The organism is Sphingomonas sp. S2-65 (assembly GCF_021513175.1).
In the GTDB taxonomy this organism is placed as follows: Bacteria; Pseudomonadota; Alphaproteobacteria; order Sphingomonadales; family Sphingomonadaceae; genus Sphingomonas.
The window spans coordinates 1,268,162-1,380,144 of sequence record NZ_CP090953.1 but is presented as its reverse complement, the minus strand read 5'-3'; the positions used below and the strand labels follow the sequence as shown (position 1 = coordinate 1,380,144).

Here is a 111,983-nt window from a genome sequence, read left to right as displayed (position 1 = left end):
CTATCGGGGAACGCCAATTTGCCCCCGTCTTCAGGACATAGCCGATCCGATATTCGGGCAGCGCCGCGGCGGCATCTCCAGCCTCTCGCGCGAGCCGGTCCACGCCGGACAGGAATGCCGCATCGGTACAGTATCGCGCGGCATAGGCAGCCCCTTCCGCCCCGTTGCGCACCTCCGGGATCACCAGCGACGTTCCGACGCTTCCGCCGGTCCCGGGCACATAGCGATGCTCGACGATCAAGTCGCGTCCGGCTGGAAAGACCTGCTCCCAATGATAGGTCTCCTTCACCGTCCAGCCTGGCGCCAGATAGGGCTCCCCGCGTTCGTCGTCGGCAACTGCCAGTTTCAATGCGATCAGCCGCGCCCGATCCGCCTTGCCCAGCCTGTCCAGCGCAGGTCCCGCGTCCTCCGACAGCGGCACCTTCAGCGCTGCCAACAGCGCGGTATGATCCTTGCCGGCCACGAAAGCCTTGCGCTCTACCGCCATCCGCACCGGCTTGCCATCGACCGTCGTCGCGAAGTCGTGCGGCACGGCGACATCGCCATAGTGTCCCTCGGCTAGATTGTCGTCCGGCAGCGGGAAGGCCACGATCGTGCGTACCGCCTTCGCGGTTCGGTTCCGGAAGACATAGCGCACCCGCACTTCCTCCGCGGAAACGAACAAATCCTCTGAAGCCATGTCGATCGCGTCGGTGCGAGTCAGGACGAGCCCGCCCGCCGCCGTCTCCGCCGTGCTGTCGTTCGCGCCCGCCGGCGCGGCCACGAGCCATGCTGCGGCTATCGAAACGGCAATCTTCTTCATCTGCTTCCTTTGCGTCACGTCCGCCGGGCTTTAGCGGGCAGATGCCCGCCCTTGGCGTCCAACGCTGCCATGCTTGCCGCCAGTTCGTCCTGGCGGAACGGCTTTGCCAGCCGCGGCAGGTCGGGCGAGATCCCGTCGAGTTCGGCATAGCCCGACACGATCAGTACCGGCATCGCCGGAAACCGCTGGCGCACTCGCTCCGCGAGTTCGCTGCCGGTCATGCTCGGCATCAGGTGATCGGTGACCACATAGTCCGCATGGGCAGCGTCGAGATAGGCCAGGGCGTCGCGGCCGCTCTCCACTTCCTTCACGCTATAGCCCAGATCGGCAAGCAGAGCCGCGGTCGACGCGCGGACGCTTGGCTCGTCGTCGACGAGCAGCACCAGCCCGCTTGCCTCGCTCTGCTGTCCGACGGGGCCCGACGACCGCACCTCCGCCGCGCCGTTGGCGACCGGCAACAGCAGCTCCACGCGCGTGCCCATCTCCGGAATGCTCTGCAATTGCATCGAACCGCCCAGTTGCAGGGCAAGGCCGTGCACCATCGACAGCCCTAGCCCGGTTCCCTTGCCGATCCCCTTGGTGGAGAAGAAAGGCTCGATCGCGCGGGCCATCGTGTCGGCGTCCATGCCGCAGCCGGTGTCGGCGACGGACAGGCTCACATAGGCGCCGGGTGCAAGGCCGCTGGCATGGTCGCGTTCGACCGCTTCGCGCCGCGCCGTCAGCGTCAGCCGGCCACCGTCGGGCATCGCGTCGCGCGAATTGACGCTCAGGTTGAGGATCGCCATTTCGATCTGGTTGGGATCGGCCAGGGCAGGGGGCAGCCCCTCCTCGACCGACACCACGACATCGATCTGCGGGCCGCAGGTGCTCTCGATCAGCGCCTGCATGCCGAGAATCAGCTCGGCCAGGTCGACCGGTCCGGGCTGGAGCGGCTGACGGCGCGCAAAGGCCAGCAGCCGCTGGACCAGCGTGCGGGCGCGCTCGGCGGACTCGAGCGCCCCGCCGATCAGCCGCTGCTCCCTTGGCCCCGTGCCGGCGCCCCGGCGTAGCAGGTCCAGCCCGCCGATGATCGGCGTCAGCAGGTTGTTGAAGTCGTGCGCGACGCCCCCGGTCAGTTGGCCCAGCGACTCCACCTTCTGCGCCTGGCGCAGTGCGTCCTGCGCGCGTTCCAGTTCCGCGCGCTGTTCCAGTTCCTCGGTCACGTCGCGGCCGATGACATAGGCTTCGCCCTCGGCCGGCGCCGCGCTCCACGCGAAATGGCGCCAGCGTCCGTCCTTCGCGCGCACGCGCCCGATCACGTCGCGCACCGGCCCGCGCGCCGCCGCGCGGATCCCCTCGGACACCGCGCGCAGATCGTCGGGATGGAAATACCGGCTGAACCGGTCGCCCAGCACTTCCTCGGGCGTGTAGCCCAGCAGCGCGGTCACCGCCGGGTTGAGCGCGCGCACGTCCCAGCGCAGGCCGATCACCAGGAACACATCCCCGCTCAGCCGCCACATGCGGTCGCGTTCGGCGGTGCGCCGCGCGACCTGCTGCTCCAGCGTCTCGTTCAATGCGTGCAGGGCCTCCTGCGCACGCCGCCTCGCGGTCACGTCGCGGACCGTGCCGGTGATGCGCTTCGCCCGCCCGCGCTCGTCCTTTTGCACCACCCCGCGCGCCGAGATCCAGCACAGCGCGCCATCCTCGCGGCACAGGCGGTATTCGGCGGAGAACGCCTCGCCGCTGTCGATCGACCGCCGATACGCCGCCGCCACCCAGTCGCGGTCGTCGGGATGGAGCAGGCGGAAGATCAGGTCGCGGGTCACCGGGGCGTCCGGGTCCGCGCCGATCATCGCCGCCGTGCGCGCCGACATGCTGCCCTGCCGCGCCTCCAGGTCCCAGTCCCAGGTGCCGATCCGCGCGCCTTCCATCGCCAGCCGCAGCCGCGCCTCGCTTTCGCGCAGTGCCGCCTCCGCGCGCACCCGCTCGATATGTGCCCAGGACTGGTCGGTCACTTCGCGCAGCAGCCCCAGTTCCGCCTCGCTCCAGCGGTGCGGCCGGGCGTGGTGGATCGCCATCAGTGCGGTCAGGCGCCCTTCCTTGACGAAGGGCATGCACAGCGTCGCGCGGATGCCGATGTCGAGGAACGCCCGCGCCCCGTCATCGCCCAGTTCGGCGACGTTGTCGTTGACGATCAGCGGCTTGCCCGCGCGCAGGTTCGCCACCGCCAGCGAGCCGAAGGAGGTCAGGCTATAGCGCCCGACGATGCTCGCCATGCCCGGGACGTGCCAGTCGCCGCGGATGTTGAACATGTCCTGATCGGCTTCCATGTCGGCATAGGCGCAGTCGGATACTGCCAGATGCTCGCCCAGCATCCGCGTGGTCACCGCCATCACCGCGTCGGCATCGCGGGCTTCGGCGGTCGCGCTGCCCAGCGCGTCCAGGAACCGCAGCCGCGCCTCGTTCACCCGGAGCGCCTGCTCCGCCCGCCGCCGCTCCACCGATGTCCGCGTCCGCTCGGCGACGTCGCGGATCAGCGCCAGTTCCTCCTGCGTCCAGCTGCGCGTCTCGGCATGGTTGAGGAACAGCAGCGCGACGAACCCGCCCTGCTCGGTCACGGGCATGTTGACGAAGGCGCGGGCGGTGATGCCCTCCAGGCTCGCGGCGGTCGCGGCGGTACGCGGGTCGAGCCGCGCGTCGGGCACCACCACGGTCCGGCCCGCCTTCAAATCCTCGATATAGCTGCCATAATCGCGGAAGTGCAGCACGCCCGAGAGCGTCTGCACGCCGGGCGCATTCCAGTCGCGGCCGATGGTGATCGTCTCGGCCGCCTTGTCGATCGTGCCATATCCCGCCCGGCTCACGTCCAATGCGCGGCCCAGCGTTTCGGCGGCGGCGAAGGCGATCGCCTCGGGATCGTCCAGCTCGCGCAGCCGGTCGCCCAGCTCGGCCAGCACCGCGTGGCGCCGCTCGGCCTGGCGTATCCCGGTGACGTCGAAGCCTTCGCAGAAAACGCCGCTCACGCGCCCGCCATCGTCGTGCACCGGCGCGAAGATGAAGCTCAGATAGCGCGTTTCCTCCGGCCCTCCGGCCGTTCTGCGATAATGCACCGCCACCCCTTCGGCGGTATAGCTTTCTCCGGTCTCGAACACGCGGTCGATCTGCTCGACAAAGTCCTGCCCCTCCAGTCCCGGAAAGGCGCCGCGCAGCGTCCGTCCCACCCATTCCTCGCTGCCGAACAGCGCGCGGTGGGCATCGTTCACGAACTCCACCAGATGCGCGGGTCCCCGCGTCACCATGATGAAGCCCGGCGCCTGCTCGAACATCCGATGCTGCCGGTCGCGCTCGGCGGCGCGCCGGGCATGTTCCCGCACGCGCCCGGTGGTCTCGGTGCACAGCGCCAGCACGCCGCCGATCGCGGCACTGCCGTCTGTATGGGCGGCGACGGCGCCGTCGGCCAGGCTGTCGATCGGGCTGAAGCTATAGGTCCAGTACACCGCTTCGGGCCGCCCGCGGCGCGGCACGGTAACCGGCTGATCCTCTCGGAAGACCGAACCCTCGCCGGCCAGCACGCTCTCGAGATCGGCGCCCACGATTGCCCAGCTATCCGCCAGCGCCTCGCGTGCCGGCGCGCCCAGCAGCGCCGGATGCCGCTCTGGCCCCAGCGACTGCGCCAGCGCGTCGTTGTACAGGCAGTGCAGCGCCGGACCCCAGAAGATCACCGTGGGGTGCTGCGTCGTCAGCATCAGCCGCACCACCGTGCGCAGCGCCGGCGGCCATTGCTCGGGAAGGCCCAACGGGTGGGCCGCCCAGTCGAACGCGCGGATCCGCGCGCCCATTTCGCCGCCGCCTGTCAGAAAGTCCGCACCCACGCCGGTCATCTCGCCGTTCGGTATCCGATCCAAGCCCCCCGGCTCGCCCGGGACCATACATCCACCGACCGGCGCTTCAACTCTATTCGCCCCCCAGCGCCCGCTGAGATCGTTCTTGAGAACGCTCTCAATCTATGCTTTAAGCCTGCGCACGGAGCACAAGACTCCGCGGTTAAGAGGGGTGTCGGAAAGACGCGGGTCGGCGCTGGTGCGCCGTCGTCGCGTTTCTCCCGGAGGTCGCTGGACAGCGTTGTCAGCGCCCGGAGTGATCCCCCTCTGCAACAGCAAGCGCAGCCGTAAGGCTGCCGGACAGGGGAGAGGGTTTCGTATGCGTTCGCGGCAGCGCCATTTCGCTCACCGGTTTTTGGCAGCCTCATTGCGCGCGCCAGCACTCCGACATGGTCGTGCGTACGCTTCGACTGGCCTCCGCTCGGTACGCCGCTCGCGCGCGCGCACAACGACATCGAACCAGCAACAGAATCGCGTGCCGATGCTCCGCGACGCCGAACGACCGGCGCCGGGGTGTTGCGCGAACTACCGGGCCCGCCGCCAGGCGGCCTGAACAAGCAAGCTGGGCGTGCCGAACAGGCCGACCCGGTGATTTTGGGAGGAAGACGGAATGAAGAAGGGGTTGTCCACCACCATGCTGGGGCTGCTTGCCAGCACCGCGCTGTCGGCGCCGGCATGGTCCCAGGATGCGGGCGTCGTGGCGCAGAACGCCGGCGCACCCGCCGATCAGGCCGCCACGGCGCCGCAGGTCGGCGAAGAGGAAACGATCGTCGTCACCGGCATCCGCGCGTCGCAGCAGGCCGCGATCGACATCAAGCGCGATGAAACCGCGATCGTCGACGCGATCTCGGCCGAAGACATCGGCAAGCTGCCCGACGTCACCATCGTCGACGCGCTTCAGCGCATCTCCGGCGTCCAGATCCAGCGCAACGCGGGCGAGGGTACCAGCGTCAACATCCGCGGCCTGCCGCAGGTGATCACGCTGCTCAACGGCGAACAATATCTGTCGCCGGGCAATCTCGGTTCGGCGCAGCCGAACCTGAACGACGTGCCCGCGCAGCTGATGAACGCGGTCGTGGTCTACAAGACGCAGGAACTGCGCAACGCGCTGTCCGGCATCTCGGGCACGATCGACTTGCGCACGCGCCGTCCGTTCGATCTGCACAGCGGCCTGACGCTCTCGGGTCAGGGCGAATATGCCCGCGGCACCCAGACCAAGCATAACGACTATCTGTTCAGCGGCCTCGCGAGCTGGCGCAACGACACCATCGGCGTGATGGTCAGCGCCGCGAAGAGCAAGGCGAACCTGGGCAACAGCTATGCCGGCACCGGCGGCAGCATCTTCGGCGTCAACGATTGGGGCGGCACTCGCCCGAACTATATCGAGCCGCACGGCTACGAGTTCTTCAACCGCGAGGTTGAGCGCGACCGCTTCGGCATCAACGGCGCGATCCAGCTGAAGGTCGCCGACGGCTTCACCGTCACCGGCGAAGTCTTCCACACCGAACTAGTCGAGCATAACCGCGCGTCTGGCGTGAACATCTCCAACCGCTGGAACGGCCTGGGCTGGACCAGCCCGACCGATTCCACCCCGACCAGCGTCAACGGGCCCAATGGCACGCCTTGGCTCGACGTCAATGAATACGACCTCGACGTGTGGTGGTTCAATTCCTTCTCGGTCAACCGCACCGCGCGCAACAATGCGACCAACTACAACCTGTCGATCGACTATGACGATGACGGCCCCTTCACCTTCTCGGCGCGTGCGCTGAAGGCGAACGCCAACATGCGCAGCATGAACGGTCAGGTGCAGGGCGATCTCAGCAACTGGCAATACGGCCCTGATCGTGCCTTCACGCTGTTCCGCAATCCCGCCGACCGCACCCGCGGTCCCTTCTATCCGGCGAACATCGCGTCGCAATATCCCGCGTCTCAGCTGTCGAACGGCGTAGTGGGCTCGAACGGCGGGCGGTACATCAATCCGAATCCGCTCGGCTATGGCTCGGACCCGCTGCTCCACTTGGACATCAGCGGCAAGAACCCGGCGATCAGCGGCTTCGACCGCGTGATCGGCGGCGGCTTGGGCCCGAATTCGACGCTGAAGGACTATATGTCCAACCTCGACAGCTACGCGGTCGCGGCCTTCTCGTCGGAGGGTAACCAGGAGAACCATTCGGATCTCGGCGTCTTCCGCGCCGATGGCGCCTATGAGTTCGAGGAAGGCGGCCTGTTCGGTCTGCTTGGCCGGGTCGATGTCGGCGTCCGCCGTTCGGACCGCTCCACGCAGATCCGCAACTTCCACCTGTTCTCGAACTTCTACGCCGGTAACGGCGCCAGTGAGGCCGAAGGCTGCTCGGCGCAGTGGAAGGCGATCGACGTCGTGATGAACCAGAACCAGTGTCAGGCTGGCGAGTTCGTCTCCAATCCCCAGTTCAATCCGGCGGCTGCCGTAGGGGCCACGCCCGGCAATTGCGGTGCGGACGGACTGGCCAACACGCCGACCTGTTTCCAGGGCTACACCGTCAACCGGCCGACTAAGCTCAACCAGTATAACAACGTCCACTTCCAGACCAACTGGGGTGGTGTTGTGAGCGGCATGCCGGGCATGTGGGTGGTCGATCCGCGCGACTTTGACGATGTCGTCGATTTCCAGAACCGCGTGTTCGGCGGCACCGAGGAAGTGATCATCCCCGGCAACACCTATGACGTCGATCTGATCGAAGAGAGCGCCTACATCAACACCGCCTGGGCCACCGGCGGGTTCAAGATCAACGGCGGCGTGAAGGTCATCAACACCAAGCTGACGGTGAAGCAGAACCTGACGGGCGAGACCCGCAACTATGGCGACACCAACCTCGACACCGGCGATGTGGTGACGCGGCGGTCCTACACCGACTGGCTGCCGACGGTCATCGCGTCGTACGACATCACGCCGCAGTTCCGCGTGCGTGCGGCCTTTGCCAAGACGATGATCCCGCTGGATCTCGGCAACTATGGCGGCGGTCTCACCATCTCGACCGCGGACTCGCCGTGCACCGCAACGCCGGGGCCGACGGATGCACCGTGCGGCATCCGTCAGGTCACTGGCGCCAGCTCCAGCGGTAACCCGGGCCTGAATCCGTGGCGCTCGAACAACTATGACTTGTCGCTGGAATATTATCTGGGCCGCGCGACGCTGTTCAACGTTGGTCTGTTCAAGCTCAACATCAACAGCTTCGTGACTACCGGCCAGACCACCGGCGAGTTCGCCGACCAGGACGGCGTGGTTCGCCGTACCGTGCCGGTAAGCCAGCCGATCCAGGGCGATGGCGGTTCGCTCCAGGGTCTCGAAGCCGGTGCCAAGATCGCGTTCAGCGATGTGCTTCCGGGCATGTCGTTCCTGCGCAACTTCGGCATCGACGCCAACTACACCTTCTCGGACTCCGAGCAGCAGCGCCTCGACCTCACCGGCGAGAAACTGCCGTTCCAGGACAATTCGAAGCATCAGGTGAACTTGGTCGGCTGGTATCAGGACGATCATTTCCAGGCACGTGTCGCGTATAACTACCGCACCGCGCGTCTGGCCTCGACGGTCGGCAACTATCAGATCGGCATGGATGGGACGACGGCGATCAACGGGACGATCCCGTTGTTCCAGGACACCAGCCAGTATGTCGACGTGAACCTCACCTACAACATCAACGATCAGTTCGCCGTCTATGCGAACGGATCGAACGTGTTGGGCGAGCGGGAGCGCTACTTCTACCAGTTGGATGAGAACTCGCGGCAGTACGCGTCGCAGAATCGCTTCGAGCCGCGCTACTCCGCCGGCGTCCGCGTCCGGTTCTGACGATCTAAATCCTCCCCGGTTCGGGGAGGGGGACCATGCAAAGCATGGTGGAGGGGGAGCGCCGCGGGCCATCCGGTTGTGGAGTTCCCCCTCCTTTCTCCTCACCCTTCGACCGACCTCGGCCGGCAGCTCCCCAACAGCTGCCGGCCATTTTCACGCCCGGGCCCTTGCCGAGCGGCCAATCAGAAGATCAGATACCCCCATGGCGAACCCCGGCCTTCCACACCCGATCCGCAACGTCGTCATCGTCGGTGGCGGCACCGCCGGCTGGATGGCCGCCGCCGCGCTCGCGCACCATTTCCGCAACGCGCCGATCCGCTTCACGCTGATCGAAAGCTCCGAAATCGGCACCGTCGGCGTAGGCGAGGCGACGATCCCCACCATCCGCCGCTTCTACGCCGCGCTCGGCATGTCGGATGCCGACGTCATGAAGGCGTGCAGCGCCACTGCCAAGCTCGGCATCCGCTTCAACGACTGGCTGCGTCCCGGCCACAGCTTCGTCCATCCCTTCGGCCGGTTCGGCCAGGATCTGAACGGCGTCGAGTTCCATCAATATTGGCTCGCCGCCCGCGCGGCCGGCGACACGGCGCCGCTTGGCGATTATTCGCTCGGCGCGATGCTCGCGCAGGAAGGGCATGCGACCTTGCCCGCGCCCAACCCGCCGTCGCAGCTATCGATCTTCGACTGGGCGCTGCACTTCGACGCCGCCTTGTTCGCGCAGCACATGCGCCGCTTTGCCGAAGGGCTCGGCGTCACGCGCATTGACGCGCGCATCGGCGATGTCGCGCTGCGTGGCGAGGACGGCTTCATCGATGCCGTCATCCTCGACGATGGCCGCCGGATCGACGGCGACTTCTTCATCGACTGCTCGGGCTTCCGCTCGCTCCTGCTCGGCGAGGCGCTCGGCGTCGGCTATCAGGACTGGTCGCACTGGCTGTTCTGCGACGGCGCCTGGGCGGTGCAGAGCGAGCGGGTAGGGGACCCGCCTTCCTGTACCGCCGTCACCGCGCGCACCGCCGGCTGGCAGTGGCGCATTCCCCTGCGTCACCGCGAAGGCAATGGCATCGTCTTTTCCAGCCGCTTCCAGTCGGAGCGGGAGGCCCTGGACGAGTTGCTCGCCAACCTGCCCGGCAGCCCTACCACCGAACCGCGCCGCCTGCGTTTCACGCCCGGCCGCCGCGACGCGGCCTGGTCGAAGAACTGCGTCGCACTCGGTCTCGCATCGGGTTTTTTGGAGCCCCTGGAGTCGACCAGCATCGCGTTGATCGAGACCGGAATCGAGCGCCTGAAGCAGCTTTTCCCCGATTCAAGCTGCAATACGGCGCTTTTGGACGAATATAACGAGCAAACTGCCGAAGAAATGGAGCGCGTCCGCGACTTCCTCATCCTGCATTACGCGCTAAATGGCCGATCCGAACCCTTTTGGAAGGCATGTGGGTCGCTGGACATGCCCTTCAGCGTCAACAAGAAGCTCAAATTGTGGCGCACGCGCGGCGCATTCCTCAGATATCGTTGGGAAATGTTCTCTCCCGCCAGTTGGCTGGCCATCTATGCCGGCTTTGACTGCCTGCCCGCGTCCATTGATCCCGCGTTGACCGGCACCAACACCGCCCAGCTCACTCGAAGCCTCCACGCGATGCGCCAATCGATCCGCGCCGCAGTCACCGACACGCCGACCCACGCCGAGTTCCTCGAGATCATGGAAGCCACCGCATGACCGCCGCGCCCGACGCTCTCCGCAAGATCTGCATCGTCGGCGGCGGCACCGCCGGCTGGATCGCGGCCGCAATCATGGCGCACCACTTCCGCGGCAAGCTGTTCGAGATCGAGCTCATCGAGAGCGACGACATCGGCACGATAGGCGTTGGCGAGTCCACCATCCCACCCTTCATGGAGCTGATCGCCAAACTCGACATCAACGAGCAGGAATTCATTCGAGCGACCCAGGCCAGCTTCAAGCTTGGCATCGAGTTCCAGGATTGGAGCCGAAAGGGCGAACGCTACTTCCACCCGTTCGGCGTTATCGGCCAGCAGATTGAACTCAGCGACTTCTATCAATGCTGGCTCAAGGCCAAGCTGTCCGGCCATGACAGCAACCTCATGGATTTCGCTCCCGCCGCGGTCATGGCCCGCGAAGGACGCTTCATGCTTCCGTTCAAGGCGCGCAACACGCCGGTCGGCGGGGCGGCCTACGCCCTTCACGTCGATGCCAAACGAGTCGCTCGATATCTGCGGACGCACGCCGAGGCTCGCGGCGTCCGCCGCACCGAGGGCATCGTCGTGGATGCACAGCTGGACGGTCGCGGCTTTGTCGAACGCCTGGCTCTCAAGGACGGCCGCGAACTCACGGCAGACTTCTTCATCGACTGCTCAGGCTTCCGCGCCCTCCTCATCGGGAAGGCGCTGGGCGTCGGCTACGAGGACTGGTCGGAGTGGCTTCTCTGCGATCGAGCGATTGCTGCGCAGACGCAGAATGTCGGGCCACCACGACCCTATACGCTCGCCCAAGCGCAGGACGCCGGGTGGCGCTGGCGCATTCCGCTCCAACATCGCACCGGCAACGGTCATGTATTCTCCTCCGCCTTCATGAGTGACGACGAAGCCACGCGCATCCTCATGGATCAAGCGGAGGGAGAACTGGTGGCAGGACCAATGGTCGTGCCATTCAAGACCGGGGTTCGCGACCAGATATGGCACAAGAACGTCCTGTCACTCGGGCTGTCCGCCGGCTTCATCGAGCCGCTCGAATCCACGGCCATCCACTTGATCTACCGCGGAATGGATTTCTTCTTCCGCTATCTGCCTGACCGTAATTGCGACCCTCACCTCGCCGCCGAGTACAACCGGCGCATGATCGCTGATTATCGCGAGATCCGGGACTTCATCATCCTCCACTATTGCACGACGCAGCGGGACGACACGCCGTTCTGGCGCGCTTGCCGCGACATGCAGGTTCCCGACAGCCTGCAGGAGCGTATTGCGCTGTTCCGTGGCAACGGTGCGCTTCGCGAAGGTCTCGACGAACTATTTCGTCCTGTAAGCTGGTGGTCGGTGCTGGAGGGGATGGGCCTACGCCCCGGCGCCTACCACCCACTGGTCGACCGCATCGATGAGCCCCCGCTTCTTCGAGCCTTGGATCAGGCTCGCGGGCAACTCGCCGAATTGGTTCGTACCTTGCCTACTCATCAGGACTTTATCGACGCGCACTGCCGCGCCGAGCTTAGCGGCCAATGACCGAGCGGCAGCGCGCGATAACCATCAAGGATGTGGCCGCGGAAGCCGGCGTTTCGCTGCAGACGGTATCGCGCGTGATCAACGACGGGCCGAATGTAACCGCGAAGGTGCGCGACAGAGTGATCGCGGCGATCGGCAAGCTAGGCTATGTCCCAAGCCTGGCCGCACGAAGGCTAGGCGGCTCACGCTCCTATTTGATTCTTGCCTTCAACGATGAGCGTCCGACGCTGGACGGCTGGCGCTCGCGCCGTGGCAATGATTGGGTCGATCAGATGCTGTTCGGCGGTATGTTGAAGTGTGCCGAGCATGGCTACCGAATGTTGTTCGAACTCGTCGACTCGCATTCGGATAAGCTAGAGGCGCAGGTTCAGGCGGCCTTGTCCGCCCTCCATCCGGATGGCGTCATCCTGACCCCGCCGCACAGCGACGATGAGCGGATTACAACCCTGCTCGATCGAAGCGGTATCCCGTTCGCAAGATTGGGGTCGCGGCGCGAGGGCGCCGGTTTCGCGGTCTTCATGGATGACGAAGCCGCGGCACGGATCGCGACTGACTATCTGCTTGATCATGGACACACGCGGGTCGCTTGTGTTCAGGGGCATCCGAACTACTCTATTTCCGAGGATCGCCTCCGCGGCTTCCGGGCTGCTATCGAGGCTCGAGGGTTTTCCGTGCAACCCGAATATATCCAGCCCGGCGACTTTACCTATGAGGCCGGAGCAGCAGCGATGCGGGCACTTGCGGGCTTAGACACGCCGCCCACGGCAATCCTTGCCAGCAGCGACGAAATGGCACTCGGGGTGCTTCACTCCGCCGCGCCGCTCGGCTTCCAAGTGCCGTCCGATCTTTCGGTCGTCAGCTTCGACGATACGCCCACAGTGCGGATGTCGGTTCCATCGCTCACAGCGGTACGTCAGCCGATCGCGGCGATGACCGCTCGCGCCGCTGAGTTGCTGATCGACGCAAAAGCCAAGGGATCGCCTGAGGAAACCCGCCACCTCCTGCCGTTCGACTTCATCGTGAGAGCCTCGAGCGGCGCGCCCCGTTGACTTGGCACTCCGTCGCGCGGAGGGTCAATCGGGCATGCGTTTCGTTTCGCCCAGCCGCGGCTTCATCTACCTCTACGTTGCTGCCTTTGCGGGGGTTTTCGTCAGCTTCATCCCGTTCGTCACGGTTTTGCTGCCGCTGAAGGTTGCCGCCGTGGCAAAAGCGGGCGAGCGCGTCGACTTATTGAGCTCGGCAGCGTTGAGCGGCGCGGCGGTGGCCAGCATCGCCAACCTTGCTTTCGGCGCGCTCAGCGACAGGACGTATCGTAGTGGTGGCACGAGGCGCCCCTGGATTGCGGGGGGATTGAGCCTTCTGGTTCTGTCATACGTTTTCTTCCTGCTGGCGCATGACGGCACCACCCTGTTGTGTGCGGTCGCCGCGCTTCAAATCGCGATCAACATGACCTTTGCGCCGCTCGTGGCGGTGATGGCCGATGAAGTGCCGGACGGCCGGAAGGGAATGGTGTCGGGCCTGCTGGGCGCTGCCCAGCCTTTTGCCTCACTGGTCGCAATAGGCGTCAGCATACGGAGCCTGGGCAGCGAAGCCACGCGCTACGGGCTGTTATGCCTGATCATGGTGGCGCTGGTTTCGCCCATGCTGCTGATGATACGGGAGCGACCAAGGGATCTTCATGTCGTTTTGTCGCCGCCCGCGCGGCAACGCCTCGATTTTGCCTCGGTTTGGCTCGCCCGCCTTTTGGTGCAGGTCGCCGGTAACGGCCTGATGACGTTCGGCTTGTTCTATTTCCTGTCGTTACCCGCCAGTCGCCGCATGACGCTTCAGTTGGAGGAGAGGAGCGAGAGCATCGCTGCGATCTTCGCCGTGGTGACAATTCTAGCCCTTCTGGTCACCATCGCAGTCGGCCACCTTTCAGACAGGTGCATGCGCCGCAAACCGTTCCTTGCCATTGCGTCGCTTGTGATGGCGAGCGGCTTGGTGATCATGGCATGTGCCGAAAGCCTGATGGCGGCGGCGGTTGGCTTCGCAATGGCGATATGCGGGATGTCGGTGTTTCTCGCCCTTCAATCCGCGCTGGCAATGCAGCTTCTGCCTTCGCCTGCACATCGCGGCCGCGATCTTGGCCTGGTGAACCTTACCAACACGCTGCCAGCCATGGCTGCCCCATTGCTGGCGCTTGCGCTTACGCCGGAGCAACTAGGCTATGCGCCCTGGTTGATCACACTCGCGATCGGCACGCTGGCTGGCGGCGGTGTGGCGATGGCCGTGCGTAGTCAGCGCTGAGGCGGAAGTGGCGATGCGAGACTGCGAAAGGTGATCGACCAGCGGGCGGCATCAATGGGAGCAATGCTGTGTTCCCAAACATACCGGGCGGCGCCGGACAGATGGTAGATCGACCGCGGGGCAAGGGGCACCGAGTGCCGCTCGAACCCCTTTTCGAGTCTCCGCCGAAGCCGCAGGGTGGCTTCGGTCCCCAACGAGATACCAAGCACGTCCTCAAATACAGGCCGATCCTTGTGCCAGCCGATCCCCGCACCCGGATCGTAGCGAATGAGTAGCGCCTGGGCGAGCGCCTCCGGCTTCAGTCCTGCAACGGCGGCTGCGCGTTCACGCAGCGGCAACAGCCAATCAGGCAGCGGCTCCGCCTCTTCGAAGCTGCCAGAGTCAAAATCGTACCGCCATCCGAAACTCGCCGTAAGCCGCTTTCCCAGCCAGCCCTGAAAACGGAAGGGCGTAAGATCCGTGCGTCTGAGCGATTCGATCAGCGCCTGCTCTTCGGCCTCGCTCAGGATCCCCGCTCGATAGGCACATCCTGGCGGTAACGGCTTTGCGAACAGCTCTAGGTTACTCGGCGACTTGTTCATGTTAACTTATGTTGTGTGGACAGCAGAAGCGAGTTTCCATTTCATTTCTCAGTGTTCGGTGTCGCTAAAACAGGTGGTTTGTAAATACCCGTTTATGTCCTGTCCGTCGCTTACAGGCTTGCAAGCCATCCGATCCGCGCATAGCGATACGGTGTGAAGGATCAAATGATTGCTCAAGTCGACCGTGCGTCGCTTTTTCTGAAGGCCCTCTCTGGCAGGAGCCGCCTTTTGCTGCTGTGCCATCTTTGGGAAGGCGAGAAGTCTGTTGGCGAGCTCGCCAGGCTCACAGGTGCGCGTGATACCGCGGTTTCGCAGCAGCTAGCGCTGCTCCGGCGAGAGGGGATGGTTAGTGCACGCCGCGCCGGCCAAATGATTTTCTACTCCCTGGCGAGCGCCGAGGCACGGCGCATGCTGGAGTCGCTGCAGGACCTGTTCTGCGCAACCCCGCCAATCGAAGCAGCCGCGTAACCTAGTCCAGAACCGCGGCGGTGCACGTCGTCGATGGACCGCGGCTCGCGCCGATCATCACGCATGAGCCGCGCTTCGGTCGATTGCGCCGCGTGCGGCGGCGACGATCAGTTCCATTGGCCGGTTAGCGCGTATCCTGTGCCAGGTGGACAACTCGCCCACCGAGTGGCGTGACTGATCGCGCACGACCTGCACGGTTGCATCCGAGGCGTCGTCGCTCCGCCCGGCGACCCGCTCGATGCGGTTCTGCTCAGGTGCTTCGAGCCATATGCCCACGAACGGCACACGTGCCCTCACGGCCAGTGCATGAGCAACCTCGCGTTCGCTACGGTTCATGAACACCGCGTCCAGGATCACCGCGGAGCCGCAGGCGAGATGGTCGTAGGCGGATTCGAACATCGCCTCGTAAGTGTTGCGGTCATTTCGTTGGGTATAGTGGGCCGGGGGCAGGCGGGTTTCGGGGAGGGCTCCAGCCAGTCTTTTCCGGAAGACGTCGGAGCGAATGATCCGGGCGCCTGGGATCCGCCCAGCGCGGCTGGCAAGCCGCTGCGAGAGAGTTGATTTCCCGGTGCCGGAAAGGCCGCCGATCACGATCAACCGCGCCGGCGCAGGCGTCAGGAGTGTCTCAGCCAAGACGGGATTGCCGACAGCGCCAGCGTGCAGCGACAGGAACAGCGGTAATACCGCCCAGCCGGCCGCACCTTGAGGTGCTACATCGAAATACCGGTTCGCCAGCACGCTCGCTTCCGCCACGCGGCCACGTTCCAGCAGTCTGGCTGCCACCCGTGCGAGGTCGAACAGCACGTCCTCGGCACCCTCGTCACGCACTGCTCGAACCCGTCCCGACTCCCCCCGCCGCTTCAAACTAGCCCTTTGGCGGTTCAATTCCGCCTGTTGGTCGACACGCAGGGCGAGCGCGGCAAGCCCTTCGATAAAGGCGTGCGGTGAGGCGACAGAAGCGGCGGCGTGCCGTCTGGCGAGATCGTCGGCGGCTTGCCGCAGCTCTTTCGGATCGGCATTCGCCTCATCAAGCGGAGTTCTCGACAATGTCGGCGCGATCGCGGCTGTCGCCGTCATGGCCTTTCTCCTCCAGCTTTTTCTACTGCCGAGCGACCATGACTGGCACCTGCTTTCTGAACCTGGAGTGACGATTTGCGCGCAAGCGTCCACCATGTTGGGCCGTTGCGCTGAGCCGCGCGGCAAGTTAGGCCGCGGCGCGTGGGAGCAGGATGACGAAACTAAACCGCAGAAGCCGCGGGATCGCGACGGTGCAGGACGTTGCGCGCGCAGCGGGCGTTTCCGCGATGACGGTCTCGCGCGTGGTGAATGGCGCGACCAATGTGCGGGAAAGCACGCGCAGTGCAGTGCGCCACGCTATCGAGGCGTTGAACTATTCGCCCAATAGTGCAGCCCGTAGTTTGGCCGCCGGCAGCGCGGTGCAGATCGGATTGCTGTATTCGAACCCGTCCGCGGCATATCTTTCGCAGTTTTTGATCGGTGCGCTGGCGGCTGCACGCCGCGCCGGCTGCCACCTGGTGCTGGAACTATGCGAGGGTGAGACCCCGGCCGAACAGGCAGAGGCGACGCGACAGTTTGCGGCGACCAATGTCGGCGGTGTCATCCTGCCGCCGCCCTTATCCGAGTCCGGAGCGGTTCGCGACGAATTGGAAGCTGCGGGCATTCCATGGGTATCGGTTGCGATGGGGCTGCCGCCCGAGGGATGTCTGAACGTCCGGATCGATGACTTCGGCGCATCAGAGGCGATGACGCGCCATTTGCTCGACCTGGGGCATCGCCGCATCGGCTTCATTCGCGGCAACCCGAATCAAAGCGCGAGCGACGAACGCTTCCGCGGCTTCGCGTCTGCATTGGATCAGGCCGGCATCGATCCCGCGGCGGCTCCTGTTGAGCAGGGATATTTCACTTTCCGCTCAGGCATTGCCGCCGCGGAGCGCCTGCTGGAGCGGCCAGAACCGCCCACAGCCATTTTCGCGAGCAACGACGACATGGCGGCAGCGGCAGTCGGTGTTGCGCATCGCAAAGGGCTTCACGTCCCGCAGGACCTGAGCGTCGTCGGCTTTGACGACACCTCGCTCGCGACGACGGTCTGGCCAGAGCTCACTACCGTCCGGCAACCGATCGCGCCGATGGCGGTGGCGGCGTTGAACCTGCTGCTGGCAAGGATCCGCGCGGATCGGCTTCCGGAAGCAGAAGCGTTGCAGGAACAGGTGTTGAAGCACAAGTTGGTGGTGCGAGGGTCCTCAGGCCCACCGCTGGCCTAACGCAACCCGCCTTGCTTTTAGACGCCAAGCGGGTCACCGTTAGCGGTAACAGGCGCACAGCTAGGTGCGCCCTGGCAAGAGGACTAGGGGATGGATGCAAGTGCGGGGCGGGCCAATATCGGCCTGATCAGCGCGATCGTGGCAGTGGCCACGATCGGTGGTTTGTTGTTCGGATACGACAGCGGCGCGGTGAACGGGACCCAGCCGGGACTACGGGCGGCGTTCTCGCTCGACGATGCAGGGCTTGGCTTCACGGTGGGCTCGCTGCTGATCGGCTGTTTCATCGGCGCCTTTTTCGCCGGAACGCTGGCTGACCGCCTCGGGCGGCGGAACGTCATGCGGGTTGCCGCGGTGCTGTTCCTGGCCGGCGCGCTGGTGCAGGGCTTCGCGCACGAGCACTGGTTGTTCGTGATCGCCCGGATCATCGGCGGCATGGCGGTCGGCGCGGCAAGCGTCTTGTCGCCCGCGTATATCTCGGAGGTCGCCCCGGCGAACATTCGCGGTCGGATGACCACCGTGCAGCAGATCATGATCATCGCCGGCCTTACCGCCGCGTTCGTCGTGAACGCAGCGCTCGCCGGAGTCGCCGGACAGTCGACCAACGAGCTTTGGCTGGGGCTGGAGGCGTGGCGCTGGATGTACCTGATGCAGGCGATTCCGGCTGCCGTGTTCCTCGTCGCGCTCTTCTTCATTCCGGAAAGCCCGCGCTTCCTGGTGTCGAAGGGGCGTCACGAGCATGCGAGCGCCGTGCTGACCCGTTTGTTCGGTGAAACCGTGGCTCGCACCAAGCTCGAGGAGATCCGCGGAAGCTTTACCGCCGATCATCGTCCGAGCTTCCGCGACCTGATCGACCCGGTAAAGGGCGGTGTGCGTCCGATCGTCTGGGCGGGGCTGGTCATCGCCGTATTCCAGCAGCTCGTCGGCATCAACGTCATCTTCTATTACGGATCGACGCTGTGGCAGGCCGCGGGCTTCACGGAATCGCAGGCGCTGACGACGAACATCATCTCCGGAACCGTGTCGATCCTTGCCTGCTTCGTGACGGTGGCGCTGGTCGACAAGATCGGCCGCAAACCGCTGCTGCTGATCGGTTCGGCCGGGATGGCTGTCACGCTGTTCGTGATGGTCTACGCCTTCTCGACCGGTACCTTGGTGGGCACGCAGTTGAACCTGCCGGGCCATATGGGGCAGGTAGCGGTCGTCGCGGCGCTCGCTTATTCTGCGTTCTTCAACATCAGCTGGGGCCCCGTGATGTGGGTCATGCTCGGCGAGATGTTCCCCAACCAGATGCGCGGTTCGGCGCTGGCGGTTTGCGGGTTTGCGCAGTGGTTCTCCAATTACCTGATCGCGCAGAGCTTCCCGCTCATGCTGTCGGGGCTTGGGCTCGCCACCAGCTATACCTTCTACGCGGTTTGCGCCGTGATCAGCTTCTTCCTGGTGCAGAAGTTCATCAAGGAGACCAAGGGCAAGGAACTGGAGGCGATGGAGGGCTGAGCTTTCCGTTTGCGTCTACTGATAGGTGCTTGAACTATGGGGACGGCGCACTCGAGTGCGCCGTCCCTTTTTTGTGTAGGCGTCGCGCGATATTCAGCGTGCGCCGACGCCGCCAGTGGCTCTCGCTAATCGCCGGAAGGTGCGTCCGGGCCGCCGGCATTAGGCGCAGCGAAGACTTCGTCTGAACCTTCGGAATGGTGGAAGCTCGGCGTATCGTCCCGAGTTCCATCAAGTGCCGAGGCAGGAGCCATGTCCTCGCTGAACTCCGGTTTCAAAGCGAACAAATCGCTGAGCGGGCCGGACATCGTTATTCTCCCTCTTTAATCTTACACATCCTAAGTAGCACAACAACGTGCTCTAGATATTATATGTTCCTGCTTACTATGAGTGGATAAATCAGACTTAATGTATGTTTGCACGTTATGGATTAGATCATCGTATCATTACGGGTGCGTATCGGTATCGACTTGTTTTTCCAGGTACGACAAATGTTTAGCTGGCGATAAACTTGTCGAAGCAGAACTATTCTGCTTGACGGGAAAGTTTGAAGCAATAGCCTGCGATCTTGCGGAACGTCTAAGGGGACTCCGCGCCAAAAGGGGATACTCATGACGGTGGTTCGGGAATCACGTACGTTCCGTGCGGCATTACTGACTTCAGCGGCCGCGTTTGGCATCAGCTTCGCGCCTTCCGCGATCGCGCAGGAAGTCGCAGGCCCCGTCGACCGGCCGGTCATCGATCAGGCGCAGCGCGCGGCGCAAGGCGCCGGGTCTCCGCTGATCGATGAGAACCAGAGCCTTCGTGAAGCCTATGCACCGCGCGGTCGCGAGATCATCGCGGCACCGACACCGCAGATCGTGATCGGTGCGCCGGGCACGCCCACGACGGCGCAGGACCCGAACAACGTGACCGGGGTCGGTCAGATGATCGTCGACCAGCAGGATGGCTTTATCGGCACCTGTACCGGCACGCTTATCAATCCGCGAACCGTGATCTTTGCCGCCCATTGCGTCAACGATCGTGCGGCCAATGCCTATGGGCAAAATTCGGGCGGCCAGCCGATCGGCTTCGGGTTTGGCAACGACAACAATCGGGCCGGGGCGAGTGCGTTCGGCGGATGGCTGAACGGCGTCAATGGCGTTCGCTACGCCACCACCGTTTCGCGCAACATGTATGACGCGAACTACGTCGCGTATAACCCATTGTCGACGGAGCCCGCGGCGAACAGCTTCCTTTACGGCGACGTTGCGCTGGCCTCGCTCGACACGCCTGCCGAGAATGTCCCGACCTGGGCACTGATGTTCTCCCAGTTGCCGAACCCCGGCGCGATCGGGGCCGCGGGCACCGGCTATCATGTCGTGCTGGACGGCTATGGCCGCAACGGGACCGGCACCACCGGTTCGATCGGGAGCGACTATCGGCGGCGCATTGCCGAGAACATGCTGGGCGCGCTTGCCTCGATCGACGATTTCGAGGGCTTCCTGTTCGGGGAATCCGGCGGCCTCCCGCAAAACCTCTACTGGATCGATTTTGACGATCCCCGCCGGGGCACTGCCGCCGCCGATCCGCGCGACTTCAACGCGTGGCGCGACCAGCCGACGCCGAACGAAGGCATCACCGCCGCCGGGGATTCCGGCGGGCCGCTGATCCTCGACCGCGGCTATGCCAAGCAGCTGGTGATCGGCGTCCTGTCAGGCGGCTATACCCAGTTCTTCAACGGCGCGCCGAACAACGGCTATGGCACCGCCAGCTTCTATCAGCCGCTGTACCTCTATTGGGACTGGATCGCGGCCAACAACCCGTATCACTATGTCTCCGCCAAGGCCGGGAACGGCAATTGGAACGACGCGGCGCACTGGGTAACCAACCTCGATCCCAATTATTATGTGCTGAATGCCAGCGGCCAGCTGGTAAACGGCGTACCGACAGATGCGGGCACGAAGAACACAGATCAGCCGGGTTACGGCCAGGCGTGCTACCAGTCGGGCGGCGTCAGCGACTGCTATGACGTCGCGACTGGTGTTGAGACGGTCCGCGCTGGGCCGGTCGGTTCGGCAGACAATGACAAAGCCACGGTCAGCACGACCACGCTGGCAGGTGGGGCGACCAACAACGCAGCCCAGTTATCGGCTGGAACGCTCGAGGGCGCGGCAACTGCGCAGCTAACCCGCGTAGTCGCGGAAGCCCAGGCGGCCATTTCGGCACAGGCGCTTCCGGCAGCGACGCTGGCCAACGGACTGCCTGGAGCAAGCAACTTCGTACCCACCAATTTCGACGGGGACCGCCTGACCAACACTGCGCCGCGATATTTCGATGTTACCTTGTCGGCAGCCGGCACCACTACCCTGAATACAGCCGCCGTGGTCGACCGCTTTACGCTGGCAGGTGGCGGCGCGATGCTGGACATCGCGGCCGGCGGGTCGCTGACCAGTCTGATGGACATCATCCAGGCGACAGGTACGATGCAGGTCAATGGTGTGCTGAACACCACCAGCGACTATTTGATGATGTCGGGCGGGCTGAACGGTACAGGCACGCTCAACGTGCCCTTCTTCTCCAATATGGCCGGCACGATTGCGCCGGGTACGGCCGGGACGATCGGTACGCTTACCTTCCGCGGCAACCTGATCCTTGCCTCGGCATCGACCTATCTCGTCGACCTTTCCAATACTGGCGCATCCGATCTAATCCGAGTGCAGGCCACCACGTTCAATGGAACCACGCCCACCAACGGCCAGGCAAATCTCGGGGGCCGGCTCGGCCTTGGTTTCACCAACGCGCTACGTGCCAACCAGAGTTGGACTATCCTCACTGCGCAGGGCGGCATTACCGGCCGGTTCGATACCCCAGGATCGATCAGTGCGATCCTCACGCCACGACTGACCTATACGGCGAATGCAGTGCAACTCGCGATCGATGCGGCGAGCTATAGCACGGTGATCGACGGCAACTCGGCGGTGCAGCGCGGCTATGCCAGCCTGCTTGATCAGAACCGTTCGAACGCCAGCCAGTTCGACGGCATCTATGGACCGCTCGACCTGCAGGGCGCAGCGGCGATCCGTGCAACCTTCGAGGGGCTCTCTCCAACTACGGAGACCACGGTCCGCGCCCTCGGCCTCGCCGCGGTGGATACGATGTCCGGCATGATCCGGGACCGGCTCCAGACGCTGGATCCGATCGTCAGCGGAGGCACCATCGCCCATATCGGACAACCGCTGCGCGTCGCTTCGACAAGCCTGGCCAACAGCTCCAATCTTGCCGCTCGCCCGCTGCTCGACGGCAGCGAGCAGGCGCGCGTGGAGGAAGGCGCCTTGCCCGAAGACATGAGCGCCTTTGTCGCTGGCGGGTATATGGACGGCGATAGCGAGCAGATGCCGAGCGCGATCGCAACCGGCCGCGACAACTTCGACGGTTGGTATGCCGCCGCCGGTATCGAGAAGATGGTCGACGCGGAGAGCGCGATAGGCTTTGCGATCTCGTACAGCGACCTGACCAGCGACGGCGCCGTGGCCGCCCATCGCGCCGAGGGGCAACTGGTTCAGGGAACGCTTTACGGAAAGTATCAGCCGGCGAGCGGGCTCACCTTTGACGTGCAGATGAGCGCGGGCAAGTTCGACACGACCACCCGGCGCACCGTGGCATTCCCAGGCAGCACCTATACGCTGACTGCCGATGACAGCGCGCTGGCCTTCACCAGCGAAGTCGGCATCGGGTACCGTATGGACCTGAGCAGCCTGTTCGCCTTAACGCCTCGGATCGCCGGCCGGACCAGCGTGATCGATTTTTCAGACACCGTGGAGCGCGGCGGGCCAGTCGCGCTACGCTATCGGCGTCAGAATCTCGACAGCCAGCAGCTGCGCGGTAGCTTGACGCTGGCGGGTGGCGACATGGCGATCAAGCCGTTCGTCACCGGCACCTATGTTCATGACTTCGCCGATCGCCCATCGGTGTTCGTGGCGAACTTTGTCGGGTCGCAAACGCCGGGCGCGCTGTTCGGATTGGCAGGTATCGATCGCGAATGGGCGGAAGTGGCCGGAGGTATCACCGTGCGCACGGCGGGCGTCGATCTGTCGATTGCCGGTGAGACCACGATTTGGCGCGACGAGGTCAAGAACCGCAGCATTCGGGGGTCGATCGGCATCCGCTTCTGAGTGCTGGCACCTGGTAAGGAGAAGGGCCGCCCCATGGGCGGCCCTTCTTTGTTGCTCTCACCCCCTGCTCGACGGCGGGAATAGCCTAAACGACTGAAAGGCGTCGCGGGATTACCCCGAGGTCAGGAGTGCTTCGTTGAGGTGCCTCCGTAACGCCCAAGAGCGCGTGGAAACTTCCTAACAGAAGCGAGCACCAGCGTAGTGAACGCGGGCTCTTAAACCCCCTGACGGATCAGATAGCCAGGCTGGCCGGGCACGCGGACCTGAAACTGGAACAAGTCGCCGGCTAGAGGCTCCTTCTCCTTGTCGGCGTGCGTGACGTGCTTGTTAGCCGTGGTGGCGAACACCGTCTTCAGGTCCGGGCCGCCGAACGCGATCTTGGTGATGGCGCTGACCGGGAACTTGACCTCTTCGAGCAGTTCGCCCGCCGGTGAATAGCGATGCACCGCCCAGCCATTGTAAAGGCCGACCCACACACAGCCTTCGCTGTCCACAACGCACCCGTCGGGAAAGCCCTGGCCGTAAGGAATGCGCACGAACTCACGCGGATTGGTCAGCATGCCGGCGGCATCGATGTCGCAGGCATGAATGATGCTGCCGATGGTGTCGACATGGTAGAGCGTCTTGCCGTCAGGCGAGACCGCCGGGCCGTTGGTGATCGCCACCAACGGCGTGGTGGGCACGCATGCGCCGCCCTCAGCCAGGCGGTAGACCGCGCCGGTGATTGCTTCCTCGCCGTCGTCCATGCTGCCGAACCAGAGCCTGCCTTCGGGATCGACGGTAGCGTCGTTCAGGCGGTTGCCTGGCTTGTCCGGCTCAGGCGTGGCGATAGGTGTGAAGCTGCCGTCATTCTCGTCGAACCGCGCTACGCCGGTTTGCAGGCCTGCTGCAAAGCCGCCGCTTGCGATCGGCAGCACGAAGCTGACCTGACAGGGGGCGTCCCAGCTTTTCTTGTCGCCGTTGGCGGGATCGTAGCGGTGGATCTTGTGGCTCTTTATGTCCACGAACCAGAGTGCCTGATCCCGTTCGACCCACACCGGCCCTTCGCCAAGAGGCGCACGCAGATCCCAGACGCTCACCGGATCCGACGTCACCACCTTGTTCATTACCGCCATCCTGCATCGACGAAATATTCGTGGCTGGTTACCAGCCGAGCATCGTCCGAAGCAAGGAACAAGGCCATGGCGGCGATGTCGTCCGGGACCAGGCGACCCTTGAGGCATTGGGCGCCGACGATCTCGGCTTCGCCCTCAGGCGTGTACCATTTCTCCTGGCGCGGTGTCTTGACGTTACCGGGGACGATGCAGACCGAGCGGATGTTATCAGCGCCAAGATCGCGCGCCAGGCTACGGGTGAGACCTTCGATCGCGGCCTTGCAGGTCTGGTAGAGCGGCAGCTCGGCAAGGGCGAGGTGCCAGGAGATCGAGCCCAAATTGACGATCACGCCGCCGCCGCTGGCCTTCATGCCGGGGGCAACCGACTGGGCAGCGAAGAACAGGTGGCGCAGGTTCACTGCGAAGCGGTTGTCCCAATAGTCGGGCGTGACCTGCTCGATGGTGTGGCGGTCGTCGTTGCCGGCGTTGTTGATGAGGACATCGAATGCGCCCTCGGCATCGACAAGGCGCTCGATACTGGCCTGAAGTGCTGGGACATCGGTCAGGTCGACATGCTCGTACGCAGGCTTGTGCGCGGCATCCGCCAAGCTATCGACCAGTGCGTGCGAGTCCGCATCGGCAATGTCGAAGAAAGTCACGCGCGCCCCTTGGCGGACGATTCCCTCGACCAACCCGGCACCGATGCCCGAGCCTCCGCCGGTGATGAGAACACGCTTGCCGCGAAGGCTGGGATAGACGGCGCGCAGGTCTTGCGCGAGCGGCGCGGCTTGAAGGTCGGACATGTCAGTTTGCCTTGTGATCACGAGTGCAGCAGGCCGCGCTGCGCCAGGTTTCGCATGAGGTCGCGAATCCCAAAGTTCCAGGGCGCGGCCGCTTTGGAGGTGGTCACGCGGTTAACCAGCGTGCCCAGCTTGGGCGTTGAAATGCGGACGACGTCACCCTCCTTGTGCGTGAAGCCGCGGCCGGGGTGATCGCGGTCTTGCACCGGCGCGAAGAGAGTCCCGAGGAAAAGGGCGAAGCCATCGGGATATTGATGCTCGCTGAGCGCCTGGCGGACGAGTTCGGTGGGATCCCGACTGATCTCGCTCATCTTGTTGGTACCCGTCAGGGTGTAGCCTTCAGCCCCGGTGATCCGCAGGTCCACCACTGCCGACCGAATATCGTCCATGGTGAAGCTGCCGTCGAACAACCGGATGAACGGACCGATGCTGGTCGACGCGTTGTTGTCCTTGGCCTTGCCGAGCAGGAGGGCGCTGCGGCCTTCAAAGTCCCGCAAGTTGACGTCGTTGCCCAGTGCGGCACCCTTTGGGGTACCGCTGCTGTCGACGATCAGCACGACTTCGGGTTCGGGGTTGTTCCAGTCGCTGTCCGAGCGGATGCCGATGTCACCGCCCCAACCGATCGCCGACAGAACAGGCGCCTTGGTGAATACTTCCGCGTCCGGGCCGATCGCGACTTCGAGATATTGCGACCACATGCCGGCGTCGATCAACGCCGCCTTCAAGCTTGCGGCCTCGTCGCTGCCTGGAACGACCGAGCGGATGCCCGAGCCGACTTTCGCCTCAAGGTCGCCCCGGATGGTTGATGCCTTGTCCGCGTCGCCACGCGCCCGCTCTTCGATCACGCGCTCGATTGCCGACAACGCGAAAGTGACGCCGCAGGCCTTTACGACCTGCAAGTCGATAGGGGCGAGGAGCTGGAGTCCCTGGGGCGTCCCAAGCGCGTCTGCCGAGCCGATAACCGGACCGTCGAGCGTCACGACATCATCGCGATCGAGCAAGTCGGCCGTGGTCGGCGCGACTGCCGAGAGGTCGTGCACCTTGCCGCCGCGCAGCAACACTGGAGTGGGACCCGCATCCAACAGGACGCGCCCGACTAGGACCGCCTCTGCGTGATCGTCAGGCAGCAGCTCAGCAGGATATGAAGCTTCCAAGATCCTCATCCACCCTTATGTTTTGATAGCGTTACCATTCTGCCGCCAACGCAGCGCTGTCAAGCGATCAGCCGTACAATCCTTTGGCGCACTTTTCAAATTTGCTTTATCATTTCACCCACGATCACATCGCGCGGACGCATTTCTGTGCCATCGCTGGTCTGAATGACGTGCCAGGGCCCGAGCAGATCGGCAGCGACGATCGTTTCGTAGTTCGCGCGCACGCGCTGCTGAAGCGCGATGTCCGCTTCATATTCGTCAAAGTTGCGGTCGGTGTAGCTGCGCTGTGCCTTCTGCAGGATCAACTCTCGGGCGAGCGCCCAAGGCGTATCGAGGTAGAAGGAGCGGCTCGGGGCCGGGAGTGCGAACTGCTCGGTTTCGAGGCGCAGGATCCAGTCGATCAGCCCACGCGTGGCCGCAGGCTCTACGCGCGCTCCTTGATAGGCCATGTTGGAAGCAATGTAGCGGTCGAAGATCACGACATCGTGCGTGTCGCAAGCCTCGGCGATCTGGGGCCGCCACTCGCGACGATCCAACGCATACAGCACGGCTGCAGCCTCGGCGGTAACGGGTACCGGCATGTCGCCGGCGAGATAGCGACCGATGGTAACGCCGGCGGCAGTCTCACCATATTGCGGAAAGCCGATGACGACGGCGCTGCGTCCGGCGGCGTTTAGTGCCTCGCATAGCCCGCGCGCGGCGGTGTTCTTGCCGACGCCATCAGCGCCTTCGATTGCGATCAATCTGCCCATGGAGTGCGCCTTACGCGGCTCCGCAGGGTCAAGAAAGGGGCGTCTGCTCAGTGGAAAGCGACGGTATCCGGCTTTGCGAGCAGCGCGCATGCGCCCTGGGGGGCGAGGGGAACGATCGCCAGCAGCGGCGCCGGGCCGCCCGCCTGGCGTACCAGCCAGCCAGGTGCGGACGGCTGGGGATGATCGGGTGCGAATGCGATACCGGTGCCGTCAGTGATCACGCCGAGCGTCTGGGGCGGGTTAGGCCAGCGGCCGCTCAGATACTCCAGGAGCTCGAAGGCGGCTTCCTGGAGCGCGCCCTCTTCGGTGTCTTCGGGACAAAAGCCCTCTGGGCAGGCGCTGATCCGCGCTACTTCGGAGAAATCGTCGCCGCGCCACCAGACGAGACGCAGGCTATCGGACGAATCGAGTTCCAGGCCCATCAACAGGCCTGATCCGTCGAGCAGTGGGCGGGCGAGGCGGGCTACCGATTCGGCCAGGGCAGTAAGCCGGCGATTAGGTCGCGGCAGTTCCGTCCATCCCTGCGTCACGTTGGCCATGTCGGTGTCGTTGTACATCAGGGCTCCCCTCAAAGACCTGAGTACATTATAGAATGACTATGCTTCGAGCAGTGCCGCGCGCGATCAATGAAGTGCGGTTTTGCACAGAATTGTGCCGGCGCCGAGGACGCTTTCCATCGTATCGGTGGTGTCCGTAACCGCCGCGATCGTGCTTGCACTGATTTCGAGCGCTTCTACCGCGCTGACGCTTGCCAGCCGGTTGTGCGGCAGGCCTGCGTCGGGGAGGAGGCTGGCGGTGGGGGCCGCAGCAGCGGGGCGGCGCTTGGCTGCGGGGCGGTCGGACTCGGCCATCACGGCGAAGCGGGGATCGGCGGCGGCGATCTCGGCGATGGTCTTGGCGGCGCGCTTGGTGATCTGGCGGACGCGCTCCTTGGTCACGCCGGTTTCCAGCGACAGATCGTCGAGCGTCGAAGCCTGGAACACGCGGCGGGCGACGATCTCGCGGTCGCGCTCGAGCTTGGCTTCGAGCTTGTCGAGCTCGGCGGGATCGATGCCGTGGGTGGCGGTCTTGAGACGCGGGCCTTCGCGGCGCAGCGCTGCTTCCTGGCGCTTGGGGCGGGGACGGCGGGCGAGCGCTTCGATGCCGACCTTGCGCAGATGATCGACATAGGCGTCGATCAGCGAGGAGATGGCGCCGTCGGCGAGATAGTCCGAGGCGGCGGCTTCGGTGCGCTCGAGCGCGTCTTCGTCGACGAGCATCGCTTCGGGCGAGATTTCCTCGCCGTCGGGGCCGGTGGCGAGCGCGCTCAAGGAGACGGTGGTCGCTTCGACCTTCTTGGCCGAGGGACGCTGGTCGGTCATCAGGCGGAAGCGCAGGCTCTGGAGCTCGCCGCGGATCTGCCAGTTCACGAAGGTGGTGAACTGCGCCTTGGCGGGGTCATAGGCTTCGATCGCGCGGTGGACGGCGATCGCGCAGCACTGCTCGGCATCGTCGAAATGCGCGACCAGGCCGTACTGGCGGACGAAGTGGCGGATGCGCGGCGCGATCAGCTTGAGGATCTGGGCGAAGGCACGGTCCACAGTGACGCGCTGGCGGTTGGTACGCGGCGCATCCTTGGGCGTGTTCTCGAGAACGACGGCAACAGCGGCCTCGAGCGCGATCGTGGTCTTCGACATTGTTTTTGGCTTCCCCTGGTTCGCGGCGGCGCGCTGGGGCGCTCCGTTCACAGGGCGATCAATGCCGTTAACTAGTTAAAGGACTGATAAATCTTCACATAGGTGGAAGTGCGTAGTCGGGCACTTCTACACGGGGAAAAAGTTCCGACTATCAGAAGGTTAATGCCCGCTAACGCTGATCTTTCATCGCGCCAGGGCTCCTATAAAATTCATTATAGGAGGAAAAATCAGGTGGCGGCGAACTGATCCGGACGAATTTTCCGCTCGATGAACCCCAGCAGCCATTGGCGGTGGGCGCGGGTCGCGTCGCCCGCGCTAGCGATTCGCTGTTCAGCCGCGGACGAGCCGATCTGAGCAGAGAGCAGCATGCGCGCACGCCCTGCATCGATTCCCTCTGACAGAAATTTGCGGGCGTCTCCAAGGCCGAGATGATGGCCAAGATAGGCGGCCTTGGCGAGCGTTTCCGCATCGTTGCGGACGCGCACGCCAGACTTTTCGAGCCGCTCCAGATTGCCCTTGGCCAGGTCCGCGACACCGAGGATCGACGCCTGCGCGTCGTATCGCAGGGCCAGCAATTCTGCACGGGCGCCGACCTGCACGCGCCCCCGTCCGTCCAGCCAGCCGCGTTCGGCGGCATAGCCATTGAGCCACGTGCCGGAGGTCTGGGCCAGCTCCTGCCAAGTGCCGCTGAGGAATTGGCCCAGCCCCGCGGCACTGGAGCGCGGATTGCGGGAATGGGTGTTCCAGGCTCCGTCCGCGCCCTTTGCCGCTTCTGCATCGACGATCGATGCCAGGGCGGATGCTGGAATTCCGGTGCGCGTCTCGGCGAGGGCGAAAACGCCAGCATAGCGGGCGTTCGTGCCGAGCTGAAGGCCGCCGCTCGCCACGCCAGCGACGGGGGCGGCGATGATCGCCGCGGGCTGCGTCAAACTTTGCCGATCGACGCTCCCGCGACTCGGTTCGCCGGAGTGACTCGAAGTGTTCTGATCCTGCCGGGCCGCCTGGGTGTGGCACGAACAGGCGCATTGGCAGGCGCAATGCGGGAGAACCCCGCTGCTGGCACCAGCATCGCCGCTGAGCAGCCCGAGCAGCGAGTCCATGTTGATGCGGTTGCCCGTCAGCGAGGCGGTGTCACGGTCGCCCTTGCTGTCGCCGTCTCCGAGCGCGGCGCGCCACAGACGGTTGGACAGCGCAGATTGCGCCTCGGTGAAAATCACATTGGCGCGCTGAGCGGGCGTAAGACTGGCGAGCTCGGTGCGGGCGATCACTGGCCGCGTCCCTTCCGGCGCGCGGCGATGAACTTGGCCGCGGCGATGTCATCGATCGCACCTTGCTCGGCGACCGCAACGGTGCGCTCCGCATCGTCCTGGAAACGTTCGGCGGCACCTTCGATCGCGCGCATGGTGCCATAGACCTCGACCGTCTGGGCGCGCAGCTTGCTCAAGCGGCCTTGGGCGTGGTTGGCGGCTTCATCCAGACGGACGCGCTCGGCCTTCATCCGCGCGGTGTAAGCGTCGGATGCGAAGGGCATCGAATAGGCGAGCGCACGCTCTTCGCGGAGCGTCGTCTCATGTGCACGCGCTTTGATGTCGAGTGTCGAGATCCGGTCGACCTCGGTGCTGATCGATGCCTTCAAGGCGTCGACTTCGCGGCGATGGACGCGAAGGGCGGTGTCGAACGGGGTCATTGGACGGTGCTCACGATGTCGGCCAGCGCGGCAAAAGCTGCATCGGCATGGCCTGGGTCATGCTTGCCCTGGTTGAGGAGCTGTTCGATCTGCGGCGCGAGGGCTACGGCCCTATCGACTTCCTCCGAGGACCCCGCTTTGTACGCGCCGAGCCGAACCATTTCCTCCATGTCGGAGAAGGTCGACATCAGCTTGCGGGCGGCGATCCGCGTCGCATTCTGTTCGTCGTTCATGCAGTGTGGAAGCGTGCGCGAAACGGACTTGAGAATATCGATTGCCGGATAGCGCCCGCGCTCGGCGATGGCACGGCGCATCACGACGTGCCCGTCGAGGATGCCGCGCACTGCATCGGCGACCGGCTCGTTATGATCGTCGCCGTCGACCAGCACAGTGAACAGGCCGGTGATCATACCCTTACCCGGCGCTCCGGGACCGGCGCGCTCGAGCAGGCGGGGCAGCTCGGCGAACACGGTGGGCGTATACCCTTTGGTGGCGGGCGGCTCTCCCGAAGCGAGGCCGATTTCGCGCTGCGCCATGGCGAAGCGCGTGACCGAGTCCATCAGGCACAGGACGTTGAGGCCTTGGTCGCGAAAATGTTCGGCGACCGCCATGGTGGTCCAGGCGGCCTGACGCCGCATCAGCGCGGGCTCGTCGGAGGTTGCAACGACCACGACCGACCGGGCCATGCCTTCGGGGCCAAGATCGTCCTCGATGAATTCCTGTACTTCGCGGCCGCGTTCGCCGATCAAGCCGATCACGGCGACGTCGCAGTTGGTCCAGCGTGCAAGCATCGACAACAGCACCGACTTGCCGACGCCCGATCCGGCGAACAGACCGAGACGCTGGCCGAGGCATAGCGGCACGAACAGGTCGAGCGTACGTACTCCGGTTTCTACGCGATGGCCCACCCGGGAGCGATTGGCGGCGGCGGGTGGCGACGCCTTGATCGGCTGGGGGTCTGCGCCGTTTGGTAGTGGGCCTTGACCATCTACTGGACGCCCGAGACCGTCTATCATCCGGCCAAGCCAAGCCGAGGAGGGGCGGACGCTGAACTGGCCGGCCGCGAGGTCGGCACGTGCGCCAAGGCCGACCCCTTGCGGGTCGGTGAAAGGAAGGCAAAGCGCAACTTCACGATCGAGCGCCGTCACTTCGGCCTCGACCTTGCCATTGGCACCGAATATCTCGACCCGGCTGCCGATCTGAGCCACGCCGGTAAGTCCCTCGACTTCGATCAACGCGCCGCGCACGGCGACCACGCGCCCGAACCGGCGGTCGGGCACCATGTCGCGAATTGCGCGGGCGGCACTGGCGAGCGTCTGCACCGGCGTCGAGCCTCAGGCGGCCTGGGCTTCGTCGGCTTCGGTCTCGAACGCGATCAGATCGCGGGCGGCGGAAAGCGCCCGATAATATTCCCCCTGCGCAATGTCTTGCGCGAACGCGATGCACGCCGACCGTGCCGCGTCAGAAGGAAAACGGGCGACCAGCATGCCGAGCAGCGTCACAACCGTTTCCTGATGCGACGAACGATTGTCGGGATCGATATAGGCGAGCATGGCAGCGAAATAGAGCTGGCGGGCAGGGGTGGTCGCTTCCTCGGGACGCATCACTTCGCGTCCGCGCAGGATCGACACCTGGTTTTCGACGACGAATTGCGTTCGGCCGACGGCGCGAATTACCGCGCCGTTGATGATCGCCTTTTCTCCATCGCGAAGCGTGATGCGGAGCATGGAACAAACCTTTTCCTGGGTGTTGCCAGCATTATAGAGGCGCCCGCGCAGCGTGACGCGAATGGGCGGCAAATTTTGCCTATCGCGGCGGATCGTGCCCGCACGGCTCAAGAACAGGCGCCAAATTTCACCCTTCGTTGGGCCGAGCCGTTCCATCTCCTACAATGCTACACGTGGCTCGCGGCAACGGCGGGCAATCGTCAGGAGTGCAAGACTTGAGCCTTTATTCCGCTCTCTACGCCGGTGTGTCCGGTCTCAGCGCACAGTCGGCCGCGATGGCCACCGTCGCCGACAACATCACCAACATCAACACGGTCGGGTATAAGGGCGTCGAAGCCCAGTTCCGCACACTGGTGACGGACGGCCGTGCGAAGGCCAATTACTCGGCAGGCGGCGTCGCCGCAGCGCCGACGGCACTTGTGTCGAAACAGGGCCTGCTACAGGCTTCGGGCAGTTCCACCGACCTCGCCATCGATGGCGGCGGTTTCTTCATCACCCGCACCGGGACCGGCGACGACAGCTCTGTCGCGTTCACACGTGCAGGATCGTTCAAGCAGGACGAGGAAGGGTTCCTTCGCAACTCGTCCGGCCTGTATCTGCAGGGCTGGCGGCTGGATGGCGCCGGTGACTTCACCAATACCGGCAGCCTGGACAAGCTTGAGCCGGTCCGCGTGAGCGATCTGGTAGGCACGGCTTCGCCGACCACCCGTTTGCAGCTGCGCGCCAACCTTCAGTCGGACGCAACGGTCGGTTCCGCACAAGCGTCGTTCGATCGCTCCTTCGAAGTCTATGACTCGCAGGGCGGTGCGCACGAAATGACCACCACTTTCAAGAAGACCGGGTCGAACACCTGGAGCTTCGAAGTCAGTTCGCCCGACGCGACGCCTGCCGTGATTGCAGGCGGCACGATGGAGTTCAACGGCGACGGCAGCATGAAGTCGATCACCGACACGACGTCGGGTACGCCCGTCGCGGTGACCGGCGAGTATAAGGTGAAGCCGAGCTGGGCCAACGCCGGTGCGGGGTCTGAGTTCATCACCCTTGAGCTCGGCACGCCGGGCACGCCGTCGGGCGGCATCAATGGCATCACTCAGTTCGGCGGCCCGTCCTCGGTGGTCTCGTCGAACGTCAATGGCGGCCTCCTCGGCAACCTGGTCAGCGTCGACGTCAACAAGACCGGGCGCGTGACTGCGATCTTCGACGACGGCACCACGCGTGACGTGTTCCAGCTGCCGATCGCGACCTTCCAGAACCCGGACGGCCTGACTCGCCTGTCGGGCAACGCCTATACCGTCAGCAAGGCATCGGGCGGCGTCACGCTGAACACCCCGGGCTCGCTCGGCGCTGGCGACATCGCGTCCAACTCGCTGGAAGCCTCGACGGTCGACCTCGCCAGCGAGTTCACCAACATGATCCGCTTCCAGCGCGCATACAGCGCATCGTCGAAGATCATCACCACCGTGGACGATATGCTCCGCGAAGTAAGTGACCTGAAGCGTTAACTTTTAAGAGCGAGACGATTGGCGATGGCGCTCAACGACATACTCAGTTCCGCAACTTCCGGCCTTGCTGCGGCACAGGCCGGGTTGCGTACTGTTTCGAACAACATCGCCAATGTCGGTGTGACGGGCTATGCGCGGCAACGCGTCAGCCTGTCCACCGGCGTAGTCTCCGGACAGGTCAGCGGCGTGGTGGTGGGCGAGCCCACCCGCGTTGCGGACAAGTTCCTGGAAGCGACCGTGTATCGCCGCGCCGGCGACTATGGCCGGGCGGAAGCGAGCGCGACCTATCTGGATCGGCTGCAAGCGCTGCTGGGTCAGCCGGGAGCTTCAACCGGTCTGCCTGCTCGGCTCGACTCGATCTCGGCGTCGGCCGTGGCGATGACGGGGTCGCAAGCCTCTGAACAGACGGTCGCCGTGTTCAATGCCGACGTGCAGGACGCGATCACGTCCATGCAGCAGATCCAGCAGGACGTCTCGGGTCTGCGCGGGGACGTGGAATCCGAGGTTGGTTACACGGTCGACAAGATCAACTCGCTGCTCGCGCGTATTCATGATCTGAACGGCACGGTCGCCGCGGCGACCGGCCTTGGGCGTGACATCGGCGGTGCCGCCGACCAGCGCATGACGGCGATCGAGGAGCTCAGTGGCTTGATGGCGGTCACCGTTCGCGAACAGCCCGATGGCCGCGTCGCGATCGAGACCAATTCCGGCCAGACGCTGCTCGACAAGCGCCTGCGCCAGCTCTCCTATCCCAGTTCCGGAGACGGAGCGTCACAACCCGTATATCCCAGTATCGAGATTCGCTTCGCAGCTGCGGACGGAAGCGCCGGCGCTGCCAGCGGCGACAAGATCGACTCCGCTGCAATCGGCGGTAAGCTGGGCGGATTGATCGATTTGCGAGATCGCGCGCTCCCAGAATTTACTGAACAGCTCGGCGTGCTTTTCGGCGGCATGGCGCAGGCGCTGAACAGCGTTTCGAACGCAGGCTCGACCGTGCCTCCGCCCGCGAGCCTGGAAGGCCGCCAGACCGGAATGGCGGGCGGCGACCGCCTCGGCTTCACCGGCGCGGCGACCTTTGCCGTGACCAAGGCAGACGGTACGTTGGTCGCGAAGGCCAAGATCGACTTCGATGCGCTCGGTCCCAATGCCTCGATCGACGACATGGTCTCTGCAATCAATGCAGGCCTTGGAGGCGCAGCCACCGCGAGCTTCGTCGATGGGAAGCTCAAGCTTGCCGCAACCGCGTCTGGAAATGGTGTCGCCATCGGCCAGGATGCTACGGCGCCGAGCGCCCGTGGCGGCGTCGGCGTGTCGCAGTTCTTCGGCCTCAACGACATGGTGCGCAGCGACGGCAGTTCGCTGGTTCCCTCGGGCTTCACGTCCGCCGACAAGCACGGCTTCGCAGCGGGTCAGACTACGCAGATGGTGCTGCGCGACGCCACGGGGCGGGTGCTCGCCAACTACACGTTGGAACCGGCGACCGGAGGCACCTTCGGCGACCTGGTAGCCGATCTCAACGGCAGCCCGCTTGGTGACTTCGGCGACTTCTCCTTGGACGACAAGGGACGGCTGCGCTTCGAATCCAAGGCGGGTTCCGCGGGTGCGTCCTTGTCGATCCCTTCGGATGCGACCGACCGCTTCGCTACCGGCCGGAGCTTTTCTTCGCTGATGAGCCTGACGGGCGCGAGCGCGGGGCTGGGCGGGGGCAAGGTTCGCGAGGACATCCTCAACAGCCCATCCAAGCTTCCGCTGGCGCAGTTGCAGACCAATGTCGCCATCGGTGGCAAGGCGCTCGGCACGGGCGATCTTCGCAATGCGACAGCATTCGTGAACAAGCTGAGCCAAGCGGTGGACCTGGGCAAGGACGGCAGCGCGACGCTGGAGCGGTTCTCGAGCCTGTTCCTTGGCCGCGTCGGCCTTGAGGCCAGCCAATCGCAAGCGCGGTTCACCGATGCCGCGGCGCGGAAGGATGACGCGGTCAGCCGCCGCGACAGTTTCGCCGGCGTCAACATAGACGAAGAACTCGCGCAGATGGTCGTACTGCAGAACAGCTATTCCGCCGCCGCGCGCGTCATCAGCACCGCGAGCGAAATGTACGACACTTTGCTGAACATGGTCTGAGAAGGATAGTTACCATGGCACGCGTTGCTACCATTCCGCTCCAGCGGACTCTCTCCGACGCCATCCAGCGTTCGCAGGAGAAGCTGGCGATCACCCAGGCGCAGCTCTCCACGGGCAAGAAGGCGACCACCTTCGCGGATCTTGGGACTGAGACCGTCCGGAACCTGTCCGCGCACAGCATGCTGGCACGCCAAGAGGCACAGGCGACCGTCGCCAAGCGGGTCGGCACGAGCCTGTCGCTTTATCAGGGTAGCCTCGAAGCGATCGATACCGCTGCTTCCGGGCTGCGCGTCGATTTGCTGGATGCGATCGGTACCGGCCGGGCCGACGGCCTGCAGGAAGCCATCCAGTCGGCATTCGACCAGTATCGGACCTCACTCAATCTGTCCGAGGGTGGGGCCCCGCTGTTCGGCGGATCGCAAAGCACTGGCGAGCCCTTCACGCCCAAGACGCTCGCCGACGTGGCCGGGACCGATGTGACCGCGGCCTTTCAGGATGACGATGTGCGGGCGACCGCGCGCGTATCGGACGGCGTCGACCTGAGCTACGGCATCTCCGCGAGTTCGGCTGGCAAGGATCTCTACGCGGCCTTTCGCACCCTCGCCCAGATCTCCTCGCTTCCCGAGAAACTCGACGCCTCGCAGATCGATGCGCTGAAAACGGCGATGGGGCAGCTCGACAAGGGGCTGTCCTCGACGCGCAGCGTCAATGCCGAAAACGGCCGCAAGCAGAGCCAGGTCGAGGGACTGACCAAGCGGAACGAAGAGCGCGCGCTGCTGCTTAGCGGCGTTATCGAAAACAATGAGGATGCCGATCTTGGGCAGGTCGCCATCGATCTCGCCCAGCAGAAGACCGTGCTGCAGGCGAGCTATTCCGTGTTCTCACAGCTTAGTGAGTTGAGCTTGGTCAACTATCTACGCTGAATATGGAATGCGGCTATCGGCCGCGTCCCTGACGCTACGCAAAGAAAAAGCCCCGCTTCCGCGGGGCTTTTTTGTGGTCCTTTTTCAGGTGGAACGCTCAGGCGTCTGCATCGAGCAGGTCACCGACCGCTCCCGCCGGACTCGCGTCGGGGATGGCGCTCATGGCGGCGCTCAGCGTGGCTGGGTCGATCTTGCCGGGGCTCCCGGTGAGCACGTCGAACGCCTGTCCGCTGGGCAACGATTTGAACGCGGAGCCATAGCGGGCGCGCAGCTTCTGCAGCCTGGCCTCGTCGCCGATCATTCCCAGTGCCACCGCCTGGCGCAGCACTGCGGCCTGTTGCGGCTGGCTCATGCCCCTGGGGGCCGGAAGCGACGCCTCGTTCTCGGTGACGAAGCCGCCCCAATCCTTGTCCCGCCAGCGCAACTCGGCCTTGATCGAGGCGCCTCCCGACACGCCGTCGAGCGCCGCCTCGGCAGCTGCATCGCGGCCGAGCTTGTGGAGCGCGATGGCTTCCATGCGCTTGCGGTCCTGCCGCATGCCGTCCGAGTAGCTGGGCTGCTCGGTGTCCTGAAGAACCTTGAGCGCGCGGTCCGGACGGTCCGACAGGATGAGCAGCGACGCGACCTTTACGGACAGCGGCCCTTGCGCGACATCCTTCGCGCGCTGGGTAAGCTGGTATTGGAGCAGTTCGGCGGCGCGGCCATAAAGGCCAGCTTCCTGAAGCCGATCGGCGAGGTGCAGGACGAGCAGATCGCCCTCGGCCCCGCCGGGCGCCAGTTCCCGGTAATCCCAATACAAGCCGGCGGCGTCGGCCAGCGGTACGCCGCTGTTCGGGGCGAGGATCGTCGAGAGTTGGCCCTGCACCGCCGCCAGCATCGGCGCGGCTTCCTTGCCAAGCTTGTAGTAGCGGAACAGCGTCGCACCGGCGCGTAGCTGGCCGCGCAGATCATGCGCGTCGCTGGCAAGCTTGAACGAAAGCCGCAGTGTGTTTTCCTCGACCTGACCGCCACGCCAGCGGTAGCGGAGACTGTCGAGCTGCTTCTGGGCGGTGGCCGCATCGATCTTGTGCGCAGCAAGCTGTGCCGTCGTCAGCGCGAGATCGGCTTCCGCCTTCACTTCGGGCGAGCCGCTGCGCTTGGCACGCTCCAGGCTCAGCTTGCCGCCATCGTAATCCCCGGCAGCAACCATTGCTCGACCGCGAAGAAGATTGGCGTCGGGGTTCTGTTCGTCGAACAGCTTGAGCCAAGCCAGTGCAGGCTTGGGCTGCCCGGTGTCGATCGCGGCACGGGCGGCGGCGAGGACGAAGGGCGCGCGATCGGTTGGCGACCGGCCGTTGATTGCCGGAAGCGCGCAATTGACCTGGCCGACCGCAGCGGCAGCGGATCCGATATGCGCAAGCGCGCGCAGGCGCCAGGCGCAGGCTTCGGGGTTGTCGGCAAGATCGGGGCTGCCCATCGCCTCGACTGCATCGGCGTCGCGGCCGAGCAGGGTCAGCGCCACGCCGCGCGCGAGCTGATAGGGCAGGACGAGCTTCAGGTCCTCGTCATTGCTGGCCATGACATCGAGCACGCCGATCGCTTCGGCACCCTGTCCCTTGGCGAGCAGGCCGAGTGCGACGCTCCAGCGATCTGCCTGGCGCTTGACCGGAGTGGCGGTGGCGAGAAGGTCCCAGGCCTGTTGGCCGGTTGGACCCTGCCAGCCGCTGCCGCTGGTGATCGGGGGCATTTCCGCAAGCTCTGCGGCAAAAGGCGGCAGTGCACCGGTCGTGGCGGGCTGGGCGGCGGGGGTGACCGTGGCGGCGGTGGCGCTTAGCGCGAGAAGGGCAGTGCGCATCAGCCGAGTCCGAACGGGCGGACCACGGCAACGGCGACACCGCCGAGCGCGCATGCGATCACGAACAGCGCCGCGCCGAGGATCGGCAGGCGCTGCTTGGCAGGCGCGGGGAGCGCGACGGGTGCCGCGACCGGCGGTGCTGCTGCGGGGTCGTCGGTACGGCGCATCTTGGGCGACTGGCTGCCGTCCGAGACCACGCGCATTTTTCCGGGGCGTTGATCAAAGCTCAAGGAAACACCTGCTAACAGTTTCTCCTATTATAGAGGATTGGCAGTTCGAAGGGCTGCCCGGTTCACAGGAGATTGGTGTGCGTAACGGGACTTTGGCGGCGCTTGCGCTGACGGCGGCGGTGATGCCGCTGCCGGGTGGCGGCGATGCCCAGGCATCGGGCGGCGGCAGCGGGGGTGGCGAAGGCCTGAACCTGGTGACGATGGAGCAGGTGGTCGTGCCGATCATCGACGCCGACCGGGTGACCGGCGCGCTCAAATTCAAGCTGGTGCTGGAGGCTGCCACTGCCGAGGCGGCGGCAGAGGCGACGGCGGAGCTGCCGATGCTGCGCCAGGCGACGGTGGCGGCGGGGCTGGAGTTCGCGCGGCTGAATGCTTCGGGGCTGCGGGCCGTGGATGCCGAGGAGCTGGACCATGATCTGACTGCCGCGCTGAAGGCAGCGGAGCCGGGAATCGCGCGGGTTTTGATCGTGGAGGTGTCCGCGTCGCAGGGGTGAGTGACTATCTGGTTGACGCGAAAGCAAAAGGGCCGGAGCATCATGCTCCGGCCCTTTTGTCGTTTGGGGACGGGCGCTTAGCGCGCCTTTGGCGGCTTTGAGCCCGTCGCCGCCGCGACTTGAGGCCGTCCGGCGCTGCGCCGGGCGAGCGCCATCGACAGCGCAGCCGCGCCTTTTGGCGTCATTGCGGCCAAAATCAGCGCGGTTGAACGCTCGCGCATGCGTTGCGCGACCTTCATCTGCACTTCCATGTCGAGCTGTTCGAACACGACCGCGGCCTTGGCCGGCTTCATCGCCTGGTAGATGCGGGCGAGTTCGTCGAACTGCGCCTCGGGCGCTTCGGCAGGACCATTGGCCGCCGTCTGCGTGGCTGCGGCGTCCTGCTGCTGGCGCGCGGCAAGATTAGCCTGGAGGCGTGCCTCGGCAGCCTTGGCCGCCTGTTCGCGCAGATCGAGGCCGCGCTTGCGGCGGGCCGCGGCGGCGTCGCTGGCGCTCATGTCCTGCTCGATCGAGTTGCCCAGCCGGGTCTTGGCGGCCTGCGCATCGGGCGCAGCGATGCTGGCGGCGTTGGCGACGACCGCGAGCGCCGAAGCGGCGGCGGTCATCAGGAGGAGGGAGGGGCGGGCCATCAGGCGTGCTCGACTTCGTCTTGCGCGTCCGCTTCGGCAGCCGGGCGCTGCGCGTTGGCGAGGCTGACCGCGTTGACGATGCGTTCGCACGCGCCGTCGGCGATCCCGATCATGTCGGACAACTCGTCGCGCAGATCGCGGGCCTGGTCGACCAGACGGGCGTTCTTGGCGCAATCGGTGCCGAGCGTGGTCTTCATGTCGGCCAGCACGGCGCGGGCGCCGGCGGTGGCCTTTTCAAGCGCATTGACGGTTTCGGTCAGGGCGCCGTCCTTGACGGTGCGCAGGCTCCGCATCATCCGGACGCTCTGCACGAGCACCGCCATGCAGAAGATCATGGTGAGCGCGTTTGCGAGAAGCGCGAGGCTCATGCGGGAGTCCTTTCCTTGGAGACGTCGGTGATCAGGCGCACGGCGACCTTGCCGCGACGCTGACCGATCTGGGTCTGGGCGAGCTTGACGCCGCCACAGGCGAGGTCGAGCGGATCGTCGGGGCTCTTGTGAAGCGCGATGGTCTGGCCGACCTCCAGCGCCTTCAATTCGGCGAGCGGCATGGCCTTTTCGCCGAGCACCACGTCGACGGTGACGTTGGTCTTGCGGATCTCGGAAGCCATATGCGCTTCCCAGATGCTGTCGCGGCCGGACTTCTCGCCCATGAAGCGCTGTAGCAGCTTGTGGCGGACCGGCTCCAGCGTCGCATAGGGGAAGAGCAGCGAGAATTCGCCGCCACGCCCATCCATGTCGACGCGGAAGGTGGCCACCGCGCAGATGTTCGACGTGCCGGCGATCGCGGCGAAGCGCGGATTGGATTCAACCCGTTCCAGCTGCATCGTCACTTCCTCGATCGGCCTGAAGGCTTCGGAGAAGTCCGACAGCGCCAGTTCGAGCATGCGCGACACCAGCGCGGTTTCGATCGTGGTGAAGGCGCGGCCGTCGATCACCACCGGCTGACCGCCACCGCCGCCACGCCCGCCGAGGAGCGCGTCGACCACTGAATAGATCAGGCTGGAGTTCACGTGGATGAGGCCGAAATTCTGCCATTCCTTGATCTGGAACACGCCGACCATCGCTGGCAGCGCGATCCGGTTCATGAACTCGCCGAAGCGGATCGAAGTGACTTCTTCCAGGCTGACGTCGATAGCGTCCGAGGTCAGGTTGCGCATCGAGCTGGCAAAGGCGCGCACCACGCGGTCGCAGACCACTTCGAGCATCGGCAGACGCTCGTGGCTGATGACCTTGGATTCGATGACGGCGCGCAGGCCCTTCTTCTTTTCCACCGGCGTGCCGACGTCGCCGAACAGCGCATCGATGTCCGCCTGGTCGAACCGCATGTCGCCGTCGGCGGCAAAGGGGGCCGCGGGGGGATCGGGAAGGTCGAAATCGTCGAGGTCGATCATTGCTGCACCAGATCCTGGATCAGGACGTCCTTGACCATGCCTGCGCCGACCGACTGGGTGGCGCGCGACAGCATCTCTTCCTTGATGCGGAAGACCGCCGCCGAGCCGGCCAGATCCTCGGGCCGCAGCTCGCGCAGGAAGGGCTGATAGGCGTCGAGGATCAGCGGGAGCTTTTCCTTCACGCTCTCGACCGTGCCCTTGGGGCCGGGGACGAGCATGAAATGGACTTTGAGGAAGCGCGCGGCGCCGTCGGGTGAGCGCAGGTTCACGACCATCGCGGGTACGTCGACAAACGCTTCCTTGCCTTCGCCTTCGCCGTGACCTTCGCCTTCGCCGGACTCCTCCGCCGCGGCTTCTTCACCGTGCCCGCCCTCGGCCGAAGCTTCGGCCTTGGCGCTGCCGCCCGACATCATCATCGCGGCGCCGCCGCCACCACCCAGCAGAAGCACCCCGGCTGCCGCGCCGATGATGATGAGCTTCTTCCTGGACTTCTTGGCAGGCGCCGGCGTGGCGCTTTCTTCGACGATCTCGTCCGACGGCATTTGCTGGGTCCTCTAGAAAATCTGCGCTCCGGCGACCGAGCCGCCTGATTTCTTCCTATTATAGAGGCGTCACCCGGCAATTTCTGCCTAGCGACAAAAAAGTGAAGGACGGTCCGGTGGACATCTCCTCTTATGTATTGCTGAGCCAGGAACAGGCGCTCCGCCGCCGTATGGATGTTGCCGCGAACAACCTCGCGAACATGAATACGGCCGGATTCAAGCGTGAGCAGCCGGTGTTCCGCGAATATGTCGAGAAGACAGACAGCGTCATCAAGCCCGCGAACAAGACGTCGTTCGTGCTGGATTACGGTGCCGTGCACGATGCGACGCAGGGCACGTTCCAGCCGACCGGCAACGCACTGGACGTGATGATCGAAGGCAAGGGCTATTTGAGCGTGCAGGCGCCGGACGGCACCACTGCCTATACGCGTGCGGGCCTGCTCAAGATGCTGCCGACCGGCGAACTCGCCACTTCCAGCGGTAACAAGGTGCTGGGCGAGGGCGGGCAGCCGATCACGATCCCCGCCGAGGAAGCCGCGAACCTTTCCATCGGCCTGGACGGCACGATCAACGGCCGCACCGGTCCGTTGGGCCGGCTGGCCGTGACGTCGTTCGACGAGGCTCAGTTGGACCCGCGCGGCGACGGCCTGCTGAGCGGGCAGGGCGGCCGCGAGCTGCCCTCCGCGCAAACCCGGATCCGCAGCGGCGGCATCGAGGGATCGAACGTCAACGCCATCCAGGAAACGACCGACATGGTCGAGATCCTGCGCGCCTACCAGACCAGCAAGAACCTGTCCGACAGCATGGCCGACATGCGCAAGTCGGCAATCGACAAGCTTAGCCGCGTCGGCTGACGCGCCCTAGAATAGAGGAAACAGACCCATGCGTACGCTTTCCATCGCCGGCACCGGCATGCTTGCCCAGCAGACCAATGTCGACGTGATCTCGAACAACATTGCCAACATGAACACCACCGGCTTCAAGCGCCAGCGCGCGGAGTTCCAGGACCTGCTCTATGAGCAGGTCGTGCGTCCGGGTTCGGCGTCGTCGGCCACCACCAACGTGCCGACCGGCATCCAGATCGGTTCGGGTGTGAAGACTGCCGCGGTCTATCGCATCAACGAGCAGGGCGCGACCCACCAGACCGACAACCGCTATGACCTGGCGATCCAGGGCCATGGCTATTTCCAGATCGAGCTGCCCGACGGCACCACCGGTTACACCCGCGACGGTTCGTTTGGCGTGTCCGATCAGGGCGAGCTGGTGACCAATGACGGCTTCCGCGTGCTGCCCGGCATCACCGTGCCGCAGAACGTGGTGGACGTGACGATCTCCAAGTCCGGCCAGGTGCAGGCAGTGGTCGCCGGCGACGCGCAGCCGCAGACGCTGGGCCAGCTCGAGCTCGCCACCTTCATGAACGAAGGCGGCCTGGAAGCGAAGGGCGGCAATTTGTTCCTGGAAACCGCGGCATCGGGTAACCCGACCGTGGCGGCACCCGGCGAGCCGGGCTTGGGGACGCTGCAGCAGGGCTTCGTGGAAGCATCCAACGTCAATCCGGTCGCGGAGATCACCAACCTGATCACCGCGCAGCGCGCTTATGAAATGAACAGCCGCGTGGTGAAGACCGCCGACGAGATGCTGGCCACGACCAGCCAGCTGCGCTGATGAGCCTGTTGCTGGCATTGGCGCTCCTGGCGGGACCCGCCGAGGACGTCCAGGTCGCCGTGCTCGGCCATGCCGTGTCCAGGGGCGAGCGGATCGAGGCAGGCGACTTCACGATGGAGTCGCGCAGCGCCGCCGCCGCGCGCGGCGCGCTGGGCATCGAGGATGCGATGGGCATGGAAGCCACCCGCAACCTGGCGCCGGGCATGATCGTGCGCCGCACTGACGTGATGACCCCGCAGCTGGTCCGCCGCGGCGAGCCGGTGACGATCAAGCTGGCCAGTGGCACGCTGGTGATCACCGCCTCCGGCCGCGCGCTGAGCGGCGGTGCCAAGGGCGACATGGTCCGCGTGGTAACCAACAGCACGAGCCGCACGCTCGATGGCATGGTGGAGGGATCCGGCATCGTCCGGGTCTCCGTACCGTAAGGAGTTCGTTTATGCGCAAGATGGTTCTCGTGCTGGCGCTGGGCGCCACCCTGTCGGGTTGCGGTGCCGCAGGCCGTTTGAAGCAGGTCGGCAAGGCGCCGAAGCTGTCGGACATGTCGCCGATCGACACTCCCGAACTGGAAGCATCGCTGTCCGCGCCCGCCGACCGTGCCCGCCGTCCGGGTGCCGCGGGCGCGCAGATCGCCGGTCAGGCGCCGCAGCAACAGGCGACCGCGTCGCTGTTCCGCACCGGCGCAGGCGCGTTCTTCCGCGATCAGCGGGCGCGCGAGCAGGGCGACATCCTGAAGATCAAGATCAACATCCAGGACAAGGCCGATCTGGGCAACACGACCTCGCGCACGCGGGGCGGCTCTGAAAATGGCGGGCTTGGCAATCTGCTTGGCATCAAGCCGGTTGCCGATGTGCTGGGTGCCGATGCGGGCAAGGTGTTCGAGACCAACTCGGGATCGAAATATGCCGGCGGCGGATCGACCAACCGGTCCGAGACGATCAACATGACGATGGCCGCGATCGTCACCCAGGTGCTGCCCAACGGCAATTTGATGATCAAGGGGCGCCAGGAAGTGCGCGTCAATTTCGAGATGCGCGAGCTGATCGTCACCGGCATCATCCGGCCCGAGGACATCGCCCGCGACAATTCGATCCAGCACAGTCAGATCGCCGAGGCACGCGTGATCTATGGCGGCAAGGGCCAGCTGACCGACGCGCAGCAGGCGCGCTGGGGCCAGCAGATCTACGACGCGCTTTTTCCGTTCTGATTTCCGCCTTTTCGGCTGGAGAGAGGCCCGTCCGGGGAGACCCGGGCGGGCTTTTCGTTTGCGCGGAACGTGGGGACGACTTTTGGAAGGAGAGAGGGCCAGCGAAGCTGGTGGAGAGGTGGTCTCCACGAGCGGACCGCGTGCTTGTGGCGCCTACCCCTCCACCATGCTGCGCATGGTCCCCCTCCCCCTCCGGGGGAGGATTATCGTCGGCTGGCGGAAGCTAGAGATTTTCGTGCCCGAACAAGAACAAAGCACAAGCGTGCAGATGTTTACCTTTAGGTAACCATCTAAATTCGCGCGATTATTTGGGCGGTCGCGAATTTCTTCCCATGATGAGAGGGCAAGACGCGAACGCGTCAAGTCGCGAACCGGCGCTTCCGGTTCGGGCCGCAGAAGTGGCTCTAATCCAAGAAGGACAAGAACATGGGTTTTTCGGTTAACACCAACGTCGGCGCAATGGCGGCTCTCCAGAGCCTCAACGAGACCGGCAAGGGCCTTGCCACGGTTCAGACCCGCATCAACACCGGTCTGGCCGTGTCCTCGACCAAGGACGACTCGGCGTCGTACACCATCGCTCAGACTCTCCGCGGCGACGTGGGCGGCCTGAAGGCAGTTACTTCGTCGCTCAACCGCGCCAAGAGCACGGTCGACGTCGCGGTTGCCGGTGCGGAGCAGATCTCCGACATCGTCAACCAGATGAAGGCGAAGGCTACCGAAGCGATGGACGAAGGCATCGACGCGGACAGCCGTTCGGCAATCAACGAAGACTTCACGGCTCTCAAGGCCCAGATTGGCACCATCATCGACTCTTCGGAGTTCAATGGCACCAACCTGCTGAAGTCGACCGCGACGTCGAAGGAAGTCAAGGCGCTGCAGTCGACCGACACGACGGCTGGAACGCTCGACGTTGCCAACCAGTCGCTCGACACCAAGGTGACCGCCGCGATCACGGGCGGTCTGACGGACGCTGCCACGTCGAAGACGATGGTAGATTCGCTGGACGACATCGCAAAGGACGTGAACACCAGCCTCAGCGCGCTGGGTGCAGGTTCGCGTAAGATCGACAACCAGCTGACCTTCACCAGCAAGCTGTCGGACGTGATCGAAGGCGGTATCGGCAACCTCGTCGACGCCGATCTGGCCAAGGAATCTGCCAAGCTGCAGGCTCTGCAGGTCAAGCAGCAGCTGGGTGTCCAGGCTCTGGGGATCGCCAACCAGGCGCCGCAGACCATCACCTCGCTGTTCCGTTAAGGCCAGGCTCACACCCTGGAGCTTCGGCCCTGACGATCTGGAGGCCGGGATGGAAACATCCCGGCCTCTTTTTTTATGCGCGCGGGCCGGGCACGAAATGGTTGATCCTTCTATAATGAAGGATGACAGGAGAGTTTCGGGTGTTCCCTCGTATTCGTGAAATCACCGACGCATTTGGAAGCCGCCTTCGGGTGAGCGTGGAGGAGCATCCCGCCGGCGCGCTGGTCGTGCTCGAGCGGCCCGACATCAGCGGGCGTCCGCGCGTGCTGCTGGACGGCTACGGCGTCGACGTGCTGTCGGGCTATATCATGTCGGCCCGGCTCGCCGTGCCGCACGCGCTGCCCGAGGAGCGGGTGGACGGCAAGTTCGGCACGCACTTCGCGCTGGCGCTGCAGCCCGCCGCCTGCCTGGGGCTCAAGCAGCAAGGCGAGACCGCGCTGGATATTCCCGCGCCGTTCTGGGACCGGCTTTATGCCGAGCTGTGCCTGGTAACCGCCCACGCCCGCGAGCTGGGCCGCCGCGCCGAGACACGCGTGCACTGACACACACCCACGAGACAGGTTGCGACAAGGGCCGGCAGGGAACTGCGCGGCCCTTTTTCGTTGCCGAGGGCGCCCGATCTCGCGCGCACGAACGAAAGCAGGCCGGTTGAAAGCAACCGGCCTGCCGTACGCGTTTACAACCGTGCCTAGGGATGCACGGGTGAGGGGAGAGGCGAACGATCCGTAGAGGGGACAAAACGTCCGCTCGCCTCTCTTCTTTCATTATAGCGGCGGGGCGGGGCGGCGACCGGGGAAGCGGCTCAGCACTTGCCCGCTACGGGTTTGTGCCTAATCGATCGTTCGCGCCTGAAACGGAAAACGCCGGCGGGTGCCGTAGCACGCCGCCGGCGCCTGGTAGCCGGGCTGAAAGGCTGGATCAGCCGATGCGGACGAGGCTGCTGGAGGGCACCTGCATGCCGTTGATGGTGACCAGGACGTTGTTGCCCTCGAGCTGCACGTCGCTGACCTTGCCGACGGCGTGGGGGGTGACCGCGATGGCGTTGCCCGCGGCGTCCTTGCCGGCGATCGAGACGGTGTAGTTGCCCGCGGCCATTTCCTTGCCGCTGGTGGTCTTGCCGTCCCAGGAGAAGTTGCCGCTGGCGGCGTTGGGCGTGATCTCACGCGTGTCGACGACCTTGCCCTTGTCGTCCTTGAACGTGGCGGTCATGCTCGTGACGTTGCGCGGCGCGTCCCACACCCACTGCGCGGGCGAGCCGCTGGCGATCCCGGCGGTGGCGCTGTCGGTTTCCACCGAGCGGCCGATCAGCGACGATGCCTGAGTGAGGTTCTGCGTGCCCATGGTGGCGAGCATCGTCTTGAGCGTCGAGGTCTGCTCGATCGACTGTTCGACCTGCGAATATTGCACCAGCTGCTGGGTGTATTGCGCGGTGTCCATCGGATCGAGCGGATCCTGGTTCTGCATCTGCGCGGTCAGCAGCTTGAGGAACATGTCATAGTCGGCGCTGAGCTTGCTCGACGCGGCCTGGGTCTTGGCGTCGGTGATCGCGGCGGCGTTGGTGTTCACGGTCGTCATGGCTTGTCCTCAGGCGAGAAGGTCGACCTGCCCGTCGGCGCGGATCGCGCGATAGGCAGGGGCGGGTTCGAGATCGTCGGCTTGGGCGTGCTGCTGCTGCTGCGGGTTGCCGCCGCGCTGCTGCTGGTTGCCGCCCTGTTGCTGGCCGCCACCGGTGTCGGCGCGTGCTTCGAAACGGAAACTCTGCGCATCGTTGCGCACGCCGGCCTGATCCAGGCTGCGGGCCAGGTCGGGCATGTCCTGGCGAAGCAGGTCGAGCGCGCGCTGACTTTCGGCACGCACGGTAGCCTTCAGAGTGCCGTCCTCGAAGGCGAGCGTGACTTCGACGCGGCCGAGATTGTCGGGGTTGAGGCGGACGCGAAGCGTTTCCTCGCCGGCTTCGACCTTCCGTGCGATGGCAACGCCCATGGACTGGCCGAACTGGCCCGGGCGAGCGCTGACGACCGGCTCCTGCGGAGCCGGCATGGCGGCTGCGGTAGCGCCAGTGTTGGCCTGCGACGTGTGGGTAGGCTGGGCAAGGGCGGCGAACTGTGCCTGCGGATCGCGCGGCTGGCCTGGGTCCTGGCCCTGGCCGGCATCGCCGCTGGTCGCCTGGACGGCGCGGGCGAAGTCGCCGGCGACGGCGTCGTTGGGCGCAGCCTTTACCGCGTCGCCATTCTGAGTCGGTTCGGCACCGGCCTTGCGGACGGCACGCGCGGGCATCTCGGCGGCATTGGCTTGTGCGCCGGCGGTGGCACGCGGCTGGCGGGCGACGAGCTGAGGCTGCGCCTCGGCCTGCGCCTGTTGCGCTGCGGGCTGTAGCGGCGCCGGCTGAGCGGCGACGGGCACCGCGGTGACGAGCGGCTGCGGTGTCGCTTCGGTTGGTGCGGGTGCGTCGGCTTCGGGCGCTGCGGGCTTGGCGGCCTTGGCGCCCTTCGCGGGGGCGGTATCCTTCGCCGGCAAGTCGATGCTGACGGCGGCCTGTGGCTGCTGCGGCACATGCGGCTCGCCTTCGATCTGCGGTGCCTGCGCCGGTTGGGCTGCGAGCGGGGCATCTGCTTTGGCAGGCGTGCCGAGCGGCTGGGCCGCCGCGGGCTGGGCAGGCACAGGGGGGACGGCAGCGCTGGCCGGGTTTGCCGGTGCCTCGGCCGCCGGGCGTACCGCGGTGGCGAGCAGGCCAGAGAGCGAGGTGGTCGTCTGCAGCGTGGCCAGGATCGGGTTTTCAGGCGCCGAGGGCAGGGCGGCGGGAAGAATGCTGACGGTCGCCACATCGGCTGCGGGCGCAGGGATAGCGGGCATAGCCGGCACCGCCGCAGGAGCGGGAAGGTTCGTCAGGGTCGCCAGGGCGTCGTTGCCCTGCGGGAGAAGCGGGATGGTCGCGTTTCCGGTGGACAGCGTCGCGATGGGAGGCAGCAGCGCAGCGCCGCCGAAGCTCGCGCCCGGCGCAGCGCCGGCGGTCAGCGTCATGGTGGGGCCGGTGTCGAGGAGGCTGGTCACCGGCAGCATGGCAGGGCCGCCAACCGGCGCGACAGGCTTGCCGGCGGCTGCGACGCCGAGCGCCTGAAGAAAGCCCAGGGCCGGGGCACCCGCAGCGGCGTTGCCGGCGGTGCTGGTCCCAAGCGGAAAACCGAAAGCGTTGACTTGCATTCAGGCGCCTCTTGCCCGGCCCTCAAGGGACCGCATCAATCATTATAGGAGAGAAGTCAGCCGATGGTGCCGAGCGCGCGAATTCGGGCGCGGGCATGGATCTCGTTCTGCGACATGACGACGGTGGCCGGGCGCACGCGCTCGATGATCGAGCGGACGAACGGGCGGATGGACGGGCTGGTGAGAAGGCAGGGGATCTCGCCATCCTGCGCGAGCCGGTCATAGGTCTCGCGAGTCGAGGCGATGAACTTCTGGAGCATGGAAGGCGCCATCGCCAGCTGGCGCTCGTCGCCCGCGCCGAGGATCGATTCCGCGAACGCCTGATCCCATTCGGGCGACAGGGTGACGACGGGAATGGCGTCGCCGCGCACCTGGCTGGCGCTGATCTGGCGGGCGAGGCGCGAGCGGACATGCTCGGTCATCTGCGTCAGGTTGTTCGTCAACGGCGCGGCCTCGGCGATGCCTTCCAGGATCGTCGGGATGTCGCGGATCGAAATGCCTTCCGACAGCAGGTTCTGGAGGATGCGCTGTACGCTCGAGATCGAGACCTTGGACGGGATGATGTCGGCGACGAGCTTCTCGGAGTCCTTGTGGACTTCGGTGAGCAGCTTCTGCGTCTCGGTGTACGAAAGCAGGTCGGCGATGTTGTCCTTGACCAGTTCGGTGAGGTGAGTGGTGATGATCGTGCCGCACTCGACCACGGTCAGACCGCGGAAGCCGGCTTCGTCGCGAAGCTCGCGGTCGATCCACAGAGCGGGGAGGCCGAACACCGGCTCGCGGGTCGCCTCGCCGGGAAGACCGACCGGCGCGCCGCCTGGATTGATCAGCAGCAGCTTGTCGAGGCGGATGTTGCCGCGCGCGGCCTCCGTCTCCTTGATGGTGATGACATATTCGTTGGGCTGCAGGCCCATATTGTCGATGATGCGGACCGAGGGCAGCACGAAGCCGAAATCGGTCGCCATCTGGCGGCGGAGCGCGCGGACCTGGTCGTCCAGGCGCGGCTCACGCTCGGCCTCGTTGATCATCGGCAGCAGCCCATAGCCGATCTCGATGCGCACGGCGTCGATCGCCAGCGTCTCGGAGATCGGCTGCTCGACGATGACGGCGGCGGCAGCGGCCTGTTCCTGGGCGGCGTTGACGCGCTCCATGACCTGCTTGGCTTCTGCGGTCTTGCTCATCTTCCAGGCGGCAAAGCCGGCGGCGCCCGAGAAGACGGCGAAAGGGATGAAGGGCAGGCCCGGCATGAGCGCGAGTGCGCCCATGAGGAACGAGACCATGCCGAACGCCTTGGGATAGCGGCCGAGCTGGTCGCCGAGCGCAGTGCCGGTCTTGCCGGCGATGCCGCCCTTCGACACGAGCAGGCCGGCGGCGATCGAAATGATCAGCGCCGGGATCTGGCTGACCAGGCCGTCGCCGGCGGTGAGGACGGTGTAGGTGTGGAAGGCTTCGCCGATCGGCACGCCGTGCGAAGTCACGCCGACCAGCAGGCCGACGACGATGTTGACCGCGGTGATCAGCAGGCCGGCGACCGCGTCGCCCTTCACGAACTTCGAGGCACCGTCCATCGCGCCGTAGAAGCCGCTTTCGGCCTCCACTTCGGCACGGCGGGCCTTGGCCTGCGCCTCGTCGATCATGCCGGCCGACAGGTCGGCGTCGATCGCCATCTGCTTGCCGGGCATCGAATCAAGGCTGAAGCGCGCGGCGACTTCGGCGATGCGGCCCGCACCCTTGGTGATGACGACGAAGTTGATGACGATGAGGATGATGAAGATGGTGAGCCCGATGATGACCTCGCCGCCCATCAGGAACTCGCCGAACGCGCCGATCACGCCGCCCGCCGCGTCGGGACCTTCATGGCCATGGGTGAGGATCAGGCGAGTGGAGGCGAGGTTCAGGCCGAGGCGCAGCATCGTCGCGACGAGCAGGATCGTCGGAAAGGCGCTGAGTTCCAGCGGCTTTTCGATGAACAGCGACGTCATCAGGATCATGACCGAGATCGTGATCGACAGCGCCAGGCCCATGTCGAGCAACCAGCCCGGGATCGGCAGGATCAACATCGCAATGATGGCGATCACCGCACCGGCGAGCGCCAGGTCGCGGTTGAGGCCCATGCGCTGGAAGAGGATGTTGATCGCGGGAGGCATTAGCTTTGAACCTTGAGCCCTCTCCCGCGTGCGGGAGAGGGTTGGGTGAGGGTGTGTCGAGAAACCGGAAGCGAGTGGCTTTTGGCGGACTCACCCTCACCCCGGCCCTCTCCCGCACGCGGGAGAGGGGGAAGAAGAGAGAGCAGCCATCGTTCCATCAGATCGCCGGGGAGACGGCGATGCCGGCTTCGATGAACGTCCGCAGCTTGTTGCGCATCGTGCGTACCGAGATGCCCAGGATGTTCGAGGCCGAGGTGCGGTTGCCCTGGCAACGTTCCAGCGTGTGGAGGATCAGCTCGCGCTCGACTTCCTCCACGGTGCGGCCGACCAGGCTCTCGATCTGGAGTTGGCTTTGTTCGCTCTGTTCGAGGTCGATCAGGCGCGTGCCGTCGGAGAGGACGAAGTCGCCGGCGTCGATCTCGGAGCCCGCGGCGAGCAGCACCGCGCGGTGGACGCAATCCTCGAGCTCGCGGATGTTGCCTGGCCAGGGATAGCCAGCGAGCAGCGCCAGTGCGGCGTCGCTGAACGGGCGGACGAGCACGCCGTCATTCTGCGCGAGGCGCTCGGCAAGATGCCTGGCGAGCTGGATCACGTCGTCGCCGCGCTCGCGCAAAGTCGGTACTGCGACCCGGACCAGGCCGAGACGGACGAGCAGGTCGGCGCGGAAGCTGCCGCCCTCGACGGCGCCTTCCAGGTCCATGCTGGTGGTGGCGATCAAGCGGGCGCGGAACGGCACCGGTTCGGTGCCGCCGACGCGGGTGAAGCGACCTTCGATGATCGCGGCGAGCAGCCGGGCCTGGGTGGTGGGCGCGAGCGCACCCACTTCGCGCAGGATGATGCTGCCGGTGCCGGCCTGTTCGAGGCGGCCGATGCGGCGTGCCGCGGCGGCGGGGAAGGCGCCGGCTTCGTGGCCGAACAGATCGGATTCGAGCACTTCGGCGGCGACGCCCGCGCATTCGGCGACCAGCAGCGGCGCGCCGCGGCCGGAGGCGTCGTGGATGGCGCGCGCCATGGTTTCCTTGCCGCTGCCCTTTTCACCGGTGACCAGCACCGGCGCACCGGTCGGCGCGACCGCGCTGGCAAGCGCCATGGCGCGGGCGACGGCGGGATGGTCGCCGATGCTGTTGCTGGGCTTGCGCGTCACGACCGAGGCGATCGCGGCGGCGATCAGGTCGCGTTGCGGGGGAAGCGGGACATAGTCGCGGGCACCGGCGCGGATCGCGGCGACGGCACGCTCGGCCGGCGCTTCGATCCCGCACGCCAGCACCGGCACCGGAAAGCGCTCGGCGCGCAGGCGGGCCATGAAGCCGGGCACGTCGGTCTCGACATCGATCATGACCAGATCGGCACCCTCGGTGCGGAGCAGCTCCAGCGCCTGATCGGCCGTGTCGGCCATGGCCACGTCGGCGCCCGAACCGCGCGCCAGTTCGGCGGCGAGGCGGAACTCGCTGCCGGGTACGCCAACCAACACCATTCGGATCGTCGACATCAACGGTCCTGCCGCACGATTTCGGTGAGGGTAACGCCGAGCGCGTTGTCGATCAGCACGACTTCACCGCGGGCGATCAGGCGATCGTTGACGAAGATGTCGACCGGTTCGCCGACGCGGCGGTCGAGCTCGACGACGGTGCCCGCGCCGAGCTGAAGCAGTTCGCCGACGGGCATGCGGGCGCGGCCGAGCACGGCCTGGACCTTCACCGGAACGTCGTGGACCGCTTCGAGGGCCTCGACGCCCTGGGCCGCGTGGTTCTCACCGGGGTTGCCGGCGAAATCCTCGAACACGGGACCGGCCGAGTCCGCAGCATCGCTGGGGATGATGTCGTGGGGTTCGATGTTCATGGCCATGTCCTTATGCATTCATCCACTGGCGGATCACGGAAGCCGCCTCGGGCGGGCTCGCGGTGATGGCTTCGCCGATGCGCTTGAGCGCGGAGAGTTTGATGCGCCCGTCGACCTGGGCGAGGGCGATTTCCTGGTCGAGCAGCGGCTGCTGCTCGTTTCCAAGCGCCTCGAGCTGCTTCATCGCGTCGGCGTCTCCATCGGCGGCGCGCTCGGCCAGCGCCAGCATTTCGGGCGACTGGGCGCTGAGCTGGCCGCCGTCCGCGGTTCCGGCGAGCGCGGGCAGATCGGACTGGGGAGCGATCTTGGGCTTGAGCATGCGCAGGGCGATAAGGCCGACCGCGCCGATCACGAGGATCTGGATGAGGCCCCAGATCTTGTCCATCGGCAGGTTGGCGAAGAAGCCGGTATCCTTGTCGGCAAGGCTGTCGTCGCCGGTGAAGCGCATGCTTTCGACCACCACGCTGTCGCCGCGTTCGGAGTCCATGCCGACCGCGTTCTCGACGAGGCGCTGGAGGCGCTGCATCTGCGGCTGGGGCAGGCCCTTCTCGCCGCCGTCGACCATCACCGCGACCGAGAGGCGGGTGATCTTGCCGGGGGCGCGCAGCGTGACCGTCTTGGTCGAGCTGTTGTCGTAGGTGGTGTCTTCGGAGTTCTGGTTGGAACGCGAATTCTTCGACGCGCCGGGCGCGCTGTTGGCCTGGCCCTGGGCTTCGGGCAGCTGGGTGCCGACCGAGGCGAGGCCGGGAGCTGCGTCACTCTCCTGGTTCTGGTCGCCGCTCTCGACGGTGACCTGGCGCGAGATCACCTGCTTGTCGGGATCGAAGACATTGGCTTCCTCGCGGGTCTGGTCGCGGTCGATCTGGGCCGACACTTCAGCGCGGACCTTGCCCTGGCCGACGATCGGCTCGAGCAGCGATTCGACTTCCTGGCGCAGCTTGGTCTCGACGGCGGCCTGGCGCTCGTCGGCATCGCCGGCGCCGGCAGTGCCGGGGTCGCCAGCGCGGGCGAGCAGGGCGCCGGTCTGGTCGACGACCGACACGGCCTCGGGCGACAGCTCGGGGACCGAAGAGGAGACGAGGTAGCGGATCGAGGAGACGCTCTCGGAGGAGAGGTGGCCCTTGGTCTTCACCGTCACCGCGGCGGTTGCCTTGCGGCTCTCGTTCGCGAACATCGCGCGCTCGGGCATGACGATGTGGACGCGCGCGGCGCTGACGTCCTGGATGGTCTGGATCGACTTGGAGAGCTCGCCTTCGATGGCGCGGGTCTCGTTCATCTTAGCGCGGCTGGCGGACACGCCGAAGGGCTGCTCCTCGTCGAGGACCTCATAGCCGATCTTGCCGCCCAATTTCTCGCCGGCCATGCTCATGCGCAGCTCGGCGAGCTTTTCCTGTGGCGCCATGATCGAGGTGCCGTCGGCCGAGAGCGTGTATTCCACGTTCTGCGCCTTGAGCTTCTCGGTGATCGTGGCCGCCGCCGAGGGATCGAGGTCGGTGTAGAGATAGCCGAGCTGTGGGCTCGAACCGCGGGTGGCCATGAAGGTCAGGGCGGCGAGCAGCGCAAGCGCGACGCCTCCCATGATCATCAGCCGTTGCGGGCCGATTTGCCCGACTAGTTTCTTGATCGCTTCCAAAACCGCCCCGCCAAGTGGACCGCGGGGCGGAAATGCCCCTCGATTGACTTATAGGCGGGTGGCGGGCGGCAGATTGTGCCGGGTGGGAATTTTTTGCCTAGTGAAGATACGGAGGGCGCCGTAACGCACGGACGCCACCCTGGCTGAGGAGCCGGGTGGCGTTCGGTTACTCGTCGGAAGTGGTTAGTTGATCGCGTCGGCGGCGTTGGGGAGCAGCGCGGCGAGCTCGGCCTGGACGGCCTGACGGCGGGCGCCGGCGTCGAGCGAGAGCCCGCCCTGGTCCCAGCCGATCATCGCGTCGCCCGGGGAGAGCGTGACGTCGCCGATCACGGTGAGCGCGAGCCGGCGGCGGTCCTTGGACTGGCGGGCGGCGATCTTGCTTTCCACCGTATCGATCAGGTCGGGATGGACGCGGATCTCGAGCTCGGTGCCGCGCGCGACGGTGCCCAGCACCCGGCCGATCGCCTGGTCGATGGTGTCGGCGGGCGCGGCGTCGAGCGCGCGGCCGGCGATCATGTCGGCGGCGGCGAGCGCGATTTCGGCGGCTTCGCCGGTAACGCGCTCGGACACTTCGGCGAAACGCTCGTCGAGCGCCTCAATCCCCGCCTGAAGCGCGTCGACCGCGCTGAGCAGCGCCACGTCGCGTTCGGCGCGCGCCTGGTTCAGCCCGGCCTCGAACCCTTCGGCGCGGGCGAGGGCGATCTGTGCCTCGTGATCGGCCTTCATTAGCGCGATCTCCGCCCGAAGTGCCGAAACCTCGAGGTTGAGGTCGGGGGGCGGCGCCTTTGCGTCGCCGGGTCCCGTGGAGAAGATGCGGTCGAAAGCGAAGCGCTCGACGGTCTGGAAGGTCATCGCGGGCAGTCCTTTAGATGATCATCGCGTCGTCGGACTTGGGATCGACCAACAGGATCTCGCCGCGGTCGGCCAGGCTCTTGGCCAGGCGCACCAGCGCCGATTGGGCTTCCTCGCAGTCGCGGGCGCGCACCGGGCCCATTGCGGACATATCCTCGCGCATCAGCTTCGCGGCGCGCTCGGTCATGGCGCCGAAGAACAGCTGCTTAAGGTGGTCTGGCGCGCCCTTGAGCGCCAGCGCCATCTCGCGCTTGTCGGCGTTGCGGACGATCACCGCCACCGCTGCCGGCAGCAGGCCACCGAGATCCTCGAAGGTGAACATCAGCGCGCGGATGCGTTCGGCGCTCTCGGGCGCCTTGTTGTCCAGCGCGGTCAGCATCGCTTCCTCGGTCGAGCGGTCGAGCGAGTTGAACAGCTCGGCCATCGCCTCGTGCGGATCGCGCTTCTGCGAGCGCGACAAATTGGTCATGAACTCGCTCTTGAGCGTCTGTTCGACCTGGTTGATCACGTCCTTCTGGACGGTCTCCATGCGCAGCATGCGCATGATGACGTCGACCGAGAATTCGCGCGGCAGCTCGGCCAGCACGCGCGCGGCGTGGTCCGGGCGCAGCTTGGAGAGGATGACGGCGACGGTCTGGGGGTATTCGTGCTTCAGCGCGCCGGCGAGGACGCTTTCGCTGACGTTGGACAGCTTGTCCCACATCGTGCGGCCCGAAGGACCACGAATGTCCTCCATGATCTCGCGGACCTTGTCGTTGGGCAGCAGGCCGCCGAGCAGCCGCTCGGTCGTCTCGTAGCTGCCATGCATCGACGCCATCGACGCGACTTCGCCGGTGAACTGGATGAGCAGGTGTTCGACCACCGTCGAAGGCACGCGGCCGAGGCCGGCGATGTTCGAGGAAAGCTCCTTGATCTCTTCGGTCGACAGCTGTTCCCAAATGGGTGCGCCATGTTCCTTGCCGAGCGCCAGCATCAACGCAGCCGCACGCTGCGGACCGCTGAAGCGCTTGAGTTCGACGGGTTCGGCTATCGGCGCCATCAGGCTCATTCTCAGGGGACCCTTACGGAAATTTAATGCCGGTGCCCGCACACGGCGGCGCACATGTCCCTCTATTATAGGAGGGTGATGGTGATGCGGGGTCGCGATGTCGGTTAATTTATCGGGAAGTCTGGTTGGGCTGAGCCTGCTCACCGGATCCAACTCGTTCAGCAGCTTTTCGCCGATCAGCTACGACAGCAAGGCCGTCCGCACCGCCAAGGCTTTGTTCACCCAAGTGGCGACCACGCCGCCGTGGAAGGACCCGGCCAGCAGCCGCTCCCCCTCGACTCAACTCAGCGCCATCCTCGCTTCGCGCACCATCATCGAGAAATCCAGCGCCGACAGCCTGGGCACGCTCCTGACCGGCGATGTCGCCACCAGCTTCACGGCCTACAAGGCGCTCGACAAGCTGCGGGTGCTGGCCGAGGCCGCCACTGCCAAGACGGCGTCGGACGCCCTGCGCGGCCAATATGAAAAGGCGTTTGCCAAGGGTCTGGCGGATCTGCAGGGCTATCTGACCAGCGCGCCGTCGGACCAGGTCAACCTGTCGTTCGGCAAGAACGCAACAACGGCCAACTCCACCAAGCTGGCCGCCGCCAAGCCGTACGAGACCGTGGGGAAGGGGATCGTCAAGCAGCGCTCCGACGCGGTTCCTGGCCTGGCCGGCCAGGAGCAGTTCAAAATATCGATCGCGCGCGGTACCCAGAACGAGACCTTCACGGTCGATCTGAGCCAGGGGACGCAGCCGCCGACCATCAACTCGGTGGTCGATCAGCTGAACTCGGCGATCAAGGCGTCGATCATCTACAATCCCGACGGCACGCCGATGACCGATGCCGATGGCGAGGTGGAAACCCGCTGGTCGGCGCATTTCGAGGCCGAGAAGAACGCCGACGGCAAATGGGCCATCGCGCTCAAGACTCCGCTCAGCACCGAAAAGGTGAGCATGGAGCAGGTCGGCGCGAAGGACTCGCTGGTGATCGCGACGGGCCAGACCCCGCTCGATGCGCCGACCGCGGCGCGCGTCTTCCGCCTGAACGATCCGGCGGGCGACAGCACCCAGGTTGCGATGAGCACCATTTCGGCGCTGGACCGCCAGAAGACCCAGCAGAACGTGCTTGCCGGCAAGACGACCACGATCACCACGGCAACCAAGGATTCGAACGGCAAGGTCACCACGACCGAAACCAAGACCAGCAACGCCTATGCCAGCACCGACGCGGCGGCGGTCGCGACCGACAGCCAAGGCAACAGCTATGTTGTCGGTACCACCAGCGGCGACCTGGGTGCGAACCTCTCCGATGGAGACAACAACCTTTATCTGACCAAGATGGACAGCACCGGGAAGGTCGTCTGGCAGCGTAGCCTGGGGGCCGGCGGCTCCTCGACCGGTGCGGCAGTCTCGGTCGGCGCCGATGGCAGCATCGCAGTCGCGGGGTCCGTCACCGGCAGTTTCGACGGCATCAACTCGGCCGACGCCAACATGGTCGTGGCAAAATACGCGGCAAACGGCGACGAGCAATTCTCGACCGTCATCCGGTCGGCCGGCGCTGACGCCGCCAAAGCGGTAGCAGTGGGGGCGGACGGGTCGGTCTATGTCGGTGGGCGGAGCGCCGCGAACGGGGGCGATGCCTTCGTCGCGCGGATCGACGCGGGCGGCAAGATCGCGGATCGCCGTACGATCGCCGCCGCCGGTGCGGACTCGATCAACGCGCTGGCGATCGGCAAGGACGGCAATGTCCTGGCCGTCATGTCGCAGAGCGGCAAGGCATCGGTCCTGAAGCTGGACGCGCAGGCACTTTCGACCAGCCTGGGCAGCATCAGCCTGGGCACCGCCGATGTGCGGGCGATCGCAGTGGCGGACGACGGCAGCATCGCCGTGGGTGGCGCCGCCAGCGCTGCGCTTTCGGGCACGCAGGTCAACGGCAAGAGCGAGGGCCGCGACGGCTTCGTCGCGCGCATCGATGGCGCGCTCGGCAGCGCCAGCGTCACCTATTTGGGCACGGCGGCCGACGATCAGGTCGACAGCATCGCCTTTCTGAACGGCGATCTTTATGCCGGCGGCCGCACCACTGGCGACCTCGCGGCGAAGCGGGTCGGCTCCACCGACGGCTTCGTGGCGCGGATCGACATCGACACCGGCACGATCGCGAGCACCAAGCAGTTCGGTCAGTCGTTGATCCGTACCGAGCCGGTGCGGATCGCCGCCGACGTCGGCGGCGGCAGCGCGCTCTCGGCGCTGGGCCTCCCTCGGGGCACGATCAACGCCACGGCCTCCGAAAAGGTCACTACCCAGACGACGCTGCACCCCGGCGACTATTTCTCGATCCGCGCCGACGATGGTGCGCTTCGCCGCGTCGAGATCCAGGCCGGCGACACGCTGAAGTCGATCGCCACGCGGATGCAGGGCGTCGTCGGAGCATCCAAGGGCACGGTCACCGCCGTCACCGTGAACGGCACGCAGCAGCTGCGCATCGCCATGAAGGCGGGCCATGAGCTGGAGCTGATCGCCGGCTCGGCCGACCAGGACGCACTGGCGAAGCTGGGCATCGATCCGCAGCGTATCGCCAAGCAGGCGACGGTTTCCAGCGATGCGCCGAAGGTCCGCCCCGGCGGCAATTTCGGCCTGGACCTGAGTGCCGCGCTGAACCTGTCGACGCTCGACTCCGCCAAGGTTGCGCTCGGCAAGATAACCTCCGCGATCTCGATGAGCCAGACCGCCTATCGCTCGCTTTATTGGGACGACGCTAAGGCCACGATGGTCGATGGCGTCAAGAAGCCCATCACCGGCGGGGGCTCGACTTCCCGGGAGAACGCGCAGCTCGCGAACTACCAGGCTGCGCTCGACCGTCTCTCGTCCAACACATCCAGCACGATCGGATTCTGAGCGCATGAACACGCCGCCCATCCTCGCGGGGATCCGCGAACGCATGCAGAACCTGTCCGATCGCCAGCGCGTGATCGCGACTAACATCGCGAACAGCGAAACCCCGGGCTACAAGGCGCGCGAGGTCGAGCAACCCAATTTCGCCGGGCTGGTCGGCGGCAGTGGCATGATCCAGAAGCCCCAGGTCGAGCTGACCGGGCGGATGAAGAGCCTTGGCGCGGTGCAGCCGGTCAGCGCCGGCGTGATCTTCGACAAGGACATCAGCGAGACCAAGCCCGACGGCAACAACGTCACGCTGGAAGACCAACTGCTCAAGATGGGCGAGGTCCAGGCGGACTTCACCGCGATGACCAACCTGTATCGCAAGCAGATGCAGATGATGAAGTCGGCGATCGGCGGCCGCTGACGCGCGGCGCGGCGATCGTGCCGCGCCTGGACCTGCCCCTTTCTGGGACTAGTCAGGAAAAGTGCGTAGTTCCCGAACGCGGTAAGCGGCCCCACATGGGTGTCAGAGCCCCGAGGGTCGCACTTTACGGGACTTCGGCCGGGCGGCCGATCCCTCTTTGCCGCCCGGTCTACCGGGGGCTGCGTTGCCCCCGAGACGATCCTTTTCCCGGCACGATCCACTTGTTTCCTGGCGACGGGCTCAGCCTTGAGGTGGCGACTGCTATCTTGGCCGAGCTGGAGCCTGCCTCTGCCGGGGAACCGGCTCCCATATCCTTCTTCGTCGCCCCGGCCTTGAGCCGGGGTCCCGCTGCTTCCCATCAGCAGAAGAAGCGGGATCCCGGCTCAAGGCCGGGATGACGAGGGATTTGCCGTTTTCCGGATCGCGAAGAATCGAAAAGCCCCGCACCTCGGGTGAGGGCGGGGCTTCTTCTTCGAGCTGGCGGCGCGCTTACAGCCGCGCGTTGATCGAGATCGGGGCGGGGGCGTCCATGCCGCCCATGCCGCCGCACGCGCCGTATGTCATGTTGCGGGTACCGGTCAGCCGCTTGGCCTCGGTGGCGATGGCCGCCATCATATCCGACGACAGCTCGATCTGGCGCGACAGGATCTTCTGGTTGACCTCCGACGCGTCGAGAAGGTGGCGGGTGACGTCGGCGAGCTGCGCGCGCGCTTCCTCGTCCAGGGCCGCCATCCAATTCTGGTTGCCGCGCTTCAGTCGTGCGACCTCGGCCTCGATGCGGCCGGTGAGGCGCAGCTTGGCGTTGGCGATTTCGGACAGTGCCGGAAGATAGGGTGAACGGACCAGCTGCTCGCTCTCCTCCTCCATCAGAGAAGTGAGCGAAACCATGGCGTCGAGCAGGTGATCGGTCATCATTTTCCCTGAAGCTGGATAATCTGGTCGATAACGACGGGGGCGAGGCCGATGCCGCCGCGCTTGGCGATTTCGGTGCCGAGCTTTTCGGCCAGGATGCCGCGGAACATTTCTTCGCCGGCGCCGCCGTTAAAGTCTCCGTCCTGCTGGACGCTGGACATCATCAGCTGCGTCATCTGGCCGAGGAACACGGCCTCGAAGTCCTGCGCGGTCTTCTGGTTCTTGGGATCGACCTTGGGCAGCGGCTTGGCCGGTGCCGCATTGGCCGAAAGGGGGGAAAGGTCGTTCATCACTGTACCTCGATCTCGGCTTGGAGCGCGCCCGACGTCTTGATCGCCTGAAGGATGGTGATCAGGTCGCGCGGCGATACGCCCAGCGTGTTGAGCCCGCTGACCAGCGACTGGAGCGAGGCGCCGTTGACCATCGCCAGGCTGGCGCCGCTGCCGTCGTCGACCTGGACCTGGGTGCGCGGCACCACCGTGGTCTGGCCGTTGGACAAGGGGCCGGGCTGCGAGACTTGCGGCGTTTCGGTGACGGTGATGGTCAGGCCGCCCTGGGCAATGGCCACGGGGCTGATCTTGACTTCGCTGTTCATCACCACGGTGCCCGAGGCTTCGTTGATGACGACGCGGGCGGGCTGGTCGACCTTGATCGGCAGGTCGCCGACCTGGGTGACGAGTTCGATGACGTTGCCGGAGAAGCCGCCGCCAGGCGCTACTTCGACCGTGCCGGGATCGAGCACCTTGGCGGTGCCGCCGAAGCGGCCGTTGATCGCGCCGGCGATGCGGCTGGCGGTGGCGAAATCCGGGTTCTTGAGCGCGAGCTTGAGGCTGGTGGCCGAGGCGAGGGCATAAGGCACCTCGCGCTCGATGATACCGCCGCCGGCGATGCGGGCCGAGGTGGTGACGCCGCGGCTGACGCTGGCGGCCGCGCCCTGACCCTTGAAGCCGGAGACGGCGACATTGCCCTGCGCGACGGCATAGATCTCACCGTCGAGCGCGCGGAGCGACGAGGCGATCAGCGTGCCGCCCTGAAGGCTGGTGGCGTCGCCGAGCGCCGCGACCTGCACGTCGATCCGCGAACCCGAGCGCGCGAAGGGCGGCATGGTGGCGGTGATCGACACGGCGGCGACGTTCTGCGTCTTCATGTCGGTACCGCGGACGTTGACGCCCATGCGCTCGAGCATCGCCTGCATCGATTCCTCGGTGAAGGGCGTGTTGCGCATGCGGTCGCCGGTGCCGGCGAGGCCCACGACCAGGCCATAGCCGACCAATTGGTTCTCCCGGACGTTCTCGACGTCGACGATGTCCTTGATCCGCGTCTGCGCGGCCGCGTGCGGCACGAAGCCGGCGGTCGCCATCAGGAGCAGGAACGGTGCGGCCAGACGCTTCATGAATCCCCTCGGAAAGTGGAAAAACTTCCGTAATCTTCTTATAGGACAAGAGTGGGCCGATAGGGCTCCAAGGACCTGTATTTCGTGCGGATCGAGAACATCCCATCGCTGATGGCGCACAGCCTGCTGGCTGCGCTGCCGAAGGCTGCGGAGAGCTTCTCGGTGACGCGCGAAGAGAAGGCGCCGGCCGCCGCGCCGCTGCCGCCGCAGCAGGCCAATGTCACCAATCCCGTGCCCAGCGTGGCGATGCTGGTGACGCTGGCCGCCGCCGACCCAATGATGGACCGCCGCCGCCGGCTCGCCGCGCAGGCGGAGCGCGGGGTCGAGATGCTCGATCACCTGCACAAGGAAGTGCTGGTGGGTACGCCAAGCGTCGAGCGGCTGCGCGAGATCGCGCAGTGGTCGCAGACGCTCGACACGCCCGACGAACCGGTGCTGGCGCAGATCATGGCGGAGATCGACCTGCGCGTGCGGGTGGAGCTCGCCAAGTACGACGTCGAGGCTTGAGGCCGTTTTAAACTTCTCGCCCTACCGGGGAGGAGTTTTCAGTTCTTCTTGGAAATCCGCAGCACATAGCTGATCACTTCCGCCACCGCGGCGTAATGCTCGACCGGGATCGGCTGGTCGATCTCGGCGCTGGCGTAGAGCGCGCGGGCGAGGGGGCGGTTCTCGACCAGCGGGATGTTGTGCGTGCCGGCGATTTCGCGGATCTTGAGCGCCAGCGCGTCGACGCCCATCGCCACCACCACCGGTGCGGCCATGGCGCCGTGGTCGTACTGGAGCGCGATGGCGTAGTGCGTCGGGTTTGTGATCACGACGCTCGCCTTGGGCACGTTGGCCATCATCCGGCTGCGCGAGCGCTTCATCTGGAGCTGGCGGATCTTGCCCTTGATCTTGGGGTCGCCTTCAGACTGCTTATACTCGTCCTTGATCTCCTGAAGCGACATCTTCATGCGCTTCATGAACGAGCGGCGCTGCCAGACGAAGTCGAACAGGGCCAGCGCACCCACCAGCATGGCGATCGGGCGCAGCATGGCGTCGACGATGTCGTTGATCGCCGCACCCACCGAGTTCAGGTCGGCGCCGACCAGCCGGTCGATGCTTGAGGCATGGGGCCAGGCGATCGTCGCGGCGATGCCGGCCACCAGGCACAGCTTGGCCAGCGTCTTGGCGAATTCCATCAGCGACTGCTTGCCGAACATGCGGGTGAGACCGCTGGCGGGGTTGAGCTTTGACCATTTCGGCTTGACCCGGCTCCACGAAATCATCGGCCGGCCCTGGAGCACGCCGCCGAGCAGCGCGAGTCCGACCAGCGCGCCCATGATCGGCAGCATCGCCGAGGCGACTGCGCTCATCAGGCCGGTGACCACGCTCTGAGCACCCGCCGGATCCATGCGGAAATCCTCGGCGCTGCCCCATAGCCGCACGAACACACCGCCCATCAGCTGCAGCGTGTAGGTGCCCATGCCGCCCATGACGACCAGCATCGCGACGAACATCGTCGCGTGGCGCATCTCCGGCGCCATCGGCACATCGCCCTTCTTGCGGGCGTCCTCCAGCTTCTTGTCTGTAGGATCGTGTGTCTTGTCCTCGTCGTCGCTACCGCCGGCCATCACCAGCTCGCTTGCATGGCGTCGCCCATCGACTGGGCGAAGACAGTGAGGATGGTGCCGATCGTCGCCGCCAGCAGGCTAAGGCCGAGCAGCAGGTTTAGCGGCTGAGCGATGAAGAACACCTGGATCGCCGGTGCGACGCGCGCGGCAAGGCCGAGCGCGACGTTGAAGATGATGCCATAGACCAGAAAGGGCGCGGCGAGGCTGATCGCCAGCGTCATCGAGCGGCCGACCGCGGCCACCGCCAGCTGGGCGAAATCGTGCATCGGCGGCAAGCCGCCGACCGGGAAGCTCTGGTAGCTATGGATGATCGCACCCAGCCAGAGGTGATGCACCTGGAGGGCCATGCACACCAGCACCGCGGCCATGGTCGCCATCTTGGAGAGGATCGGCACCTGGCCGCTCTGCGAAGGATCGAAGATGACCGCCGAGGTGAAGCCGATCTGAAGGCTGATGATCGAGCCGGCCATCGAGATGGCGTAGAACAGGATCTTGACGATCATCCCCATCGCCAGGCCCGTCATCAATTCGGTGACGAGCACTGCGGGCAGCACCGCTCCACCTTCCACCAGCGCACGCGCGGGCCCGCCCAGCATGCCGTAGAGCGCCGCCGACATGGCGAAGGCGATCATCAGCCGGATACGGCCGGGGATGGCATCCTCGCCGAACACTGGCAGCAGCATCAGCACGGCGCCCACGCGCGCGAACACGATGAGGAAGGCAGTGACCTGAAGCTCCAGGTCGGCGGGCATGATCATCCGGTGATGATCAAGTCGCTGACCTTCAGCATGAAGCCGTTCAGCGCCTGACCCATGGTGGGGAGCATCAGGAGGAAGACCAGGCCCATCGCCATCAGCTTTGGAACGAAGGTGAGGGTGGTTTCCTGAATCTGCGTGAGTGCCTGGAACAGGCCGATGAAGACGCCGACGATCAGCGACGTCAGCAGCAGCGGGCCCACCACGGTGAGCACCAGCATGAGCGTCGCCTCGGCGAGTTCGATGACCTGCGAGGGCGCCATCAGATCTGCATGCGCATGATATCGGTATAGGCGCCGACCACACGGTCGCGCACCGCCACCATCGTGTCGAGCGCGGTCTCGGCGGCGCCGATCGCAGTCACGACGTCGATCAGGTCGCCCTTGCCGGCAACCTGCATCGCGGACGCATGCTCGGCAGTGCGCATCTGCTGCGCGGTGCCGGTAACCAGGCTTTCAACCATGGAGCCGAAGCCGCCGCCGGCGTCGCTGCCGCCGACCTTGGGAGCAGAGGAGGAGCCGAGGGCAGAGCCCAGGCCTTGGACGCGGCCATAGGCCGACGCCGCATCGAGTGCGCCGATGGACATGTAGAATGTTCCTTTGGAAAGGAGGTGTTACTTGAGAAGGTCGATGGTGCGCATCGTCAGGCTCTTTGCGGCCTCGATGGCATTCAGATTGGCTTCGTAGCTGCGCTGTGCCGCCTTCATGTCGGCGGTCTCGACCAGCGAGTTGACGTTGGGCTTGAGCACATAGCCTTCGGCGTCCGCAGCCGGGTGGCCGGGCTGATAGACGCGCGTGAAGTCGGACTTGTCGTTCTGGATCGAGTTGACCTTGACCCCGGTGGCACCGGTTGCGCGATCGACCTGGGCAGAAAAGCTGGCGACGCGGCGGCGATACGGGTCGCCGCCAGGGGTCTGCGCGACCGAGTCCTGGTTGGCCAGGTTCTCCGCGATGACACGCATCCGCAGCGACTGCGCACGCAGGCCGGAAGCGGAGACACCGAGCGAAGCCTTCAAGTCCATGTACGTAGCTCCAGGGCCATGAGCGGCCTTTTCCCCATTGTAGGCAAGAATTGCCGGGGGGTGGGTGGATGGGCGGAAAAAAGGTCCTCCGGGGTTGTACGGGAAGGGTTGTTCGGCGCTGCAGGAGTGAGGCAGCCGCTGGGATGGAGCCGCGGCGCCCCCTCCACCACGTCCTTCGGACGCGGTCTCTCTCCCCCGCTTTGCGGTGGAGGTATGGAGTAGACGCATTTCTTCTCCGCATGGCTGGGGAGGTGGCGCGCGAAGCGGGACGGAGGAGCCTTTCCGCGAGCACTTAAGTCGCGACGCCCGCCCCCCGCAAAACACCCTAGGCAAATTTTGCCGCCCCGCCGCCCGGACCCCGGAAATTCCTTCCTATAAAGTTCGGGAAAGGTGAGCGCATGTCCGTACTCGATGGAATTATGGTGGACCTGTCGATCGTGCTCGGCTCGGCCGAAGTGCCGATCCGGCAGATCCTGCAGATGAGCCGCGGCGCGATGATCGCGCTGGATTGCGGGCAGGACGATCCGAGCCTTGTCTATGTCAATGGTGAGCTCGTCGCCACCGGGCGCATCCTGGTCGACGGCGACCAGATGTCGCTGGAGATTTCCGACCTCGTGAAGAAGCAGCGCCACTGATGGATATTCTGTCGATGCTGCGCACGCTGGGCGCGCTGGGCATGGTCCTGGGCATGCTCGCGGGCGCGCTGTGGATGGTGAAGCGCTACGACATCAAGCTGCCGGGCCGCGTTTCCACCACGGGCCGCAAGCGTGTCGAGCTGGTCGAGCGGTTGAGCCTGGATCCGAAGCGTTCGGTGGCGCTGATCCGCCGCGATGGGCACGAGCATCTGGTGCTGATCGGCCCCGAAGGCAGCGCCACGCTGGAGACCGGCATCATCGCCCCGCCAGCCATGCCCGCGCCCGAGCCGGTCAAGGTCACCATGCCCGAGCTGCCGGCGTTCGCCGCCAATTTCGCCAAGTTGATCAAGCTGCCCAAGGCTGCCGAGGAAGAAGCTGCAGAAGCCCCGCTCGACACCGAGCAGGACAATGTCATGGTCGAGGCACCTGCCGCGGAGCAGGCCGAGATCGTCGACCTTTCGGAGCGCCGCAAGGCCAAGGCCGAAGCCGCCAATCCTGCCGCCAAGCGCACCCGCCGTCCGCGCGACACCGCCCGGTGGAACCGCCGCGCGGTGCGCGAGGCGCTGAATGCGTAAGCTGCTTGGGGCGGCCGCGCTGCTCGTGATGCTGCCAGTGGTGGCACACGCGCAGGCGCAGGGCGCCACCATCAATCTGGGCGGAGCCGCAGGCGCGGACGGCGCGATGTCGGCCAAGGCGATCCAGCTGGTGCTGATGCTCACCGTGCTCAGCCTGGCTCCAGGCCTGCTGATGACGGTCACCAGCTTCACGCGCATGGTCGTGGCGCTGTCGCTGCTGCGCACCGGCATCGGCGCGCAGGGCGTACCCCCCAACCCGGTGATCATCAGCCTGGCGCTGTTCCTGTCCTTCTTCGTCATGGCGCCCACCTTCGAAAAGGCGTGGAGCCAGGGCGTGGACCCTTATACCAAGAACCAGATCACCGAGACGCAAGCGTTCGAGCGGACCACCGAGCCGTTCCGCCAGTTCATGCTGGGGCAGGTGCGCGACGCCGATCTGAAGCTGTTCGCCGACATGGCGGGCAAACCGATCGCCAACCGCGCCGCGACGCCGCTGACCACGCTGGCACCGGCATTCATGATCTCCGAGCTGCGCCGCGCGTTCGAAATCGGTTTCCTGTTGCTGCTGCCGTTCCTGGTGATCGACCTGGCGGTGTCGGCGGTGCTGATGGCGATGGGCATGATGATGCTGCCGCCGCCGACGATATCGCTGCCGATGAAGATCATCTTCTTCGTGCTGGTCGATGGCTGGGCGCTGGTGGCAGGGTCGCTGGTCAAGAGCTTCGCGACCTAGCGCGATCTGCACGAGCCTGGAGATACGGAAACCCCGTCGCGATGCGGCGGGGTTTTCCTTTTCTTCAATCCTCCCCGGCACGGGGAGGGGGACCGCGCCCGAAGGGCGTGGTGGAGGGGGCTCACCTCAAGGGTATGCGCGTGTGGATACCCCTCCACCATGCTGCGCATGCCGATCGTCGTCGCGCACATCCAATACGCGCTAGGCGATACGCAGCCGCAGCGGCAGATCCTCTCCGAGTTGCACGCCGGCAACGACCTGGGCGTGCGCTTCGTGATCCCCGAACAGGGCCAGCGCTTGCGGTTTTGATGCTTCTCCCCTCCCTGAAAGGGAGGGGAGCAAGGGGTGGGTGTAGGAAAGGCCGGGGCTCGATGCCTCGGCCTTTCCTTCTATCGCGCTGGCGGAGCTCGCTGCGCTCGCACCCACCCCCAACCCCTCCCTTGCAGGGGAGGGAGAGAACATAAAAAGGGCGAGCCGCTTGCGCGGCCCGCCCCTTTGGTCCCCCTTCCCGTTCCGGGGAGGATTGAGTCAGTTCACTTCGACGTGATCGAGCCAGGCGTCGAGCTCGTGATAGGGAATGACTTCCAGGAACAGCAAGCCGGCCGCGGCATCGTCGCTCCAGCGGGTCGTGCAGCGGCGGCTGGGCAGGCCGGGAACCGAGAGGATGACTTCGGTGTCGCGCTTGGGCGGGCGGGCCATGGCGATGCGGGCGCCGCTCTGGGACACATTCTCGAGCACCACGTCGATATAGCGGCCGTTGCTGCTGATGCTCGCCGGGCAGCGCACGTCGAAGCGCGGCGCGCGCGGCTGGTTGCGCACGCGCACGGTGGCGCTCTGCTTGGCCTCGGCGAGGATGCGGTCGACTTCGATCGGAGTGACGAACTGGACCCCGGCGCGGCCGGTGCCGCACCATGCGACGGTGCCCTGCAGCTTTTCGCCGCTGCGCAGCTCCACCGCTACCCAGGCGCCGAAGCCCAGCGGACGATGGGTTTCGATCAGCATGCCGGTGGTCGAGATATTGCGGATCCGGCAGAGATGCTCGGGGCCATTGGCGGAGAGCAGCTTGCCGATCAGCAGGGTCGTGACGATGCGCTCGGCCCGCTCCATCGGCGCCGCGTGATCGGCGGCGGCTTCCATGTCCTGCGGGGGGATGTCGGCTCTCACGACTGGTACTCCTTACTCGAACCGGGCTTTCACGCGGGCGTTGCCGCGGTGATCGCCACCTTACTCACGACACCGGCGCCGAACGCCTCGGGCGCCGCCGCCATCACCACCTTCCGGAACGCCTCGACGTCGGGCAGCTGGCCGTCGGGCCCGGCCGCCATCGGCGTGCGGAAGGTCCGCATGTTGATCGCGTGGAGCAGCAGCGGCAAGCGCGAAGTGACGAATTCCGTCTTGTCCTGCGGCACCTGGATCTGGATCTGGAACTTCACATAGTTCGACAGGCGTCCGTCCGCGAACACCAGCGGGGCCAGCACCGTGCCGCCGTCGACGAAGCTGGGCGGGGTGTCGTCAGCCCCGGCATGGCCGGGCGTGGCGGGCCCCATGATGCTGACAGTGGCATAGGCGGCGCCGCCGCCGGCACCCAGGCCGGCGAGAAGCGTGGCGAGGTAGAATAAGAGCTTCTTCATGGCCGGCCTCAGAACTGGAAGCTGCTGTCGGACGGAAGCGAGGATGCCTCCGCCTTCAGGACGACGGTGATGCGGCGGTTCTCGGGGCGGTTCGGCTGGTCGGGATAGACCGGCTTGGTCGCGCCCATCGCCACCACTTCGGCGAAGCGATCCGGCGTGATGCCAAGCGCGACCAATGCCGTCCTGGCGGCAAGCGCGCGGTCGCCCGACAGGCGCCAATTGGCGTCGCTCTGGCCACCGGCGCCATCGGTATGGCCCTCGATGCCGATCTGCGCGCCCGAAGTCGCGAGCTTGTCGGCGACCTTGGCCAGCAGCGAGCGGGCGAACGGATTGAGCTCGGCGGTGTTGGATCGGAACATCGACTGTTTGTCGGTGTCCATCAGCGTGATGCGCAGCCCGTCGGGAGACGATTCGATCTGGGTGTTCTTGCCCTGGTCCTGCGATGACGTTTCGAGCGCGACCTGAAGCTCGGACGCGACCACCCGCAGCGAAGCGGGCACGTTCGCAGTGCCGCCGCGCGCCGATCCGGCGGTCGACGCGGTGGTGGTGGTGGCCCCCTTCGCCTTGGTCGCCTCGGCAGTGTTGTTGCGCGACGCGCCGCCCTGTCCCTCCGCCGAGCCCATCACCGGCGGGGACGGCGTACCCTCGCCGACGCTCGGCGAGAAATATTCGGCAAGGCCCTTCAGCCGCGCCTTGTCCGGGTTGGAGATCAGCCAGAGGAGCATGAAGAAGGCCATCATCGCAGTCACGAAGTCGGCATAGGCGACTTTCCAGGCGCCGCCGTGGTGGCCACCGGCAACCTTCTTGACCTTCTTGATGATGATGATCGGGCGTTGATTGGCGCCGGGAGCGGGCATGGCTTACTTCCCCTTCATGGCCGCGCGCAGGCGGTCCTGTACCTCGGCCAGGCGGACATGGCCGATCGCTGTCCGCGAATCCTCGCCGGCGGCGATCCGCTCCAGCAGGTTCGCGCACTCGTCGGCGTGCTGGATCAGGTAATCGAACGACTGGAGCTGCTCGAGATAGGTCGCGGCGACGTGCTCGTCGGAGATGAGCACCTCGGCCAGGCGTTCCAGCATGGCGCCCATCTCACGCAACTCGCCGGCCATCACCGAATGCAGCGCGGCCGAATAGGGATCGGCAGCGGCGGGTGCATCGGCCGATTCCGGCTTTTCGGAGAGGGTTACGCAGGACATCAGAACAGCTCCAGTTCGCCGGTATCGGCGGGGAGGGGAAGCGGGGCAGGGGGACGTTCGGGAACCATGTCGGCCACCTTCGTGCAGCGGCTGCGCCCTTCGTGCGGCAGGAACTCGATCTTGCGCGCCGACGTGCCGCCAAGGTCGCTGTGGGCGATCTCGATGCCTTCGTCCGCCATGAAACGGCGGGCGAAGGCGGCATTGGACGAGCCGATCGGGCCGAGGCCCGAGACGATGTTCGCGCCGCCATACAGGTGCGCGCGCAGCCGGCTGCGCAGCGCGCCACGGGCCATCATCCCGTTGATCAGCAATTCCATCGCATGCACGCCGTAGCGCGACATCTCGTTCGCGCCGACATGGTGGTCGGCGCCCGGTTCGCCCAGCAGGAAGTGGTTCATCCCCCCTACCTTGGCGACCGGATCATAGAGGCATGCGGCCACGCAGCTGCCCAAAAGGGTGGAGACCATGACCTCGGGCTCCGCGACGATCGCATTCTCACCCTGGACGATCGACACGCGGCGCATCAGGTGAGCTCGCCGAACACGCGCTCGATCTTTTCCTTCAGGGCGGCGGGGGCGAAGGGCTTCACCACATAGTTGTTCACGCCCAGCGCCGCGGCCTTCTGGACGATCTCCTTGTCGGCAGAGCCGGTGAGCATGATGAACACGGTCTTGCCGATCACCGGGTCCTTGCGCACCGCTTCCAGGAACTGGAGGCCGTCCATCTCGGGCATGTTGAAGTCCGAGATGACCAGGTGCACCCGATCGGTCTTGATCGATTCCAGCGCCTCCACGGCACCGCCCTTGTCGCGCACGTCCTTGAAGCCCAGGTCCTGCAATGCGCGACGGATCATCGCACGCATACTGGTCTGGTCGTCCACGACCATCACCTTGATTGCTGCAGCAGCAGGCATTTACGCGCTCCCAACTCTACTCGTTTCGCGGCACGCCTTGAGGATCGCCTCAGGCATGCCAGACAGACCAACTTCCTTCTCCACCGCGCCAAGTTCCTTGGCCGCGCGGGGCATGCCCCACACGACGCAGGTGTCGCGGCTCTGGCCCAGCGTGCGCGCACCCGCGCGGCGCATGGCCAACAACCCTTCGGCGCCGTCCCCGCCCATTCCGGTCAGGATCACCCCGACCGCTGCGGAGCCCAGAGGCACCGCGGAGCGGAACAGCACATCCACCGAGGGGCGATGCCCCGTCACCGTGTCGCCGCGCCGCAGCATGATGCGTCCGGCGACACCCCCGGCCAGTTCCATGTGGGTTTCCCCTCCTGGAGCAATATAGACGGTTCCCGGCTGCACCTGCGCCCCATGAGACGCTTCGGTGACGTGGACCCGACATTCTCCGTTCAACCGGTCGGCGAAGCTTCGCGTGAAGCTGGCCGGCATGTGCTGGACGATCAGCACCGGCGGGCAATCGGCGGGCAGCGCCGGAAGCAGCGAGAACAGCGCTTCCACGCCGCCGGTCGACGAGCCGATCGCGATCAGCTTGCCAGCCGCGCCACCGGCCAGGGCAGGCTGGTCGGCAACGCGCTGGGGCGTCGAGCGAACCACCGAGCGCGCGGCGTTCTTGACCTTCTCGCACAACAGGCCGGCGTCGCGCTCGATGTCCTCGGGCGTGCCGCTCGGCTTGGTGACGTAGTCGACGGCGCCCAGGCGCAGCGCCTCAATCGTGACTTCCGCGCCGCGCGCGGTAAGCGTCGAGCACATCACCACCGGCATCGGCCGCAGGCGCATGATGCGTTCCAGGAACGACAGGCCGTCCATGCCCGGCATCTCGACGTCGAGCGTCAGCACGTCGGGGTGCAGCGTCTTGATCATGTCGCGCGCCGCGAAAGGATCGTTTGCCGCGCCGACGACTTCGATCTCCGGGTCGGCGGACAGCATGCGCTTCAGCGTCGCGCGCATCGAGGCGCTGTCGTCGACGATCAGCGTACGGACAGGCCTCATCCGCGCGCCTCCGGCTTCAAGTAGATGGTGTGGCCACACGACTTCATCTGGGCCGCGGCTGCGCCGATCAAGCGTTCGGAATGGCCGATATAGAGGTGGCCGCCGGGCGCAAGCTGGTTGACGAAGCGCTCTTCGAGCTCTTCCTTCGCGGGGTCGCCGAAATAGATCATGACGTTGCGGCAGAAGATCACGTCGTACGCGGCTTTGAGCGGCCAGGGCTGGAACAGGTTGAGCACGCGCGCGGTAACCAACTGGCGCGCCTCGTCGGCCATGACGAAGCCGCCCTGCGCGGGACGCATCCAGGCGCTGCGATAAGGTTCTGGCACACCCGCGGCGATGTTTTCGGCGTAAAAACCCTGCTTGACCGATTCCACCACATGCGGGGCGATGTCGGTCGCGAGCAGGCGCACATCGGCGTTGCGCAGCCAGGATGCCGACGTGCGGTCCTTGCCCAGCAGGCACATGGCGATGGTGTAGACTTCCTCCCCCGACGAGCAGCCTGCCGACCAGATCCGGATCGGACCCTGCTTGCGCTTGAGCGCCGGCAGGACGGTCTCGCGGAAATGATCGAAATGATGCGGTTCGCGAAAGAAGTGGGTGTGGTTGGTGGTCAGGGCCACCACCATTGCGTGCCGTTCCTCAGGGTCGGACTGCACCATCGCGACATAATCGGCGAAGCGGGCCAGGCCATGCTCGCGCAGGCGACGCGCCAAGCGCGACTGCACCAGCGTGGTCTTGGCCGGGATCAGCTCGATCCGCGCATCGCTGTGCATGATCGCAGCGATGGCGGCGAAATCACGCGGAGTCAGCTCCGCGTTATGCGCTGCGCTGCCGGAGGAGCCGGCGAGCGCCAGACCGGCGCTGCCGGCGGGGCTCACGCTGCGAGATCCAGGTGACGGGTGAGGCTGAGCGCGTCGAGATCGAGCAGCAGTACCATGGTGCCATTCTCGTCCCGAGTGCCGTCCTTGGCGCGGGTGGTGATGCGGACCAGGCCGTCGATGACGCTGGGCTCGATCGTCTCGACTTCCGGCGCCGGCTGGATCTCCGAGCGGTTGATCGCGACGATGTCGTTGACTTCGTCGACCAGGAAGCCGGCCTGCTTGCCCAGGATGTTGACCACCAGGATGCACGAGCGGGCGTGGATCGCGCTTGGCTCCCAGCCCAGCCGCTCGGCGAGGCCGACGACCGGGATCACGTTGCCGCGCAAATTGGTGACGCCCTTGATGAAGCTCGGCACGTTGGGCAGCGGGGTGGGGTTCTCCCACTCCCGGATCTCGATCAGCGCCGTCATGTCGATCCCGAAGGTCTGGTTGCCCAGGATGAAGGTGACGATCTTGCAATCGGTGTTGGCGGTTTCGGTGGTCATGCGGCCAGTCCTTTGGGCGTGAAGCGAGTGGCGGGGGCGGCGACGAGCGCCTCGATATCGAGGATCAGCGCGATCGAGCCGTCGCCCAGGATGGTGGCGCCGCCCAGGCCGCGGATCGGGTGCAGGTTCTGGTCGAGGCTCTTGATCACCACTTCGCGGCGGTCATCGATCGTATCGACCACCAGCCCGACCTTGCCCGAGGCTTCGCTCTCGACGATCACCACCAGCGATTCCTCGATGGCGCGGTCGTCGTTGAGGCCGAAGATGTCGACGGCACGCTTAACCGGCACATATTCGCCGCGCATGTCGATCACTTCGGTGTCGGGCGAAGTGCGCTTGACCTGGCCGGTCTCCGGCTGAACGGTCTCGAGCACATGCGTGAGCGGCAGCACGAAGCGCTGGCCGGCTAGGCGGACGATCATGCCGTCCAGGATCGCGAGCGTGAGCGGCAGGACCATGGTGAAGGTGGTGCCTTCGCCGGGAACCGAGGTGATCTCGATACGGCCGCCGAGCGCCTCGACGTTCGAGCGCACCACGTCCATTCCGACGCCGCGCCCTGAAATGTTCGAAATGGTCTCCGCGGTCGAAAAGCCGGGCGCGCAGATCAGCTGGTCGATCTCTTCGTTCGACAGCTGGGCGTCGGCGCTGATGATGCCCTTCTCGACGGCCTTGGCGCGGACCCGCTCGCGGTTGATGCCGCGGCCATTGTCCTGGACGCGAACGAAGATGCGGGCGCCCTTCTGCTCGGCCGACAGCTTGATCGTGCCGGCCGGGTCCTTGCCAGCGGCGATGCGTTCCTCGGCGCTTTCCAGCCCGTGATCCGCAGCGTTGCGGATCATGTGCGTGAGGGGATCGCCGATCTTCTCGATCACGCCCTTGTCGACTTCGGTGGTCTCGCCGGTAGTCTCCAGGTTGATCGTCTTGCCGGTCTCGACCGAGAGGTCGCGCAGCATGCGCGGCACGCGGCTGAAGGCCTGCTTGATCGGCTGCGCGCGCAGCGACATGACATTGTCCTGGATCTGGCGCGTCAGCCGGGCGAGTTCGGGCAGCTCGACCCGCTGGCGGTCGGCGGGCGAGAGCCGGTCGGCCAGGATCGAGTTGCGGATGACGAGCTCGCCGACCAGGTTGAGCAGCAGGTCGAGCTTGGCGAGGTCGACGCGAATCGTCTGCGCGGCTTCGACGGCCTTGGGCGCCGCAGCGGTTTCGGCAGGGGCGGCCGCTGGCGCGGTGGCCAGCGCGGTGCCCGCATTGGCGATCGCCTGGACGACCTGGCCGATGTTCGCGTCGAAATCCTCGATCAGCGCGGAGACGGGCACAAAGCCCATCTCGTCCGCCTCGGCAGCGGGAGCCGGGACGGGCGCGAAGTCAAAAGGGTCGGCAGCGGGCTCCGTGCGTGCGCGCTCGATCTCGATCAGCGAATCCGGCGCGACGAAATCGAAGCAGTCGCGGATGTCGTTCTCCGGAACGTCGGCAGGCATGCTGAGCGTCCAGGTGAAATACGCGTTCTCGGGGTCAAGTTCGCGCAAGGGAGGCACGGTGGAGACGTCCACGCCCTCGACAGTGGCGCCAAGCGTTTCGAGCTCGCGGATGATCAGCAGCGGCTCGCCGGCATTGGCCAGCGCGGCCTGGGACGGCTTGAACCGGATCGTCCACGCGCCGTCGGCCGCAGCGCCGGCAGGCGCGTCGAAATCGTCGAGCGAGAAGGCGACGGGCGTGAAGCCGAAATCATCCTCTTCGGCCGCCGGTGGCGCCGGGGCGGGGGTAGGAGCGGGCGCAGCAGCGGCATCGCCGGCGCCACGTTCGTTCAGCACCTTTTCCAGCGCCGCGAGCGCGGCGGCGTCGTTGGGACGGCCGGCCAGACCCTTGGCAGCCTCGACATGGTCCGACAGGACGTCGAAGGAGCTGAGCATGACCTTCACGACGGCGGGCGTCGGGGCGATCTTGCCGCCACGGACCTCGTCCAGGACGTTCTCGAACTTGTGGGCGAAGGCGGTCAGGTCGGCATGGCCGAAGGCGCCGGCGCCACCCTTGATCGAGTGCACCGCGCGGAACACGCCGGCGATGGTTTCTGCCGACACGTCGCCGCCTTGCATGGCCGAAAGGCCCTGCTCGGCGGTAACGAGCCCTTCAGTGCATTCTTCGAAGAAGATCGCCTGGATTTCGTCGAGTTCGTCGCTCACGGGCATACGCGGCGGATAGCCGCTCCCAGCTTGGTGGCTTCGAAAGGCTTGGTGATCCAGCCGGTGGCGCCGGCCGAGCGGGCGCGCTGCTTCTTCTCGTCGGAGAATTCGGTCGAAAGGACCAGGATCGGCGTGCCGCGGAATTCACTCTCGGCGCGTACCGCCTCGATCAGCTCGAAGCCGTCCATCTTGGGCATGTTGATGTCGGTGATCAGCAGATCCGGCTTGACCTCATGCATGCGCTCCAGGCCGTGCTGGCCGTCATTGGCTGCTTCGATGCGGTAGCCCTGGGCGGTCAGCGACGTCTTGAGCAGCATGCGCATGCTCGCCGAGTCATCGACGGTTAGGATCAACTTGCTCACAGGGCGTCTCCGGATTCGAGGCCGACCGCGTGCGCCAAGTGGCAGCTCTTCACGCGTTCGACGAAAGCTTGGCTGGGGTTGGCGATGCGAAAGCCCTGGCCGCTGGCAGAGGCTTCGGCACGCGCCGCGACGAGGAGCTGGAGCACTGCCTGGCCGACGCTTTCCACGTCCGACGCATCGACCTCGATGGTGTCGTTCTGATCGGCAGCGAGGACCAGGCCCACGCGCAGATCGTCCGCGGTGACGGTGGTGCCGTGCGCGGGCAAGCGCACCGCGCCGTCATGCAGTGGCAGGGGTGAGTCCATTTTTCGCCTCGTCGAGTGCAGTTTCTAGTTGCTGGAAGGTCGGTGCGTAGACCGACGGCGTCATGCGGCGGGCGATCTCGATGGCGACCTGAACCGGCTGGTTCTGGGCGTAAGCGACGATTGCGGTCTTCACGATGAAGAAGGGCTTGGAGTCCTCCTCGATCGTTTCCAGCAACTTCGCCGCAAGCGGACCCACGAGGCAGTAGCTGAGAAGAATGCCAAGGAAGGTGCCGACGAGCGCGCCACCGATCATGGCGCCAAGGATCTCGGTCGGCTGGTCGATCGAGCCCATCGTCTTGATCACGCCGAGCACCGCGGCGACGATCCCGACCGCGGGAAGGCCGTCGGCCATGATCTGGAGCGCATGCTGAGGATGCGCCTCCTCGTGATGGTGCTTTTCGATATCGGCTTCCATCGCGGCTTCGAGCTGGTGCGGATCCTCGAAATTGACCGTCATCATGCGCAGATAGTCGCACGTGAATTCGATCAGGTGGTGATCCTTGAGCAGCCGGGGGTAGGGCTGGAAGAGCGAGCTCTCCTCGGGCTTATCGAGATGCGGCTCGAGTGCAGTGGCACCGCCCTTCTTGAAGGTCGACAGCACGCCAAACATCATGGTGAGCAGGTCCTTATAGTCCTGCGCTTTCCACTTGCCGCCCTTGAACGAGCGCACGAGTCCCTTACCGGCCTTCTTGACCGTGCCCATCGAGTTGGACACGACGAAGGCGCCGATCGACGCGCCGCCGATGGCCATGAGCTCGTGCGGCAGCGCGTGCATGATGATCGCGAACTTGCCGCCCGAGATCATGAAGCTCCCGAAGACGCAAACGAGGATGATGATGAAACCGACGCCGTTCAGCATGGCGAGTTCTGTTCTTTCCCGAGGTGTTTCAGAAATTATAGGAGGATTGGGCGCCGGCCGGTGCGGTGGCGCGCAATTTGATCACGCCGCGTGCGACATAATAGCCATCGTGCGTCGGCGTCGCGGCGATGGTTCCTGGCGACACCGCGCGGCCATCGGTGATCGGCACCGGCAGTGCGATGCTGTGGGCGGCGAAATCAGCGGCACGAAGCGGCAGGTCGAACCGGCAGTTGGCCAGAATCGTGCTCACCGCCGCTTCCGGGCGCAGCCGTTGCTCGGTAGCCTCTGACAACTGCTTGAGTGGAGGGCGTGGACCCCAAACGGGGCGACCCGCCGACATCGGCAACCGGATTGTCGCCGATGTGCAGGATCTCGTCGGGCTGGACTCCCAATTCCTTCAGCACCAACTCGTACAGGCCCTCTCGCTTGGACTTGCCATAGACCGAGGAGCAGAACAGACGGTCGACCAGGCCGGCAAAATTCTCGCCCGCGGCTGCGGCGATCAGGCCGCGCAACTGCGCTTCGCTGGGACAGGTGTTGCTGACGATGACGATGCGTCCGCCGCGGCGCTTCGCTTCCCGCATCAGTGCAACGGTGGGCGCGAAGGCGAAGCAGTGCGCCGCCTAGGCTTTCTACTTCTTGGGCAAGGGCCTGCGCATGCTCCGCAGCGGCGCCGTTGGGCAGCAATTCGCGGTAGCAGCGACAGGATCTTGAGCGGACCGCGCCCGTCCAGGCCTTCGGGCAGCGCATGCGGGAGGAGGGTGTCGGGCAAATCGGTCCCTCTGAGCGCGCCCGCTCTAGGAGGAACGCATCATTCTTATCGGAGGGAAGACACCCCGAGCTGTGATTTCGTCCTAGAATGGGGTGTCATCAAAGGAGCCAGCATGACCATCACTGCCTATCAGGCGGCCCGGAGCCGCGTTGAAATGCCGCGCGCGGCGGAGCACCGCCTGTTGAGCCAGATCACCGGCGAAATGATGGATGCGGAAACGGCGGGGCTCACGGGAGCCCATTTGGCCGCGCCGCTTCATCGCAACCGCGAGATGTGGTCCGTCTTCGTCACCGATTGCGGCACTCCCGGCAATGGTCTGCCGGCCGAGCTGCGCGCATCGATCATCTCGCTTGGCCTATGGGTCCAGCGCTTCACCAGCGACGTGATCGCCGGCCGGGAGCCTATCGGTGAGCTGATCTCGCTCAACCGGACCATGATGGAAGGGCTTGCGGTCCAGCGCCTCGCGGCCTGATCCTTAGCAAGAAACGGGAACGGGGCGTCGCGGAGTACCGCGGCGCCCCTTTTCATGTTTGAGCCCGAGCCGACCGATAAGACAGCCCGTCCACGCTAAATCGGGCGAGCGGAGACAGCCGCCGCTACTCCACGCCGGCATCCCGCCCGAACATGAAAAGGGCGCCACGATCGCTCGCGACGCCCTTGTCTCGGCCAGGCTCCGGCAGGAGCTAGAACGTGGCCCAGTCATCCTGCGCGGCGGAGACGGAGGCGAGCGGTGCTACCGGGGAAGCATAGCGCTTCTTCGCGCGGATCGGCGGTTGATGCGGCGTGAAGGAGCGGGGCGCAGGCCGGCTCTGGCCGACCTCGAACTTGCCCGCCTGATCGGCCAGCGTCGCGACTTCCTGAGTCAGGTTGCGCGCGGCGGCCGAGGTCTGCTCGACCATCGCCGCATTCTGCTGAGTGGACTGGTCCATCGTCCCGATCGCCACGCTGATCTCGCTGATCGCGGTCGACTGCGCCTGGTTGTCGCTGGCCATCTGCGCCAGCAGGCTGTGGACCTCGGCGACGTCGCCCGAGATGTTGGCCAGTGCGCCATCGACCTTCTGGACCATCTCCACCGCCGAGACGATGTCGGTCTGAGTCGCGGTCAGCTGGTCGCGGGCACGCGCGGCTTCCTCTTCCGAGCGCATCGCCAGCGCCGACACCAGGTCGGCAACCACCGCGAAGCCGCGCCCGGCCTCGCCGGCACGCCCGGCTTCCACCGCGGCGTTCATCGCAAGCACGCGCGTCTGGAAGGCGATCTTGTCGAGGCCCTCGATCACGCTGTCGATGCCCTTGGCGCCATCCGCGACCCGCGCCATCGCCTGCACCGCTTCGTCGGCGATGCCGCGCCCGCCCTGCACCGTCGAGATCGCGCCGTCGGCACGCTCCACAGTGCGGGTTGCGGCCTGCGCCGTCGCCTTCAGGCGCCCGTCCATCTGCGTCACCGCTGCCGAAGTCTCCTCCAAGCTCGCGGCATTGGCTTCGGTGCGGCGCGCCAGGTCTTCCGACGCCTGGGCGATCTCGCCCGAGCCGGTGCGGATCGCGTCCGCGCTCTCGCTCACTGAACCGATCAGGGTGCGCAGGCTGGTCATCGCTTCGTTGAAGTTGGCCTTCAGCTCGGCATAGGCAGGGGGAACTTGGGCGGTCACGTCGGCGGTAAGATCGCCGTGCGTCAGCCGGGCAAGGCTTTCACCCAGGATACGTACCACTTCCGCCTGTTCGGCGCCCGATCGGCGTTGCGCGACCGCTGCGTCGCGGAAGGTCAGCATGCCGCGGCTCAACCGGCCGACGCAATCCTGATAGTCGGTATAGCGGATGGCGCTGTCCAGGTCGCCGGCGGCGAGGCCTTCCATGCGCACTACCGTAGTCACATACGGGTCGCACACCGCAGCGCGAAAGCGGGCACCGAGATAGATCGCCACGAGGATCAGCCCCGCCCCGACCGCTTGGCCGATCCAGCCGAAGAAACTCGACGCGAGAATGAGCGCCATGATGCCGATCATCGTGGCGAAGGCGACGAACATCTTCTGTCGTATGGGAGCGTTGGCTTCGAACCAGTGCATGTTTTTGGACCCTCATTTCGCCCGGCGTTGCGGGCGTGCAACCTCGATCAACTTGCCCGGTGGGCAGCCGATGTCGCATTATAGGAGAGGGGTTTCCAAAAACGTGCCGGGCCACAGCGGCGCCAGGCACTCCGCGGCTGTCGGCCGAGAAAAAGCTGATATTTCGCAAGCGCTTGAATGCATTGAAACATGGCTGAAATAATTTGCCGATCGCGGTGATCGGTTCAGTCGATCAGGCCGCCGCACAGCGGCGGCCTCACGACAGAGCAGAGCTTAGAAAGAGGCCCAATCGTCCGCGCCTGCAGCTTCGGCGGACGCAGCAAGCGCCTTGATCGGGGACACATAGGTCTTGGCCTGAACACGCGGCGCGGCAGGACGGAACGACTTCGGCGCGGCGGCGCCGCCCGTCTCGAACTTGCCCGCCTGTTCGGCCAGCGCCGATACTTCGCTCGACAGGTTGCGCGCAGCGGCCGAGGTCTGCTCGACCATCGCCGCGTTCTGCTGGGTCGATTGGTCCATCGTCCCGATCGCCACGCTGATCTGGCTGATCGCCGTCGACTGCGCCTGGTTGTCGGTCGCCATCTGCGCCAGCAGGCTGTGTACCTCGGCGACATCGCCCGAGATGTTGGCCAGCGCGCCGTCGACCTTTTGCACCATTTCCACCGCCGAGACGATGTCGGTCTGGGTGGCGGTCAGCTGGTCCCGGGCACGCGCGGCTTCCTCTTCCGAACGCATCGCCAGCGCCGACACCAGGTCGGCGACCACCGCGAAACCGCGCCCGGCCTCGCCGGCACGCCCGGCTTCCACCGCGGCGTTCATCGCCAGCACCCGCGTCTGGAAGGCGATCTTGTCGAGACCCTCGATCACGCTGTCGATGCCCTTGGCGCCATCGGCGACCCGCGCCATCGCCTGCACCGCTTCGTCGGCGATGCCGCGCCCGCCCTGCACCGTCGAGATCGCGCCGTCGGCACGCTCCACGGTGCGGGTCGCAGCCTGCGCCGTCGCCTTGAGGCGCCCGTCCATCTGCGTCACCGCTGCCGAAGTCTCCTCCAGGCTGGCGGCATTGGCTTCGGTGCGGCGCGCCAGGTCTTCCGACGCCTGGGCGATCTCGCCCGAGCCGGTGCGGATCGCCGCCGCGCTTTCGGTGACCGAGCCGATCAGCGTGCGCAGGCTCGCAAGCGCTTCGTTGAAGTTGGTCTTGAGCTCGGCATAATCTGCGGGATAGTCGGCATGGATCTGAGCGGTCAGGTCACCTTGGCTAAGCGCAGACAAGCCCTCCCGCAGTGTCGAGGTGACGATCTTTTGAGTTTCAGCCATCTTTCGATCCGTCTCGGCGCGGTTTACCGCGGCGAGGCGGAACAACTCCACCGCCTGCGCTACTTCGCCGAGCTCGTCCGCACGGTCGCGGTGCGGGACTTGGACTTCACCACCCTCGGCAAGTGTGGAGGTTGCCTTCGACAGCTCGGCCAACGGTGCGGATACCGTCTTCGCGATCAGCTTCCAGATGAAGGCCAGTGCGATGATCCCGAGCACGGAAATCGCCAGCACGGTCCAAAATGCCTTGGAGGCGAAGGCCTGACCCGCCTCGTTGGCGGCTGTCGATCGTTCGCGATGAAGCTCTACCAGGTCTTCGACGTCCTTGAGCGCCGCGCTGGAAGCATCCTTGCCCTCCGCCTTCGAATACGGAAGCGCCGCCGCCATGCCCTGGTTAAGCGTCAGCTTGAAGATCTGCTCGTTGACGCTTTCCAGCGCCGCGATGTCTGCTTCGATCTTCCTCAGGTTCGGCGCGAAGTCACCCGCGAGAGGCTCATAGGCGGCTATGTCCTTCTTCAGGGCCTCCTTATTCGCAGCATAGCGATCGACGTACTTCTGCCGATCCGCGTCGGACGAGGGGGTGATTTGGGAAATGGCAATGATGCGATGTTCGCGCAGATGCGACATCATCTGTCCGAGGGCTTCCGTGCCTGCAACGCCGCGCTCGACATGGCGAGTGGCGATGGAACCCAGTTCTGACATCACATAGATGCCTGCCCCCGCGATGCTCATCATGACCAGACCGAGCGCACTGAACGCAACGATCATCTTTTTCGACAAGCGCCAATTATTGAACGTCTTTAACATCCCCACTCCAAGCCTGGATCAACAAGCGGGCCTAGACCCATCACGAGTATTGTAGAGGGGATGGCCACACAAGAGTTGATCCTAGGGAGTTTCCCTTAGGACGAATCGTAACCTGCACGACGGGCCAGATGTCTACGTTTGATCGGGTGGCTGCGGCCCGCACCTTTCTGCCACCTCGCTCGATGCAGATGGAGAAGTTCTGCCGGGTGCCGTAGCCTCTCTCCGTCTGAGTGCGACGGAGAGAGGCGCAGCCGTATTCTTCAGCTGTTCGGAAATAGTCCTGCGGCAAAGGCGATACGCAGCGCTTCGGAAAGGCTGCGGACCTCGAGTTTTTCCATGAGGTTGGCACGGTAGATCTCGACCGTGCGGGGGCTGATGTCCAGTTCGAAGGCGATGATCTTGTTCGAGCGGCCTTCGATCAGGCCCTTCAATACGTCGGTTTCCCTTGGCGAAAGCTTGGCGATCTTGACCTCGGCGGCGTTGACTCGGGCCGCCGCCTCGCTGCCTTGTTCCAGCCGCGCAAAGGCGGTGTCGACCAGCTGCATCAGCACTTCGGCTTCGTACGGCTTTTCGACGAAATCGAGCGCGCCGGCCTTCATCGCCTGGACCGCGAGCCCGACATTGCCCTGTCCGGTCAGCACGATCGCAACGAACTTCGGGTTCTTGCCCAGCGCGTTGAGCACGTCCAGCCCGGTCGCCCCCGGCATGTGGAAATCGAGCAATACGACACCTGGGTCGAGATCGCCCACTTCCTGAAGAAACGCATCCCCTGAACGGTAGCTGCGGATCAGCAGGTCGTTGCGGATGGAAAGCAGTGTATGCAGCGATGCGCGGACCGCATCGTCATCGTCCACGATGTAAACCGTTCTCGTCATTGATCGTGACCCCCTTCGATCATCGGCAAGGTAAAACGAAAGATCGCGCCTCCTCCCGGCTGGTTGGCGGCACTCAGCGAGCCGCCATGTGCCTCGATGATACGCTTGCTTATCGAAAGTCCAATACCCATTCCACCGCGGCTGCCTTTTGTCGTGGTGAAGCGGGAGAACATGTTTTCCAATACTTGCGCAGGAATGCCCGGACCATTGTCGCTGACGGCTAGTTCCACCATCTGGTCGTCGGTCTTGCGCGATCCGATCGTGACGATGCGGTCGGGCCGGTCGCTACTGCGGAGCGCCTCCATTGCATTGCGCATCAAGTTCACCAGCACTTGCTGTACCTGTATGCGGTCGGCGAAGACGAACCTGACCTCGGGATCGAGCTGGAAAGCAATCCGGATATTGAAGTGGGTGGTGCCGACCTGCACCAGGTCGGCCGCGTCCCGCACCGTGCGCTCGATCGATTCGGCGCGCATCTCGACTTCGCCGCGCGCCATGAACGCGCGCATCCGCCGGATGATCTCCCCGGCGCGATGCGTCTGATCGGCGCCGGAGCGGAGCAGTTCGATGACTCGTTCCGCCCCTTCGCCCCGTTCGAGCAGCATCCGCGCGGCCGAAAGATAATTGGAAGTCGCGCTTAGCGGCTGGTTCAATTCGTGCGCGAGATCGGCGGCAAGCTCGCTCATCGCGCTCTGCCGGGAGACATGGGCGATTTCGGCGCTGAGATCGCTCAAGCGCTCCTCGGCCGCGAGCCGCTCGCTTAGGTCGCGGACGAACATGGTCAGCAGGAAGCGGTCGTCGACCCTGGCCACGCCGGTGCGGATCTCGATCGGGTAGCGGCGGCCGTCGGCCAGCTCCGCGGTGCTGGTGTGGACGTCACCGATCACGCCTTCGCCATGTTGCAGGAAGCGGCGGAGCACCGTCATGTGCGGTTCGCGCATCTGTTCCGGGACCAGGATCGTTGCGGGGCGTCCCACGACGTCGGTCGAGCGGTAGCCCCACAGCCGCTCGGCCGCGGCGCTGAACTGCTGGATGATTCCCTGGTCGTCGGTGACGATCATCGCGTCCGGAACGGCCTGAAGGATCGAGCGGAGCTGTGCCTCGCGCTGGCGCAGTTCCGAGTCATGTTCCTCGCGTTCGGTGATGTCGAGGATCACCCCCACCGTGCGCACGAGGTTCCCCTCATCGTCGTAGAAGGCGCGGGACGACCCTTCCACCGCGCGCACGCCACCATTGGGCTGGCGGAAGCGATAGCGGAAGCCGAAGCGGCCGGCCCGGGCCTGAACCGCGCGGGCAATGGTATCGAGGCTGCTCTGCAGGTCCTCGGGCGCGACCTGCGCGCTCCAGCTGTCGAAATCGGACATGCTTCCCGGGTACAGGCCGAGCCGCAATTCAGTGCCGGGCGACCAATCGATCCGCCCGCTCGCGACGTCCCATTCGAAGACACCCAATTCCTGCGCCAGCGCCGCGACGGCAAGCCGTTCCTCGGTTTCCTTCAACGCTTCGACTGCCTTCCGGCGCTCGGTCGCGTCGGTCATCTTGAGCGCGATCACCGGTTCCCGTCCCGGGCTGCTCACGCTGATGCCATGTTCTATCACGAAGATGTCCCGACCGTTGCGGTCGCGCTCCACCAGTTCCTGCGCAACGCCGTTCGTGGGGCGGGGCTCGGTCGGGCGGATCGGGCAGAAGGAGCGAAGCAGGGCGTATTTGTTCTGCCCCTGAGCTTCCTCCGCGCTCCAGCCGTACAGCTTCTCGCAGCCCGCCGACCAATAGACGATGCGCCCGGTGGCGGTGGTGATCGCGACCGTTGCCGCGTTCAGCGCCTCCGACAGCTCGATGGAGGTCGCCTGCGCCTTGGCGATCCGCGTGATTGACCAATAGGCGATCACGCCGACGATCATCATGTTGCACAGGGTGACCAGCGTCCCGGTCGCCGCCACCGACACGCCTTTTCCGCGCAGGAAGAAGAGTTCGAGGAGCGAAGGGATCACCGGCAGCAGCAGCGCTGCGGGCAGGAGCCCCAACATCCAAAGATTGCCGCGCCTGGAGGCGATCGCGCGTACCCAGCCCAGGTCGATGCTGAGGACGATCAAGGAGAGTGACAGCGCAAATCCGCATATCGCCGCGGGCATGGGCGCTATCAAGACTCGGGGCGTCGCGCCGCCGGGTTCGGAAAACAGCACCAGCACGATCGCCGCGGCGGACAGGCAGAGGATCAACGTCGCGACCAGGCCCGCTATCTCGGCCGACAGCCATTTGCGGACCAGCGAGCCATAGGCGGCCAGGGTCAGCAGGAAGAGAATGGCTATGCTGCTGACGCGAGGCCGCACGACGGCGCTGGCGTCGGCTGCCGCGCTCGGGGCATCCCCGATCAGACGCGCCACACTCCACACGTCGTGCGTGAGTGCCTCGACCAGATACGATTCCGCGACCGCCAGCGGCACAAGCCACAGCAATACCGCAACGCGCGGCCTCTCTGCTACCACCGCCAGCAGACCGGCAGCGAGTGCTAGATGGCCAAGGCTGGTCAGCGGGCGGACGGGAAAGGTGTCGAAACCGAAGGTTCGCAGTTGCGGAAAATCGAACAGCCAGCCCATCAAGGATGCAAGGCTGCATAGACAGGCAGCGACAGCAATAGCCGCTGCAATCGATCGGTTTTTCTGCCCCGCATCTACTAGCGGGCGCGATTCAACGCTGCTTACACGCAAGTCACCTGCCCCTGCACAGGATCCGCGAGGTCCCTCAAAGCCCCTACAGTGGTTAACAATATGTGCGAACCTCCGTAAAACTCCAGAGAAGACTTGTTCAACACACCAAATTGTCTGCGCGATTTCTGTTCCCTGCCGGCCCGCTTGCAATGCGCGATGAACCCGGCGATCACTTCAGGACGGCGCGGGCGGCCCGGCCGACCTTTGGGGGACAAGCATTTTGATTCGAGCGATGCTGATGGGGGCCAGCCTTGTGGCCCTGGCGGGATGCACGACTGCGCAAACCAGGCCCGAGACCGCGAGCGCGGATCAGTCGCGCGCGCCGGGCAGGGGAAAGGGGTATTCGCACGACCCTTACCCATCGACCTACCACGCCTATCCCGGTGCGGCGACGCTGGTGACCAACGTCACCGTGCTCGACGGTGAAGGCGGTCGGATCGAAGGCGGCTCGGTGCTGTTTCGCGACGGCAAGATCGTCGCGGTCGGGCAGAATCTCAGCCGCGACGCCGATGTGACGGTGATCGACGGGCAGGGCAAGTACGTCACCCCCGGCGTGATCGACATCCACAGCCACCTGGGCGACTATCCCTCGCCCGGCGTGCCCGCGCTGTCCGATGGGAACGAGGCGACCGGTCCCGTCACCGCCGACGTCTGGGCCGAGCACAGCGTCTGGCCCCAGGACCCGGGCTTCAGCCGCGCGCTGACCAATGGCGGCGTCACCACGCTGCAGATCCTGCCGGGCTCCGCCAACCTGTTCGGCGGACGTTCGGTGGTGCTCAAGAACGTCTATGCCCGCACGATGCAGGGCATGAAGTTCCCCGGCGCGCCGTACGGCCTCAAGATGGCGTGCGGCGAGAACCCCAAGCGCGTCTATGGCTCGAAGGGGCGGCAGCCCTCGACGCGGATGGGCAACATCGCCGTCGACCGCCAGACCTGGGCTAAGGCCGCGGAGTATAAGCGCCGCTGGGACCGATATGAGGACAAGGGCGGCGAGATGCCGGGCCGCGACATCGCCATGGACACGCTGCGCGGCGTGCTGGACGGTGAGATCCTGATCCAGAACCATTGCTACCGCGCCGACGAAATGGCCAACGTCCTCGATATGGCCAAGGAGTTCGGCTACAAGGTGACGGCGTTCCACCACGCGGTCGAGGCGTACAAGATCGCCGACCTTCTGAAGGAAAACGACACCTGCGCGGCGGTGTGGGCCGACTGGTACGGCTTCAAGATGGAAGCCTATGACGCAGTGAACGAGAACCTTGCCATCCTCGAAAAGCAAGGCACCTGTGCGATGATCCATTCGGACGACGAGAACGGCATCCAGCGCCTCAACCAGGAAGTCGCTAAGGCGCGCATGTCCGGGATCAAGGCGGGGTACGGCATCTCCGAAGCGCAGGCATGGCGCTGGCTGGCGATCAACCCGGCCAAGGCGCTGGGCATTGCCGACCGCACCGGCAGCCTGAAGCCAGGCAAGATGGCGGACGTGGTGCTGTGGAACGGCAACCCGTTCAGCGTCTACACCCGGCCGCAGATGGTGTGGGTCGACGGCGCGCTGCTCTATGACGCCAACAATCCGAAGCTCCGCCCGGTGTCGGACTTCGAGCTGGGCCAGCCGGGCGAAGGGGACGTGAAGTGATGAAGGCGCTGCTTCTTTCCGCCGCCGCGGCCATCGGGCTCGCGGCACCAGCCTGCGCGCAGGACATCGCCATCACCAATGCCAAGCTGGTGGTCGGCGACGGTTCGGCCCCGGTCGAGGGCGGCACCGTCGTCGTACGCGGCGGGCGCGTGGTCGCCGCCGGTGCCGGAGTGGCCGTCCCCGCCGGCGTGCGGGTGATCGATGCCGGAGGGCGCTGGGTATCGCCCGGCATCTTCGCGGGCTTCACGCGCATGGGCATCGTCGAAGTCGACGGCGTCGAGGCGACCAACGACACCAGCGCGGCCAATTCGCCGTTCGACGCGGCGCTCGACGTCGCCCCGGCGGTCAACCCGAAGAGCACCCCGCTGGCGGTAAATCGGCTGGAGGGCGTCACCCGCGCCGTGGTCGCACCCGACAACAGCAGCGGGTCGATCTTCGCCGGGCAGGGTGCAGTGATCGACACCGGCGCCGACATGGACGCGGTCACCAAACCGCGCGCCTTCCAGTTCATGGAATATGGCGAGGCTGGCGCGCGTGCGGCGGGGGGCAGCCGCTCGGCGGCGTACGCGCTGCTCAAGAACACGCTGTTTGAAGTGCGCGACTATGTTCGCAACCCCGCCGGCTTCAACGATCGCGGCAAGGAGGCGCTGCTCACCCGCGCCGACGCCGAGGCGCTGGTACCGGTGGTACAGGGCCGCACGCTGCTGCTCGCGCATGTCGAGCGGGCGTCGGACATATTGGTGCTGTTGCAGCTCAAGCGGGAGATGCCTGGGCTCAAGCTGGTGCTGGTCGGCGCGACCGAAGGCTGGACCGTTGCGCGTGAGATCGCGGCGGCGGGAGTCCCGGTGATCGCCTCCGCAGTGGCCGACCTGCCGTCGTCCTTCGAGCAACTGGCGGCGACTCAGTCCAACATCGGCCGGATGAAGACGGCGGGCGTGCTGGTCGGCATCGGCACGATCAACCAGGACGAAGCGCGCCAGGCGCGCTGGGAAAAGCAATATGCCGGCAATCTGGTTGCTCTGGGCAGGATCCCGGGCGCCAGCGGGCTGAGCTGGGGCGAGGCATTCGCCGCAATCTCTTCGCGCACCGCCGAGGCGCTCGGCATGGGCGACGAGTTCGGCTCGCTACGCAGCGGCCGGCGCGGCGACGTGGTGATCTGGGACGGCGATCCGCTCGAACTCGGCAGTTCGGCGACGCAGGTATTCATCGACGGTGTCGAGCAGCCGATGACCAGCCGCCAGACCCGCCTGCGCGACCGTTACTGGAACCCGCGCGAAGGCGCGCTTCCCAAGGCGTACCAGCACTGAGTGACTCCGGGCGGGCCGTTGCCCGCCCGGAACCTTGGCGGTGTCTGTGGCATTGCCGACTCTAAGCATCGGGAGATCTACATGAAGCAGTTGCTGTGGATGGCAGGCGCCGCGCTGGCGTTGGCGGGCTGCCAGGGTGCGCAGGAGCGGGAGCCCGCGTCGAACGCGGCGGCCAATCTCACCGCCAACGCGTCCGGCGAGGATATCGGCGCGCGGGTCGCGGCGCTTCCCGAGCGTGAGCGCAACGTGGTGTTCATCCGCGCGATCCTCGACGCGAACCTGCCGTGCCAGGCAGTCAAGACGTCGGAGCGGATGGAGGATCAGGATGGCCGGCCGCTCTGGCGCGCGAATTGCGATGGCGGCCAGAGCCACATGATCACGATCTCGCCCGACGGGACCGCCAACATCGTCAGCCGGTCGGACCGGTAGGGATTCCGTCACGTCGGGCTTGGGCGGGGGCTGCTGACGGCACTGCGTTCACGGGCGTGTTGGGAGTGAGGAAGAAGAAGCGTGACCCCGGTTCAAGGCCGGGGTGACGAGGGTGGGCGCTCCTCCCTTGAGGCTTCGCCGCCCTGTCAGGAGACAGGAAAAGAAAAGGGGAGGTTCCGATCGGAACCTCCCCTTCTTCGTTCGCGCTGTACCGGGCCTTAGAGCCCGACGACACCACCATCGGTCTTGCTGATCACGACCACTGCGGAGCGCGGGCGGATCGTCGCGCCGGCGGTGCCGGTCGCCTGGCTGTCGGGCCAGTGGCTGCTCGGCGCCGCGGGGGTGCCGTTCTCGCCGGGATGCTGGATGCCGACGAAGATCGTGCGGCCGTCCGGCGTGGTGTCGATGCCGGTGATCTCGCACTCCACCGGGCCCACGAGGAAGCGCTTCAGCGTCGCGGCGGAAGGGGCCGCCCCGACGCGTGTCGCCTGCGTCGACGTCACCCCGGCGGCGTTGCTGTTGGTGATGGTGCGCGCGCCGCCATCGCCCACCGTGCCCGGAAGCGCGGCGAGCATCATGCAGTTGGTGACGTCGGTATAGGCGCTGTCATCGGTCTGGAACCAGAGCAGCGGCTTCACTTGGCCGGCTGCGTTGGTGGAGCGGCTGAAATACAGGCCGTCCGGGCTCGAGAAATCCTGATCCGCGGTCAGGCCCGACACATTGATGTTCGCCGCGTCCAGATCGGCGCCGGCGCCGAACAGGTAGATGTCCCAGGTGAAGCTGGTCGCGTCAGTGCTGTTGCCGGTCTCCTTGAGACGGACGATATGGCCATTGCGGTTGCCGCGCGAGGTGCTGGGCGGATCGATGTAGACGCGCGGGTTGGCGGCATCGGTACGGCGCTGGCTGGCGGACGGCGTGTCGGCCGTCGTGACGCGATTGCCGTTGTTGGTGAGCGTCAGATACACGTCGCCGGTAACCGGATTGACGGCGGTCCATTCCGGACGGTCCATCGGCGTGGCGCCAAGAACGTCGGCGGCAAGGCGGGTGTTGACCAGCACGTCGGCCTGATCCGCGAACGGATAGACGGTGCTGGTCGCGGTGAGGCCGTTCTGCCCGAACACCAGTGGCAGCCACTGGCCGGTACCATCGGCGTTGAAGCGGGCGACGTAGAGCGTACCCTTGTCCAGATACTTGTCGCCGGTGGCCAGCCGGTCGGTCGCGGTCGCATCCGCGGCGACCCAGGCGGTATCCGACACGAACTTGTACATATATTCGTTCGTGGCGTCGTCGCCCATATACCATGCAGGCTTCTTGCCGGCGACGAATGCGCCCGGCCAGCAGCCCTCATGGCCCATGCGGCCCAGCGCGGTGCGCTTGCGCGGGGTCGAGCCCGGGCTGTACGGATCGATCTCGACGATCCAGCCGAACTGGTTGGGTTCGTTGCGGAAGTCCGCGGTCGCCGACGCACCCGACACGGTGGCGTTCCAGCGGCGGAAGAGCGTGTTCGTGGCATCTGCCGGCACGACCGTGGACCAGCTGAAATTGCCGTTTCCGGTCACGCCATAGCGGTTCAGCGCAGTGATTTCCTTCGCCGTGCGGCCTGCGATGTCGGCGAGCGGGCGGCGGAAATAGCCGGCCCAATTCTCTTCGCAGGTTATCGCCGTGCCCCATGGCGTGGTGCCGTTGGCGCAATTGTTGATCGTGCCGCGGCCCGTGGTGCCGTCGGCCGAATGGGCGGTCTTGATCAGGTCCGAACCCTTGACCGGGCCGTTGAACACCATCGGCGTGCTTGGGGTGATGCGGCGGTTGAGGCTGCTGGCCTGGTTCACGCTCCAGGCACGGGCGGCGTTCTGGCTTACTTCCGTGACGCTCACGCCGTGGCACTCGATCTCCTTGATCGCCTCGGCTTCGGGGCGGATGCCGCCGTTGCTGGTCGCGCCGTTCGGGTGAAGGTACTGCTGGTTGATGTTTTCGTGGTTCTGCACGAGCAGGCCACGCGCCGAGTTCGCCGCGTCACGCGCAGTGCCGGTCGCAGCCAGGCCGTACCAGTACAGCGCGTCGCCGTGATCGCCGATGCGCTGGGCGAAGTTGGTGTCGGTGCCGTCGTTCTTGTACGCGGGCACGTTGGCACCGATCGGATCACCCGTGCGGTTGATCACCTGGACCGTATAGCCCTCGGGGACGCTCACCACGTCCAGCTTGTTCTTGGCAACCGCCGCGAAGCCGAGCACTGCCGGGTTCACCGTGACGGTGGTGGTCGCGGTCGCCGCGTTCGACCCACCCGCAGCGGCGAGCTGGAAGGTGAACGTCGTCGCCGCCGACACTGCCGGCGCCATGAACGAGGCCTTCGCGCTGTTCGGGTTCTCGATCGTCACGGTCGGACCCGAGACTTGAGTCCAGGAATAAGCGGTCGCACCTTCCGCGCTGCCGTTCAGCGTGACCATGCGGCCTGCCGAAGTGGTGGTCGCGGCGCCGGCGTTCACCGTGGGGGCGCTGGGCCCGTCCGGGCGGTCGTCGTTCGAGTCGCATGCCGCCAGGACCGATCCGCCCAGCGTCGCGGCGACGATGGCCGAGCCGCCACGCAGCGTCTGGCGCCGCGAAAGGCGCTGGTCCGCCAGTTCGTTCAAGGTGATGGCCGAGCTGGTGTTGGTGTCGACGTCGCCATCGGAATAGCCGAAGGGCGTCTCGGTCAGGTCGTTCATGGAATGAGTCCCCCAGGACGCCGGGCCAATCGCGACCCGGTCTGCCTTGCTCTTGGAAGGGCTCGTTTACAGTGTGATGAGAGAGCGGCGGCTAACCGGTGACTCTTCGGCGACGATAATGTGACGCTTTGCTCCGGGGCGCCACAGCGCGTAAGCGGCGATTCGATGAAAGCCGGTGAGCCTGACAGGGACGATCTCGTACCGCCACGGGGCGAAAGCCTAGCGGCCCGCATCCTTCGTATCCGCCGGCGGCCTTCCCCAGATACCCCGCCGCCGCCGCGATGGCGCGAGGCGATGCTCGTCGCCGGGCTGATCGCGCTTGGGCCCGCGCTGACCCTGGCCGGCGCGAAGCTGCTGACGGACCGCGAGCGCGGGCAGGCCGCGCTACTCGAGGCGCAGCTCGCGCCCCGAACCGCCCGCCATGCCGAAGCCGAACGCACGCGCGACCGGCTCGCCTCGGTGATCGCCCGGCCGACCCTGACCGCCACCCTGGACGCCCTGGCCGGCGCGCTTCCCAAGGAGGCGAGCCTGGCGCGCGCCGAGCGCAACGCGGAGGGCGTGCTGCAGCTCGACGTGCGCGCGCCCGATCCGGACGCGCTGCGCAGCGCGCTGCGGCGCGCGCCTGGCTTTGCCGGCCTGCGCGAAATTGGCCAGCGGCGCGGCGACGCGGCGATGATCGTGTCGTGGCGCGGAGAAGCGGAATGAAGGGGCCACCTCTCGCCTGGGGCATGGCCGGCGGTGTCGCCTCGCTGCTCGTTCTCAGTCCCTTCACCGCGGACGCGGTGGGCAAGCTGGATGCTGCGCGGACGGTGCACGCCCGCTTGGCCGACGACGCCCGCCGCCCGGAGACGCCCGCGCCGCTTCTGAAGTCGGGCCTCGTGGTCGAGGCTCCGGACGAAGCAGCGGCCCGCGCCGCGATCTTCGCGCGGATCGCCGGCTTGTCTAAGGCCGGCGGAGTGCTGGTCGAGACGGTCGGCGCGGTGCCGATGCCGCACGGCTCGGCGGCGGTCCGGCTGCGGGTGTCCGGCGCCGAAAAGGCGGTGTTGGCATTCGCCGACGCGCTGGAGCGGCAGCGCCCGGTGATGCGGCTGCGCTCCTGGCGCGTCGAGCCGATCGCCGGCGGCGGCGTGCGCCTGACGGGCGAGGTGCTGGCGCCGTGGCAGTGACCATTCCTCGCCGCTGGTGGGCCGCCGCCGGCGCGGGAGCCTTCGCCGTGCTGATGCCGGCGCTGTTGCTGATTCCCCACACGCGCTCCGGGGCAGGGGGCGGGCAAGACGTCCCGCCGCCGCTGGAGGTGCGCGACCAGCCCGCGCTTGGTCCGGTGTATGAGCGCGCGCTGTTCACCGCGCCCGTCGATCAGGCAGAGGCGGCCTTGCCCGGCGACGCGCCCGCGCTGGTCGGCGTGGTCGGCCGGCTTGGTGACGACGCAGTGGCGCTGGTGCGCGGGGCGGACGGCGCCACCCGCACGCTCCAGATCGGGGAAAGCGTCGATGGCTGGCAACTCGCCGCGCTCGCGATCGACGCCGCTTTCTTCACCCGCGGCGCGCAGCGCGTCCGCGTGCCCTTGCCGGCCGGCTGAGCCCGCGCTCAGTAGATTCCGTCAATCTCCACCGTCAGCCGCGGAGTGGGCGGCGCGAGCAGCAGGCTGGAGCGGCGATTATTCGCCAGCTCGTCTGCACGCAGGCGGTTGTAGCGGTCCTTGGTCGCCGCCGACGCATCGCCCGCGTCGCGCAGGATCGTTGGCTTGAGGAAGATGAACAGCGTCCGTTTCGCGTGCTGTTCGCGCCGGCTCTTGAACAGCTCGCCGACGATCGGGATGTCGCCCAGGATCGGCACCTGCTGGCGCGTGTCCTGGTAGTCGTCGCTGATCAGGCCGCCCAGCACGATCGTCTCGCCATTGTCGGCGAGGACCGAGGTGTTGATCGCGCGGCGGTTGGTGATGAGGTCGGAAGCGCCGGAAACCGTGGTGTTCGCGATTGACGACGCTTCCTGGTTGACCTGAAGCCGGATCGTGTCGCCGGCATTCACCCGCGGCAGGATGCGCAGCGTGATGCCGACATCCTTGCGCTCGATCGTCGTATAGGGGTTCACGTCGCTGGAGTTGGTGAGGATCGATCCGGTCACGAACGGCACGTTCTGGCCGACGACGATCTCGCCGACGACATTGTCCAGCGTCGTGATCTGCGGCGTCGACAGCAGGTTCGCGCGGGTCGAGGTGCCCAGCGCCTGCACCAGGATCGAGAAGTTGTCGCCAAAGCCGATATTGCCGGACAATCCGCCGGTCAGCAGCGCCCCGGCGGGCACGCCGAGCGTGGTCAGGATGGCGCCGAGCGAGGGGCCGGCCTGGCCGCCGAACGAAGTGCCGACGCCGTCACGGTTGAGCGCCGCGCCGGCGGTGCCGAGCTGGATCGCCAGCGCTTCGGCGTCGTCGCCGGTGATCTCGGCGATGGCGGCTTCGATGATGACCTGGGGCCGCCGCACGTCCAGTTCGGTTATGAGCCCCTCGATCGAGTTTATCGCGGCCGGGGTGCCGCGCACCACCACGGCGTTCAGCTCGGGCGCGGGCTGCACCGTCAGGTCGGGGGTCGAAAAGCCCTGGGGCCGCTGCCCGGGCTCGCTGCTCATCTGCGGCTGGGCCTGAACGCCCAATCCGCCACCCAGCCCACCGGCGGCGGCGGCAGCGCCGATGCCGCCGCTGGTCGCCGCTGCGCTGTTCGGCAGCGCCGACAGGATCTGCGACGGGTTCTGCCGCATGAACGGGTTCGAATTGCCCCCCGACAGGCTGCGCGCGACGGGATTGTCGGCGCTCTCGCCCTGGCCCAGCACTCCGCGCAGCACGTCGGTGACGGACTCCGCGTCGGCATAGTTCAGGCGGAACATGCGCGTGATCGGCGTGGCGCCGCCCGGCTGGTCGAGCGAGAGGGCGATGCGCCGCGCCTCGGCCACCGCCGCCGGGGTGCCGCGTATGATCACCGTGTTGCTGCGGGCGTCCGCCGCGACGCGTGCACCGGTGCCGCTCTGCGCGTCGCCGAGCACCGCCTGAAGCGACTGGGCCACGTCACCGGCATTGCCGTTGCGCAGGGCGATCGTGGCGAAGCTCTGGCCGCTGCCGCCGTCCAGCTGGCGGGCGATCGCCTCCACCCGGCGGACATTGTCGGCATAATCGGTGACGACGATCGCGTTGGGTGCAGTCAGCGGCTCGACGCTGCCGAAGGTCGCGACCAACGGGCGGACAACGCGCGCGACATCGGCGGAAGGCACGTTGGCCAGCCGCACCATCCGCGTGACGAGCTCCTGGCCCCCGGCGGCGCGGCTCGGCACGCCGCCGTCGCGCACTGCGTTGGCGGCGGGCACCACCCGCCAGGCGCGGCCCGAACGCACCGCCGAAAAGCCATTGGCGCGCAGCACCGACTGGAACAGCTCCCACACCCCCGCCTTGGTCAGCGGCGTGGCGGAGGTGACGGTCACGGTGCCCTTCACCGCGGGATCCAGGATCAGCGTGCGCCCGGTGATGCGCGAGATCTGGTCGGCGACATCGGCGATCTCCACGCCGCGCATGTTGATCACGACATCGGCAGCCTCGGTTTCCGCGGTCTGCGCGATGGCGGCCATGGCATCCAGCGCGGTGCCGGCGAGCGCAAGGGCGGCGAGGGTGGAGCGGAGCTTGGACACGGGGTGCGGTCTCTTTTTCAACGAAGCGGGACGGTCAGCGTCAGCCGCTTGCCGTCGCGAAGGATCTGGATTTGTGCGGAGCCGCTCGCCTGGGCGGCGGCAAAGGCGGCGTTGGCGGCGGTCTGGTCGCTGAGCGAAGTGCCGTTGACCGACTGGATGACGTCGCCGGGCACCATGCCCGGCGGACCGTTGTCGCCGATCCGGTAGCCGCCGCTCACCGGGCTGGCGTCGAACCGCTGGAGCAGCGCCGCGGTGCCCGCAGCCGGTGGCGCCGACGGAACCGGCGTCACCGCGCCGCCCGCTGCCGGCGCTTGGGCGGGCTGGGCAGCGGCGGCAGCGGCGCGCTGTTCGGGCGAGAGGGTGGGATCGGGGAAGGCCAGGAACTCGCTGCGCCCGCCACTGGACAGGATGACGCGGTCGCGCAGGATCGCCTCGATCGTCGCGCCGTTCACCGCTTCTCCGACATGGAATGCCACCGCAGGCTGGCCGCTCACTGCGATAAACGCAGTGGAAAGCGACGTCGGCACCGCCGCCACCACGCCCTTGAGCTCCAGCGGCAGGCTGGTGGCCTGCGCAGCCTGCGTGGACGAGGCTTTGCCGAAAGGAGCAAGCGCCAGGGCAGGCGCGATGTCGGGCGCGACGGCGGGACCGGCACGTCCCGCGGGCACCATGATCGCCCCGGTGCCGGCATGGCCGGCGATCCGCCAGGTAAGTCCGGCCAGCGCAAACGCCACCGACACCACCACGGCGCCGGTCAGTATGTCGAGCAGGGTGCGCGCCTGGCGAGGAGTAAGGCTGAAGGGGGAAATCATCCGCGGCGACCGTCCACGAACCCGTCGAGCGATGCAAGAGGCGAGCGCTCCTTGCCCGCAAAGACGTTGATCCGCACGCGCTCGATTTCTGGATCGTCGGTCCGCCGCCGCTCCACGACGACTCGCCAGCGCTGGCCCAGCATCTCGACTTGGTCGCCGGAGCCCGTCACGCGCGCCTCCAGTTCGGCCAGCCGGTTCTCGGCGACCCACATCGCCGCGCTGCGGCGTTCCAGCCCCCGCGTCGAGTCGATGTGCGACTCGACCGTCCGCATCAGCCCCACCGTCGCGATGGCGAGTACCGCCAGTGCCACCAGGGCCTCGATCAGCGAGAAGCCTTCTTCCCCCGCGGCGCGCCTGATCATGCGGCGGGCGCCGGAGCGGCGCTGGCGGTAAGGCCGTCATAAGTGACGCGCCAGCGCTGGTCGCCGCGCTCGATGATCGCCGCCAGGGGACGGCCGACGCCATCGACGCCCAGCATCACCGGAGGACGGGTATTCAGGGTCACGACGATGCCGGCCGGCAGGCGGTGAAACGCCATCGCGTCATCGGTGCGCGCGATCATCCGCCCGTCGGTGCCGACGGTCGCGAAGCCATAGCCATGCTTCTCGGCCGTGAACGCGACGATCCGGTCGCCCAGCATCGCGTCGTCGGCCGCCGCCTGAAGGCGCATCGCCAGGCGGCGCGCCTCGGTCTCGACGGTGGGCGCGCGCGTGGCCGATCCGATCCCCAGCGTCACTGCACCCGCCGCGACGCCGATGATGGCGAGCACGATCAGCATCTCGATCAGGGTCATGCCTGCTTCGGCATGCCCTTGCTTGATGCTGTCCGCCCGCCGCATGGGATCAGCCCTTGCCCTCTAGATCGGTGTTCACGCCGTCGCCGCCGGGCTTGGCATCCTTGCCGAGCGAGCGGATCGTGAAGGTCATGCCGTCCGAGCTATAGGCATAGGGGCGTTCCCAGCCGTCGAGCGGCGGCGCGGAGAGATATCCGCCCTGCGCCCAATTGCCCGGCACCGGCGGCGCGCTGGGCTTTTCGACCAGCGCCTTCAGGCCCTGTTCGGTGGTGGGATAATCGCCATTGTCGAGGCGGTACATCTTCAGCGCGCCTTCGATGCTGGAGATGTTGCCCTTGGTGGTGGTCGCCTTCGCCTCGTCCGGGCGGCCGATCACGTTCATGGTGATCAGCCCCGCGACGACGGCGATGATGACCAGCACGATCAGCATCTCGATCAGGGTCAGGCCGGCTTCGCCTTGCGGCACGGCACGGCGCTTGCGCGACGGCTCCGGTGGTGCGATGTCACTAAACTGTTTCAATTCTATGCGCATCCCCGCCCCATGCGTCCTTCCCATGAAGCAAATGTGACAACAGCCGCTCGCCCCATCGGTGCACCCGACCAGACGAACGCCCCCGCCGCAGGGGTGTGGACGCTGGCGGGCGGCCGGCTGATCATAGCCGAGCCGGGAGGGCCCGCAACCGTGCTCGTGCCGACCGAGCAGGTTCGGCTGCTGGTCGTCGATCTGCCGCTCGCGTCGCGCGCCAAGCGGTTGGACGCATTACCCTTCGCGATCGAGGATCAGATCGCCGAGCCACTCGACTCGGTGCACCTGGTACTCGGCGCCGAGATCGCGCCCCGGCGCTATCTGGTCGGCGTCGTGCGGCACGAATTGATGACCGCATGGGTCGACATCGCCGAGGAAGCCGGGCTGGGGCATGCCGCGATCGTGCCCGACGCGCTGGCACTGCCCCGTCCGGGCGAAGGGCAATGGGCCGTCGACCTCGGTACCGAGCGCGCGGTGGTGCGCGCCGCCGACGGATCGGGATTCGCCTGTCCGACGCCGCTGCTGCGCGCCGCGTGGCAGGCGGCGGGTAGCCCCCCAGCGATCGCCTATGGCGCGCCGCTCCCCGACGACATGCTGCTCGCCGAGGGGGGGCTTGCCGCCCAGGGGCTGTCGGCGCGGCTGCTGAACCCGGCGCTGGACCTGCGTCAGGGGCCGTATGCGCGCAGGCGGGTGGCGCTTCCCAATATCTGGCGGCGGCTCGGATGGATCGCCGCGCTGGGCGCGGCGGCGCACATCGTCATCGCCACGGCCGACACGCTGATGCTGCAACACATTGCCGATCGCCGTGCGCAGGAGACGCGAACCGCGGCTGCGCTCGCCGCGCCGGGAGCCAATCTGGGCGGCGATCTCGCCGCCAGCGTGGCGGATCTGCTGCCGAGCGGACCGGCGGCGCGCCCGGACCTGTTTCTGCCGCTGTTGAGCCGGCTCTCGGGTGCGCTCGGGCCGCTCTCCGGCGGGCTCGCGGTGCGCGGCATCCGCTTTCAGGCGAATACGCTGACCATGGACATGGACGCGGGCGATGCCGGGCTGATCGGCCGCATCGACGCCGCGTTGCGGGCGGCGCGGATCAGCGGCCAGGTTACCCAGTCCCCCGACGGGTCGATCCGGATCACGGCAAGGACGGCATGAGGATCATCGTTACGAAGCTGCCTGCGCTAGACGCCGCGCTGATCCGCTTCGACGCGTGGTGGGCAGGGCTCAGCCACCGCGAGCGCGTGCTGCTGAGCATCCTGGCTGTGCTGCTCGGTGGGGTGGTGCTGATCTACGGAGTGGTGAAGCCGCTTCAGTCCGCCCGTGCCGAGGCGGTGGCGGACATCCGTACCTTTGAAACCCTGACCGCCCGCATCCGAGCGGCGGGAACGCTTTCCACCACCAAGCCGCAGCGCCGGCAGGGTACGCCGGCGCAGGTCGCCAGCGCTTCGGCGGCCGGATTCGGGTTTGCAGTCGCGCCGCAGACCGTTCCAGGCGGGCTTCGGGTTGCCTTGGCGGACGTCAGCTACGACTCGCTGCTGGGCTGGCTCGCGGACTTGAATGCGACCAGCGACCTGCGGGTCCGCGGCGTATCGGTCGAGCGGCGCCCGGTGGCGGGACGCGTGTCGGCAACGGTGGATTTCGGCGCGTGAGCACGCAGATTTTCATCGAGGACGCACCCGCGCCACTGGCGCTGCCCTACAGCTTCGCGCGCAAGCACGGCGTGCTGATCCGCGTCGGCGCGGGCGGCGTGGAATGCGTCCACCGCGCAAGCGCGAACCTGGACGGGCTGCTCGAAGTCCAGCGCGTCGCGCCGGGGGCAAGCTATCTCTCGGTAAGCGACGACCTGTTCGATACCGCGCTCAGCCAGGCCTATAGCCAGGGGGCGGGGGCCGCCGCCGATTTCGATCTGGGCGACATGGATCTGGCCGCGCTCGCCGACAGCGCGGCAGCGGTTGACGATCTGCTTGACACCCGCGACGACGCGCCCGTCATCCGGCTGATCAACGCGCTGCTGCTTGAGGCGGTCAAGGAAGGCGCGTCGGACGTCCATATCGAGACGCAGGAAAAGCGGCTGGTGGTCCGCTTCCGCGTCGACGGCGTGCTGCGCGACATGATCGAGCCGCCGCGCGCACTTGCGCCACTTTTAGTCAGCAGAATCAAGGTGATGGCAAAGCTCGACATCGCCGAACGCCGCGTGCCGCAGGATGGCCGCGTGACGCTCCGCATCGGCGGGCACGACGTCGATGCGCGCGTCTCCACCATCCCGACCCAGCATGGCGAACGCGTGGTGCTGCGCCTTCTGGAGAAGGGCTCGCTGCGGCTCGACCTAGGCGGCCTCGGCATGAGTGAGCGCGACCGCAATGTGTTCGGGCGTCTACTAGAACGTCCACATGGCATCCTGCTCGTCACCGGGCCGACCGGCTCGGGCAAGACCACGACGCTCTACACCGCGCTCACGCGGCTGAACGATCGCAAGCGTAACGTGATGACGGTCGAGGACCCGATCGAGTACGAACTCGCCGGCGTCGCCCAGACGCAGGTCAACCCGCGCACCGACATGACCTTCGCCCGTGGTCTCCGCGCGATCCTGCGCCAGGACCCGGATGTCATCATGGTCGGCGAGATCCGCGATCACGAAACCGCCCAGGTGGCGGTGCGCTCGGCCATGACCGGCCACTTCGTGCTTTCGACGCTGCACACCAACAGCGCGGTCGGGTCGGTCACCCGGCTGATCGACATGGGCGTCGAGCGCTACCTGCTGGCCCCCATGGTCGTCGGCCTGGCCGCGCAGCGGCTGGTGCGCAAGCTCTGCCCGACCTGCCGGCGCGAGGATGTCGCGAGCGAGGCGGACGCGGTGTTGCTCGGCGGGGCGATCGCCGCGGGCAGTCCGGTGTGGCGCGCCGAAGGCTGCGACCAGTGCCATGGCGACGGCTATCGCGGCCGCGCGGGCCTGTACGAAGTCATCGCGGTGGACGATCGCTTCCAAAAGCTGATCCACGACGGCGCCTCGGAAGCCGAGATCGAGGCTTATGCCAGGGCGGACAATCCCAGCCTGCTCGACGACGGCGTGGCCAAGGTGCGGGCCGGAATCACCACGGTCGACGAAGTCGCCCGCGTGGTTCGGGACGAGGCGTGAGTCACACCACTAGAATCTTCCCGCGGAGCGGAAGGGGGGCCAGCGAAGCTGCTGGAGGAGCATTCTCCACGGGGGATAGGGTTTTCGGCCACTACCCCTTCACCGCGTTCGGCAGTCTCCCTTTCCCTACGCGGGAAGATTTCTAATGCCCGCCTACGCCTATCGCGCCGCCGACCGCGCCGGCCGCAACAAGCGCGGGATCATCGAGGCGTCGTCGCCTGCCGCCGCCCGCGCCGCGCTGCGCGAGCAGGCCTTGTTGCCCCTCTCCGTGCAGGCAGCTGGCGATCGCAACGCGAAGCCCGGATCGATTCAGCTCCCGTCTTTTGGCCGCAACCGGGTGTCCCCCCGCGCCCTCGCGACCGTCACGCGCCAGATCGCGACGCTGGTCGGCTCCGACATTCCGGTCGAGGAAGCGCTGCGTCTGGTCGCCACTCAGTCCGAGCAGCCAGCGGTCAATTCGCTGATGGTCGACGTCCGCGGCGCGATTCTCGACGGACGCAGTTTCGCGGCGGCGTTGGCCCAGCACCCGAAGGCATTTCCCGAATTCTATCGCGCCTCGGTGGCGGCGGGCGAGGCATCGGGGCGCTTGCCCGATGTGCTCAATCACCTCGCCGAATTCGTCGAGAACCGCCAGTCGAACGGCCAGAAGCTGCAGCTCGCGCTCCTCTATCCTGCGCTGCTCGCGCTGGTGTCGGTCGGTATGATGGTGTTGCTGATGGTCTATGTCGTGCCCGACATCGTCAAGGTGTTCGTCTCGCGCGGCGCGGATCTGCCGCTGCTCACTCGCGCGCTGATCGCGATCAGCTGGTTCATCCAGCAATACGGCCTCTACTTCCTGCTGGCGCTCGCAATCGGCATCTTCGGTTTCCTCCGCTGGTCGAAGGTCCCGGCGAACAAGCTGCGCGTGCACCGCTTCTTTTCGGAGCGCCGCCCGTTCCGCCGCTTCAGCCGCCAGCTGAACGCCGCGCGCTTCGCCGGCAGCCTCGCGACCCTGGTCGGCAGCGCAGTGCCGCTGGTCGAGGCGCTGCACGCCGCCGCCGCCGTCACTCCCAACCACTGGGTACGCAACAAGGCGTTCGGAGTGGCGACGCGCGTGCGCGAGGGGATCAGCCTGCGCGCCGCTATGCAGGAGGCTCAGGTTTTTCCGACGATGCTTGTCGCGATCGTCGCTTCCGGAGAGTCGAGCGGTCGGCTTGCGCCTGCCTTAGGGCGCGCGTCCAACGAACTGGAACGTGAACTGGACGCGCTGGTGTCGACCCTCGTCGCGCTGGTCGAACCGCTGGTGCTGCTGGTGATGGGCGGGCTGGTGTTGATGATGGTGCTCGCGATCCTGCTACCGATTATCAATCTGAACAACCTTGTAGGTCTTTGAACCCGCGCCCTAAACTTTCTAAAGTTTCGCTTCGCTCCCTGGTGGAAGCCCTGACTACCCAATGCTCGGGCGATGGTTTAGCCGCGCGCCGAAATGGGTACAGGAGAAACACCGTTGCCGAAGATGTCCCTGCATCGGCTTGAAGAGTTTGCGGGCTTATGTGCGGGTGATGCGGACCTGCTGGAGAATTGGGCGAGCGAGCAGATCCGCTATCCGGCGGGCGCCAAGATCCGCAGCGAAGGCGATCCCGCGACCTGCGTCTACTTCCTCGCGGAAGGTTGGGTCGGCTCGTCCAAGGGGCTCATCGACAGCCGCCGCCAGTTCATGAAGATCCACTTGCCCGGCGACGTGCTCGGATCGCCGAGCATGAGCCTGAGTGCCGCCGGAGAGACGTTGGAAGCGTTCACCGAAGTATCGGTAGCGCCTGTGCCGCACCGGGTGCTCGGCCAGATGATCGAGCGCTCGCCTCGCTTCGCCGCCACCTTCCTGCTGAGCGTGCAGAAGGAACGTGTGGCGCTGATGCAGGAAAAGGCGATCCTCGGAAAAGCCTGCGCCCTGGAACGCATGGCGTGGTTCCTGCTCGATCTTCACGCCCGGCTGCGCGACGCCGGCATGGCGGATGAAGACGGGTTCGATTGCCCGCTCAAGCAGGAGCAGATCGCCGATTTGCTGGGGATGACCCCGGTGCATGCCAGCCGCACGTTGACCCGGCTCGATCGCGAAGGCGTGCTCGAGCGCAAGCGCGGCCGAGTGGTCTTCAAGGATCACGCCGCACTCAAGCGCCTGTCGCCTTGCGTGGTGCCCCCGTTCGTGCACGAACCAGACTGGCTGCCCCGCGCGCGGACGTGACTGAAGGCCGCTGGATTATAGCTCGCCTTGGACACGTATCCCCGGCGGCAGGCCGAGGAACGGCATCATCGCCGCGCCTTCAGGGGTAACCGACAGGTCCAGCGTACCGTTTTCCGACAGATTCGCCTCCACCAGTACCTGACGGCGCTGCGCCGCCGGAGTGATGCGCAGGGTCGTGCGGGTACCGATATGCTCGGCGGTCAGCAGTAGGGGGGGGAGGGGGGAGGAGGCCGCACTGCCGGCCTTCGCGCGGCAGCTGCCAGGATCGCTCGCGACCCTGCCCGCCATCATCTGGTCGCCGCCGCCGACGGCGATCCGATCCATGTCGACTTGCATGGCAAGGTCGCAGGTGAAGGGCAGGTTTGGCTGAAGCGCCTCCAGCAGGCGCCCGTCGGCCGAACCGCTCACTTTATCGAGCACAGTGCGTCCGCCCAGGTGCACCAGCATCCGTCCGCCAAGGTCCGTATTCGGGCCCGTCGCCTTCCAATCCGTCGCGAAGCCCAAAGACGTCAGCGAGCGCAGCGGGGCCATTTGCCATTCGAGCCTGGAGCCGCCTGCGACCCCGACTTCGCCGTTCCACACAGTGCCGGCAACTCCGGTGCGCCAGGGCCGGTTTTTCAGCAACACGCTGGCCGGCAGCGTCACCAGCATCGCGAGCGCATAGGCGGCTATCCCAAGCCCTGCGAAGACGATAATACGCCCGCGTGCCACACCCCCTATATCCGGAGTCGGCAATGGACCGACGGTCCCTGTTGAGGTCGCTGCAATCAGGCCTGGTCGCATCAGCGGCATCGGTCGTGCTTCCCTCGTACGCCCTTGCAGCGGCGAAAAAGGACAAACGGCCCATCGCCCTGCTGGTCCCGCTCACGGGTCCGCGAGCGCGGCTGGGCCTTAGCATGCGCCAAGCGGCGTTGCTCGCGGAAAACGGCAGTTATGTACAGAGCTTCGACACCGGCGGAACGGCGACCGGCGCGTCGTCTGCGGCAACCGACGCCCTTAAGCGAAGGCCTGCGCTGATTCTGGGCCCGCTTAGCGCGGAAGAAGTGCCCGCTGTGTCGAGCACGGTCGCGGGCCGCGTACCAATCATCGCCTTCAGCAACGACGCGGTGCTGCGCGCGCCAGGCACCTACATCTTTGGAATAACCGCCGGCCAAGTGACCAGCGCGGTCCTGCGCTATGCGCGATCCCGCGGCGTGCATTCGGTAGCCGTGATCGACGACGGCAGCCCGTGGAGCGCAGCCTCGGCTGTGGCCGCCGGGAAGCTCGAAGGCGAACTCGGCATGCGGGTGCGAGTGCTGGAAATCCGCGCCGGGCAGCCATTGCCTGCCCCTGGGGAGGCCCCCGACGCCGTGCTGCTGCCGGGGAGTGGAGAGGCGGTGCTCTCCGCCGCGCGCAACCTGAAGGACAGCGGCATCCAGTTGCTCGCCACGTTGCAAGGGCTCGATCATCGTCCCGAAGCGCTGGAGGCACTGCAGGATGCCTGGATCGCCAGCCCCGATCCTCAATCGTTCGGCACCTTTGCCAGTGCGTTCTCCGCTCGCAACGGCGGCGATCCCGGCACCATCGCCGCGCTTGCCTATGACGCGGCGGGCATCGCCAATGCCCTGCGGGCCGCAGGAACGCTCGGCGCGGCAGGCCTTCTCGACAGCAAGGGGTTTCGTTGCGTCACCGGGCCCGTGCGGTTCCGCACCGACGGATCGGTGGCGCGAGATTTCGCGATCCTGGTCGCCCGGCCACAAGGCTATGAGCCGGTCGCGGCCAGTTCCGGCGCCTGACGCGCGATGCACATGCCCGCAGAGCAAATGCCTGAAGAAGAGGCGGGCTTCACGTTGATCGAGTTGATGATTTCGCTGGGCTTGTTCGCGCTGATCGCAGTGGCCGGGCTGGCGCTGGTGGATGGGATCATCAAGGTGCAGGGCCGAACCGAAGGACGGCTCGACAGGCTGGCGGATCTTCAGCGTGCGATGTTCGTGGTGACCAGCGACATCGACCAGCTTGCCGCGGGGAACATCAGCGGCGGGGGCACCAGCCTTTCCTTCACTCGAGCGGCGCCCGGCATGGGTGGCCCGGCGATCCCGCTCCGCTATGCCGTGGCGGGAGGATCGCTGGTGCGCGGGCTCGGGCCGGTGCCGCAGCGGGTGCTGGGGGGCATCGCTGCGGCGCGATGGCGCTTTTGGGACGGCGCGTGGGTCGACCATTGGCCGATGAGCGAACAGGGCAAAACGCAGTGGCCCCGCGCCATTGCTCTGGAGATGCAGCTGGTAGGTCCGGGCGGCACGCCAGCGTCGGTGCGCCGAGTGATCGCATTGCCGGCTCGGGCGGCGGAGGCGCCGCAGCCATGATGCGGCGCGCCGACGAAGCCGGTCTGATCCTGGTCAATGTGCTGATGTTCGTAGCGATTGCCAGCGGACTGGTGCTGCTGATGATCAGCCGCGAGGAACTCGCGCTCGACCGGGGCCTGCGCACGCGGGAGGCGTCGCGGGCGTTGGCGGTGGTGCGCGGCGGCGAGTTGTCGGCGCTTGTCGCGCTGCGCAGGGATGCGCAGCTATCGCCCGAGGTCGACCATATCGGTGAGCCTTGGGCCAAGTTGTCCGAAGCCGGCGCTCCGATCGAAGGCGGGACCTTCGACCTGGCGATCGCCGATGCCGAAGGACGCTACAACATCAACGCGGTCCGGCGCGGTGACGCTCCCTCGTTGATCCTGTTCCAGACGATCGCAAAGGAAGTCGGGCTGACCGACGAGCAGATGGTGGCGGCGATCGCTTATGTTCGGCTGCGGGGGCCTGTGACGGATCTTCGCCCCTTGCGAATGGCCGGCGTCGATGCGAAAGTCGCGGAGCGGATGGAGCGGCTGGTTACCGCCCTGCCAGGCGAGACGTCGCTCAATCTCAACGCTGCGGACGCAGAGATGCTAGGCATCCTGTTCCGGGATCCGGTGGTGGCTTCTCGGCTGATCGCTGTGCGCCAGCGGCAAGGCTTCCTGACGCTCAAGGACCTGACCGACCAGAACGCGACGATGCCTTGGGGCGCGAGCTTTCGGTCAAACACCTTCTGGGTGCGGACGAGGGCGACGATCGGCGGCACCAGCCAACAAGGCGCGACGCTGATCCAGCGCCGTCGAACGCCGGAAGGAATGGTGGAAGTCGTTCCTGTGGAGCGGTGGCGTAACGCCGCGGTCCCACCGGGAGCGCCTCCGCTCCCCCTCCGCCGGGGCTGACCGACGGCGGCGGTGCTATTGCGCAGCGTTCTTAACTGTAGTTGCGACGGTATTGCAGCGGCTTATCTGGACGCTTGTAGCCGGTAGCCGATACCAAGTTCGTTGCCGATCAGCGTTCCCACTGGGGCCGGAGCCTCCAGTTTCTGGCGCAGGTTGCGGACTACGATCCTGAGATATTCGATTCGCGGATCATGCCCGCCCCACACACGGGAGAGGATGCGCTGGTGCGTGACCACGCGTCCTTGATGCTCGGCGAGCATGGCCAGCACCTCATATTCCTTGCGGGTCAAGTGAACCTCGATGCCGGCGCGGTGGACGAGATGTGCAGTCAAGTCGATGGTGAGATCGCCTATGCTGACGATGGTGCTGCCGTTCAGGTCGCGACGGCGTAGCGCGACACGTAGCCGAGCGAGCAACTCCTCACTGTCGAACGGCTTGGTGATGTAATCGTCGGCGCCGAGGTCGAGCGCGGCAACTTTGTCGTCGGTGCCTTCGCGGGCGGAGACGACTATCTGAGCGACGCCCAAGCGTGCGATCAATGGCACCAGTTCCAGCCCGTCGCGTCCTGGTAGCCCCAGGTCGAGCAGTACCGCGTCCGGTCGCCTGTTTTCCAGCGCTGCCATTGCAGTCCGTGCATCTGCCGCGTCGGCGACGTTATACCCCGCGCGCTCCAGAGTCTGCCGCAGTAGCTTGCGGATCGAGAGTTCGTCGTCGACGATCAGCACCAGCGACATCACACGTCCCCTTCACCGGCACCCTCGCGCACGATCGCCTTTTGCGGGAAGCTCAGCGTGAACATCGCACCATCGCCGGTCGGGCGGTTGGCGGCCTCAACGGTGATGTCCATCGCCTCGGCAAAGGCCTTGACGATCGCCAGCCCCAGTCCCGTGCCCCCGGTGGAACGATCCGACCCCGCGAAGCGGCGGAAAGTGTCGAAGACGGCGGCTTCCTGCCCCTGCGGCAATCCCGGGCCGTGATCGATGACCGACAGGCGCAGCGTGCCGTGCCGATGCTCGGCGGCGATGCGGATCTCAGTGCCGGGGTCCGCATAGCGGCCGGCATTGTCGAGCAGGTTGAGCAGGCAGTGATGGAGCAATTGCGGATCGCAGCGCACCAGCGGCAGATCGGGCGGAACATCAAGGCGAATGGGGTGTCCGGCAAGCGCGGCGCGAGCGTCGTGTGCTGCACCGGTGACCGCATCGCTCAAATCCACAGCGTCGATCCTGAGGCTGAGCGCGCCGGCTTCTATGCGCGCCATATCGAGGAGGTTCGCGACGAACCGGTCGAGCCGCGCCGTTTCCTGCTCGATCGTGGCGATCAGGTCGGGGGTGCTGCCGTGGCGAAGCTCGGCGGCGGCAGCTTTCACAGCGGTGAGTGGCGTTCGAAGGTCGTGGCTCACCGAAGAGAGCAGCGCCCCGCGGAGCTTGTCGCGGGTGCGCACGGTCTCGACGTCGCGCATCTCGTCTTCAAGCCGCAGCCGTTCGAGCACCAGCGTGCCCTGGTCGATCAGGCTCATCAGCAACGGTAGCTGGTCGGCCCGCACCGCGTCGCCGCTACCTTCGCGCGTCAGGCCGAGCACCGCCAGCACCTGGTTGCCATAGGTCATCGGATAGAATGCCCAGTCCGACGCAGTCAACGTCGCCGATCCGCGTCCGGTGGTGGTGCCATGATCGTAGGCCCATTGCGCCGCCGCCATCTCCAGCGCGCCCAATTGGTGGGTATCGTCGTTCGCCGCCTGGATGGTCAGGCTGGGCATTGGGCCCTGGGACAGCAGGATGGTTTGCGCGTCCAAGATACGGGCGATCTCTGCGCAGATGGCGCGTTTAACCGCAGACACGTCGTTCATCTCGGCAAGCTGACGTAGGAATCCAGTAAGCGCCGCGTTAGTGCGCGCGCTCGCGCCGGCCAGATCCGCCTGGGCGCGCACGCGCGAGTTCAGGTGGCTGGTGGCGAAAGCGATCCCGAGCAGCACCAGGATGGAAATTACATTTTCTGGATTGGTGATGGTGAAGGTGCCGGTGGGGGGCAGGAAGAAGAAGTTGTAAGCGAGGCTGGAGACGATGCCGGCGAACAGGCCGGTACGCAGCCCGTACAGGCTGGCTGCCGCCATTACCGGCAGCAGGTAGAGCAACGCGACATTGCCCAGGTCTAGGACATGAGAAAGCGCGCTCGCCAGTCCGGTCACTAGGGCTACGGTGCCGGCGGCGATGGCATAGCCAAGCGGCGAGCCCCAAGCGGCGCGCTTGCGCCGTCTTCCGGGGAGCGGATCAGGAACAGCCCCGGCGATGGGTAGCACATGGACAGTGACGTCCGCCGTTTCGCGCACCAGCCGGTCCACGACCGATCCATGACGAAATTCGAACCACCGCGACCGCTGCGACTTGCCGACCACCAGCTGGGTTGAACGGGCGTCGGCGAGAAAGGCCTTGATCCCCTCGACGACGTTCGCCGCCGGGACGGTGGCCACCGCCGCGCCTAGCTGAGTCGCCAGGGTCATCGTTGCGGCGATCCGCCGATGTTGAGCGTCGTTGAACGCAGCGACACGCGGCGTTTCGATGAACAGCGCCGTCCAGGGGCCGCGCAGGGCGTCGGCAACGCGTTTGGCGGCGCGGACGAGCCCGTCGGCGCCCGGCAGTTCGTTGATCGCCACGACGATCCGCTCTCCGCCCGCCCAGGTCCCGCCGACGCCTAGGGCGCGGACATGCTCGAGCATCTGCGCATCCACCGCCTGCGCTGCGCGGGTGAGGGCGAGTTCGCGTAACGCGGACAAGTTCGATTTCGAAAAGAAGTGGGCGAGCGCGCGTGTCGCTTCCTCAGGTAGGTAGACCTTGCCGGCTTTCAGCCGCTCGATCAGCTCGTCGGGCGGGATGTCGACTACTTCGATCTCGGCGGCCTCCAGCACGCTGTCCGGCACCGTTTCACGCACGCGCACGCGGGTGAAGCTGGCGACGATGTCGTTGAGGCTTTCGACATGCTGGATGTTGATCGTCGAGTAGACGTCGATGCCGGCGGCAAGCAATTCTTCGACGTCCTGATAGCGCTTGGGATGGCGACTGCCCGGCGTGTTGGTGTGCGCGAGTTCGTCGACCAGGACGAGACGCGGGCGGCGCGCGAGTATGGCGTCCAGGTCCATCTCGTGCAGCACGCGGCCTTCATAGGACTCGGTGCGTCGGGCGATGATCTCGTGCCCTCGGGTAAGCGCCTCGGTCTCGGCGCGGCCATGCGTCTCGACCACGCCGATCACGACGTCGACGCCTTCGCGCCGGCGGGCAGCGCCCTCGGAAAGCATTTCGAAGGTCTTGCCGACGCCAGGCGCGGCGCCGAGGAATATCTTTAAACGCCCACGGCCCTCCTGCACCGCCTGGCGCAGAAGGGCCTCGGGATTGGGTCTGCCGTCGTTCATCGGCCTCGGCTGGCGGAGTCGAGCGCGCGGTTGAGTGCGAACACGTTGACGTGCGGCTCACCCAGGAGCGGACGTTCGGTGTTGCGTTCGATCAGCGCGCGGAGCTGGTCGGGCGCGATGCCACGGGTACGGGCAACGCGGGCGACCTGCGCCTGTGCCGATGCGGGGGAAAGATCGGGATCGAGGCCCGACCCGCTCGCCGTGACCAGGTCGGCGGGCAGGGGGCTGGTCACGCCTTCCGCACGGCGCTTGGCGATGTCTGGCTGCACACGGTCGACCAGCGCTTGCGACGCCGGGCCGAAGTTGGAGCCTGAGGAAGCGAGGCCATCATAGCCCTTGCCTGCCGCGGATGGGCGCGTCTGGAAATAGCGGTCGGAAGTGAAGGACTGGCCGATCACGCTGGAACCGACCACCCGGCCTGACGCGTCGCGCACGAGGCTGCCATTTGCCTGGGAAGGGAAGATCGCCTGTCCGATGCCGGTCATCGCCAGCGGATATATCAGGCCGAGCAGGATTGCGAACAGGATCGTCAGAACGAACGCCGGACGCAGCGAGGAAGTGAAATCGTTGCCCATGATGGTTCCTTTGTGGCCCCTCCCGCGAGAGAGGGGCCGGAGGTTAGGCGAGACCCAGGCCGTTGACGGCCAAGTCGATGAGTTTGATGCCGATGAACGGCGCGACCAGTCCGCCCAAGCCGTAGATGGCCAGGTTACGGGCAAGCAGCGGCCCCGCGCCCATTGGCTTGTACGTCACGCCCTTGAGCGCCAGCGGCACAAGCAGCGGGATGATCAGCGCGTTGAAGATGATGGCCGACAGGATCGCGCTTTCGGGCGTTCCCAGACCCATCACGTTGAGCACGCCCAGTCCTGGATACAGCGCCACGAACATGGCGGGGATGATGGCGAAATACTTTGCCACGTCGTTGGCGACCGAGAAGGTCGTCAGCGCCCCGCGAGTCATCAGCAACTGCTTGCCCAGACCGACGACCTCGATCAGCTTGGTCGGATCGCTATCTAGATCGACCATGTTGCCGGCTTCGCGCGCAGCCTGGGTTCCGGTGTTCATCGCCACGCCGACATCGGCCTGCGCGAGCGCGGGCGCATCGTTGGTGCCGTCGCCGCACATCGCCACGAGCTTGCCGCCCTGCTGTTCCTTGCGGATCAGCGCCAGCTTGTCCTCGGGCGTCGCCTGAGCAAGGAAGTCGTCGACACCTGCCTCAGCCGCGATCGCAGCGGCGGTGAGTGGGTTGTCGCCGGTGATCATCACCGTGCGGATGCCCATCTCGCGCAGTTCGCCAAACCGTTCGCGAATGCCGGCCTTGACCACGTCCTTGAGGAAGATCGCGCCGAGCAGCTTGCCGTCCTGCGCCACCGCCAGCGGCGTGCCGCCGGCGCGGGCGATCTCGTCGGTGATGCGGCGCAGCTCGGTGGCGGCGGCGGTTTCGCCGAGACCGGGATTGGCCCGAAGGATCGAGTCGACCGCACCCTTCTGGATGGTGCTGCCGCCCGTCGTCACGCCCGAGATGCGGGTTTGGGCAGTGAAGGGGATCACCTCCGCGCCCGCGGGCAGGGCTGTTGCCGTTACCCCGAACCTTTCACGCGCCAGCACCACGATCGAGCGGCCCTCGGGCGTCTCGTCAGCCAGGCTGGCGAGCAATGCGGCTTCGGCAAGCTGGGTGTCCGAAGTGCCGGAGACGGTGCGGAACTCGCTCGCCTGACGGTCGCCGATGGTGATGGTGCCGGTCTTGTCGAGCAGCAGCACGTCGATGTCGCCAGCGGCCTCCACCGCACGACCGGACTTGGCGAGCACGTTGAAGCGTACCAGCCGGTCCATGCCGGCAATGCCAATCGCCGAGAGCAGAGCCGCGATGGTCGTGGGGATCAGCGTGATAAGCAACGCGGCGAGGATTGCCACCGGGATGCTGCCGCCGGCGAAGCTGGCGAAAGCAGGAATGGTGGCGACGGCGATCAGGAAGATGATCGTCAGCCCGACGAGCAGCAGGGTGAGTGCGATCTCGTTGGGGGTCTTCTGACGCTCGGCGCCTTCCACGAGCGCGATCATGCGGTCGAGAAAGCCCTGGCCGGGATCGGCGGTTACACGCACCTTGATCGCGTCGGAGATCACGCGGGTACCTGCGGTCACCGCCGAGCGGTCACCGCCTGCTTCGCGGATCACCGGAGCGGATTCTCCGGTGATGGCGGCTTCGTTGACTGAGGCGACGCCCTCGATCACTTCGCCATCTGCCGGGATCAGGTCTCCGGTCTCGACCAGCACCACGTCCCCGGCGCGAAGCTGGCTGGCGGCGACGTTCTGAGTGCGACCGTCAACGAGTTTCTTGGCAGTGAGTTCGGCCTTTGTGGCACGCAGGCTTGCCGCCTGGGCCTTGCCGCGGCCCTCCGCCAGTGCCTCAGCAAAGGTTCCGAACAGCACAGTAAGC

General features: G+C 66.1%; 107 protein-coding genes and 1 pseudogene (2 of these 108 running past the window's edge). 41 read left to right on the top strand and 67 right to left on the bottom strand.

Going from position 1 to position 111,983, the window contains the following annotated elements; all coding sequences use genetic code 11:
- Together LZ586_RS06465 and LZ586_RS06460 are read right to left on the bottom strand one after the other, a co-directional pair.
- On the bottom strand, positions 1-802 hold the 5' portion of the coding sequence (locus LZ586_RS06465; protein WP_235078865.1) for a DUF4424 domain-containing protein. Its footprint begins 161 nt before the window's first position; 802 of the gene's 963 nt are visible here — the first part of the coding sequence; the start codon lies at positions 800-802; its stop codon lies beyond the left edge, outside the window.
- A 14-nt stretch (positions 803-816) separates the two neighbouring features.
- On the bottom strand, positions 817-4,710 hold the full coding sequence (locus LZ586_RS06460) for a PAS domain S-box protein (RefSeq protein ID WP_235078863.1): 3,894 nt from the start codon (positions 4,708-4,710) through the stop codon (positions 817-819).
- A gap of 562 nt (positions 4,711-5,272) precedes the next feature.
- Here LZ586_RS06460 and LZ586_RS06455 point away from each other — a divergent pair.
- From LZ586_RS06455 to LZ586_RS06435, 5 genes are all read left to right on the top strand, one after another.
- The gene (locus tag LZ586_RS06455; protein WP_235078862.1) at positions 5,273-8,491 is read left to right on the top strand and encodes a TonB-dependent receptor; all 3,219 of its coding nucleotides are present in this window, start codon (positions 5,273-5,275) and stop codon (positions 8,489-8,491) included.
- Between the two features lie 202 nt (positions 8,492-8,693).
- Positions 8,694-10,208 (top strand): tryptophan halogenase family protein, encoded by a 1,515-nt coding sequence (locus LZ586_RS06450; protein ID WP_235078860.1) that lies wholly within the window; start codon positions 8,694-8,696, stop codon positions 10,206-10,208.
- Positions 10,205-11,725, top strand: coding sequence for a tryptophan halogenase family protein (locus LZ586_RS06445; protein WP_235078858.1), 1,521 nt, complete (start codon positions 10,205-10,207; stop codon positions 11,723-11,725). The genes LZ586_RS06450 and LZ586_RS06445 overlap by 4 nt, the downstream gene beginning before the upstream one ends.
- A complete protein-coding gene (locus LZ586_RS06440) occupies positions 11,722-12,774 on the top strand; it encodes a LacI family DNA-binding transcriptional regulator (protein WP_235078856.1) in 1,053 nt (350 codons plus the stop codon). The genes LZ586_RS06445 and LZ586_RS06440 overlap by 4 nt, the downstream gene beginning before the upstream one ends.
- Positions 12,775-12,808: 34 nt before the next feature.
- Positions 12,809-14,014 carry an MFS transporter gene (locus tag LZ586_RS06435; RefSeq protein ID WP_235078855.1) on the top strand — a complete coding sequence of 402 codons (1,206 nt, stop codon included), beginning with the start codon at positions 12,809-12,811 and terminating at the stop codon, positions 14,012-14,014.
- Here LZ586_RS06435 and LZ586_RS06430 read toward each other — a convergent pair.
- A complete protein-coding gene (locus LZ586_RS06430; protein ID WP_235078853.1) occupies positions 14,005-14,595 on the bottom strand; it encodes an alpha-ketoglutarate-dependent dioxygenase AlkB in 591 nt (196 codons plus the stop codon). The genes LZ586_RS06435 and LZ586_RS06430 overlap by 10 nt on opposite strands.
- Positions 14,596-14,748: 153 nt before the next feature.
- On the opposite strand from LZ586_RS06430, the gene LZ586_RS06425 reads away from it, so the two are divergent.
- On the top strand, positions 14,749-15,063 hold the full coding sequence (locus tag LZ586_RS06425) for an ArsR/SmtB family transcription factor (RefSeq protein ID WP_235078851.1): 315 nt from the start codon (positions 14,749-14,751) through the stop codon (positions 15,061-15,063).
- Between the two features lie 57 nt (positions 15,064-15,120).
- Here LZ586_RS06425 and LZ586_RS06420 read toward each other — a convergent pair whose 3' ends face one another.
- Positions 15,121-16,140, bottom strand: coding sequence for an AAA family ATPase (locus LZ586_RS06420; RefSeq protein ID WP_235078850.1), 1,020 nt, complete (start codon positions 16,138-16,140; stop codon positions 15,121-15,123).
- Between the two features lie 152 nt (positions 16,141-16,292).
- Between LZ586_RS06420 and LZ586_RS06415 the strand changes: the two genes are divergently transcribed.
- Together LZ586_RS06415 and LZ586_RS06410 are read left to right on the top strand one after the other, a co-directional pair.
- Positions 16,293-17,345, top strand: a complete 1,053-nt coding sequence (locus tag LZ586_RS06415) for a LacI family DNA-binding transcriptional regulator (protein WP_235078847.1) — start codon at positions 16,293-16,295, stop codon at positions 17,343-17,345.
- Between the two features lie 90 nt (positions 17,346-17,435).
- Positions 17,436-18,839, top strand: coding sequence for a sugar porter family MFS transporter (locus LZ586_RS06410; protein ID WP_235078846.1), 1,404 nt, complete (start codon positions 17,436-17,438; stop codon positions 18,837-18,839).
- A 125-nt stretch (positions 18,840-18,964) separates the two neighbouring features.
- Here the strand turns inward: LZ586_RS06410 and LZ586_RS06405 are convergent, their stop codons facing one another.
- On the bottom strand, positions 18,965-19,144 hold the full coding sequence (locus tag LZ586_RS06405; RefSeq protein ID WP_235078845.1) for a hypothetical protein: 180 nt from the start codon (positions 19,142-19,144) through the stop codon (positions 18,965-18,967).
- Positions 19,145-19,447: 303 nt separating this feature from the next.
- On the opposite strand from LZ586_RS06405, the gene LZ586_RS06400 reads away from it, so the two are divergent.
- Positions 19,448-22,990, top strand: a complete 3,543-nt coding sequence (locus tag LZ586_RS06400; RefSeq protein ID WP_235078844.1) for an autotransporter domain-containing protein — start codon at positions 19,448-19,450, stop codon at positions 22,988-22,990.
- Between the two features lie 215 nt (positions 22,991-23,205).
- Here the strand turns inward: LZ586_RS06400 and LZ586_RS06395 are convergent, their stop codons facing one another.
- The 10 genes from LZ586_RS06395 to LZ586_RS06350 all read right to left on the bottom strand — a co-directional run bounded on the left by LZ586_RS06395 (position 23,206) and on the right by LZ586_RS06350 (position 31,880).
- Complete coding sequence (locus LZ586_RS06395; protein ID WP_235078838.1) at positions 23,206-24,096, bottom strand: SMP-30/gluconolactonase/LRE family protein; 891 nt, start codon at positions 24,094-24,096, stop codon at positions 23,206-23,208.
- Complete coding sequence (locus LZ586_RS06390) at positions 24,096-24,887, bottom strand: SDR family NAD(P)-dependent oxidoreductase (RefSeq protein ID WP_235078836.1); 792 nt, start codon at positions 24,885-24,887, stop codon at positions 24,096-24,098. Before LZ586_RS06390 ends, LZ586_RS06395 begins: the two co-directional genes overlap by 1 nt.
- Positions 24,888-24,904: 17 nt before the next feature.
- Positions 24,905-26,047 carry a fumarylacetoacetate hydrolase family protein gene (locus tag LZ586_RS06385; protein WP_235078834.1) on the bottom strand — a complete coding sequence of 381 codons (1,143 nt, stop codon included), beginning with the start codon at positions 26,045-26,047 and terminating at the stop codon, positions 24,905-24,907.
- 86 nt (positions 26,048-26,133) lie between these two features.
- Positions 26,134-26,790, bottom strand: coding sequence for a dTMP kinase (locus LZ586_RS06380; RefSeq protein WP_235078832.1), 657 nt, complete (start codon positions 26,788-26,790; stop codon positions 26,134-26,136).
- A 47-nt stretch (positions 26,791-26,837) separates the two neighbouring features.
- Positions 26,838-27,347 carry a hypothetical protein gene (locus tag LZ586_RS06375; protein ID WP_235078831.1) on the bottom strand — a complete coding sequence of 170 codons (510 nt, stop codon included), beginning with the start codon at positions 27,345-27,347 and terminating at the stop codon, positions 26,838-26,840.
- A gap of 66 nt (positions 27,348-27,413) precedes the next feature.
- Positions 27,414-28,466, bottom strand: coding sequence for a sigma factor-like helix-turn-helix DNA-binding protein (locus tag LZ586_RS06370; protein ID WP_235078830.1), 1,053 nt, complete (start codon positions 28,464-28,466; stop codon positions 27,414-27,416).
- Positions 28,467-28,693: 227 nt separating this feature from the next.
- Positions 28,694-29,734 carry a peptidoglycan-binding protein gene (locus LZ586_RS06365; protein WP_235078828.1) on the bottom strand — a complete coding sequence of 347 codons (1,041 nt, stop codon included), beginning with the start codon at positions 29,732-29,734 and terminating at the stop codon, positions 28,694-28,696.
- The gene (locus tag LZ586_RS06360) at positions 29,731-30,153 is read right to left on the bottom strand and encodes a hypothetical protein (protein WP_235078826.1); all 423 of its coding nucleotides are present in this window, start codon (positions 30,151-30,153) and stop codon (positions 29,731-29,733) included. The genes LZ586_RS06365 and LZ586_RS06360 overlap by 4 nt, the downstream gene beginning before the upstream one ends.
- Entirely contained in the window at positions 30,150-31,475 is a 1,326-nt protein-coding gene (fliI, locus tag LZ586_RS06355) for a flagellar protein export ATPase FliI (RefSeq protein ID WP_235078824.1), read from the bottom strand. Before fliI ends, LZ586_RS06360 begins: the two co-directional genes overlap by 4 nt.
- Before the next feature lie 12 nt (positions 31,476-31,487).
- Positions 31,488-31,880: a flagellar biosynthesis repressor FlbT gene (locus LZ586_RS06350; protein ID WP_235078823.1), complete on the bottom strand. Its 393-nt coding sequence runs from the start codon at positions 31,878-31,880 to the stop codon at positions 31,488-31,490.
- Positions 31,881-32,095: 215 nt separating this feature from the next.
- Between LZ586_RS06350 and flgE the strand changes: the two genes are divergently transcribed.
- The 3 genes from flgE to LZ586_RS06335 are packed head-to-tail and all read left to right on the top strand — an operon-like array spanning position 32,096 to position 36,426.
- On the top strand, positions 32,096-33,382 hold the full coding sequence (flgE, locus tag LZ586_RS06345) for a flagellar hook protein FlgE (RefSeq protein WP_261346039.1): 1,287 nt from the start codon (positions 32,096-32,098) through the stop codon (positions 33,380-33,382).
- Positions 33,383-33,406: 24 nt separating this feature from the next.
- The gene (locus tag LZ586_RS06340; protein ID WP_235079746.1) at positions 33,407-35,503 is read left to right on the top strand and encodes a flagellar hook-associated protein FlgK; all 2,097 of its coding nucleotides are present in this window, start codon (positions 33,407-33,409) and stop codon (positions 35,501-35,503) included.
- 14 nt (positions 35,504-35,517) lie between these two features.
- The gene (locus tag LZ586_RS06335; RefSeq protein WP_235078821.1) at positions 35,518-36,426 is read left to right on the top strand and encodes a flagellin; all 909 of its coding nucleotides are present in this window, start codon (positions 35,518-35,520) and stop codon (positions 36,424-36,426) included.
- A 97-nt stretch (positions 36,427-36,523) separates the two neighbouring features.
- Here the strand turns inward: LZ586_RS06335 and LZ586_RS06330 are convergent, their stop codons facing one another.
- Both LZ586_RS06330 and LZ586_RS06325 read right to left on the bottom strand, forming a co-directional pair.
- Positions 36,524-38,260 (bottom strand): hypothetical protein, encoded by a 1,737-nt coding sequence (locus LZ586_RS06330; protein ID WP_235078819.1) that lies wholly within the window; start codon positions 38,258-38,260, stop codon positions 36,524-36,526.
- Complete coding sequence (locus tag LZ586_RS06325; RefSeq protein ID WP_235078817.1) at positions 38,260-38,490, bottom strand: hypothetical protein; 231 nt, start codon at positions 38,488-38,490, stop codon at positions 38,260-38,262. Before LZ586_RS06325 ends, LZ586_RS06330 begins: the two co-directional genes overlap by 1 nt.
- Before the next feature lie 77 nt (positions 38,491-38,567).
- Here LZ586_RS06325 and LZ586_RS06320 point away from each other — a divergent pair, with 77 nt between their 5' ends.
- Entirely contained in the window at positions 38,568-38,984 is a 417-nt protein-coding gene (locus tag LZ586_RS06320) for a hypothetical protein (RefSeq protein WP_235078816.1), read from the top strand.
- Positions 38,985-39,061: 77 nt separating this feature from the next.
- Here LZ586_RS06320 and LZ586_RS06315 read toward each other — a convergent pair whose 3' ends face one another.
- Genes LZ586_RS06315 through LZ586_RS06300 form a run of 4 tightly spaced genes read right to left on the bottom strand, consistent with a single transcriptional unit; the run spans position 39,062 to position 41,548 of the window.
- Positions 39,062-39,589, bottom strand: coding sequence for a MotE family protein (locus tag LZ586_RS06315; protein WP_235078815.1), 528 nt, complete (start codon positions 39,587-39,589; stop codon positions 39,062-39,064).
- A gap of 23 nt (positions 39,590-39,612) precedes the next feature.
- On the bottom strand, positions 39,613-39,981 hold the full coding sequence (locus LZ586_RS06310; RefSeq protein WP_235078813.1) for a DUF6468 domain-containing protein: 369 nt from the start codon (positions 39,979-39,981) through the stop codon (positions 39,613-39,615).
- Positions 39,978-41,006: a flagellar motor switch protein FliM gene (gene fliM / locus LZ586_RS06305; protein WP_235078811.1), complete on the bottom strand. Its 1,029-nt coding sequence runs from the start codon at positions 41,004-41,006 to the stop codon at positions 39,978-39,980. The genes LZ586_RS06310 and fliM overlap by 4 nt, the downstream gene beginning before the upstream one ends.
- The gene (locus LZ586_RS06300) at positions 41,003-41,548 is read right to left on the bottom strand and encodes a flagellar basal body-associated FliL family protein (RefSeq protein WP_235078810.1); all 546 of its coding nucleotides are present in this window, start codon (positions 41,546-41,548) and stop codon (positions 41,003-41,005) included. The genes fliM and LZ586_RS06300 overlap by 4 nt, the downstream gene beginning before the upstream one ends.
- A gap of 116 nt (positions 41,549-41,664) precedes the next feature.
- Here LZ586_RS06300 and LZ586_RS06295 point away from each other — a divergent pair, with 116 nt between their 5' ends.
- The 6 genes from LZ586_RS06295 to LZ586_RS06270 all read left to right on the top strand — a co-directional run bounded on the left by LZ586_RS06295 (position 41,665) and on the right by LZ586_RS06270 (position 46,213).
- On the top strand, positions 41,665-42,402 hold the full coding sequence (locus LZ586_RS06295; protein WP_235078809.1) for a flagellar hook-basal body complex protein: 738 nt from the start codon (positions 41,665-41,667) through the stop codon (positions 42,400-42,402).
- Positions 42,403-42,430: 28 nt separating this feature from the next.
- A complete protein-coding gene (flgG, locus tag LZ586_RS06290) occupies positions 42,431-43,213 on the top strand; it encodes a flagellar basal-body rod protein FlgG (protein WP_235078808.1) in 783 nt (260 codons plus the stop codon).
- Complete coding sequence (flgA, locus tag LZ586_RS06285; RefSeq protein WP_235078807.1) at positions 43,213-43,638, top strand: flagellar basal body P-ring formation chaperone FlgA; 426 nt, start codon at positions 43,213-43,215, stop codon at positions 43,636-43,638. The genes flgG and flgA overlap by 1 nt, the downstream gene beginning before the upstream one ends.
- Before the next feature lie 11 nt (positions 43,639-43,649).
- Positions 43,650-44,417 carry a flagellar basal body L-ring protein FlgH gene (gene flgH / locus LZ586_RS06280; RefSeq protein ID WP_235078806.1) on the top strand — a complete coding sequence of 256 codons (768 nt, stop codon included), beginning with the start codon at positions 43,650-43,652 and terminating at the stop codon, positions 44,415-44,417.
- Between the two features lie 426 nt (positions 44,418-44,843).
- Positions 44,844-45,671: a flagellin gene (locus LZ586_RS06275; protein ID WP_235078805.1), complete on the top strand. Its 828-nt coding sequence runs from the start codon at positions 44,844-44,846 to the stop codon at positions 45,669-45,671.
- A 140-nt stretch (positions 45,672-45,811) separates the two neighbouring features.
- The gene (locus tag LZ586_RS06270; RefSeq protein WP_235078804.1) at positions 45,812-46,213 is read left to right on the top strand and encodes a hypothetical protein; all 402 of its coding nucleotides are present in this window, start codon (positions 45,812-45,814) and stop codon (positions 46,211-46,213) included.
- 376 nt (positions 46,214-46,589) lie between these two features.
- On the opposite strand, the gene LZ586_RS06265 is transcribed toward LZ586_RS06270, so the two are convergent.
- The 8 genes from LZ586_RS06265 to LZ586_RS06230 all read right to left on the bottom strand — a co-directional run bounded on the left by LZ586_RS06265 (position 46,590) and on the right by LZ586_RS06230 (position 56,388).
- Positions 46,590-47,246 (bottom strand): flagellar hook assembly protein FlgD, encoded by a 657-nt coding sequence (locus LZ586_RS06265; protein WP_235078803.1) that lies wholly within the window; start codon positions 47,244-47,246, stop codon positions 46,590-46,592.
- 9 nt (positions 47,247-47,255) lie between these two features.
- Positions 47,256-48,872 (bottom strand): flagellar hook-length control protein FliK, encoded by a 1,617-nt coding sequence (locus tag LZ586_RS06260; RefSeq protein ID WP_235078801.1) that lies wholly within the window; start codon positions 48,870-48,872, stop codon positions 47,256-47,258.
- Between the two features lie 56 nt (positions 48,873-48,928).
- Positions 48,929-51,016: a flagellar biosynthesis protein FlhA gene (gene flhA, locus LZ586_RS06255; protein WP_235078800.1), complete on the bottom strand. Its 2,088-nt coding sequence runs from the start codon at positions 51,014-51,016 to the stop codon at positions 48,929-48,931.
- A gap of 157 nt (positions 51,017-51,173) precedes the next feature.
- Positions 51,174-52,505: a sigma-54-dependent transcriptional regulator gene (locus tag LZ586_RS06250; RefSeq protein ID WP_235078799.1), complete on the bottom strand. Its 1,332-nt coding sequence runs from the start codon at positions 52,503-52,505 to the stop codon at positions 51,174-51,176.
- A complete protein-coding gene (gene fliN, locus LZ586_RS06245) occupies positions 52,505-52,855 on the bottom strand; it encodes a flagellar motor switch protein FliN (protein WP_235078798.1) in 351 nt (116 codons plus the stop codon). The genes LZ586_RS06250 and fliN overlap by 1 nt, the downstream gene beginning before the upstream one ends.
- Before the next feature lie 10 nt (positions 52,856-52,865).
- Positions 52,866-54,440 carry a flagellar basal-body MS-ring/collar protein FliF gene (fliF, locus tag LZ586_RS06240; protein ID WP_235078797.1) on the bottom strand — a complete coding sequence of 525 codons (1,575 nt, stop codon included), beginning with the start codon at positions 54,438-54,440 and terminating at the stop codon, positions 52,866-52,868.
- Positions 54,441-54,671: 231 nt separating this feature from the next.
- Positions 54,672-55,340 carry a FliH/SctL family protein gene (locus LZ586_RS06235; protein ID WP_235078796.1) on the bottom strand — a complete coding sequence of 223 codons (669 nt, stop codon included), beginning with the start codon at positions 55,338-55,340 and terminating at the stop codon, positions 54,672-54,674.
- 13 nt (positions 55,341-55,353) lie between these two features.
- Positions 55,354-56,388 (bottom strand): flagellar motor switch protein FliG, encoded by a 1,035-nt coding sequence (locus LZ586_RS06230; RefSeq protein ID WP_235078795.1) that lies wholly within the window; start codon positions 56,386-56,388, stop codon positions 55,354-55,356.
- A gap of 97 nt (positions 56,389-56,485) precedes the next feature.
- Between LZ586_RS06230 and LZ586_RS06225 the strand changes: the two genes are divergently transcribed.
- Together LZ586_RS06225 and LZ586_RS06220 are read left to right on the top strand one after the other, a co-directional pair.
- Positions 56,486-59,266 (top strand): SBBP repeat-containing protein, encoded by a 2,781-nt coding sequence (locus LZ586_RS06225; RefSeq protein WP_235078794.1) that lies wholly within the window; start codon positions 56,486-56,488, stop codon positions 59,264-59,266.
- A gap of 4 nt (positions 59,267-59,270) precedes the next feature.
- Positions 59,271-59,672, top strand: a complete 402-nt coding sequence (locus LZ586_RS06220; RefSeq protein WP_235078793.1) for a flagellar basal body protein — start codon at positions 59,271-59,273, stop codon at positions 59,670-59,672.
- Between the two features lie 489 nt (positions 59,673-60,161).
- On the opposite strand, the gene LZ586_RS06215 is transcribed toward LZ586_RS06220, so the two are convergent.
- Genes LZ586_RS06215 through LZ586_RS06205 form a run of 3 tightly spaced genes read right to left on the bottom strand, consistent with a single transcriptional unit; the run spans position 60,162 to position 61,977 of the window.
- Positions 60,162-60,587, bottom strand: coding sequence for a flagellar protein FlgN (locus tag LZ586_RS06215; RefSeq protein WP_235078792.1), 426 nt, complete (start codon positions 60,585-60,587; stop codon positions 60,162-60,164).
- The gene (locus tag LZ586_RS06210) at positions 60,584-60,874 is read right to left on the bottom strand and encodes a rod-binding protein (protein WP_235078791.1); all 291 of its coding nucleotides are present in this window, start codon (positions 60,872-60,874) and stop codon (positions 60,584-60,586) included. Before LZ586_RS06210 ends, LZ586_RS06215 begins: the two co-directional genes overlap by 4 nt.
- The gene (locus LZ586_RS06205) at positions 60,874-61,977 is read right to left on the bottom strand and encodes a flagellar basal body P-ring protein FlgI (protein WP_413777320.1); all 1,104 of its coding nucleotides are present in this window, start codon (positions 61,975-61,977) and stop codon (positions 60,874-60,876) included. Before LZ586_RS06205 ends, LZ586_RS06210 begins: the two co-directional genes overlap by 1 nt.
- A gap of 84 nt (positions 61,978-62,061) precedes the next feature.
- On the opposite strand from LZ586_RS06205, the gene LZ586_RS06200 reads away from it, so the two are divergent.
- A complete protein-coding gene (locus LZ586_RS06200; RefSeq protein ID WP_235078790.1) occupies positions 62,062-62,484 on the top strand; it encodes a flagellar assembly protein FliX in 423 nt (140 codons plus the stop codon).
- A gap of 38 nt (positions 62,485-62,522) precedes the next feature.
- On the opposite strand, the gene flhB is transcribed toward LZ586_RS06200, so the two are convergent.
- From flhB to flgC, 5 genes are read right to left on the bottom strand one after another with little or no spacing between them, the layout of a single operon-like run.
- Complete coding sequence (flhB, locus tag LZ586_RS06195; RefSeq protein WP_235078789.1) at positions 62,523-63,590, bottom strand: flagellar biosynthesis protein FlhB; 1,068 nt, start codon at positions 63,588-63,590, stop codon at positions 62,523-62,525.
- On the bottom strand, positions 63,590-64,348 hold the full coding sequence (gene fliR / locus LZ586_RS06190; RefSeq protein ID WP_235078788.1) for a flagellar biosynthetic protein FliR: 759 nt from the start codon (positions 64,346-64,348) through the stop codon (positions 63,590-63,592). Before fliR ends, flhB begins: the two co-directional genes overlap by 1 nt.
- Complete coding sequence (locus LZ586_RS06185) at positions 64,345-64,608, bottom strand: flagellar biosynthetic protein FliQ (RefSeq protein WP_235078787.1); 264 nt, start codon at positions 64,606-64,608, stop codon at positions 64,345-64,347. Before LZ586_RS06185 ends, fliR begins: the two co-directional genes overlap by 4 nt.
- Positions 64,608-64,931 carry a flagellar hook-basal body complex protein FliE gene (locus tag LZ586_RS06180; RefSeq protein WP_235078786.1) on the bottom strand — a complete coding sequence of 108 codons (324 nt, stop codon included), beginning with the start codon at positions 64,929-64,931 and terminating at the stop codon, positions 64,608-64,610. The genes LZ586_RS06185 and LZ586_RS06180 overlap by 1 nt, the downstream gene beginning before the upstream one ends.
- A 27-nt stretch (positions 64,932-64,958) precedes the next feature.
- Entirely contained in the window at positions 64,959-65,366 is a 408-nt protein-coding gene (gene flgC, locus LZ586_RS06175; RefSeq protein WP_235078785.1) for a flagellar basal body rod protein FlgC, read from the bottom strand.
- Positions 65,367-65,764: 398 nt separating this feature from the next.
- Between flgC and LZ586_RS06170 the strand changes: the two genes are divergently transcribed.
- From LZ586_RS06170 to LZ586_RS06155, 4 genes are all read left to right on the top strand, one after another.
- Positions 65,765-66,001, top strand: a complete 237-nt coding sequence (locus LZ586_RS06170; RefSeq protein ID WP_184086902.1) for a FliM/FliN family flagellar motor switch protein — start codon at positions 65,765-65,767, stop codon at positions 65,999-66,001.
- The gene (locus LZ586_RS06165; RefSeq protein WP_235078784.1) at positions 66,001-66,576 is read left to right on the top strand and encodes a FliO/MopB family protein; all 576 of its coding nucleotides are present in this window, start codon (positions 66,001-66,003) and stop codon (positions 66,574-66,576) included. Before LZ586_RS06170 ends, LZ586_RS06165 begins: the two co-directional genes overlap by 1 nt.
- Positions 66,569-67,309, top strand: coding sequence for a flagellar type III secretion system pore protein FliP (fliP, locus tag LZ586_RS06160; RefSeq protein WP_235078783.1), 741 nt, complete (start codon positions 66,569-66,571; stop codon positions 67,307-67,309). The genes LZ586_RS06165 and fliP overlap by 8 nt, the downstream gene beginning before the upstream one ends.
- Positions 67,310-67,468: 159 nt before the next feature.
- A complete protein-coding gene (locus LZ586_RS06155; RefSeq protein ID WP_235078782.1) occupies positions 67,469-67,618 on the top strand; it encodes a hypothetical protein in 150 nt (49 codons plus the stop codon).
- 219 nt (positions 67,619-67,837) lie between these two features.
- Here the strand turns inward: LZ586_RS06155 and LZ586_RS06150 are convergent, their stop codons facing one another.
- The 15 genes and pseudogenes from LZ586_RS06150 to LZ586_RS06080 all read right to left on the bottom strand — a co-directional run.
- The gene (locus LZ586_RS06150) at positions 67,838-68,473 is read right to left on the bottom strand and encodes a PilZ domain-containing protein (RefSeq protein ID WP_235078781.1); all 636 of its coding nucleotides are present in this window, start codon (positions 68,471-68,473) and stop codon (positions 67,838-67,840) included.
- Positions 68,474-68,502: 29 nt separating this feature from the next.
- On the bottom strand, positions 68,503-68,940 hold the full coding sequence (locus LZ586_RS06145; RefSeq protein ID WP_235078780.1) for a hypothetical protein: 438 nt from the start codon (positions 68,938-68,940) through the stop codon (positions 68,503-68,505).
- A gap of 8 nt (positions 68,941-68,948) precedes the next feature.
- Positions 68,949-69,797 carry a flagellar motor protein MotB gene (locus LZ586_RS06140; protein WP_235078779.1) on the bottom strand — a complete coding sequence of 283 codons (849 nt, stop codon included), beginning with the start codon at positions 69,795-69,797 and terminating at the stop codon, positions 68,949-68,951.
- A gap of 3 nt (positions 69,798-69,800) precedes the next feature.
- Positions 69,801-70,136, bottom strand: coding sequence for a hypothetical protein (locus LZ586_RS06135; RefSeq protein ID WP_235078778.1), 336 nt, complete (start codon positions 70,134-70,136; stop codon positions 69,801-69,803).
- Positions 70,136-70,660, bottom strand: a complete 525-nt coding sequence (locus LZ586_RS06130; RefSeq protein WP_235078777.1) for a chemotaxis protein CheD — start codon at positions 70,658-70,660, stop codon at positions 70,136-70,138. The genes LZ586_RS06135 and LZ586_RS06130 overlap by 1 nt, the downstream gene beginning before the upstream one ends.
- Complete coding sequence (locus tag LZ586_RS06125) at positions 70,660-71,049, bottom strand: response regulator (RefSeq protein ID WP_235078776.1); 390 nt, start codon at positions 71,047-71,049, stop codon at positions 70,660-70,662. Before LZ586_RS06125 ends, LZ586_RS06130 begins: the two co-directional genes overlap by 1 nt.
- Complete coding sequence (locus tag LZ586_RS06120; RefSeq protein ID WP_235078775.1) at positions 71,050-72,090, bottom strand: protein-glutamate methylesterase/protein-glutamine glutaminase; 1,041 nt, start codon at positions 72,088-72,090, stop codon at positions 71,050-71,052.
- Positions 72,087-72,968, bottom strand: coding sequence for a CheR family methyltransferase (locus tag LZ586_RS06115; protein ID WP_235078774.1), 882 nt, complete (start codon positions 72,966-72,968; stop codon positions 72,087-72,089). The genes LZ586_RS06120 and LZ586_RS06115 overlap by 4 nt, the downstream gene beginning before the upstream one ends.
- Positions 72,965-73,456, bottom strand: a complete 492-nt coding sequence (locus LZ586_RS06110; RefSeq protein ID WP_235078773.1) for a chemotaxis protein CheW — start codon at positions 73,454-73,456, stop codon at positions 72,965-72,967. Before LZ586_RS06110 ends, LZ586_RS06115 begins: the two co-directional genes overlap by 4 nt.
- Positions 73,453-75,642 carry a chemotaxis protein CheA gene (locus LZ586_RS06105; RefSeq protein ID WP_235078772.1) on the bottom strand — a complete coding sequence of 730 codons (2,190 nt, stop codon included), beginning with the start codon at positions 75,640-75,642 and terminating at the stop codon, positions 73,453-73,455. The genes LZ586_RS06110 and LZ586_RS06105 overlap by 4 nt, the downstream gene beginning before the upstream one ends.
- Entirely contained in the window at positions 75,633-75,998 is a 366-nt protein-coding gene (locus LZ586_RS06100; protein ID WP_231030500.1) for a response regulator, read from the bottom strand. Before LZ586_RS06100 ends, LZ586_RS06105 begins: the two co-directional genes overlap by 10 nt.
- Positions 75,995-76,303 carry an STAS domain-containing protein gene (locus tag LZ586_RS06095; protein ID WP_235078771.1) on the bottom strand — a complete coding sequence of 103 codons (309 nt, stop codon included), beginning with the start codon at positions 76,301-76,303 and terminating at the stop codon, positions 75,995-75,997. Before LZ586_RS06095 ends, LZ586_RS06100 begins: the two co-directional genes overlap by 4 nt.
- Complete coding sequence (motA, locus tag LZ586_RS06090; protein WP_235078770.1) at positions 76,278-77,162, bottom strand: flagellar motor stator protein MotA; 885 nt, start codon at positions 77,160-77,162, stop codon at positions 76,278-76,280. Before motA ends, LZ586_RS06095 begins: the two co-directional genes overlap by 26 nt.
- A 28-nt stretch (positions 77,163-77,190) precedes the next feature.
- Entirely contained in the window at positions 77,191-77,412 is a 222-nt protein-coding gene (locus tag LZ586_RS06085; protein ID WP_235078769.1) for a hypothetical protein, read from the bottom strand.
- Positions 77,360-77,761 (bottom strand): annotated as a pseudogene (locus LZ586_RS06080) (HAD family hydrolase); the annotation flags it as partial. The pseudogene LZ586_RS06080 and the gene LZ586_RS06085, both read right to left, overlap by 53 nt.
- 285 nt (positions 77,762-78,046) lie before the next feature.
- Here LZ586_RS06080 and flaF point away from each other — a divergent pair.
- Positions 78,047-78,406, top strand: coding sequence for a flagellar biosynthesis regulator FlaF (flaF, locus tag LZ586_RS06075; protein ID WP_235078767.1), 360 nt, complete (start codon positions 78,047-78,049; stop codon positions 78,404-78,406).
- 211 nt (positions 78,407-78,617) lie between these two features.
- Here flaF and LZ586_RS06070 read toward each other — a convergent pair whose 3' ends face one another.
- From LZ586_RS06070 to LZ586_RS06055, 4 genes are all read right to left on the bottom strand, one after another.
- A complete protein-coding gene (locus tag LZ586_RS06070) occupies positions 78,618-79,994 on the bottom strand; it encodes a methyl-accepting chemotaxis protein (protein WP_235078766.1) in 1,377 nt (458 codons plus the stop codon).
- Between the two features lie 273 nt (positions 79,995-80,267).
- Positions 80,268-82,115: a methyl-accepting chemotaxis protein gene (locus LZ586_RS06065; RefSeq protein ID WP_261346038.1), complete on the bottom strand. Its 1,848-nt coding sequence runs from the start codon at positions 82,113-82,115 to the stop codon at positions 80,268-80,270.
- Between the two features lie 260 nt (positions 82,116-82,375).
- Positions 82,376-82,990, bottom strand: a complete 615-nt coding sequence (locus LZ586_RS06060; RefSeq protein ID WP_235078764.1) for a response regulator transcription factor — start codon at positions 82,988-82,990, stop codon at positions 82,376-82,378.
- Entirely contained in the window at positions 82,987-85,848 is a 2,862-nt protein-coding gene (locus LZ586_RS06055; protein ID WP_235078763.1) for a PAS domain S-box protein, read from the bottom strand. Before LZ586_RS06055 ends, LZ586_RS06060 begins: the two co-directional genes overlap by 4 nt.
- A gap of 88 nt (positions 85,849-85,936) precedes the next feature.
- Between LZ586_RS06055 and LZ586_RS06050 the strand changes: the two genes are divergently transcribed.
- The 3 genes from LZ586_RS06050 (at position 85,937) to LZ586_RS06040 (ending at position 89,070) form a co-directional block, all read left to right on the top strand.
- Positions 85,937-87,334, top strand: a complete 1,398-nt coding sequence (locus LZ586_RS06050) for an amidohydrolase (protein ID WP_235079744.1) — start codon at positions 85,937-85,939, stop codon at positions 87,332-87,334.
- Positions 87,334-88,641 (top strand): amidohydrolase family protein, encoded by a 1,308-nt coding sequence (locus LZ586_RS06045; RefSeq protein ID WP_235078762.1) that lies wholly within the window; start codon positions 87,334-87,336, stop codon positions 88,639-88,641. The genes LZ586_RS06050 and LZ586_RS06045 overlap by 1 nt, the downstream gene beginning before the upstream one ends.
- 81 nt (positions 88,642-88,722) lie before the next feature.
- A complete protein-coding gene (locus LZ586_RS06040; RefSeq protein WP_235078761.1) occupies positions 88,723-89,070 on the top strand; it encodes a hypothetical protein in 348 nt (115 codons plus the stop codon).
- 218 nt (positions 89,071-89,288) lie between these two features.
- On the opposite strand, the gene LZ586_RS06035 is transcribed toward LZ586_RS06040, so the two are convergent.
- On the bottom strand, positions 89,289-91,772 hold the full coding sequence (locus LZ586_RS06035) for a PhoX family protein (protein WP_235078760.1): 2,484 nt from the start codon (positions 91,770-91,772) through the stop codon (positions 89,289-89,291).
- Between the two features lie 294 nt (positions 91,773-92,066).
- On the opposite strand from LZ586_RS06035, the gene LZ586_RS06030 reads away from it, so the two are divergent.
- Genes LZ586_RS06030 through LZ586_RS06020 form a run of 3 tightly spaced genes read left to right on the top strand, consistent with a single transcriptional unit; the run spans position 92,067 to position 93,351 of the window.
- Positions 92,067-92,477, top strand: coding sequence for a hypothetical protein (locus LZ586_RS06030; protein ID WP_235078759.1), 411 nt, complete (start codon positions 92,067-92,069; stop codon positions 92,475-92,477).
- Positions 92,474-92,938, top strand: a complete 465-nt coding sequence (locus LZ586_RS06025) for a hypothetical protein (RefSeq protein WP_235078758.1) — start codon at positions 92,474-92,476, stop codon at positions 92,936-92,938. The genes LZ586_RS06030 and LZ586_RS06025 overlap by 4 nt, the downstream gene beginning before the upstream one ends.
- Entirely contained in the window at positions 92,929-93,351 is a 423-nt protein-coding gene (locus LZ586_RS06020) for a hypothetical protein (RefSeq protein ID WP_235078757.1), read from the top strand. The genes LZ586_RS06025 and LZ586_RS06020 overlap by 10 nt, the downstream gene beginning before the upstream one ends.
- 8 nt (positions 93,352-93,359) lie before the next feature.
- Here the strand turns inward: LZ586_RS06020 and gspD are convergent, their stop codons facing one another.
- From gspD to gspG, 5 genes are read right to left on the bottom strand one after another with little or no spacing between them, the layout of a single operon-like run.
- Positions 93,360-95,444 carry a type II secretion system secretin GspD gene (gspD, locus tag LZ586_RS06015; protein WP_235078756.1) on the bottom strand — a complete coding sequence of 695 codons (2,085 nt, stop codon included), beginning with the start codon at positions 95,442-95,444 and terminating at the stop codon, positions 93,360-93,362.
- A 17-nt stretch (positions 95,445-95,461) separates the two neighbouring features.
- Positions 95,462-96,256 carry a type II secretion system protein N gene (locus tag LZ586_RS06010; RefSeq protein ID WP_235078755.1) on the bottom strand — a complete coding sequence of 265 codons (795 nt, stop codon included), beginning with the start codon at positions 96,254-96,256 and terminating at the stop codon, positions 95,462-95,464.
- Positions 96,253-96,618 (bottom strand): type II secretion system minor pseudopilin GspI, encoded by a 366-nt coding sequence (gspI, locus tag LZ586_RS06005; protein ID WP_235078754.1) that lies wholly within the window; start codon positions 96,616-96,618, stop codon positions 96,253-96,255. Before gspI ends, LZ586_RS06010 begins: the two co-directional genes overlap by 4 nt.
- Entirely contained in the window at positions 96,615-97,094 is a 480-nt protein-coding gene (locus LZ586_RS06000; RefSeq protein WP_235078753.1) for a prepilin-type N-terminal cleavage/methylation domain-containing protein, read from the bottom strand. The genes gspI and LZ586_RS06000 overlap by 4 nt, the downstream gene beginning before the upstream one ends.
- A 4-nt stretch (positions 97,095-97,098) precedes the next feature.
- The gene (gene gspG / locus LZ586_RS05995; RefSeq protein WP_235078752.1) at positions 97,099-97,569 is read right to left on the bottom strand and encodes a type II secretion system major pseudopilin GspG; all 471 of its coding nucleotides are present in this window, start codon (positions 97,567-97,569) and stop codon (positions 97,099-97,101) included.
- A 45-nt stretch (positions 97,570-97,614) separates the two neighbouring features.
- Here gspG and gspL point away from each other — a divergent pair, with 45 nt between their 5' ends.
- The 5 genes from gspL to LZ586_RS05970 all read left to right on the top strand — a co-directional run bounded on the left by gspL (position 97,615) and on the right by LZ586_RS05970 (position 102,926).
- A complete protein-coding gene (gspL, locus tag LZ586_RS05990) occupies positions 97,615-98,724 on the top strand; it encodes a type II secretion system protein GspL (protein WP_235078751.1) in 1,110 nt (369 codons plus the stop codon).
- A complete protein-coding gene (locus LZ586_RS05985; protein WP_235078750.1) occupies positions 98,721-99,218 on the top strand; it encodes a type II secretion system protein M in 498 nt (165 codons plus the stop codon). Before gspL ends, LZ586_RS05985 begins: the two co-directional genes overlap by 4 nt.
- A complete protein-coding gene (gene gspE, locus LZ586_RS05980) occupies positions 99,215-100,705 on the top strand; it encodes a type II secretion system ATPase GspE (protein WP_235078749.1) in 1,491 nt (496 codons plus the stop codon). Before LZ586_RS05985 ends, gspE begins: the two co-directional genes overlap by 4 nt.
- Before the next feature lie 145 nt (positions 100,706-100,850).
- The gene (gene gspF / locus LZ586_RS05975; protein ID WP_235078748.1) at positions 100,851-102,077 is read left to right on the top strand and encodes a type II secretion system inner membrane protein GspF; all 1,227 of its coding nucleotides are present in this window, start codon (positions 100,851-100,853) and stop codon (positions 102,075-102,077) included.
- Positions 102,078-102,200: 123 nt separating this feature from the next.
- Positions 102,201-102,926, top strand: coding sequence for a Crp/Fnr family transcriptional regulator (locus LZ586_RS05970; RefSeq protein WP_235079743.1), 726 nt, complete (start codon positions 102,201-102,203; stop codon positions 102,924-102,926).
- A 15-nt stretch (positions 102,927-102,941) separates the two neighbouring features.
- On the opposite strand, the gene LZ586_RS05965 is transcribed toward LZ586_RS05970, so the two are convergent.
- Positions 102,942-103,577: a hypothetical protein gene (locus LZ586_RS05965; RefSeq protein ID WP_235078747.1), complete on the bottom strand. Its 636-nt coding sequence runs from the start codon at positions 103,575-103,577 to the stop codon at positions 102,942-102,944.
- Between the two features lie 83 nt (positions 103,578-103,660).
- Between LZ586_RS05965 and LZ586_RS05960 the strand changes: the two genes are divergently transcribed.
- The 3 genes from LZ586_RS05960 to LZ586_RS05950 are packed head-to-tail and all read left to right on the top strand — an operon-like array spanning position 103,661 to position 106,143.
- Positions 103,661-104,701: a penicillin-binding protein activator gene (locus LZ586_RS05960; RefSeq protein ID WP_261346037.1), complete on the top strand. Its 1,041-nt coding sequence runs from the start codon at positions 103,661-103,663 to the stop codon at positions 104,699-104,701.
- A 12-nt stretch (positions 104,702-104,713) separates the two neighbouring features.
- The gene (locus LZ586_RS05955) at positions 104,714-105,268 is read left to right on the top strand and encodes a type II secretion system protein J (RefSeq protein ID WP_235078745.1); all 555 of its coding nucleotides are present in this window, start codon (positions 104,714-104,716) and stop codon (positions 105,266-105,268) included.
- Positions 105,265-106,143, top strand: a complete 879-nt coding sequence (locus LZ586_RS05950; RefSeq protein ID WP_235078744.1) for a general secretion pathway protein GspK — start codon at positions 105,265-105,267, stop codon at positions 106,141-106,143. Before LZ586_RS05955 ends, LZ586_RS05950 begins: the two co-directional genes overlap by 4 nt.
- Before the next feature lie 62 nt (positions 106,144-106,205).
- Here the strand turns inward: LZ586_RS05950 and LZ586_RS05945 are convergent, their stop codons facing one another.
- The 4 genes in view from LZ586_RS05945 to kdpB are tightly spaced (at most 43 nt apart) and all read right to left on the bottom strand, a layout consistent with a single transcriptional unit that may run on beyond the window.
- A complete protein-coding gene (locus LZ586_RS05945) occupies positions 106,206-106,877 on the bottom strand; it encodes a response regulator transcription factor (protein ID WP_235078743.1) in 672 nt (223 codons plus the stop codon).
- Complete coding sequence (locus tag LZ586_RS05940) at positions 106,877-109,546, bottom strand: sensor histidine kinase (protein ID WP_235078742.1); 2,670 nt, start codon at positions 109,544-109,546, stop codon at positions 106,877-106,879. Before LZ586_RS05940 ends, LZ586_RS05945 begins: the two co-directional genes overlap by 1 nt.
- Complete coding sequence (gene kdpC, locus LZ586_RS05935; protein WP_235078741.1) at positions 109,543-110,121, bottom strand: potassium-transporting ATPase subunit KdpC; 579 nt, start codon at positions 110,119-110,121, stop codon at positions 109,543-109,545. The genes LZ586_RS05940 and kdpC overlap by 4 nt, the downstream gene beginning before the upstream one ends.
- A gap of 43 nt (positions 110,122-110,164) precedes the next feature.
- A protein-coding gene (gene kdpB, locus LZ586_RS05930; protein WP_235078740.1) for a potassium-transporting ATPase subunit KdpB crosses the window boundary here: on the bottom strand, positions 110,165-111,983 show its 3' portion. Its footprint extends 212 nt past the window's final position; the window shows 1,819 of its 2,031 coding nt (coding positions 213-2,031); the start codon falls outside the window, past its right edge; it ends in the stop codon at positions 110,165-110,167.

Excerpts from the sequence above, each read along its gene's own strand:
- LZ586_RS06460 (WP_235078863.1), bottom strand. The coding sequence starts at position 4,710 with ATGGTCCCGGGCGAGCCGGGGGGCTTGGATCGGATACCGAACGGCGAG.
- LZ586_RS06455 (WP_235078862.1), top strand. The coding sequence starts at position 5,273 with ATGAAGAAGGGGTTGTCCACCACCATGCTGGGGCTGCTTGCCAGCACC.
- LZ586_RS06450 (WP_235078860.1), top strand. The coding sequence starts at position 8,694 with ATGGCGAACCCCGGCCTTCCACACCCGATCCGCAACGTCGTCATCGTC.
- LZ586_RS06445 (WP_235078858.1), top strand. The coding sequence starts at position 10,205 with ATGACCGCCGCGCCCGACGCTCTCCGCAAGATCTGCATCGTCGGCGGC.
- LZ586_RS06440 (WP_235078856.1), top strand. The coding sequence starts at position 11,722 with ATGACCGAGCGGCAGCGCGCGATAACCATCAAGGATGTGGCCGCGGAA.
- LZ586_RS06435 (WP_235078855.1), top strand. The coding sequence starts at position 12,809 with ATGCGTTTCGTTTCGCCCAGCCGCGGCTTCATCTACCTCTACGTTGCT.
- LZ586_RS06430 (WP_235078853.1), bottom strand. The coding sequence starts at position 14,595 with ATGAACAAGTCGCCGAGTAACCTAGAGCTGTTCGCAAAGCCGTTACCG.
- LZ586_RS06420 (WP_235078850.1), bottom strand. The coding sequence starts at position 16,140 with ATGACGGCGACAGCCGCGATCGCGCCGACATTGTCGAGAACTCCGCTT.
- LZ586_RS06415 (WP_235078847.1), top strand. The coding sequence starts at position 16,293 with ATGACGAAACTAAACCGCAGAAGCCGCGGGATCGCGACGGTGCAGGAC.
- LZ586_RS06410 (WP_235078846.1), top strand. The coding sequence starts at position 17,436 with ATGGATGCAAGTGCGGGGCGGGCCAATATCGGCCTGATCAGCGCGATC.
- LZ586_RS06405 (WP_235078845.1), bottom strand. The coding sequence starts at position 19,144 with ATGTCCGGCCCGCTCAGCGATTTGTTCGCTTTGAAACCGGAGTTCAGC.
- LZ586_RS06400 (WP_235078844.1), top strand. The coding sequence starts at position 19,448 with ATGACGGTGGTTCGGGAATCACGTACGTTCCGTGCGGCATTACTGACT.
- LZ586_RS06395 (WP_235078838.1), bottom strand. The coding sequence starts at position 24,096 with ATGAACAAGGTGGTGACGTCGGATCCGGTGAGCGTCTGGGATCTGCGT.
- LZ586_RS06390 (WP_235078836.1), bottom strand. The coding sequence starts at position 24,887 with ATGTCCGACCTTCAAGCCGCGCCGCTCGCGCAAGACCTGCGCGCCGTC.
- LZ586_RS06385 (WP_235078834.1), bottom strand. The coding sequence starts at position 26,047 with ATGAGGATCTTGGAAGCTTCATATCCTGCTGAGCTGCTGCCTGACGAT.
- LZ586_RS06380 (WP_235078832.1), bottom strand. The coding sequence starts at position 26,790 with ATGGGCAGATTGATCGCAATCGAAGGCGCTGATGGCGTCGGCAAGAAC.
- LZ586_RS06375 (WP_235078831.1), bottom strand. The coding sequence starts at position 27,347 with ATGTACAACGACACCGACATGGCCAACGTGACGCAGGGATGGACGGAA.
- LZ586_RS06370 (WP_235078830.1), bottom strand. The coding sequence starts at position 28,466 with ATGTCGAAGACCACGATCGCGCTCGAGGCCGCTGTTGCCGTCGTTCTC.
- LZ586_RS06360 (WP_235078826.1), bottom strand. The coding sequence starts at position 30,153 with ATGACCCCGTTCGACACCGCCCTTCGCGTCCATCGCCGCGAAGTCGAC.
- LZ586_RS06350 (WP_235078823.1), bottom strand. The coding sequence starts at position 31,880 with ATGCTCCGCATCACGCTTCGCGATGGAGAAAAGGCGATCATCAACGGC.
- LZ586_RS06340 (WP_235079746.1), top strand. The coding sequence starts at position 33,407 with ATGGCGCTCAACGACATACTCAGTTCCGCAACTTCCGGCCTTGCTGCG.
- LZ586_RS06335 (WP_235078821.1), top strand. The coding sequence starts at position 35,518 with ATGGCACGCGTTGCTACCATTCCGCTCCAGCGGACTCTCTCCGACGCC.
- LZ586_RS06330 (WP_235078819.1), bottom strand. The coding sequence starts at position 38,260 with ATGCGCACTGCCCTTCTCGCGCTAAGCGCCACCGCCGCCACGGTCACC.
- LZ586_RS06315 (WP_235078815.1), bottom strand. The coding sequence starts at position 39,589 with ATGACCGCCGCCGCTTCGGCGCTCGCGGTCGTCGCCAACGCCGCCAGC.
- LZ586_RS06310 (WP_235078813.1), bottom strand. The coding sequence starts at position 39,981 with ATGAGCCTCGCGCTTCTCGCAAACGCGCTCACCATGATCTTCTGCATG.
- fliM (WP_235078811.1), bottom strand. The coding sequence starts at position 41,006 with ATGATCGACCTCGACGATTTCGACCTTCCCGATCCCCCCGCGGCCCCC.
- LZ586_RS06300 (WP_235078810.1), bottom strand. The coding sequence starts at position 41,548 with ATGCCGTCGGACGAGATCGTCGAAGAAAGCGCCACGCCGGCGCCTGCC.
- flgG (WP_235078808.1), top strand. The coding sequence starts at position 42,431 with ATGCGTACGCTTTCCATCGCCGGCACCGGCATGCTTGCCCAGCAGACC.
- flgA (WP_235078807.1), top strand. The coding sequence starts at position 43,213 with ATGAGCCTGTTGCTGGCATTGGCGCTCCTGGCGGGACCCGCCGAGGAC.
- flgH (WP_235078806.1), top strand. The coding sequence starts at position 43,650 with ATGCGCAAGATGGTTCTCGTGCTGGCGCTGGGCGCCACCCTGTCGGGT.
- LZ586_RS06275 (WP_235078805.1), top strand. The coding sequence starts at position 44,844 with ATGGGTTTTTCGGTTAACACCAACGTCGGCGCAATGGCGGCTCTCCAG.
- LZ586_RS06265 (WP_235078803.1), bottom strand. The coding sequence starts at position 47,246 with ATGACGACCGTGAACACCAACGCCGCCGCGATCACCGACGCCAAGACC.
- LZ586_RS06260 (WP_235078801.1), bottom strand. The coding sequence starts at position 48,872 with ATGCAAGTCAACGCTTTCGGTTTTCCGCTTGGGACCAGCACCGCCGGC.
- flhA (WP_235078800.1), bottom strand. The coding sequence starts at position 51,016 with ATGCCTCCCGCGATCAACATCCTCTTCCAGCGCATGGGCCTCAACCGC.
- LZ586_RS06250 (WP_235078799.1), bottom strand. The coding sequence starts at position 52,505 with ATGTCGACGATCCGAATGGTGTTGGTTGGCGTACCCGGCAGCGAGTTC.
- fliN (WP_235078798.1), bottom strand. The coding sequence starts at position 52,855 with ATGAACATCGAACCCCACGACATCATCCCCAGCGATGCTGCGGACTCG.
- fliF (WP_235078797.1), bottom strand. The coding sequence starts at position 54,440 with ATGATCATGGGAGGCGTCGCGCTTGCGCTGCTCGCCGCCCTGACCTTC.
- LZ586_RS06235 (WP_235078796.1), bottom strand. The coding sequence starts at position 55,340 with ATGACCTTCCAGACCGTCGAGCGCTTCGCTTTCGACCGCATCTTCTCC.
- LZ586_RS06230 (WP_235078795.1), bottom strand. The coding sequence starts at position 56,388 with ATGAGCCTGATGGCGCCGATAGCCGAACCCGTCGAACTCAAGCGCTTC.
- LZ586_RS06225 (WP_235078794.1), top strand. The coding sequence starts at position 56,486 with ATGTCGGTTAATTTATCGGGAAGTCTGGTTGGGCTGAGCCTGCTCACC.
- LZ586_RS06220 (WP_235078793.1), top strand. The coding sequence starts at position 59,271 with ATGAACACGCCGCCCATCCTCGCGGGGATCCGCGAACGCATGCAGAAC.
- LZ586_RS06215 (WP_235078792.1), bottom strand. The coding sequence starts at position 60,587 with ATGATGACCGATCACCTGCTCGACGCCATGGTTTCGCTCACTTCTCTG.
- LZ586_RS06210 (WP_235078791.1), bottom strand. The coding sequence starts at position 60,874 with ATGAACGACCTTTCCCCCCTTTCGGCCAATGCGGCACCGGCCAAGCCG.
- LZ586_RS06205 (WP_413777320.1), bottom strand. The coding sequence starts at position 61,977 with ATGAAGCGTCTGGCCGCACCGTTCCTGCTCCTGATGGCGACCGCCGGC.
- flhB (WP_235078789.1), bottom strand. The coding sequence starts at position 63,590 with ATGGCCGGCGGTAGCGACGACGAGGACAAGACACACGATCCTACAGAC.
- fliR (WP_235078788.1), bottom strand. The coding sequence starts at position 64,348 with ATGATCATGCCCGCCGACCTGGAGCTTCAGGTCACTGCCTTCCTCATC.
- LZ586_RS06185 (WP_235078787.1), bottom strand. The coding sequence starts at position 64,608 with ATGGCGCCCTCGCAGGTCATCGAACTCGCCGAGGCGACGCTCATGCTG.
- LZ586_RS06180 (WP_235078786.1), bottom strand. The coding sequence starts at position 64,931 with ATGTCCATCGGCGCACTCGATGCGGCGTCGGCCTATGGCCGCGTCCAA.
- flgC (WP_235078785.1), bottom strand. The coding sequence starts at position 65,366 with ATGGACTTGAAGGCTTCGCTCGGTGTCTCCGCTTCCGGCCTGCGTGCG.
- LZ586_RS06170 (WP_184086902.1), top strand. The coding sequence starts at position 65,765 with ATGTCCGTACTCGATGGAATTATGGTGGACCTGTCGATCGTGCTCGGC.
- LZ586_RS06165 (WP_235078784.1), top strand. The coding sequence starts at position 66,001 with ATGGATATTCTGTCGATGCTGCGCACGCTGGGCGCGCTGGGCATGGTC.
- fliP (WP_235078783.1), top strand. The coding sequence starts at position 66,569 with ATGCGTAAGCTGCTTGGGGCGGCCGCGCTGCTCGTGATGCTGCCAGTG.
- LZ586_RS06155 (WP_235078782.1), top strand. The coding sequence starts at position 67,469 with ATGCTGCGCATGCCGATCGTCGTCGCGCACATCCAATACGCGCTAGGC.
- LZ586_RS06145 (WP_235078780.1), bottom strand. The coding sequence starts at position 68,940 with ATGAAGAAGCTCTTATTCTACCTCGCCACGCTTCTCGCCGGCCTGGGT.
- LZ586_RS06140 (WP_235078779.1), bottom strand. The coding sequence starts at position 69,797 with ATGCCCGCTCCCGGCGCCAATCAACGCCCGATCATCATCATCAAGAAG.
- LZ586_RS06135 (WP_235078778.1), bottom strand. The coding sequence starts at position 70,136 with ATGTCCTGCGTAACCCTCTCCGAAAAGCCGGAATCGGCCGATGCACCC.
- LZ586_RS06130 (WP_235078777.1), bottom strand. The coding sequence starts at position 70,660 with ATGCGCCGCGTGTCGATCGTCCAGGGTGAGAATGCGATCGTCGCGGAG.
- LZ586_RS06125 (WP_235078776.1), bottom strand. The coding sequence starts at position 71,049 with ATGCCTGCTGCTGCAGCAATCAAGGTGATGGTCGTGGACGACCAGACC.
- LZ586_RS06120 (WP_235078775.1), bottom strand. The coding sequence starts at position 72,090 with ATGAGGCCTGTCCGTACGCTGATCGTCGACGACAGCGCCTCGATGCGC.
- LZ586_RS06110 (WP_235078773.1), bottom strand. The coding sequence starts at position 73,456 with ATGACCACCGAAACCGCCAACACCGATTGCAAGATCGTCACCTTCATC.
- LZ586_RS06105 (WP_235078772.1), bottom strand. The coding sequence starts at position 75,642 with ATGCCCGTGAGCGACGAACTCGACGAAATCCAGGCGATCTTCTTCGAA.
- LZ586_RS06095 (WP_235078771.1), bottom strand. The coding sequence starts at position 76,303 with ATGGACTCACCCCTGCCACTGCATGACGGCGCGGTGCGCTTGCCCGCG.
- motA (WP_235078770.1), bottom strand. The coding sequence starts at position 77,162 with ATGCTGAACGGCGTCGGTTTCATCATCATCCTCGTTTGCGTCTTCGGG.
- flaF (WP_235078767.1), top strand. The coding sequence starts at position 78,047 with ATGACCATCACTGCCTATCAGGCGGCCCGGAGCCGCGTTGAAATGCCG.
- LZ586_RS06070 (WP_235078766.1), bottom strand. The coding sequence starts at position 79,994 with ATGCACTGGTTCGAAGCCAACGCTCCCATACGACAGAAGATGTTCGTC.
- LZ586_RS06065 (WP_261346038.1), bottom strand. The coding sequence starts at position 82,115 with ATGTTAAAGACGTTCAATAATTGGCGCTTGTCGAAAAAGATGATCGTT.
- LZ586_RS06060 (WP_235078764.1), bottom strand. The coding sequence starts at position 82,990 with ATGACGAGAACGGTTTACATCGTGGACGATGACGATGCGGTCCGCGCA.
- LZ586_RS06050 (WP_235079744.1), top strand. The coding sequence starts at position 85,937 with ATGGGGGCCAGCCTTGTGGCCCTGGCGGGATGCACGACTGCGCAAACC.
- LZ586_RS06045 (WP_235078762.1), top strand. The coding sequence starts at position 87,334 with ATGAAGGCGCTGCTTCTTTCCGCCGCCGCGGCCATCGGGCTCGCGGCA.
- LZ586_RS06040 (WP_235078761.1), top strand. The coding sequence starts at position 88,723 with ATGAAGCAGTTGCTGTGGATGGCAGGCGCCGCGCTGGCGTTGGCGGGC.
- LZ586_RS06035 (WP_235078760.1), bottom strand. The coding sequence starts at position 91,772 with ATGAACGACCTGACCGAGACGCCCTTCGGCTATTCCGATGGCGACGTC.
- LZ586_RS06030 (WP_235078759.1), top strand. The coding sequence starts at position 92,067 with ATGCTCGTCGCCGGGCTGATCGCGCTTGGGCCCGCGCTGACCCTGGCC.
- LZ586_RS06025 (WP_235078758.1), top strand. The coding sequence starts at position 92,474 with ATGAAGGGGCCACCTCTCGCCTGGGGCATGGCCGGCGGTGTCGCCTCG.
- LZ586_RS06010 (WP_235078755.1), bottom strand. The coding sequence starts at position 96,256 with ATGATTTCCCCCTTCAGCCTTACTCCTCGCCAGGCGCGCACCCTGCTC.
- gspI (WP_235078754.1), bottom strand. The coding sequence starts at position 96,618 with ATGATCAGGCGCGCCGCGGGGGAAGAAGGCTTCTCGCTGATCGAGGCC.
- LZ586_RS06000 (WP_235078753.1), bottom strand. The coding sequence starts at position 97,094 with ATGCGGCGGGCGGACAGCATCAAGCAAGGGCATGCCGAAGCAGGCATG.
- LZ586_RS05985 (WP_235078750.1), top strand. The coding sequence starts at position 98,721 with ATGAGGATCATCGTTACGAAGCTGCCTGCGCTAGACGCCGCGCTGATC.
- gspF (WP_235078748.1), top strand. The coding sequence starts at position 100,851 with ATGCCCGCCTACGCCTATCGCGCCGCCGACCGCGCCGGCCGCAACAAG.
- LZ586_RS05970 (WP_235079743.1), top strand. The coding sequence starts at position 102,201 with ATGTCCCTGCATCGGCTTGAAGAGTTTGCGGGCTTATGTGCGGGTGAT.
- LZ586_RS05965 (WP_235078747.1), bottom strand. The coding sequence starts at position 103,577 with ATGCTGGTGACGCTGCCGGCCAGCGTGTTGCTGAAAAACCGGCCCTGG.
- LZ586_RS05960 (WP_261346037.1), top strand. The coding sequence starts at position 103,661 with ATGGACCGACGGTCCCTGTTGAGGTCGCTGCAATCAGGCCTGGTCGCA.
- LZ586_RS05955 (WP_235078745.1), top strand. The coding sequence starts at position 104,714 with ATGCCCGCAGAGCAAATGCCTGAAGAAGAGGCGGGCTTCACGTTGATC.
- LZ586_RS05950 (WP_235078744.1), top strand. The coding sequence starts at position 105,265 with ATGATGCGGCGCGCCGACGAAGCCGGTCTGATCCTGGTCAATGTGCTG.
- LZ586_RS05945 (WP_235078743.1), bottom strand. The coding sequence starts at position 106,877 with ATGTCGCTGGTGCTGATCGTCGACGACGAACTCTCGATCCGCAAGCTA.
- LZ586_RS05940 (WP_235078742.1), bottom strand. The coding sequence starts at position 109,546 with ATGAACGACGGCAGACCCAATCCCGAGGCCCTTCTGCGCCAGGCGGTG.
- kdpC (WP_235078741.1), bottom strand. The coding sequence starts at position 110,121 with ATGGGCAACGATTTCACTTCCTCGCTGCGTCCGGCGTTCGTTCTGACG.